Annotated in this window: 108 protein-coding genes and 1 riboswitch (2 of these 109 running past the window's edge); of the genes, 51 read left to right on the top strand and 57 right to left on the bottom strand. The window is 50.9% G+C overall.

Annotated features, from left to right (window positions below):
* Together clpA and clpS are read right to left on the bottom strand one after the other, a co-directional pair.
* Positions 1–678, bottom strand: the start of a protein-coding gene (clpA, locus tag GUC46_RS08635) for an ATP-dependent Clp protease ATP-binding subunit ClpA (RefSeq protein ID WP_003036804.1). It extends 1,599 nt beyond the left edge of the window; only the first 678 of its 2,277 coding nucleotides appear in the window; its start codon is at positions 676–678; the stop codon falls past the left edge of the window.
* 30 nt (positions 679–708) lie between these two features.
* Positions 709–1,029, bottom strand: a complete 321-nt coding sequence (clpS, locus tag GUC46_RS08630) for an ATP-dependent Clp protease adapter ClpS (protein WP_003036810.1) — start codon at positions 1,027–1,029, stop codon at positions 709–711.
* A gap of 323 nt (positions 1,030–1,352) precedes the next feature.
* Between clpS and cspD the strand changes: the two genes are divergently transcribed.
* A complete protein-coding gene (gene cspD / locus GUC46_RS08625) occupies positions 1,353–1,577 on the top strand; it encodes a cold shock-like protein CspD (protein WP_003036813.1) in 225 nt (74 codons plus the stop codon).
* Between the two features lie 74 nt (positions 1,578–1,651).
* Here cspD and macB read toward each other — a convergent pair whose 3' ends face one another.
* Together macB and macA are read right to left on the bottom strand one after the other, a co-directional pair.
* Positions 1,652–3,598: a macrolide ABC transporter ATP-binding protein/permease MacB gene (macB, locus tag GUC46_RS08620; RefSeq protein WP_003036815.1), complete on the bottom strand. Its 1,947-nt coding sequence runs from the start codon at positions 3,596–3,598 to the stop codon at positions 1,652–1,654.
* Entirely contained in the window at positions 3,595–4,710 is a 1,116-nt protein-coding gene (gene macA / locus GUC46_RS08615; RefSeq protein WP_003036818.1) for a macrolide transporter subunit MacA, read from the bottom strand. Before macA ends, macB begins: the two co-directional genes overlap by 4 nt.
* A gap of 159 nt (positions 4,711–4,869) precedes the next feature.
* On the opposite strand from macA, the gene GUC46_RS08610 reads away from it, so the two are divergent.
* Positions 4,870–5,817 carry a VirK/YbjX family protein gene (locus GUC46_RS08610; protein WP_032939152.1) on the top strand — a complete coding sequence of 316 codons (948 nt, stop codon included), beginning with the start codon at positions 4,870–4,872 and terminating at the stop codon, positions 5,815–5,817.
* Here GUC46_RS08610 and GUC46_RS08605 read toward each other — a convergent pair.
* Entirely contained in the window at positions 5,814–7,472 is a 1,659-nt protein-coding gene (locus GUC46_RS08605) for an ATP-dependent endonuclease (RefSeq protein WP_003844351.1), read from the bottom strand. The genes GUC46_RS08610 and GUC46_RS08605 overlap by 4 nt on opposite strands.
* 371 nt (positions 7,473–7,843) lie before the next feature.
* Here GUC46_RS08605 and aqpZ point away from each other — a divergent pair, with 371 nt between their 5' ends.
* The 5 genes from aqpZ (at position 7,844) to GUC46_RS08580 (ending at position 14,185) form a co-directional block, all read left to right on the top strand.
* A complete protein-coding gene (gene aqpZ / locus GUC46_RS08600; protein WP_003840208.1) occupies positions 7,844–8,539 on the top strand; it encodes an aquaporin Z in 696 nt (231 codons plus the stop codon).
* A gap of 144 nt (positions 8,540–8,683) precedes the next feature.
* Positions 8,684–9,583, top strand: coding sequence for a lysine exporter LysO family protein (locus tag GUC46_RS08595; RefSeq protein WP_058842341.1), 900 nt, complete (start codon positions 8,684–8,686; stop codon positions 9,581–9,583).
* 155 nt (positions 9,584–9,738) lie between these two features.
* Positions 9,739–11,391: a hydroxylamine reductase gene (gene hcp, locus GUC46_RS08590; protein WP_003840204.1), complete on the top strand. Its 1,653-nt coding sequence runs from the start codon at positions 9,739–9,741 to the stop codon at positions 11,389–11,391.
* Between the two features lie 10 nt (positions 11,392–11,401).
* Positions 11,402–12,370 (top strand): NADH oxidoreductase, encoded by a 969-nt coding sequence (gene hcr / locus GUC46_RS08585; RefSeq protein WP_160180101.1) that lies wholly within the window; start codon positions 11,402–11,404, stop codon positions 12,368–12,370.
* Between the two features lie 201 nt (positions 12,371–12,571).
* Positions 12,572–14,185, top strand: a complete 1,614-nt coding sequence (locus GUC46_RS08580; protein ID WP_160180099.1) for an FAD-NAD(P)-binding protein — start codon at positions 12,572–12,574, stop codon at positions 14,183–14,185.
* A gap of 76 nt (positions 14,186–14,261) precedes the next feature.
* Here GUC46_RS08580 and GUC46_RS08575 read toward each other — a convergent pair whose 3' ends face one another.
* A complete protein-coding gene (locus GUC46_RS08575; RefSeq protein WP_003840198.1) occupies positions 14,262–14,696 on the bottom strand; it encodes a DoxX family protein in 435 nt (144 codons plus the stop codon).
* Positions 14,697–14,849: 153 nt separating this feature from the next.
* Here GUC46_RS08575 and poxB point away from each other — a divergent pair, with 153 nt between their 5' ends.
* From poxB to GUC46_RS08555, 4 genes are all read left to right on the top strand, one after another.
* On the top strand, positions 14,850–16,568 hold the full coding sequence (gene poxB / locus GUC46_RS08570; protein WP_003027264.1) for a ubiquinone-dependent pyruvate dehydrogenase: 1,719 nt from the start codon (positions 14,850–14,852) through the stop codon (positions 16,566–16,568).
* A gap of 155 nt (positions 16,569–16,723) precedes the next feature.
* Positions 16,724–17,725, top strand: coding sequence for a low-specificity L-threonine aldolase (gene ltaE / locus GUC46_RS08565; protein ID WP_044711367.1), 1,002 nt, complete (start codon positions 16,724–16,726; stop codon positions 17,723–17,725).
* Between the two features lie 10 nt (positions 17,726–17,735).
* Positions 17,736–19,166: an SDR family oxidoreductase gene (locus GUC46_RS08560; RefSeq protein ID WP_003840194.1), complete on the top strand. Its 1,431-nt coding sequence runs from the start codon at positions 17,736–17,738 to the stop codon at positions 19,164–19,166.
* Positions 19,167–19,263: 97 nt separating this feature from the next.
* Positions 19,264–20,277, top strand: a complete 1,014-nt coding sequence (locus tag GUC46_RS08555; RefSeq protein WP_003840192.1) for an NAD(P)-dependent oxidoreductase — start codon at positions 19,264–19,266, stop codon at positions 20,275–20,277.
* A gap of 105 nt (positions 20,278–20,382) precedes the next feature.
* Here the strand turns inward: GUC46_RS08555 and GUC46_RS08550 are convergent, their stop codons facing one another.
* On the bottom strand, positions 20,383–21,213 hold the full coding sequence (locus GUC46_RS08550) for an N-acetylmuramoyl-L-alanine amidase (protein ID WP_003027275.1): 831 nt from the start codon (positions 21,211–21,213) through the stop codon (positions 20,383–20,385).
* Positions 21,210–21,533, bottom strand: a complete 324-nt coding sequence (locus tag GUC46_RS08545; protein WP_001160725.1) for a heavy metal-binding domain-containing protein — start codon at positions 21,531–21,533, stop codon at positions 21,210–21,212. Before GUC46_RS08545 ends, GUC46_RS08550 begins: the two co-directional genes overlap by 4 nt.
* Positions 21,534–21,659: 126 nt before the next feature.
* Between GUC46_RS08545 and GUC46_RS08540 the strand changes: the two genes are divergently transcribed.
* The 7 genes from GUC46_RS08540 to yegS all read left to right on the top strand — a co-directional run bounded on the left by GUC46_RS08540 (position 21,660) and on the right by yegS (position 27,293).
* The gene (locus tag GUC46_RS08540) at positions 21,660–22,175 is read left to right on the top strand and encodes a lipoprotein (RefSeq protein WP_061549056.1); all 516 of its coding nucleotides are present in this window, start codon (positions 21,660–21,662) and stop codon (positions 22,173–22,175) included.
* Positions 22,176–22,400: 225 nt separating this feature from the next.
* Positions 22,401–23,129, top strand: a complete 729-nt coding sequence (gene artP, locus GUC46_RS08535) for an arginine ABC transporter ATP-binding protein ArtP (protein ID WP_003027295.1) — start codon at positions 22,401–22,403, stop codon at positions 23,127–23,129.
* Positions 23,130–23,145: 16 nt separating this feature from the next.
* A complete protein-coding gene (gene artI, locus GUC46_RS08530; protein ID WP_003027298.1) occupies positions 23,146–23,877 on the top strand; it encodes an arginine ABC transporter substrate-binding protein ArtI in 732 nt (243 codons plus the stop codon).
* 6 nt (positions 23,878–23,883) lie between these two features.
* Positions 23,884–24,600, top strand: a complete 717-nt coding sequence (gene artQ / locus GUC46_RS08525) for an arginine ABC transporter permease ArtQ (protein ID WP_003027301.1) — start codon at positions 23,884–23,886, stop codon at positions 24,598–24,600.
* Positions 24,600–25,268: an arginine ABC transporter permease ArtM gene (gene artM, locus GUC46_RS08520; RefSeq protein ID WP_003840185.1), complete on the top strand. Its 669-nt coding sequence runs from the start codon at positions 24,600–24,602 to the stop codon at positions 25,266–25,268. The genes artQ and artM overlap by 1 nt, the downstream gene beginning before the upstream one ends.
* A 262-nt stretch (positions 25,269–25,530) precedes the next feature.
* Positions 25,531–26,262 (top strand): arginine ABC transporter substrate-binding protein ArtJ, encoded by a 732-nt coding sequence (gene artJ, locus GUC46_RS08515; protein WP_149911235.1) that lies wholly within the window; start codon positions 25,531–25,533, stop codon positions 26,260–26,262.
* A gap of 131 nt (positions 26,263–26,393) precedes the next feature.
* Positions 26,394–27,293 carry a lipid kinase YegS gene (yegS, locus tag GUC46_RS08510; protein ID WP_032949625.1) on the top strand — a complete coding sequence of 300 codons (900 nt, stop codon included), beginning with the start codon at positions 26,394–26,396 and terminating at the stop codon, positions 27,291–27,293.
* A gap of 22 nt (positions 27,294–27,315) precedes the next feature.
* On the opposite strand, the gene fbaB is transcribed toward yegS, so the two are convergent.
* Positions 27,316–28,368, bottom strand: a complete 1,053-nt coding sequence (gene fbaB, locus GUC46_RS08505) for a class I fructose-bisphosphate aldolase (RefSeq protein WP_003027312.1) — start codon at positions 28,366–28,368, stop codon at positions 27,316–27,318.
* A 252-nt stretch (positions 28,369–28,620) separates the two neighbouring features.
* Between fbaB and GUC46_RS08495 the strand changes: the two genes are divergently transcribed.
* The 3 genes from GUC46_RS08495 to GUC46_RS08485 are packed head-to-tail and all read left to right on the top strand — an operon-like array spanning position 28,621 to position 31,861.
* Positions 28,621–29,898 (top strand): nucleoside permease, encoded by a 1,278-nt coding sequence (locus GUC46_RS08495; protein ID WP_003027315.1) that lies wholly within the window; start codon positions 28,621–28,623, stop codon positions 29,896–29,898.
* Positions 29,895–30,899 (top strand): ADP-ribosylglycohydrolase family protein, encoded by a 1,005-nt coding sequence (locus tag GUC46_RS08490; protein WP_060854713.1) that lies wholly within the window; start codon positions 29,895–29,897, stop codon positions 30,897–30,899. The genes GUC46_RS08495 and GUC46_RS08490 overlap by 4 nt, the downstream gene beginning before the upstream one ends.
* Positions 30,896–31,861 carry a PfkB family carbohydrate kinase gene (locus tag GUC46_RS08485; RefSeq protein WP_160180094.1) on the top strand — a complete coding sequence of 322 codons (966 nt, stop codon included), beginning with the start codon at positions 30,896–30,898 and terminating at the stop codon, positions 31,859–31,861. Before GUC46_RS08490 ends, GUC46_RS08485 begins: the two co-directional genes overlap by 4 nt.
* Here the strand turns inward: GUC46_RS08485 and GUC46_RS08480 are convergent.
* Genes GUC46_RS08480 through thiM form a run of 3 tightly spaced genes read right to left on the bottom strand, consistent with a single transcriptional unit; the run spans position 31,835 to position 34,209 of the window.
* The gene (locus tag GUC46_RS08480; RefSeq protein WP_086529390.1) at positions 31,835–32,581 is read right to left on the bottom strand and encodes a GntR family transcriptional regulator; all 747 of its coding nucleotides are present in this window, start codon (positions 32,579–32,581) and stop codon (positions 31,835–31,837) included. The genes GUC46_RS08485 and GUC46_RS08480 overlap by 27 nt on opposite strands.
* A gap of 42 nt (positions 32,582–32,623) precedes the next feature.
* A complete protein-coding gene (gene thiD / locus GUC46_RS08475; protein ID WP_003027328.1) occupies positions 32,624–33,424 on the bottom strand; it encodes a bifunctional hydroxymethylpyrimidine kinase/phosphomethylpyrimidine kinase in 801 nt (266 codons plus the stop codon).
* A gap of 2 nt (positions 33,425–33,426) precedes the next feature.
* On the bottom strand, positions 33,427–34,209 hold the full coding sequence (gene thiM / locus GUC46_RS08470) for a hydroxyethylthiazole kinase (RefSeq protein ID WP_160180092.1): 783 nt from the start codon (positions 34,207–34,209) through the stop codon (positions 33,427–33,429).
* Between the two features lie 31 nt (positions 34,210–34,240).
* A riboswitch (TPP riboswitch) is annotated at positions 34,241–34,337 on the bottom strand.
* Between the two features lie 234 nt (positions 34,338–34,571).
* Between thiM and GUC46_RS08465 the strand changes: the two genes are divergently transcribed.
* Complete coding sequence (locus GUC46_RS08465) at positions 34,572–34,904, top strand: RcnB family protein (RefSeq protein WP_016150637.1); 333 nt, start codon at positions 34,572–34,574, stop codon at positions 34,902–34,904.
* A 55-nt stretch (positions 34,905–34,959) separates the two neighbouring features.
* Here the strand turns inward: GUC46_RS08465 and GUC46_RS08460 are convergent, their stop codons facing one another.
* The 6 genes from GUC46_RS08460 to apbC all read right to left on the bottom strand — a co-directional run bounded on the left by GUC46_RS08460 (position 34,960) and on the right by apbC (position 41,702).
* Positions 34,960–35,982 (bottom strand): fimbrial protein, encoded by a 1,023-nt coding sequence (locus GUC46_RS08460; protein ID WP_044711382.1) that lies wholly within the window; start codon positions 35,980–35,982, stop codon positions 34,960–34,962.
* 11 nt (positions 35,983–35,993) lie between these two features.
* Positions 35,994–38,480, bottom strand: coding sequence for a fimbrial biogenesis outer membrane usher protein (locus GUC46_RS08455; protein WP_160180090.1), 2,487 nt, complete (start codon positions 38,478–38,480; stop codon positions 35,994–35,996).
* A gap of 14 nt (positions 38,481–38,494) precedes the next feature.
* On the bottom strand, positions 38,495–39,175 hold the full coding sequence (locus GUC46_RS08450; RefSeq protein ID WP_121540238.1) for a fimbrial assembly chaperone: 681 nt from the start codon (positions 39,173–39,175) through the stop codon (positions 38,495–38,497).
* Positions 39,176–39,238: 63 nt separating this feature from the next.
* Complete coding sequence (gene yehD / locus GUC46_RS08445; RefSeq protein WP_003844375.1) at positions 39,239–39,769, bottom strand: fimbrial protein YehD; 531 nt, start codon at positions 39,767–39,769, stop codon at positions 39,239–39,241.
* A gap of 277 nt (positions 39,770–40,046) precedes the next feature.
* The gene (locus GUC46_RS08440; RefSeq protein WP_071698166.1) at positions 40,047–40,328 is read right to left on the bottom strand and encodes a DUF2574 family protein; all 282 of its coding nucleotides are present in this window, start codon (positions 40,326–40,328) and stop codon (positions 40,047–40,049) included.
* A gap of 264 nt (positions 40,329–40,592) precedes the next feature.
* A complete protein-coding gene (apbC, locus tag GUC46_RS08435) occupies positions 40,593–41,702 on the bottom strand; it encodes an iron-sulfur cluster carrier protein ApbC (RefSeq protein ID WP_003027343.1) in 1,110 nt (369 codons plus the stop codon).
* Positions 41,703–41,866: 164 nt separating this feature from the next.
* On the opposite strand from apbC, the gene metG reads away from it, so the two are divergent.
* Together metG and GUC46_RS08425 are read left to right on the top strand one after the other, a co-directional pair.
* A complete protein-coding gene (gene metG / locus GUC46_RS08430; protein ID WP_003844377.1) occupies positions 41,867–43,900 on the top strand; it encodes a methionine--tRNA ligase in 2,034 nt (677 codons plus the stop codon).
* 206 nt (positions 43,901–44,106) lie between these two features.
* The gene (locus GUC46_RS08425; RefSeq protein WP_003840158.1) at positions 44,107–44,565 is read left to right on the top strand and encodes a YehR family lipoprotein; all 459 of its coding nucleotides are present in this window, start codon (positions 44,107–44,109) and stop codon (positions 44,563–44,565) included.
* 42 nt (positions 44,566–44,607) lie between these two features.
* On the opposite strand, the gene GUC46_RS08420 is transcribed toward GUC46_RS08425, so the two are convergent.
* From GUC46_RS08420 to GUC46_RS08410, 3 genes are read right to left on the bottom strand one after another with little or no spacing between them, the layout of a single operon-like run.
* Positions 44,608–45,078: a DUF1456 family protein gene (locus tag GUC46_RS08420; RefSeq protein WP_003027346.1), complete on the bottom strand. Its 471-nt coding sequence runs from the start codon at positions 45,076–45,078 to the stop codon at positions 44,608–44,610.
* A 46-nt stretch (positions 45,079–45,124) separates the two neighbouring features.
* On the bottom strand, positions 45,125–45,844 hold the full coding sequence (btsR, locus tag GUC46_RS08415; RefSeq protein ID WP_003840155.1) for a two-component system response regulator BtsR: 720 nt from the start codon (positions 45,842–45,844) through the stop codon (positions 45,125–45,127).
* Entirely contained in the window at positions 45,841–47,526 is a 1,686-nt protein-coding gene (locus tag GUC46_RS08410) for a sensor histidine kinase (protein WP_003027348.1), read from the bottom strand. Before GUC46_RS08410 ends, btsR begins: the two co-directional genes overlap by 4 nt.
* 225 nt (positions 47,527–47,751) lie before the next feature.
* On the opposite strand from GUC46_RS08410, the gene mlrA reads away from it, so the two are divergent.
* The gene (mlrA, locus tag GUC46_RS08405) at positions 47,752–48,483 is read left to right on the top strand and encodes an HTH-type transcriptional regulator MlrA (RefSeq protein ID WP_003844381.1); all 732 of its coding nucleotides are present in this window, start codon (positions 47,752–47,754) and stop codon (positions 48,481–48,483) included.
* Positions 48,484–48,534: 51 nt separating this feature from the next.
* Complete coding sequence (locus GUC46_RS08400; protein ID WP_003027354.1) at positions 48,535–48,642, top strand: protein YohO; 108 nt, start codon at positions 48,535–48,537, stop codon at positions 48,640–48,642.
* Here the strand turns inward: GUC46_RS08400 and GUC46_RS08395 are convergent.
* From GUC46_RS08395 to bglX, 5 genes are all read right to left on the bottom strand, one after another.
* Positions 48,623–49,354, bottom strand: coding sequence for an ABC transporter permease (locus GUC46_RS08395; RefSeq protein WP_003844383.1), 732 nt, complete (start codon positions 49,352–49,354; stop codon positions 48,623–48,625). The two genes, GUC46_RS08400 and GUC46_RS08395, sit on opposite strands and share 20 nt — an antisense overlap.
* Positions 49,338–50,285 (bottom strand): ABC transporter ATP-binding protein, encoded by a 948-nt coding sequence (locus tag GUC46_RS08390; protein ID WP_130714513.1) that lies wholly within the window; start codon positions 50,283–50,285, stop codon positions 49,338–49,340. The genes GUC46_RS08395 and GUC46_RS08390 overlap by 17 nt, the downstream gene beginning before the upstream one ends.
* Complete coding sequence (locus GUC46_RS08385; RefSeq protein ID WP_032939153.1) at positions 50,278–51,444, bottom strand: ABC transporter permease; 1,167 nt, start codon at positions 51,442–51,444, stop codon at positions 50,278–50,280. Before GUC46_RS08385 ends, GUC46_RS08390 begins: the two co-directional genes overlap by 8 nt.
* Positions 51,445–51,459: 15 nt before the next feature.
* Positions 51,460–52,377 carry an ABC transporter substrate-binding protein gene (locus GUC46_RS08380; RefSeq protein WP_130714512.1) on the bottom strand — a complete coding sequence of 306 codons (918 nt, stop codon included), beginning with the start codon at positions 52,375–52,377 and terminating at the stop codon, positions 51,460–51,462.
* A gap of 195 nt (positions 52,378–52,572) precedes the next feature.
* Positions 52,573–54,870, bottom strand: a complete 2,298-nt coding sequence (bglX, locus tag GUC46_RS08375) for a beta-glucosidase BglX (protein WP_160180087.1) — start codon at positions 54,868–54,870, stop codon at positions 52,573–52,575.
* 232 nt (positions 54,871–55,102) lie between these two features.
* Here bglX and dld point away from each other — a divergent pair, with 232 nt between their 5' ends.
* On the top strand, positions 55,103–56,812 hold the full coding sequence (gene dld / locus GUC46_RS08370) for a D-lactate dehydrogenase (protein WP_003027361.1): 1,710 nt from the start codon (positions 55,103–55,105) through the stop codon (positions 56,810–56,812).
* A 64-nt stretch (positions 56,813–56,876) separates the two neighbouring features.
* Here the strand turns inward: dld and pbpG are convergent, their stop codons facing one another.
* Together pbpG and GUC46_RS08360 are read right to left on the bottom strand one after the other, a co-directional pair.
* Positions 56,877–57,824: a D-alanyl-D-alanine endopeptidase gene (gene pbpG / locus GUC46_RS08365; RefSeq protein ID WP_003027363.1), complete on the bottom strand. Its 948-nt coding sequence runs from the start codon at positions 57,822–57,824 to the stop codon at positions 56,877–56,879.
* 180 nt (positions 57,825–58,004) lie between these two features.
* Entirely contained in the window at positions 58,005–58,592 is a 588-nt protein-coding gene (locus GUC46_RS08360) for a Yip1 family protein (RefSeq protein WP_003840142.1), read from the bottom strand.
* A gap of 242 nt (positions 58,593–58,834) precedes the next feature.
* On the opposite strand from GUC46_RS08360, the gene GUC46_RS08355 reads away from it, so the two are divergent.
* Positions 58,835–59,404 carry a DedA family protein gene (locus tag GUC46_RS08355; RefSeq protein WP_003844394.1) on the top strand — a complete coding sequence of 190 codons (570 nt, stop codon included), beginning with the start codon at positions 58,835–58,837 and terminating at the stop codon, positions 59,402–59,404.
* Positions 59,405–59,441: 37 nt separating this feature from the next.
* On the opposite strand, the gene mdtQ is transcribed toward GUC46_RS08355, so the two are convergent.
* On the bottom strand, positions 59,442–60,881 hold the full coding sequence (gene mdtQ / locus GUC46_RS08350; protein ID WP_160180085.1) for a multidrug resistance outer membrane protein MdtQ: 1,440 nt from the start codon (positions 60,879–60,881) through the stop codon (positions 59,442–59,444).
* 169 nt (positions 60,882–61,050) lie between these two features.
* On the opposite strand from mdtQ, the gene GUC46_RS08345 reads away from it, so the two are divergent.
* Positions 61,051–61,785 (top strand): bifunctional 2-polyprenyl-6-hydroxyphenol methylase/3-demethylubiquinol 3-O-methyltransferase UbiG, encoded by a 735-nt coding sequence (locus tag GUC46_RS08345; RefSeq protein ID WP_060854723.1) that lies wholly within the window; start codon positions 61,051–61,053, stop codon positions 61,783–61,785.
* A gap of 222 nt (positions 61,786–62,007) precedes the next feature.
* Here GUC46_RS08345 and dusC read toward each other — a convergent pair whose 3' ends face one another.
* From dusC to GUC46_RS08315, 6 genes are all read right to left on the bottom strand, one after another.
* Positions 62,008–62,946: a tRNA dihydrouridine(16) synthase DusC gene (gene dusC, locus GUC46_RS08340; protein ID WP_160180083.1), complete on the bottom strand. Its 939-nt coding sequence runs from the start codon at positions 62,944–62,946 to the stop codon at positions 62,008–62,010.
* Between the two features lie 61 nt (positions 62,947–63,007).
* Positions 63,008–64,201, bottom strand: coding sequence for a 3-hydroxybenzoate 6-monooxygenase (locus GUC46_RS08335; RefSeq protein WP_003840133.1), 1,194 nt, complete (start codon positions 64,199–64,201; stop codon positions 63,008–63,010).
* Positions 64,202–64,215: 14 nt separating this feature from the next.
* Positions 64,216–64,860 carry a maleylacetoacetate isomerase gene (maiA, locus tag GUC46_RS08330; RefSeq protein WP_032936672.1) on the bottom strand — a complete coding sequence of 215 codons (645 nt, stop codon included), beginning with the start codon at positions 64,858–64,860 and terminating at the stop codon, positions 64,216–64,218.
* An 8-nt stretch (positions 64,861–64,868) separates the two neighbouring features.
* A complete protein-coding gene (locus GUC46_RS08325) occupies positions 64,869–65,570 on the bottom strand; it encodes a fumarylacetoacetate hydrolase family protein (protein ID WP_003845199.1) in 702 nt (233 codons plus the stop codon).
* 15 nt (positions 65,571–65,585) lie between these two features.
* Positions 65,586–66,623, bottom strand: a complete 1,038-nt coding sequence (gtdA, locus tag GUC46_RS08320; protein WP_003840127.1) for a gentisate 1,2-dioxygenase — start codon at positions 66,621–66,623, stop codon at positions 65,586–65,588.
* A gap of 11 nt (positions 66,624–66,634) precedes the next feature.
* Positions 66,635–67,993: an aromatic acid/H+ symport family MFS transporter gene (locus GUC46_RS08315; RefSeq protein ID WP_003845195.1), complete on the bottom strand. Its 1,359-nt coding sequence runs from the start codon at positions 67,991–67,993 to the stop codon at positions 66,635–66,637.
* Positions 67,994–68,119: 126 nt separating this feature from the next.
* On the opposite strand from GUC46_RS08315, the gene GUC46_RS08310 reads away from it, so the two are divergent.
* The 8 genes from GUC46_RS08310 (at position 68,120) to preA (ending at position 75,083) form a co-directional block, all read left to right on the top strand.
* Positions 68,120–69,028 (top strand): LysR substrate-binding domain-containing protein, encoded by a 909-nt coding sequence (locus GUC46_RS08310; RefSeq protein WP_003840122.1) that lies wholly within the window; start codon positions 68,120–68,122, stop codon positions 69,026–69,028.
* Positions 69,029–69,159: 131 nt separating this feature from the next.
* Positions 69,160–69,558 (top strand): CidA/LrgA family protein, encoded by a 399-nt coding sequence (locus GUC46_RS08305; protein ID WP_003027379.1) that lies wholly within the window; start codon positions 69,160–69,162, stop codon positions 69,556–69,558.
* The gene (locus GUC46_RS08300) at positions 69,555–70,250 is read left to right on the top strand and encodes a CidB/LrgB family autolysis modulator (RefSeq protein WP_003027380.1); all 696 of its coding nucleotides are present in this window, start codon (positions 69,555–69,557) and stop codon (positions 70,248–70,250) included. The genes GUC46_RS08305 and GUC46_RS08300 overlap by 4 nt, the downstream gene beginning before the upstream one ends.
* Positions 70,251–70,398: 148 nt before the next feature.
* A complete protein-coding gene (gene cdd, locus GUC46_RS08295) occupies positions 70,399–71,283 on the top strand; it encodes a cytidine deaminase (protein ID WP_003027381.1) in 885 nt (294 codons plus the stop codon).
* A gap of 134 nt (positions 71,284–71,417) precedes the next feature.
* Entirely contained in the window at positions 71,418–72,137 is a 720-nt protein-coding gene (gene sanA, locus GUC46_RS08290) for an outer membrane permeability protein SanA (protein WP_003027383.1), read from the top strand.
* 2 nt (positions 72,138–72,139) lie between these two features.
* On the top strand, positions 72,140–72,379 hold the full coding sequence (locus tag GUC46_RS08285) for a DUF2542 family protein (protein WP_003027385.1): 240 nt from the start codon (positions 72,140–72,142) through the stop codon (positions 72,377–72,379).
* 233 nt (positions 72,380–72,612) lie between these two features.
* Positions 72,613–73,854, top strand: a complete 1,242-nt coding sequence (locus GUC46_RS08280; RefSeq protein ID WP_071687533.1) for an NAD(P)-dependent oxidoreductase — start codon at positions 72,613–72,615, stop codon at positions 73,852–73,854.
* A complete protein-coding gene (preA, locus tag GUC46_RS08275) occupies positions 73,848–75,083 on the top strand; it encodes an NAD-dependent dihydropyrimidine dehydrogenase subunit PreA (RefSeq protein WP_160180081.1) in 1,236 nt (411 codons plus the stop codon). The genes GUC46_RS08280 and preA overlap by 7 nt, the downstream gene beginning before the upstream one ends.
* Before the next feature lie 57 nt (positions 75,084–75,140).
* On the opposite strand, the gene mglC is transcribed toward preA, so the two are convergent.
* The 6 genes from mglC to folE form a co-directional block, all read right to left on the bottom strand.
* Entirely contained in the window at positions 75,141–76,151 is a 1,011-nt protein-coding gene (gene mglC / locus GUC46_RS08270) for a galactose/methyl galactoside ABC transporter permease MglC (RefSeq protein ID WP_003027393.1), read from the bottom strand.
* A 15-nt stretch (positions 76,152–76,166) separates the two neighbouring features.
* A complete protein-coding gene (gene mglA / locus GUC46_RS08265; protein ID WP_160180078.1) occupies positions 76,167–77,687 on the bottom strand; it encodes a galactose/methyl galactoside ABC transporter ATP-binding protein MglA in 1,521 nt (506 codons plus the stop codon).
* A 71-nt stretch (positions 77,688–77,758) separates the two neighbouring features.
* On the bottom strand, positions 77,759–78,757 hold the full coding sequence (gene mglB / locus GUC46_RS08260; protein WP_003027399.1) for a galactose/glucose ABC transporter substrate-binding protein MglB: 999 nt from the start codon (positions 78,755–78,757) through the stop codon (positions 77,759–77,761).
* 292 nt (positions 78,758–79,049) lie between these two features.
* Positions 79,050–80,075 carry an HTH-type transcriptional regulator GalS gene (galS, locus tag GUC46_RS08255; protein WP_003027402.1) on the bottom strand — a complete coding sequence of 342 codons (1,026 nt, stop codon included), beginning with the start codon at positions 80,073–80,075 and terminating at the stop codon, positions 79,050–79,052.
* Between the two features lie 144 nt (positions 80,076–80,219).
* On the bottom strand, positions 80,220–81,377 hold the full coding sequence (gene yeiB, locus GUC46_RS08250) for a DUF418 domain-containing protein YeiB (RefSeq protein WP_003840115.1): 1,158 nt from the start codon (positions 81,375–81,377) through the stop codon (positions 80,220–80,222).
* Between the two features lie 14 nt (positions 81,378–81,391).
* The gene (gene folE, locus GUC46_RS08245; protein WP_160180076.1) at positions 81,392–82,060 is read right to left on the bottom strand and encodes a GTP cyclohydrolase I FolE; all 669 of its coding nucleotides are present in this window, start codon (positions 82,058–82,060) and stop codon (positions 81,392–81,394) included.
* 322 nt (positions 82,061–82,382) lie between these two features.
* On the opposite strand from folE, the gene fghA reads away from it, so the two are divergent.
* On the top strand, positions 82,383–83,219 hold the full coding sequence (fghA, locus tag GUC46_RS08240) for an S-formylglutathione hydrolase (RefSeq protein ID WP_160180073.1): 837 nt from the start codon (positions 82,383–82,385) through the stop codon (positions 83,217–83,219).
* Here fghA and GUC46_RS08235 read toward each other — a convergent pair whose 3' ends face one another.
* Positions 83,220–83,609, bottom strand: coding sequence for a helix-turn-helix domain-containing protein (locus tag GUC46_RS08235; protein ID WP_044711415.1), 390 nt, complete (start codon positions 83,607–83,609; stop codon positions 83,220–83,222).
* Positions 83,599–84,969 (bottom strand): L-serine ammonia-lyase, encoded by a 1,371-nt coding sequence (locus GUC46_RS08230; RefSeq protein ID WP_160180071.1) that lies wholly within the window; start codon positions 84,967–84,969, stop codon positions 83,599–83,601. Before GUC46_RS08230 ends, GUC46_RS08235 begins: the two co-directional genes overlap by 11 nt.
* Before the next feature lie 216 nt (positions 84,970–85,185).
* Between GUC46_RS08230 and serB the strand changes: the two genes are divergently transcribed.
* The 3 genes from serB to GUC46_RS08215 all read left to right on the top strand — a co-directional run bounded on the left by serB (position 85,186) and on the right by GUC46_RS08215 (position 89,746).
* On the top strand, positions 85,186–86,073 hold the full coding sequence (gene serB / locus GUC46_RS08225) for a phosphoserine phosphatase SerB (protein ID WP_057101371.1): 888 nt from the start codon (positions 85,186–85,188) through the stop codon (positions 86,071–86,073).
* Positions 86,074–86,104: 31 nt separating this feature from the next.
* Positions 86,105–87,427 (top strand): MFS transporter, encoded by a 1,323-nt coding sequence (locus GUC46_RS08220; protein ID WP_160180069.1) that lies wholly within the window; start codon positions 86,105–86,107, stop codon positions 87,425–87,427.
* Between the two features lie 333 nt (positions 87,428–87,760).
* Positions 87,761–89,746, top strand: coding sequence for a ligand-gated channel protein (locus GUC46_RS08215; RefSeq protein WP_003840102.1), 1,986 nt, complete (start codon positions 87,761–87,763; stop codon positions 89,744–89,746).
* 64 nt (positions 89,747–89,810) lie between these two features.
* Here the strand turns inward: GUC46_RS08215 and lysP are convergent, their stop codons facing one another.
* Both lysP and yieE read right to left on the bottom strand, forming a co-directional pair.
* Positions 89,811–91,280, bottom strand: coding sequence for a lysine-specific permease (lysP, locus tag GUC46_RS08210; protein WP_003027419.1), 1,470 nt, complete (start codon positions 91,278–91,280; stop codon positions 89,811–89,813).
* A 195-nt stretch (positions 91,281–91,475) separates the two neighbouring features.
* Positions 91,476–92,357 (bottom strand): DNA-binding transcriptional regulator YeiE, encoded by an 882-nt coding sequence (yieE, locus tag GUC46_RS08205; protein WP_003027421.1) that lies wholly within the window; start codon positions 92,355–92,357, stop codon positions 91,476–91,478.
* Positions 92,358–92,535: 178 nt separating this feature from the next.
* On the opposite strand from yieE, the gene GUC46_RS08200 reads away from it, so the two are divergent.
* The 3 genes from GUC46_RS08200 (at position 92,536) to GUC46_RS08190 (ending at position 95,605) form a co-directional block, all read left to right on the top strand.
* Positions 92,536–93,585 (top strand): YeiH family protein, encoded by a 1,050-nt coding sequence (locus GUC46_RS08200; RefSeq protein ID WP_003840098.1) that lies wholly within the window; start codon positions 92,536–92,538, stop codon positions 93,583–93,585.
* Positions 93,586–93,656: 71 nt separating this feature from the next.
* Positions 93,657–94,514, top strand: a complete 858-nt coding sequence (nfo, locus tag GUC46_RS08195; RefSeq protein WP_003027428.1) for a deoxyribonuclease IV — start codon at positions 93,657–93,659, stop codon at positions 94,512–94,514.
* A 2-nt stretch (positions 94,515–94,516) separates the two neighbouring features.
* Positions 94,517–95,605: a sugar kinase gene (locus GUC46_RS08190; protein ID WP_160180066.1), complete on the top strand. Its 1,089-nt coding sequence runs from the start codon at positions 94,517–94,519 to the stop codon at positions 95,603–95,605.
* A gap of 46 nt (positions 95,606–95,651) precedes the next feature.
* Here GUC46_RS08190 and GUC46_RS08185 read toward each other — a convergent pair whose 3' ends face one another.
* The 4 genes from GUC46_RS08185 to hypT all read right to left on the bottom strand — a co-directional run bounded on the left by GUC46_RS08185 (position 95,652) and on the right by hypT (position 100,077).
* A complete protein-coding gene (locus tag GUC46_RS08185) occupies positions 95,652–96,902 on the bottom strand; it encodes a NupC/NupG family nucleoside CNT transporter (RefSeq protein WP_003840095.1) in 1,251 nt (416 codons plus the stop codon).
* A gap of 96 nt (positions 96,903–96,998) precedes the next feature.
* Positions 96,999–97,934, bottom strand: coding sequence for a pseudouridine-5'-phosphate glycosidase (locus GUC46_RS08180; protein WP_003027432.1), 936 nt, complete (start codon positions 97,932–97,934; stop codon positions 96,999–97,001).
* Positions 97,922–98,863 carry a pseudouridine kinase gene (locus GUC46_RS08175; protein WP_003845170.1) on the bottom strand — a complete coding sequence of 314 codons (942 nt, stop codon included), beginning with the start codon at positions 98,861–98,863 and terminating at the stop codon, positions 97,922–97,924. The genes GUC46_RS08180 and GUC46_RS08175 overlap by 13 nt, the downstream gene beginning before the upstream one ends.
* Positions 98,864–99,165: 302 nt before the next feature.
* Complete coding sequence (gene hypT / locus GUC46_RS08170) at positions 99,166–100,077, bottom strand: hypochlorite stress DNA-binding transcriptional regulator HypT (RefSeq protein ID WP_003840090.1); 912 nt, start codon at positions 100,075–100,077, stop codon at positions 99,166–99,168.
* Positions 100,078–100,426: 349 nt separating this feature from the next.
* Between hypT and GUC46_RS08165 the strand changes: the two genes are divergently transcribed.
* Both GUC46_RS08165 and GUC46_RS08160 read left to right on the top strand, forming a co-directional pair.
* Positions 100,427–101,146 (top strand): aspartate/glutamate racemase family protein, encoded by a 720-nt coding sequence (locus GUC46_RS08165; protein ID WP_003840089.1) that lies wholly within the window; start codon positions 100,427–100,429, stop codon positions 101,144–101,146.
* Positions 101,147–101,221: 75 nt separating this feature from the next.
* Positions 101,222–102,520: an anaerobic C4-dicarboxylate transporter gene (locus GUC46_RS08160; RefSeq protein ID WP_061549330.1), complete on the top strand. Its 1,299-nt coding sequence runs from the start codon at positions 101,222–101,224 to the stop codon at positions 102,518–102,520.
* 85 nt (positions 102,521–102,605) lie between these two features.
* Here GUC46_RS08160 and fruA read toward each other — a convergent pair whose 3' ends face one another.
* Genes fruA through fruB form a run of 3 tightly spaced genes read right to left on the bottom strand, consistent with a single transcriptional unit; the run spans position 102,606 to position 106,379 of the window.
* Entirely contained in the window at positions 102,606–104,294 is a 1,689-nt protein-coding gene (gene fruA, locus GUC46_RS08155; RefSeq protein ID WP_003840084.1) for a PTS fructose transporter subunit IIBC, read from the bottom strand.
* A 16-nt stretch (positions 104,295–104,310) separates the two neighbouring features.
* Complete coding sequence (gene fruK / locus GUC46_RS08150) at positions 104,311–105,249, bottom strand: 1-phosphofructokinase (RefSeq protein WP_003027446.1); 939 nt, start codon at positions 105,247–105,249, stop codon at positions 104,311–104,313.
* The gene (gene fruB / locus GUC46_RS08145) at positions 105,249–106,379 is read right to left on the bottom strand and encodes a fused PTS fructose transporter subunit IIA/HPr protein (RefSeq protein WP_044711441.1); all 1,131 of its coding nucleotides are present in this window, start codon (positions 106,377–106,379) and stop codon (positions 105,249–105,251) included. Before fruB ends, fruK begins: the two co-directional genes overlap by 1 nt.
* Positions 106,380–106,747: 368 nt before the next feature.
* Between fruB and setB the strand changes: the two genes are divergently transcribed.
* Complete coding sequence (setB, locus tag GUC46_RS08140) at positions 106,748–107,929, top strand: sugar efflux transporter SetB (RefSeq protein ID WP_016150664.1); 1,182 nt, start codon at positions 106,748–106,750, stop codon at positions 107,927–107,929.
* Here setB and GUC46_RS08135 read toward each other — a convergent pair.
* A complete protein-coding gene (locus GUC46_RS08135) occupies positions 107,926–108,123 on the bottom strand; it encodes a hypothetical protein (protein ID WP_032936656.1) in 198 nt (65 codons plus the stop codon). The genes setB and GUC46_RS08135 overlap by 4 nt on opposite strands.
* Positions 108,124–108,200: 77 nt before the next feature.
* On the opposite strand from GUC46_RS08135, the gene GUC46_RS08130 reads away from it, so the two are divergent.
* The 4 genes from GUC46_RS08130 to GUC46_RS08115 all read left to right on the top strand — a co-directional run bounded on the left by GUC46_RS08130 (position 108,201) and on the right by GUC46_RS08115 (position 112,078).
* A complete protein-coding gene (locus GUC46_RS08130) occupies positions 108,201–110,117 on the top strand; it encodes a recombinase family protein (RefSeq protein ID WP_032936654.1) in 1,917 nt (638 codons plus the stop codon).
* Positions 110,118–110,375: 258 nt separating this feature from the next.
* Positions 110,376–111,140, top strand: a complete 765-nt coding sequence (locus tag GUC46_RS08125; RefSeq protein WP_197385688.1) for a lysozyme inhibitor LprI family protein — start codon at positions 110,376–110,378, stop codon at positions 111,138–111,140.
* The gene (locus tag GUC46_RS08120) at positions 111,130–111,498 is read left to right on the top strand and encodes a hypothetical protein (protein WP_032936652.1); all 369 of its coding nucleotides are present in this window, start codon (positions 111,130–111,132) and stop codon (positions 111,496–111,498) included. The genes GUC46_RS08125 and GUC46_RS08120 overlap by 11 nt, the downstream gene beginning before the upstream one ends.
* Entirely contained in the window at positions 111,482–112,078 is a 597-nt protein-coding gene (locus GUC46_RS08115; RefSeq protein WP_032936650.1) for a hypothetical protein, read from the top strand. Before GUC46_RS08120 ends, GUC46_RS08115 begins: the two co-directional genes overlap by 17 nt.
* Positions 112,079–112,222: 144 nt before the next feature.
* On the opposite strand, the gene GUC46_RS08110 is transcribed toward GUC46_RS08115, so the two are convergent.
* The 4 genes from GUC46_RS08110 to GUC46_RS08095 form a co-directional block, all read right to left on the bottom strand.
* Complete coding sequence (locus GUC46_RS08110; protein ID WP_032936649.1) at positions 112,223–112,912, bottom strand: VIT family protein; 690 nt, start codon at positions 112,910–112,912, stop codon at positions 112,223–112,225.
* A gap of 135 nt (positions 112,913–113,047) precedes the next feature.
* Positions 113,048–113,629: a cytochrome b/b6 domain-containing protein gene (locus GUC46_RS08105; protein ID WP_032936647.1), complete on the bottom strand. Its 582-nt coding sequence runs from the start codon at positions 113,627–113,629 to the stop codon at positions 113,048–113,050.
* Between the two features lie 438 nt (positions 113,630–114,067).
* Complete coding sequence (locus GUC46_RS08100; protein ID WP_032936646.1) at positions 114,068–114,442, bottom strand: cytochrome b562; 375 nt, start codon at positions 114,440–114,442, stop codon at positions 114,068–114,070.
* Positions 114,443–114,554: 112 nt separating this feature from the next.
* Positions 114,555–115,343 carry the 3' portion of a cation diffusion facilitator family transporter gene (locus GUC46_RS08095; protein WP_032936644.1) on the bottom strand. Its footprint extends 165 nt past the window's final position, so 789 of the gene's 954 nt are visible here — the last part of the coding sequence; its start codon lies beyond the right edge, outside the window; it ends in the stop codon at positions 114,555–114,557.

Raw genomic sequence — 115,343 nt, 5'->3', positions numbered from 1 at the left:
GCCTTCGGCAATGGCGGTTTTACCGACACCAGACTCTCCCACCAGCAGCGGGTTGTTTTTTCTGCGACGGCACAGTACCTGAATGGCGCGCTCCAGCTCTTTGTCCCGGCCAATGAGCGGATCAATTCCGCCCACTCGGGCAAGCTGGTTAAGGTTAGTCGTGAAGTTCTCCATACGGTCCTCCCCGCCAGCTTGCTCTTCGTTATTTGGCTGATTCCCAGAGTCAGAAGACTGGCTGGGTTCATCTTTACGCGTGCCATGAGAGATAAAATTCACCACATCAAGACGACTTACTTCATGCTTACGCAGCAGATAAGCCGCCTGAGATTCCTGCTCGCTGAAGATAGCAACCAGCACATTTGCGCCGGTAACTTCATTGCGTCCGGAGGACTGAACATGAAAGACCGCACGTTGCAGTACACGTTGAAAACTCAACGTCGGCTGCGTGTCGCGCTCTTCCTCACTGGCAGGCAATACAGGTGTGGTCTGTTCAATGAAGGCTTCGAGTTCCTGACGGAGCGCCACCAGATCCACAGAACACGCTTCCAGCGCTTCGCGGGCCGACGGGTTACTGAGCAACGCCAGTAACAAGTGCTCGACGGTCATAAACTCATGTCGGTGCTCGCGCGCTCTGGCGAAAGCCATGTTTAAACTGAGTTCCAGTTCTTGATTGAGCATAGGCACCTCCCCCAATGTTTATGCCTGCATTCAGGCTTTTTCCAGCGTACACAGCAACGGATGCTCGTTCTCCCTCGCATATTTGTTCACCATCGCTACTTTGGTTTCAGCCACTTCGGCAGTAAACACGCCGCAAATCGCTTTGCCTTGATAGTGAACTGCAAGCATCAGTTGCGTTGCACGTTCTACATCATAAGAAAAGAATTTTTGTAACACGTCAATAACAAACTCCATCGGAGTGTAATCATCATTGACTAATATCACTTTATACATAGATGGCGGTTTTAGCGCGTCGCGCAATTTGTCTTCCGCCAGCAGATCGAAATCCAGCCAGTCGTTCGTCTTACCCATTGTCAGTCGTCATCTTCAGTTACGGTTTCCGGCAGAAAATCTTGCCGCTGACAAGCAGCCTATGCGCACAATCAATCTACCTCAAGTATTAGATAACTATCATCTATTAGTGCCATCCGCGACATCTGTCACATAACCGACAATAGCGTTAACTGCTTCAAATTTTGATGCATTTTTACCCTATTCTGTCTGCCTGGCGCTTGACGCCCCGCCTGATTTCTCTAAATTGTAGTTTCGAGAGTTGGCGAGGTTTTGAACAGCCCCCACTCCGCCACCGGTTCATTCCATCTTACTTATATAAGATTTACGAAGGATGTCGAAGTATGGAAACGGGTACTGTTAAGTGGTTCAACAACGCCAAAGGGTTTGGTTTCATTTGCCCCGAAGGCGGCGGCGAAGATATTTTCGCCCATTATTCCACCATTCAGATGGATGGTTACAGAACGCTAAAAGCCGGACAGTCTGTCCAGTTTGATGTCCACCAGGGGCCAAAAGGCAATCATGCCAGTGTCATCGTGCCTGTCATTGAAGCAGAAGCTGTCGCATAGCTCTTCTGTCTCATTGTGTACATCCCGCAGTCAAAATGCCAGCCTTTGCGGCTGGCATTTTTATCTCTGTGGCATTATTCCCGCGCCAGAGCATCTACTGGATCCAGACGTGCCGCATTCCGCGCCGGTAGCCAGCCAAACAACACCCCGGTTGCAGTCGAACACAGGAACGCCGTCAACAGCGCGACGGGTGAGAATCCAATTTCCCAGCCCGGCAGGAATAGCTGAAGTGTAAAGGCGATCAGCATCGACAGGCTAATGCCCAACGCGCCACCAACCAGACACACTAACACCGCTTCAATTAAGAACTGTTGCAGCACATCACTGGCACGCGCGCCAACCGCCATACGAATGCCAATCTCACGCGTTCGTTCGGTTACCGAAACCAGCATAATATTCATCACGCCAATCCCACCAACCACCAGCGAAATCACCGCCACCAGCGTCAGGAAGAGTTGTAATGTACGTGTGGTCTTTTCAGCGGTTTTCAAGACACCGTCCATATTCCAGGTGAAGAAATCCTTCTTACCGTGGCGCAACGTCAACAGTCGGGTCAGTTGCTGTTCGGCCTGGGCACTGTCAAAACCATCCTTTACTCGCACGGTGATCGAGTTCAGCCACGACTGCCCCATAATTCGTCCGGACATGGTGCTGTAGGGCAGCCAGACCCGCAGGATCTTGCTACTGCCGAACATCGACTGTTTCTCTTCTGCAACGCCAATTACCGTGGCCGGCATATTTCCCACCAGCACGACTTCGCCGACAACTTTCGCTTTATTGGGGAACAACTGGCGCCGGGTATTACTGTCGAGCACCACCACCTGAGCGCGCCCCGCCAGTTGCTCGGCGTTAAAGGTGGTCCCTTCGCTAAATGTCATGCCATAGACGTTGAAATAGTCGCCGCTCACACCGTTAGCACTGGCAGCAACGTCGATATTGCCATAGCGTAACCGCAGGTTCTTCGATACTGCAGGTGTTACCGAACTGACCCAGGGCTGCTTCTGTAGCGCCGTCAAATCGTCATACTTCAATGCCTGTTGATATTGCGGATCGTCGTCGCCGAAATCTTTGCCAGGATAGATATCAATGGTGTTAGTACCAATAGCGCGAATATCTGCCAGTACCAGTTGTTTAGCCGCATCGCCTACCACCACGATCGACACCACAGAAGCAATACCGATGATGATCCCAAGCATGGTGAGTAGCGTTCGCATCTTATTCGCAGCCATTGCCAGCCAGGCCATGGTAAGCGCTTCACGAAAACCGCTGACAAACTGGCTCCAGCCGGATGCCGTTTTCACCGTTGGCTCCGCGATATCGCGTCCACCAGAGGGTTTCTGTGGCGGCGGATTGCGCACAATCTCGCCGTCACGAATTTCAATGACCCGCTCGGCCTGTGCGGCAACCTGCGGGTCGTGCGTGACGATAATTACCGTGTGTCCGCGATCGCGCAGCTGATGCAAAATCGCCATCACCTCTTCGCCGGAATGGCTATCCAGTGCACCGGTGGGTTCGTCGGCAAGAATAACCTGTCCCCCGTTCATCAGTGCACGTGCGATACTGACCCGCTGCTGCTGACCACCGGAAAGCTGAGAGGGTTGATAATCAACCCTGTCGCCCAGACCCAACCGCTGGAGTAATTCCTGCGCACGCGCCAGGCGCTGCTTACGCTCGGTGCCAGCGTAAACCGCAGGCACCTCGACATTTTGCGCCGCGGTTAAATGTGACAGCAAATGATAGCGCTGGAAGATAAAGCCGAAATGCTCACGGCGCAGTTGTGCCAGCGCATCGCTATCCAGCGTGGAAACATCCCGCCCGGCAACCCGGTACGTACCGCTGGTAGGTTTGTCCAGACAGCCGAGAATGTTCATCAGCGTCGATTTACCCGAACCCGACGCCCCGACAATCGCCACCATTTCCCCGGCCTGAATGCTCAAGGATACGTCCTTCAACACCTCAACCAGGCCTTCACCTGAGGGATAGCTGCGGCGGATATGGCTCAGTTCAAGCAATGCTGTCATTTTGCAGCTCCAGCGTTGCCCTCGCCGGTAATGACTTCATCACCCTCTTCCAGCCCTTTCACGATCTCCACATCGGTGTCATTCCGCGCGCCGATAACCACTTCACGTTCGCGGGTTTCGCCGTTACGCAGTAACCTGACGTTATAGCGGTTGTTACCAATAGGATCGCCCAGTGCCGACAGCGGGATCGTCAGAACATTTTTGACATCAGTGAGCTGGATATGGACCTGCGCGGTCATATCCAGACGCAGGATCCCTTTCGGATTGGGAACTTCGAAGCGGGCATAGTAGAAAATCGCATCATTCACTTTCTCTGGCGTCGGAAGAACATCTTTCAGCGTGCCTTCGTAGCGTGTCTGCGGATCGCCTAGTACGGTAAACCAGGCTTTTTGCCCAGGTTGCAGGTGAATTACATCAGCCTCAGAAACCTGCGCTTTTACCAGCATGGTGCTCATATCCGCCAGCGTCAGAATATTAGGTGCCTGCTGAGCGGCAATAACGGTTTGCCCTTGCAGGGTAGTAATTTGCGTTACTTCACCTGCCATTGGCGCGACAATGCGGGTGTAATCAAGGTTGGTTTTTGCCGTATCGAGAGAAGCCTGATTACGTTTAATTTGCGCGTCAATTGTGCCAATTTGCGCCTGTTTGACCGCCATTTCGGTGGCCGCCGTGTCGAGATCCTGCTGTGAAACGGCCTGGGTTTTTGCCAGCTGTTGCTGACGGGAAAGCGTCACCCGCGCCAGTTTCCACTCAGCTTCTGCCTGTAAACGCTGGGCGCGCAATTCCATTAGCGTCGCTTCAACCTCTTTGATTTGGTTTTGCGCCTGTTCAGGATCGATTACGCCGAGCAACTGATCTTTTTTGACTTTATCGCCAATCGCGACCGACAGCGTTTTTAACTGCCCGCTGACCTGCGCCCCGACGTCAACTTTACGCAGCGCATCCAGTTTACCGGTAGCCAGCACGCTTTGCTGCAGATCGCCCGGACGAACAATTAATGTTTGATACTGAGGTAAAGGCGCATTAAGCGTTCGCCAAAGTGCAATTACCGCCACAATAAGGATGATGGCGAACAGAAAATAGCGTTTTTTGATTTTTCCCTTGAGCTTCATAAATGTCCCAATTCCCCCAATACGTCCACCAGAGTGGAGTGCTAAACATCAACGTTAAATAAATCGCCGTTGAAAAGCGCAAGAATAACAGAGTTATTGATGAATGGTTAAGATCCGCTGTGCTGAAATTAGTACCAGGGTATCAATCGGATTTATATTATGAGTCAACTAACTGAAAGCACTTTTCTTTCCACCAAACCCGTCACCAGCTTTGGTCTTTTTTACAGCCTGAGCAGCGGTCATTTACGTCCCGCACATTGCTGGGATAAGCGTAGCTTTCGTCGTAAGTTTATCTGGCGCTCACTCTTGATACCTCGCCTCACCCAGGAATGGATGACAGAACTGGCCCAATGGCCGGATCTTGAAAACCTGCTATCCCACCAACCCCGACTGCCGGTGCGTTTGCATCGTCCTTACCTTGCCGCAAACTTCACCCGTAAAATGCGTTTAGACGCGGTGCGTTTTCATTATAATGTTATCCGCCATGCATTTTTACCCGCAGAATTTAACGCCTTATTAAGCAATGACGGCTTACAGCTGGCGCAAATTGAAGGCAAAGATGGCGATATATTTACCGTAACCATGATGATGTTCCCGGTGCTGGATAAAGAGGGAGAGAGCACTATTCAGGTGCAAAATGGCGACGGCGACGTGCTGACTAAAATGACGTTTACGTTCTGCGAATATAATGGCAAAAGTACATTATTTATTGGCGGTGTGCAGGGCAATGCGCAACTTCCTCACGAAGCAATCCAAAAAGCGACTAAGTCCTGTCACGGGATATTCCCAAAACGTATTGTAATGGAAGCCATTTGCCGGTTAGCAGAACGATTGAATATCGATAATGTTATGGCAGTCAGCAATGAACAGCATATCTTTCGCAGCCAACGCTACCACGATAAAAATAAGGTAATTCATTCCGACTACAACGCATTTTGGGAATCGGTTGGCGGCGAGTGCGACAGACACGGGTACTATCATATTCCACGCACGCTGGCGCGAAAAAGCGAGGCGGATATTGCCAGCAAAAAACGCGCAGAATACCGCCGCCGCTATCAGCTACTGGACAGCATCCATTCGCAGCTGTCGTCGATGTTTCACCACTAATCCGCTCTGCCGCGTGCCAGCCACAGCACGCGGGAAAACATTTTTCGCAGCAGCGTTGGCACTGCGTCAACGCCGCGCCGCCCGGCTTCCATCGCTACCTCAATGGCTAAATCCGGTTTTGACGAACGATGTATCGCCTTGGAGATAATTTTTCGCATGTTCATGGGCACGTTCTCCGGGATTTGCGCCACCCGGTGAAAGACATCAGCAAACCCTTGGCGATACATAAAGTGTTCCATATCCAGCGCGGGGAGCATGGTTAAATGATCGCGTTCTTCCTCTCTGTCGTTATTCAACAAACCGCGCACCGTGGCCGCATACTTTTTCCCGGCTTCATCACCATCGACCAGCACATGCCACTCGATACCCATCCGGCGGGCGAATTTAACCAGCGGCTTAAGACCGGACTGGGCGAATTCAATTACCTTAATCCCTTCTGCATCAAAGTGATGTCCGCACTGACGGGCCAGTTCGTTAATAACCCAGGTTTCCGTTTCGCCTTCTACCAGCAACCAGCAGCGGGCAAACAACGATGACGCACGATTAAAACGAATATGAAATGCGATTCGCCGACCATCTTCTGCACTGATCCCACCCGGCCCCAGCCGCCATGCGGCGACGCGGGATGATTCACGAACCAGACGAACAACATGTTCCACGGGCGTAAGGGATAACAGCTCACCGGAGTTGGTTGTCGCCACTCGCTGCAGAGGCAGTAAATTCAACAAGTGCCAGGCCACCGAAAGCATGATGGGATGTAAACGCGTTTCCGGATCTTCCACCAGCAATAAAGGTCGGGCGTCTTTATCCAGCCTCAGCGTGCCTTTGGCCTGCAACAGGGTCGAAAACAGGCCCAACAGAATAACCCGGTGCGTACGTCCGCCGGGTTTATCAATCATGCGGTTAATAATGTCCAGATAGCGCCAGCTCCGTTGTTCGTTATTGGAGCGACGGCGCATCAGACGGTAACGGGACTGGCCAGCCCCCTGCTCGGAAAAATAGTGCTCCAACAACTGCACCATGGCCGATAACCCCTGGCGGATCTGTCCGTCGGTCAGGTTTTGCGGTCGGGTAGCCAGCTCACGCGCCAGAAAATCCAGTTGGCGGGCAGTGACTTCGACGTCCGCCGAATCCGGCACGGTACCGTTGCGGATCCGGCGCATAAATCGCGCGTCGCGCAGACGCAGTACCGGCATCAGGCGCACAAGATGCCGCGCCTGATCGTTAATGTCATCGAGAGGTAATGGATGGCCGTCGCCGTCAAGAAAACTGCGCAAGGTCAGAACGCTACCGTCATCCGCACACTCGCCTTCCAGACGATAAAAAATGCGGTGATAGCCATCCTGGCACGGCGTCCAGCTGGCTTCCAGAGGGCGATAGCGACGTACCCGGTAACGACCCGGCTGGGATTCACGAAACGTCAGGATAATGTGCAGGTGGTGTTCCCGGCCCTGTATATCGCCCGGCGGGAACCAGAAATCCTCGCGGACAAAATGATACAAGTCTGGCTCCGGCGACAGCAGCAGGGTTAAGGCATCCAGCAGACTGGATTTACCCCACGCGTTTTCCCCAATCAGCACGTTGCTCTGCTCCAGCATCAACGACAGACGGTTAATACCACGAAATCCAACAATCTCAACGCGTTCGAGAATCATATAGCCTCCGGAAATGCTAACTTTTTCCTTCAAGTTATCAGGAGTATAACGGCAAGCGGGTGCTCAGGACACCCGATATCAATCTGGCGTGAATCGCAAAAGCAAAAAAAATAAGAATATTCTTCTTATGTTTTCTCCTGAATATAATTTCAGAACTTAATCATCGTCCTTTCGCTAATTGGACTATGCTTCATTCACCCAAGATTCAAAAAGGAATCGCAACATATTGCCTTAAATCAAATTTTTTCATCAATTTAACTGGCGAAGGGATGATATTTTTTTCTAAAATACCCGCTCTTTCATCATCGTCCCTTTTAGCGATGAATTACCGGGCAAGGAATACGAACCCGGAACTTTTAATTGAGGTGGTTATGTTCAGGAAATTAGCAGCTGAATTCTTCGGTACGTTTTGGCTCGTTTTTGGTGGGTGCGGTAGTGCAGTGCTGGCGGCCGCATTCCCGGAATTGGGAATTGGATTTGCCGGTGTCGCGCTAGCATTCGGCCTGACCGTATTAACCATGGCATTCGCCGTGGGTCATATTTCAGGTGGGCATTTTAACCCGGCGGTAACCTTCGGTTTATGGGCTGGCGGTCGTTTCCCAGCAAAAGATGTTATTGGTTACGTTATTGCTCAGGTTGTAGGCGGTATTGTTGCAGCAGCGGCACTGTATCTTATTGCCAGCGGTAAAGCGGGTTTTGATGCAACGGCCAGTGGTTTTGCATCAAACGGCTTTGGTGAACATTCACCAGGCGGTTATTCCATGCTTTCTGCCGTCGTCATTGAAATTATTCTGACCGCAGGCTTCTTATTAGTGATCCACGGCGCGACCGATAAACATGCTCCGGCAGGTTTTGCACCTATCGCAATTGGTCTGGCGTTAACTTTGATCCACTTGATCAGTATTCCAGTCACCAACACCTCCGTAAACCCGGCACGTAGTACCGCAGTAGCCATTTTCCAGGGCGGCTGGGCATTGCAACAATTGTGGTTCTTCTGGGTTATGCCGATTATCGGTGGAGTACTCGGCGGCCTTATTTACCGCACTCTGCTGGAAAAACGCGATTAATCGCTAACAAAAAAGGCCTGGCGCAAGTCAGGTCTTTTTTATCCTCTCTATATTTCCTTTTATTTGCAACTTTACTCCCCTCTTTGCTTTGAGTAGTGTGTGCTAGCGCATTTCGTCTTACTTCTCAGCAAGGATCTGGTTTTCATGTTTTCAGGGCTGTTAATCATTCTGGTTCCCCTTATTGTGGGCTACCTTATTCCGCTCCGGCACAGGACTGCATTACAACTTATCAATCGCCTGTTGAGCTGGATCGTCTACCTTATTCTCTTTTTTATGGGTATTAGCCTGGCGTTTCTGGATAATCTCGCCAGCAACCTGTTAGCTATTCTTCATTATTCTGCGGTCAGCGTGACGGTCATTATACTGTGTAATATTGCGGCGCTGTTCTGGCTGGAGCGTTCGCTGCCCTGGAGACACAACCACAAGCAAGAAAAACTCCCCTCGCGAATTGCAATGGCGCTTGAGTCGCTCCAGCTTTGCGGCGTCGTCGTCATCGGTTTCCTGCTCGGCCTCACTGGGCTTCCCATTCTGCAGCATGCCACCGAAGCCAGCGAATATACGTTAATCTTTTTACTGTTCCTGGTGGGGATCCAACTGCGCAACAGCGGTATGACCTTAAAGCAAATTGTACTGAACCGTCGGGGGATGATCGTAGCCGTCGTCGTCGTCGCCAGTTCGATGCTGGCGGGGGTTATCAATGCATTGATCCTCGGTCTGCCGCTGAAAACCGCGCTGGCGATGGCATCAGGTTTTGGCTGGTATTCCCTGTCCGGTATTCTGTTGACCGAATCGTTCGGACCCGTAATTGGTAGTTCCGCCTTCTTTAACGACCTGGCCCGTGAACTGATCGCCATTATGTTGATTCCAGGAATGGTGGGCCGCAGCCGCTCTACCGCGCTGGGATTATGCGGCGCGACATCAATGGATTTCACCCTGCCCGTTTTACAACGCAGCGGCGGCCTGGAAATGGTCCCGGCAGCCATCGTCCACGGCTTTATTTTGAGTCTGTTAGTGCCTCTGCTGATGGCGTTTTTCTCCGCCTGACGCTCGGGCAAATACCTCTCTGGCGGTAGTCAGCTACCGCCAAAATTGCGCTAAATCAATCTCCCTGCAAGTAGTAGCAGAAATCCCTTTTATCCCTACGCGCACAGGCATAATCTTAAACATGTATATTAAATATAACTTTAAAAGGTGTGACCATGTTTTGTGTGCAATGTGAACAAACCATCCGTACTCCGGCAGGAAACGGCTGCTCTTACGCGCAGGGTATGTGCGGTAAAACGGCTGAAACCTCCGATTTGCAGGATCTGCTGATTGCTTCCCTACAAGGTCTGTCTGCATGGGCTGTTAAAGCACGTGAATACGGCATCATCGACCATGAGGTTGATAACTTTGCGCCGCGTGCGTTCTTCTCCACGCTGACTAACGTAAACTTCGATTCCCCGCGTATTGTTGGCTATGCCCGTGAAGCTATCGCCATGCGCGACGCCCTGAAAGCACAATGCCTGAACATCGACGCGAACGCAGCTGTCACCAACCCGATGGCCGATCTGCAACTGGTCAGCGACGATCTGGGCGACCTGCAACGTCAGGCCGCTGAATTCACCCCGAATAAAGACAAAGCGACCATCGGCGATAATATCCTCGGCCTGCGTCTGCTGTGTCTGTACGGCCTGAAAGGTGCGGCAGCTTACATGGAGCACGCCCACGTTCTTGGTCAGTACGACAACGATATCTATGCTCAGTACCACAAAATCATGGCGTGGCTGGGTACCTGGCCTTCCGATATGAACGCTCTGCTGGAGTGTTCAATGGAAATCGGCCAGATGAACTTCAAAGTGATGAGCATTCTGGACGCCGGTGAAACCACTAAATACGGTCACCCGACCCCGACTCAGGTCAACGTAAAAGCAACCGAAGGTAAGTGCATCCTGATCTCCGGTCACGACCTGAAAGATCTCTACAACCTGCTTGAGCAGACTGAAGGCACCGGTGTTAACGTTTATACCCACGGCGAAATGCTGCCAGCACACGGCTATCCGGAACTGCGTAAGTTCAAACACCTAATCGGTAACTACGGCAGCGGCTGGCAGAACCAGCAGGTTGAATTCGCCCGCTTCCCTGGCCCAATCGTGATGACCTCTAACTGCATCATCGACCCAACCGTTGGCGCCTACGACGACCGTATCTGGACCCGTAGCATCGTCGGCTGGCCGGGCGTGAGCCACCTTGAAGGTGACGATTTCGGTCCGGTTATCGCACAGGCGCAGCAGATGGCTGGCTTCCCGTACAGTGAAATTCCGCACCTGATCACCGTAGGTTTCGGTCGTCAGACCCTGCTGGGCGCTGCTGATACCCTGATCGACCTGGTGAGCCGTGAAAAACTGCGTCACATCTTCCTGGTTGGCGGTTGTGACGGCGCACGTGGTGAACGTAACTACTTCACCGACTTCGCCACCAGCGTGCCGGATGACTGCCTGATCTTGACCCTTGCTTGCGGTAAATACCGTTTCAACAAACTGGAATTCGGCGATATCGAAGGTCTGCCGCGTCTGGTCGATGCCGGTCAGTGTAACGATGCTTACTCTGCCATTATCCTGGCGGTAACCCTGGCTGAGAAACTGGGCTGTGGCGTGAACGATCTGCCGCTGTCTCTGGTGCTCTCCTGGTTCGAACAGAAAGCGATTGTTATTCTGCTGACCCTGCTGTCTCTGGGCGTGAAAAACATCGTAACTGGCCCGACTGCGCCTGGTTTCTTCACACCGGATCTGCTGGCAGTTCTCAACGAGAAATTTGGTCTGCGTTCCGTGACCACCGTTGAAGAAGACATGAAGCAACTGCTGAGCGCGTAAGGAGTAAAGAATGACAATGCCAACTCATCAGTGCCCATGGCGGATGCAGGTTCACCACATCCATCAGGAAACGCCGGATGTATGGACAATTTCGTTGCTGTGCCACGATTATTATCCTTACCGCGCCGGGCAGTATGCACTGGTCAGCGTACGTAATTCAGCGGATACGCTGCGTGCTTACACCATTTCCTCAACGCCGGGCGTTAGCGAGTACATTACGTTGACCATCCGCCGGATTGACGATGGTGCAGGTTCACAGTGGCTAACCCGCGACGTGAAGCGCGGCGACTATATCTGGCTGTCCGATACCATGGGTGAGTTCACCTGTGAAGATAAAGCGGAAGACAAGTTCCTGATGCTGGCCGCAGGCTGTGGTGTTACGCCAATCATGTCAATGCGTCGCTGGTTGGCAAAGTACCGCCCGCAAGCGGATGTACAGGTAATCTTTAACGTTCGCTCGCCGCAAGATGTCATTTTTGCCGACGAGTGGCGTGAATATCCGGTGACATTAGTTGCTGAAAACAATGCCACCGAAGGTTTTGTTTCCGGCCGACTGACTACCGAACTGCTGAAAAGCGTACCGGATCTGACCTCGCGTACCGTGATGACCTGTGGCCCGGCACCGTATATGGATCTGGTCGAGAAAGAAGTCAAAGCACTGGGTGTGACGCGCTTCTTTAAAGAGCAGTTCTTCACACCTGTTGCCGAAGCCGCCACCAGTGGTCTGAAGTTTACTAAGCTACAGCCGGCGAAAGAGTTCTATGCGCCGGTGGGCAGTACGCTGCTGGAAGCGCTGGAAAGCAACAAGGTTCCGGTTGTCGCCGCATGCCGTGCAGGCGTTTGCGGCTGCTGCAAAACCAAAGTGGTTGACGGTAACTACACGGTCAGCAGCACCATGACGCTGACCGACGCAGAAATCGCTGAAGGTTATGTGCTGGCCTGTTCCTGCCATCCGCAGGGTGATTTAGTGCTGGCGTAATTGGCCGGTATCTGATGTGCAAAAGGCTGCCTGGCTGTACCGGGTGGCCTTTTTTTATGCTCTCAGGCGCTGCAAAATTCTGATATTTTCACTCTCCCCGGCAAAATACCTCCTTCCCCCCGTAAATTATCGACCACACTTACACTTCGCAGATTAAGCATAATCCCCGACTACCACGTCGAACTTTCTACAAGGATCCCCATGAAAAAAGTGGCCATTGTCGGCGTCGGTCCCACCGGCATTTATACGTTTCATGCCCTGGTTGAGCGCGGTGAACCGCTGGAAATAGAGCTTTATGAGCAAGCTGAACAGGCGGGCGTTGGCATGCCTTATAACAGCGACAACAACGCAGACTTCATGCTGGCAAATATAGCCAGCATAGAGATCCCACCGATTTATATCAGTTATCTGACGTGGCTACAGAATCAAAATGATGACTATCTGGCGCAGTTTCGGATTGAACGTAATTCTTTGCATGAACGGCAATTTTTGCCCCGCGTGATCCTCGGTGACTATTATCGCGATCGTTTATTCGCTATCGTCGAGAAAGCGCGAGGCTCAGGCTTGGCGATTAGCATAAACGAATCAAGCGAAGTCACCGACCTGCGCGCAAACCCGAATGGGGTCTCTCTGTGGATCAATCATGCTTCACAGCCTATCGAGGTGGACTTCGCCGCTATCGCCACCGGTCATCTGTGGCCTGAAACGGATGTACAGACACGGAAGTTTTTCCCCAGCCCGTGGACCGGTCTGATGGACGTCCAGATTAGCGCTTGCCGGGTAGGAATTCTCGGCACTTCGCTCAGCGCGATTGACGCAGCGATGGCCGTGGCCTGCCAACACGGTGCCTTCACCACCGGGGCTGATAACGCACTCCAGTTTATCTGTAAATCCGACAGCCAAAGCCTGAAGCTGACCCTAATGTCGCGCAGCGGTGTGCTGCCTGAAGCGGATTTTTACTGCCCTCTGCCCTATGAATCGTTGAATATCGCAACGCCTGAAGCAATTGAAGACGTCATTGTCCATGGGCAAAAAGGATTACTGGACCGCATTTTCCGGATTATTGTACAACAACTGCAAGATGCAGCTCCGCAATGGAGCCAAGAGATAGCACTTGAGACACTCAACGCCGACACATTCCCCGAGGCCTACTTTGCCGACAGGCTTGAGCACGATCCTTTTGAATGGGCGAAGCGCAACCTGATTGAAGTTGAACGCAACAAACAGGAACAGCGTACCGTCGCATGGCGCTATACCCTGCTGCGGCTACACGAGGTAATCGAAGAGATCGTCCCACATCTTGATCCGCCTGATGAAAAGCGATTTAAGCAAGGACTGGCGCGCGTGTTTATCGATAATTATGCGGCAATCCCGTCTGAATCAGTCCGCCGACTGCTGGCTCTGCACGACGCAGGGATGATTGAGATCCTCACACTTGGTGCGGATTATGAGCGTACGAATGAGCAGGAAATGACGGTAATTTACCACCACGGTCGACGCAGCAAATTCGATGTGTTTATTGACGCCCGAGGGCAACGGGCATTGCAGAGCAAAGATATCCCTTTCCCAACGCTACGCGATCAACTGCTGGCCTGTGGCCATGAGATCCCGGATATCGGCGAAGATTACACGCTGCAAGCGCCGGAAAACGCCCGCAATCGCATCGCTTTTGGCGGGCTGCCGTGGTTGATGCACGATCGTCCGTTTATTCAGGGACTGGTTGTCAGTGCTGAAATAGGCGCCGCGATGGCAAGGGCATTGACGCAGCGAGCGCTGAGACGTCGGCACAAACTATGGAACAGTGATGACATATAGATTAGCGACAGATTGAACGACGAGGCGGGCAAACCGTTAGCGCACCCCCGCCTCGGTATTGACTCTCAAATGGTAACTATCGCCAGGCTGAATTTCCTGCAACGGAGTAACGCCCCGCCCCCAAAAACGCCACGGCCAGCGCACCGATGAAGAAATACACCAGACTTTCAATCGCCCATGCACCGGTTTTATCCAGTGTCCAGGTTTCGCCCATCCCGACCATCAGCCATGCCACAACCATCGTAAACGCCAGCCCCAACGCAGCCGGACGCGTCAGGATGCCTAGAATAATCAGACACGGCGCTACAACCTCTCCCAGCAGAACGCCGTACGCAATAAAGCCCGGGAAACCTTTCGCTATCAACATACCGCTGATGCCATCAATACCAGCAAACAGTTTATGCAGCCCATGAAACAGCATCAGCCCACCGACGGCAAGGCGTAACAAAAACTTGCCAAAATCTTCGTGAGTCAGTACTCGGTTAACTGAATTTAATAGTTTTATAACCATTTGAATTTATTCCTTGTTTCACCATGTCCAATAACAAACTACGCTTAATACAGGTTAAATGAAACCTGCCGGAAATAAGGGGGAAATGAGAAGCATAACGATTATCTTCATCTAAACTTGTAACCGGTATCACATTAGAGGAGAAGGAAAACCATGAAACAAACGGTTGCCGCTTTTATTGCTAAAACACTCGAACAGGCTGGCGTAAAACGCATTTGGGGTGTAACGGGTGACTCGCTAAATGGTCTGAGTGATAGTCTGAATCGTATGGGAACAATTGACTGGATGCCAACCCGTCATGAAGAGGTTGCTGCCTTCGCCGCGGGCGCTGAAGCGCAGTTGACGGGCGAACTGGCCGTCTGCGCAGGTTCGTGTGGGCCAGGCAACCTGCACCTAATTAACGGCCTGTTTGATTGCCACCGCAACCACGTTCCGGTGCTGGCAATCGCCGCGCATATTCCATCCAGTGAAATAGGCAGCGGTTATTTTCAGGAGACCCACCCGCAAGAGTTGTTCCGTGAATGTAGCCACTATTGCGAGCTGGTCTCCAGCCCTGAGCAGATCCCCCAGGTGCTGGCTATAGCTATGCGTAAAGCGGTGCTCAACCGTGGCGTCTCCGTGGTGGTATTACCCGGCGACGTGGCGCTGAAGCCCGCCCCTGAAAGCGCCACCACGCACTGGTATCATGCGCCGCTCCCGGTAGTCACCCCGGAAGAGGAAGAGCTGAGAAAACTGGCGCAACTGCTGCGCTACTCCAGCAACATCGCCCTGATGTGCGGCAGCGGCTGCGCCGGTGCGCATAAAGAGCTGGTTGAGTTTGCGGCTAAAATCAAAGCCCCGATCGTGCACGCTCTGCGCGGGAAAGAGCATGTTGAGTACGATAACCCCTATGACGTGGGTATGACCGGGCTGATTGGCTTTTCATCCGGCTTCCATACCATGATGAATGCCGACACGCTGATCCTGCTCGGCACCCAGTTCCCCTATCGCCCGTTCTACCCCACCGACGCCAAAATTATTCAGATTGATATCAATCCGGCGAGTATTGGCGCGCACAGTAAAGTTGATATGGCGCTGGTAGGCGATATTAAATCCACGTTACGTGCCCTACTACCTCTGGTGGAAGAGAAAACCGAGCGGCAGTTCCTGGACAAAGCACTGGAGCACTACCGCGAGGCGCGCAAAGGGCTGGATGATTTAGCCAAACCCAGCGATAAAGCCATTCACCCGCAATATCTGGCGCAACAGATCAGCCACTTTGCCGCTGACGATGCCATCTTTACCTGCGACGTTGGCACGCCAACGGTGTGGGCAGCACGCTATCTGAAAATGAACGGCAAACGTCGCCTGCTCGGATCGTTTAACCACGGGTCGATGGCTAATGCCATGCCGCAGGCACTCGGCGCACAAGCGACCGAACCAGGACGTCAGGTTGTGGCAATGTGCGGTGACGGCGGCTTTAGCATGCTGATGGGCGATTTTCTGTCGGTGGTACAAATGAAGTTACCGGTGAAGATTATTGTCTTCAACAACAGCGTGCTGGGATTTGTGGCGATGGAGATGAAAGCTGGTGGTTATCTGACTGACGGCACCGAACTGCACGACACGAATTTCGCGCGGATTGCCGAGGCCTGTGGCATCACGGGCATTCGCGTGGAGAAATCTTCAGAGGTTGATGAGGCGCTGCAAAGGGCGATGTCAATTGACGGTCCGGTGCTGGTCGATGTGGTGGTGGCGAAAGAAGAGCTGGCGATCCCGCCGCAGATCAAGCTCGAACAAGCCAAAGGTTTTAGCCTGTATATGCTGCGCGCAATCATCAGCGGACGCGGTGATGAAGTGATCGAACTGGCGAAAACTAACTGGCTCAGGTAAAACATCCTTATTAAACCACACACAAAATCATTCATGATGCATCAAGGCGGCAAGCCCGAAAATCCCCAGGAGCATAGGAATACTATGTGACTGGGGTTTGAGGGTGCGGCCAACGCCGAGGCAGCTTGAAGGATGAAGTGTAATAAGGAGATACCATGATTGATTTACGCAGTGATACCGTCACCCGACCCAGTCGCGCCATGCTCGAAGAGATGATGGCCGCCCCGGTCGGGGACGACGTCTACGGTGATGATCCTACCGTTAATGCCCTCCAGCAATACGCGGCCGAGCTTTCTGGCAAAGAAGCCGCCATTTTCTTACCTACCGGCACTCAGGCGAACCTGGTTGCACTGCTCAGCCATTGTCAGCGCGGCGAAGAGTATATCGCCGGTCAGGGCGCGCATAACTATCTCTACGAAGCGGGTGGCGCAGCGGTGCTCGGCAGCATTCAACCGCAACCCATCGATGCCGCGCCGGATGGCTCCCTGCCGCTGGACAAAGTGGCAGCAAAAATCAAAGCAGACGATATCCATTTTGCCCGCACCCGTCTGCTCAGTCTGGAAAACACGCATAACGGAAAAGTGCTGCCGCGCGAGTATCTGAAAGAGGCCTGGGAATTCACCCGGGAGCGCAATCTTGCCCTGCACGTCGACGGCGCGCGTATTTTTAACGCCGTCGTCGCCTATGGCTGTGAGCTTAAAGATGTCACGCAATACTGCGACTCGTTCACCATTTGTCTTTCCAAAGGTCTGGGAACGCCGGTAGGCTCGCTGCTGGTCGGCAGCCACGAGTACATCAAGCGTGCCATTCGCTGGCGCAAAATGACCGGCGGCGGCATGCGCCAGGCGGGTATTTTGGCGGCGGCCGGGCTGTATGCACTGAAAAATAACGTGGCGCGTTTGCAGGAAGACCATGACAACGCCGCCTGGATGGCGGAGCAACTGCGCGAAGCAGGGGCGGACGTCATGCGCCACGACACCAACATGCTGTTTGTGCGCGTTGGCGAAGAGCACGCGGCCGCGCTGGGTGAATATATGAAAGCGCAGGGTGTGCTGATTAACGCCTCCCCGATTGTGCGCCTGGTGATGCATCTTGACGTATCACGTGAACAACTTGCTGAAGTCGTCGCCCACTGGCGCACTTTTTTAACCCAATAAGGAGATGGGCGTGCCGCAACGGATTTTGGTTCTTGGCGCCAGTGGCTACATTGGTCAGCATTTGGTACAGGCGCTCAGTCAGCAAGGGCATCAGGTGTTGGCTGCGGCACGTCGCATTGAACGACTGGAAAAGCAGCAACTGGCCAACGTCAGTTGCCATAAGGTCGATTTGAATTGGCCAGATAACCTCACCCCGCTACTGGTGGGTGTTGATACGGTTTATTACCTGGTCCATGGCATGGGTGAAGGCGGTGATTTTATCGCCCACGAACGTCAGGTGGCGATGAACGTCCGCGATGCACTGCGTAATACAGCGGTCAAACAGCTTATTTTCCTGAGCTCATTACAGGCTCCCCGGCATGAACAATCCGATCATCTGCGTGCGCGACAGATAACCGCAGATACTCTGCGTGAATCAGGCGTGCCAATGACGGAATTGCGCGCGGGCATTATCGTGGGGGCAGGTTCCGCTGCCTTTGAAGTGATGCGCGACATGGTCTACAACCTGCCGGTACTCACCCCTCCGCGCTGGGTGCGCTCACGTACCACACCCATCGCGCTGGAGAATTTGATGTACTACCTGGTGGCGTTGTTGGATCATCCCACGCAACATCACCGCGTACTCGAAGCAGCCGGCCCGCAGGTGTTGAGCTATCAGGAACAGTTCGAGCATTTTATGGCGGTCAGCGGTAAACATCGCCTGCTCATCCCCATCCCCTTCCCTACCCGCTGGATTTCGGTCTGGTTTTTAAACGTCATTACGTCAGTGCCGCCAACCACGGCCAAGGCGCTGATCCAGGGCTTAAAACACGACCTGCTGGCCGATGACACCGAACTACGTGCGCTGATCCCGCAAAAGCTGATTGCCTTTGATGACGCGGTGCGCAGTACGTTGAAGGAAGAAGAAAAGCTGGTCAACTCCAGCGACTGGGGTTACGACGCGCAGGCGTTTGCCCGCTGGCGTCCAGAATATGGCTATTTCGCCAAACAAGCTGGCTTTAGCGTTGAAACCGCCGCCAGCAAAAAAGCACTGTGGCAGGTAGTGAATCGACTCGGCGGCAAAGAAGGCTATTTCTTTGGCAATATTCTATGGAAGACGCGCGCGGCCTTGGACCTGCTGGTCGGCCATAAGCTGGCAAAAGGTCGTCCCGAACACCCACTATTGCAAGTTGGCGACACCGTTGATAGCTGGAAAGTCATCATCGTTGAGCCGGAGAAACAGCTGACGCTGCTGTTTGGGATGAAAGCGCCGGGATTGGGTCGCCTGAGCTTCACACTGGAAGATAAAGGCGATCATCGACGCATTGATGTACGCGCCTGGTGGCATCCGCACGGTATGCCTGGCCTCTTCTACTGGCTGTTGATGATCCCCGCGCACCTGTTCATTTTCAGGGGGATGGCGAAGCGTATAGCCAAACTTGCAGAACAAATCACAGACTAATGATAAAAAGAGCCTGTATTCTTTCATGTTTCCCATTGCATACAGGCGTATTTCACGGAAGAATGCGCACGACGTTTTTTAAACACAGTGGATTGATATGAAGGTACTGGTTACCGGAGCCACCAGCGGCTTGGGCCGAAACGCGGTTGAGTTTTTATGCAGCAAAGGCGTCAGCGTCAGAGCCACCGGTCGCAACGAAGCGATGGGCAAGCTGCTGGAGAAAATGGGCGCAGAATTTGTGCATGCGGATTTGACCGAGCTGGTTTCTTCGCAAGCAAAAGTGATGCTTGCCGGCATCGACACGCTGTGGCACTGCTCCAGTTTTACCTCACCGTGGGGAACTCAGGAAGCCTTCGATCTGGCCAACGTTCGCGCAACTCGCCGTCTGGGCGAGTGGGCCGTGGCCTGGGGCGTTCGCAACTTCATTCATATCTCCTCGCCGTCGCTCTATTTTGATTATCACCACCATCGCGATATCAAAGAGGACTTTCGTCCGCACCGCTTCGCCAATGAATTTGCCCGCAGCAAAGCAGCTGGCGAAGACGTGATCGCGTTGCTGGCGCAGGCCAACCCGCAGACGCGTTTTACGGTATTGCGTCCGCAAAGCCTGTTCGGACCACACGATAAGGTCTTTATCCCGCGCCTGGCCCATATGATGTACCACTATGGCAGCATCCTGTTGCCGCACGGCGGAAGTGCGCTGGTAGATATGACCTACTACGAAAATGCAGTGCACGCGATGTGGCTGGCAAGTCAGCAAGCCTGCGATAAGCTGCCGTCAGGTCGCGCGTACAACATTACCAACGGCGAGCATCGCACTCTGCGCAGCATTGTGCAGAAACTCATCGACGAGCTGAATATTGATTGTCGGATCCGCTCCGTTCCCTACCCGATGCTGGACATGATTGCCCGCAGCATGGAGCGCTTAGGCAATAAATCGGCAAAAGAGCCAAAGCTGACGCATTACGGCGTCTCGAAGCTAAATTTTGATTTTACGCTGGATACTACCCGCGCTCAGGAAGAGTTGGGTTATCAGCCCATTGTGACGCTGGATGCAGGGATTGAACGTACCGCGGCCTGGCTGCGCGACCACGGTAAGCTGCCGCGTTAACCATTGCCGGATGGCGGCGGAAGCGCCTTATCCGGCCTACAAAATCCAGCCTAAATTAGCCGTAGGCCTGATAAGCGAAGCACCATCGGGCATTGGTGTTCTGCGTTAACCCTGCCCGTATTTTTCCAGTAACGCTTCGGCAATCGCCTGAGTTTCCGCATCCGCCACGCCGTTCCACAGCGTCGGGCGGAAGTGCATCTGGAAGGCCATAATCACCCGCTGCTGTTCGCGCGGCGTCATATCAGATTTTATCTCATAGCCGTAACGCGACAGCAGATCGAGTAAAGATTCGGTTGCTACCGGCGTATGAGGTGCTCGCCCGGCAAGATAAAACGCTACGCGCTGAGTGTCCGGCCACGCGCCAATTCCCTGTTCGGCCAGCACTTTCCATGGGAAAAGCGGTCCAGGATCGTCCTTACGTTGCGGCGCGATGTCCGCATGGGCTACCACGTTCTGCGGTTTTATGTCGTAGCGGGCGATAATATCTTTCGCCAATGGGATCAGCGCCTGAATCTGCGCGGGCTCAAACGGCGCAAAATATTTTATCCCTGCCGATTTTTGCCAGCCGCGGTTTTCCAGCTCAATGCCAATTGAGGTATCGTTAATACGCGTAGCGCCACGCCAGAAGCTAATCCCCGCATGCCAGGCCAGATCTTTTTCCGGCACCAGTTGCCAGATACGCGGTTTGCCGTGGTAGAGCGGCGGCACAGCCGGGATCAAATAGTGCGAGCTGACGTTTTTATCGGTCAGCGTAGCCAGAGAAGAGTCAAAATCATCGGCCGTGTAATGGATAACCAGCACTTTAATGCGTGGATAAGCAGCCTGTGCCTGACGGCGGGTATCTAACTGATACCCGTCTTTGTCGACAATCCCTTTTTCGCCAGCACATCCCACCAGCAACAGCGTAAATGCCAGCAGACACAACAGACGCTTCATCGGCGAGTTTTCACCGCGGTACCGCTGACGCTCACCATCAGCATACTGCCGTCTTTGCCCACGGTTTCGTAATCAATATCAATACCGACCACCGCATCAGCACCCAGCGCTTTGGCCTGTTCGCCCAGCTCCTGGAAAGCAATTTCACGCGCTTTACGCAGCTCTTTTTCATACGCGCCGGAGCGACCGCCGACAATATCGCGAATGCCGGCGAAAAAATCGCGGAAAATATTCGCGCCTAAAATGGCTTCGCCAGTCACAACACCGCAGTATTCCACGATGCTCTGCCCTTCCAGCGTAGGGGTAGTCGAAAACTGCATGGTTAATCTCCTTTTTGCGCTAAGAGCACGATCTCAAAAGCATTATCGAACCGATCCACTATCATTGAAAGGATATATTCTATCAACGTAGAACACTAATAGTAGAAAGCTAATAAGGAAATCATTATGCGCTACTCGAAACTCTCTCTGCTGGTTCCATGTGCACTCCTTCTCAGCGCCTGTACGACCGTGACGCCGGTCTATAAAGATAACGGCACGCGTAGCGGTTCATGCGTAGAAGGCGGGCCAGACAGCGTGGCTCAACAATTCTATGATTACCGTATTCAGCATCGAAACAATGATCTTACCCCACTTCGTCCATACCTTAGCGACAACCTGGCTAAACTGCTGAACGATGCCAGCCGCGATAACGCACACCGCGACCTGTTTAACAGCGATCCGTTCTCCAGCCGCGCCACACTTCCGGACAGTGCCAGCGTCGCCAGCGCATCGACTATTCCGAATAGTGATGCACGCAACATTCCGCTACGCGTAGAGCTGAAACAGGGTGACCAGAGTTGGCGTGATGAAGTGCTGATGATCCGCGAAGGCCAGTGCTGGGTCGTTGATGATGTACGCTATCTGGGCGGCAGCGTACACGCGCCAGCCGGGACGTTGCGCCAGTCTGTCGAAAACCGTTAATCGCGCCATTTACTCGCCCAAATCATAACCCCCATTAATTGTCTGGCATTCTGCATAGAATGCCGACAATTATTCTTGCCCACTGGTGGCCCCGCTATTTTGTGCTATGTTTAGAGAAGAATGCGGTTTGCATTTAACTTTTAACGCATAAATATTGCATAACTATTCTGTCAAAGGTAGTATCTGCGGCTTCAATAGCTATCAGACTGCCAGTATCGAGTGTCAATGAGTATTCAATTAAACGGCATTAACTGCTTCTACGGCGCACATCAGGCGCTGTTCGATATCACGCTGGATTGCCCTCAGGGTGAAACACTGGTGTTACTTGGCCCAAGTGGAGCCGGGAAAAGCTCGCTACTGCGCGTACTCAACCTGCTTGAGATGCCGCGCTCGGGCACGCTCTCTATTGCGGGTAACCGTTTCGACTTCACGAAAACCCCGTCAGATAAAGCCATTCGGGATCTGCGTCAAAACGTGGGCATGGTCTTCCAGCAATATAATCTTTGGCCGCATCTCACGGTGGTGCAGAACCTGATTGAAGCGCCCTGCCGCGTACTAGGTCTGACAAAAGAGCAAGCGATGGCGCGTGCCGAGAAACTGCTGGAACGACTGCGTCTGAAGCCGTACAGCGATCGCTATCCACTGCATCTGTCCGGCGGCCAGCAGCAGCGTGTGGCCATTGCCCGCGCGTTGATGATGGAACCACAGGTGCTGCTGTTTGATGAGCCTACCGCAGCGCTTGACCCGGAAATCACCGCCCAAATCGTCAGCATCATTCGTGAGCTGGCGGAAACCAATATTACTCAGGTGATCGTCACCCACGAAGTGGAAGTTGCTCGTAAAACGGCCAGTCGCGTGGTGTACATGGAAAACGGTCATATCGTCGAGTTTGGGGATGCGAGCTGCTTTGCCAACCCGCAAACCGAAGCGTTTAAAAACTATCTTTCTCACTAAGATTCGGGACAATACAATGAAAAAAGTTCTGATTGCCGCGCTAATCGCAGGTTTTAGCCTTTCCGCTACCGCAGCCCAAACCATTCGTTTCGCCACCGAAGCGTCTTATCCTCCATTTGAATCGATCGATGCTAACAACAAGATCGTAGGGTTTGACGTTGATCTGGCGAATGCGCTGTGTAAAGAGATTGACGCTACCTGTACCTTCACCAATCAGGCCTTCGACAGCCTGATCCCGAGCCTGAAATTCCGTCGTTTTGACGCGGTGATGGCCGGTATGGACATCACGCCTGAGCGTGAAAAACAGGTTCTGTTCACCACCCCTTACTACGACAACTCTGCGCTGTTTGTTGGCCAACAGGGTAAATACACCAGCATTGATCAGCTGAAAGGCAAAAAAGTCGGCGTTCAAAACGGAACGACGCACCAGAAATTCATCATGGATAAACATCCGGAAGTGACTACCGTGCCGTATGACAGCTATCAGAATGCCAAACTCGATCTGCAAAACGGTCGTATTGACGGCGTCTTTGGTGATACCGCAGTAGTGACAGAGTGGCTGAAAGACAATCCAAAACTGGCCGCGGTTGGCGACAAAGTCACGGATAAAGATTACTTCGGTACCGGTCTGGGCATCGCTGTGCGCCAGGGCAATACCGAGCTGCAGCAGAAATTTAACGCTGCGCTGGAAAAAGTGAAGAAAGATGGGACTTACGAGACCATCTACAACAAATGGTTCCAGAAGTAATATTTGATGAATGAATTTTTTCCTTTAGCAAGCGCCGCCGGGATGACCGTCGGCCTTGCCGTTTGTGCGCTGATCATTGGCCTTGCGCTCGCCATGTTTTTTGCCGTCTGGGAGTCAGTAAAATGGCGCCCGGTGGCATGGGCGGGCTCGGCCCTGGTCACCATCCTGCGCGGTCTGCCAGAAATTCTGGTGGTTCTGTTTATCTATTTCGGCTCCTCACAACTGCTGCTGACGCTGGCCGATGGCTTTACGATCAATCTCGGGTTTGTACAAATCCCGGTTCAGATGCAGATCGAAAACTTCGACGTCAGCCCGTTCCTGTGCGGTGTCATTGCACTGTCATTGCTGTATGCCGCTTACGCGTCGCAAACGCTGCGTGGCGCGCTGAAGGCCGTGCCACTCGGGCAATGGGAGTCAGGTCAGGCGTTAGGTTTGTCTAAAGCCGCGATCTTCTTTCGTCTGGTGATGCCGCAGATGTGGCGTCATGCCTTACCGGGACTGGGTAACCAGTGGCTGGTATTGCTGAAAGATACCGCGCTGGTCAGCCTTATCAGCGTGAACGATCTGATGCTGCAAACCAAGAGCATCGCTACCCGTACCCAGGAGCCGTTTACCTGGTACATTGTGGCGGCCGCTATTTACCTGGTGATTACGCTGGTGAGTCAGTACATTCTCAAACGCATTGACCTGCGCGCGACACGTTTTGAGCGGAGACCAGGCTGATGCTTGAGTATTTACCTGAATTGTTGAAAGGGCTGCATACCAGCCTGACGCTGACTGTCGCCTCCATCGTAGTTGCTCTGGTGCTGGCGCTGATCTTCACCGTCATCCTGACGCTGAAAACGCCGGTACTGGTGTGGCTGGTTCGCGCTTATATCACGCTGTTTACCGGTACACCGCTGCTGGTGCAAATCTTCCTGATCTACTACGGACCAGGACAGTTTCCGGCATTGCAAGAATATCCGGTACTGTGGCATCTGCTCTCTGAACCCTGGTTATGCGCCTTAATTGCGCTGTCGTTAAACAGTGCGGCCTACACTACGCAACTGTTCTACGGCGCTATCCGTGCAATCCCGGAAGGCCAGTGGCAGTCCTGCGGTGCATTGGGGATGAGCAAAAAGGATACGCTGGCGATTCTGTTGCCGTACGCCTTTAAACGCGCCCTCTCCTCATATTCCAACGAAGTGGTGCTGGTATTTAAAAGTACCTCACTGGCTTACACCATCACCCTGATGGAAGTCATGGGTTATAGCCAGCTGCTGTACGGTCGTACTTATGACGTTATGGTATTCGGTGCTGCGGGTGTGATTTACCTGATCGTCAACGGCTTGCTGACACTGATGATGCGCTTAATCGAACGTAAAGCGCTGGCGTTTGAACACCGGAATTAAGCATATGCCTGATGGCGCTACGCTTATCAGGCCTACGGTTCATGCACCTTTTGTAGGCCGGATAAGGTGCTAGCACCACCATCCGGCAAATATGCATAAATTAAAATAATAAAGACGGACAACAACCTAAATTGTCCGTCTTTTTTTATGTCATTAAAAATATTTAATCATTTTTATTGCATATAAATTCATTAAATGGCATTGTTAATCCACGCCGCAGACACGGTAAATAATCATAAGATTGACAGACGGGAGTTCCACCATGAAAAAGTTAGTACTGGTCGCATTACTTGCTACTTTCGCCGCTGGCGCCTCAGCTGCTGATAAAATTAGTTTCGGTGTATCAGCCACGTATCCGCCATTTGAATCACTGGACGCTAGCAATAAAATTGTCGGTTTTGACATCGACCTGGCAACGGCGCTGTGCAAACAAATGCAGGCAGAATGTACTTTCACCAATCACGCTTTCGATAGCCTGATCCCCGCGCTGAAATTCAAGAAATATGATGCGGTTATTTCCGGAATGGATATCACACCTGAGCGTAGCAAGCAGGTTGCATTTACTCAGCCTTACTATGCCAACTCCGCGCTGGTGATTGCGAAAAAAGACACCTATAAAACCTTTGCCGACCTGAAAGGTAAGCGCATCGGTATGGAAAACGGCACCACCCATCAGAAATACCTGCAGGATAAACATCCTGAGGTGAAAACCGTGGCCTACGATAGCTATCAGAATGCGATTATCGACCTGAAAAATGGCCGTATTGATGGCGTATTTGGCGATACTGCTGTGGTTAACGAGTGGCTGAAAACCAACCCGCAGTTAGGCGTAGCCACTGACAAAGTAACCGACCCGCAATACTTCGGTACTGGCCTTGGCATCGCGGTTCGCCCGGATAACAAAGCCCTGCTGGAAAAACTGAACAGCGCGCTGGCAGCAATCAAAGCTGACGGCACGTACAAGAAAATCAGCGATCAGTGGTTCCCGCAGTAACGTCTGCCCAATCTGAAAAGCCGCGCTCTGCGGCTTTTTTTATCTCTTCGCCTGCGCTTTCAGTCAGTTCTTACGCCATAAACACTTTCCTGGCATACACTTGTTAAAACGAAAAAAAGTGAGGCAAACGGATGATAGCGTTCCCTGCCAGTTTACTGATCCTCAATGGAAAAAGTGCTGATAATCTCCCCCTGCGTGATGCCATTGCGAAGCTTCGCGATGAAGGCGTGGAAATCCATGTTCGCGTGACCTGGGAAAAAGGCGATGCCCAACGCTACGTTGATGAAGCTCGTCAGCTAGGCGTTGAAACGGTGATTGCCGGCGGCGGCGACGGCACCATCAACGAAGTTTCGACGGCGCTGATCCAGTCGCAGGGCGACAATATTCCGGCGCTGGGTATTTTACCGTTGGGAACGGCAAATGATTTTGCCACCAGCGTGGGGATACCCGACGACCTTGATAAGGCGTTAAAGCTGGCTATCGCCGCAAATGCGACAGCGATCGATATGGTGCAGGTCAATGATAAAACCTGTTTTATCAACATGGCGACCGGCGGCTTCGGCACACGTATCACTACCGAAACGCCGGAAAAACTCAAAGCTGCGTTGGGTGGCGTATCATACTTTATCCACGGATTAATGCGCATGGATACGCTCAAACCCGACGTCTGCGATATTCGTGGGGAAGATTTTCACTGGCAAGGTAAGGCGCTGGTGATTGGTATCGGTAATGGTCGTCAGGCTGGTGGCGGGCAACAGCTTTGCCCAACGGCGCTGATCAACGATGGTCTGTTGCAACTGCGCATTTTTACCGGCGAAGAACTGTTGCCAGGGCTGCTTTCGGCGTTAACGCAATCCGAAAACAACCCTAACATCATCGAGGGCGCATCATCGTGGTTTGATATCCGCGCCCCACACGAAATTACCTTTAATCTTGATGGCGAACCGCTCAGCGGACAGGAGTTTCATATTGAAATCCTGCCTGAGGCGTTACGTTGCAGACTGCCGCCGGGTTGTCCACTGTTGCGCTAACACAACGACACCCCGGCTGTAATCAGGCGATGGTAACTTTGCTGTCCAGATAAACATCCTGCACGGCGTTAATCAGCTTAACGCCGTCGGCCATGGTTTTCTTGAATGCTTTGCGTCCAAGAATCAGCCCCATGCCGCCTGCTCGTTTGTTAATCACCGCCGTACGTACCGCATCACTGAGATCGGTTTCGCCGCCAGCCGCGCCGCCGGAGTTAATTAACCCGGCGCGCCCCATATAACAGTTCGCCAGTTGATAACGTACCAGGTCAATTGGATTCTCGCTGGTCAACTTGGTGTAGACGCGATCGTCGGTGTAGCCAAAATTAACCGCTTTATACCCACCGTTATTTTCCGCCATTTTCTGCTTAACGATATCCGCCCCGATAGTGGCCGCCAGATGGTTAGCCTGCCCGGTTAAATCGGCGGAAACATGGTAATCCACACCATCTTTTTTAAACGCGGAGTTACGCAAGTACGCCCACAACACGGTAACCATACCCAGCTCATGGGCGCGCTCAAACGCTGCAGAAATCTCTTCAATCTGGCGGCGAGATTCCTCAGAACCGAAATAGATTGTTGCCCCTACCGCAACCGCGCCCATATTGAACGCCTGCTCTACGCTGGCATACAGCGTCTGGTCGAACGTATTCGGATAGCTCAGCGTTTCGTTGTGGTTAATTTTAACGAGGAACGGGATACGGTGCGCGTAGCGGCGGGAGACAGAAGCCAGCACGCCATAGGTCGATGCCACGCAGTTGCACCCTGCTTCGATAGCCAGCTCCACAATATTCTTCGGATCAAAGTACAGCGGGTTAGCCGCAAACGATGCGCCAGCGGAGTGCTCTACCCCCTGGTCCACCGGTAGAATCGACAGATACCCTGTCCCGGCCAGTCGCCCCGTGTTATACAGCGTCTGCATGTTACGCAGCACGGCAGGCGGCCGATTGTTATCCACCATCACACGGTCGACGTAATCATGTCCAGGCAGGTAAAGTTGATCAGAAGGAATGGTCATACAACGATGCTGTAAAAGGTTGTCGGCGTCTTTGCCAAGCAACTGCGCAATATCAGTCATAGCTATGCTCCCGTAATTTCCGATTTGAAACCGGAATGTGGATTGTCCTGACCCGCCTTTTTGCGGGCAGCATTAAGCCTGGTACCGACTGCGCTTTTTTTCCATCTTTAGCGCACTTTTCAGCAACTTCTGCTGGCTCGATTCAGGAAGAAATAATGTTAAGGCGGTCAAATTTAGACCGCAAAGGTATTTTAAAGGTATTACCTAATGGTACTATCAATGCGTACCTTACCTGTCATGAAGGATTTAAAGATGAAAACTACAGTTAAGCTGTCGTTCATGATGTTTGTAGAGTGGTTTATCTGGGGCGCCTGGTTTGTACCGCTGTGGCTGTGGCTGAGTAAAAGCGGCTTTAGCGCCGGGGAGATCGGCTGGTCCTACGCTTGTACCGCGATCGCCGCGATCCTGTCGCCCATTCTGGTCGGTTCAATCACTGACCGCTTTTTCTCCGCGCAAAAAGTGCTGGCGGTGTTGATGTTCGTCGGCGCTATTCTGATGTACTTCGCCGCCCAGCAAACAACCTTCAGCGGATTCTTCCCGCTGTTACTGGCCTATTCGTTGACCTATATGCCGACGATTGCGCTGACTAACAGTATTGCTTTTGCCAACGTACCGGACGTTGAGCGTGATTTCCCGCGCATACGAGTGATGGGAACCATCGGCTGGATTGCCTCTGGTTTGGCCTGTGGTTTCTTACCGCAAATGCTTGGCTATAGCGACATTTCACCCACCAATATTCCCCTGCTGATCACTGCCGGAAGCTCTGCACTGTTGGGCGTCTTTGCGTTCTTCTTACCGGATACGCCACCAAAAAGTACCGGCAAAATGGATTTCAAAGTCATGCTGGGTCTGGATGCGCTGATCCTGCTGCGCGATAAAAATTTCCTCGTCTTTTTCTTTTGTTCTTTCCTGTTTGCGATGCCACTGGCGTTCTATTACATCTTCGCCAACGGCTACCTGACAGAAGTCGGAATGAAAAACGCCACCGGTTGGATGACGCTGGGCCAGTTCTCTGAAATCTTCTTTATGCTGGCACTACCGTTTTTCACCAAACGATTTGGCATTAAAAAGGTATTATTGCTTGGTCTTATTACTGCGGCGATCCGCTACGGATTTTTCGTTTACGGTGGTGCGGAAGAATATTTCACTTACGCCCTGCTGTTTCTCGGCATTCTGCTGCACGGTGTCAGTTACGACTTCTATTACGTCACGGCCTACATCTATGTCGATAAAAAAGCGCCGGTTCACATGCGCACCGCAGCGCAAGGGCTTATCACCCTCTGCTGTCAGGGATTCGGCAGCCTGCTCGGTTACCGTCTGGGCGGCGTGATGATGGAAAAAATGTTTGCTTACCAGGAACCGGTTAATGGTCTCACCTTTAACTGGGCTGGCATGTGGGGATTTGGCGCGGTCATGATTGCCGTCATTGCCGTGATGTTTATGATTTTCTTTCGCGAATCTGACAAAGAAATCACCGCCATTAAGGTGGACGATCGCGATGTAGCGTTGAAACAAGGGGAAGTAAAATGAAAGCAGAACGTATTCTCGGTGCTCTTTATGGGCAGGCGTTAGGGGATGCGATGGGCATGCCGTCGGAACTGTGGCCAAGAACCCGGGTTAAAGCCCATTTCGGTTGGATCGACAGTTTTTTGCCTGGTCCGGCGGAAAATAATGCTGCCTGCTACTTTAACCAGGCAGAGTTTACTGATGACACGTCTATGGCGCTGTGTCTGGCAGATGCCCTGCTTGAGTGCGACGGAGAGATTGTACCCGACGTTATTGGTCGCAATATTCTGGCCTGGGCAGAGCGTTTTGATGCCTTTAATAAAAACGTGCTCGGCCCGACCTCAAAAATTGCGCTCAAAGCCATTCGCGACGGCAAACCTGTCGCCGAACTGGAGAATAATGGCGTGACCAACGGTGCGGCAATGCGCGTTTCGCCACTGGGATGCCTGCTACCCGCCCGCAATCTTGATGCCTTTATCGATGATGTGGCACTGGCCTCCAGCCCGACGCATAAATCGGATCTGGCTATCGCGGGAGCCGTTGTCGTCGCGTGGGCGGTATCTCGCGCCATCGACGGAGGAACATGGTCGGAGATTGTCGACGCACTACCTGCCATTGCCCTGCACGCGCAGCAAAAACGAATCACCACCTTTAGCGCATCGCTTTGTGCACGCCTTGAACTGGCGCTGAAAATCGTCCGTAACGCCGACGGCATTGAGTCCGCCAGCGAGCAGTTGTATCAGGTTGTGGGGGCAGGAACCAGCACCATTGAGTCTGTGCCTTGCGCCATCGCGATGGTCGAACTGGCGCAGACCGATCCCAACCGCTGCGCCATTCTGTGCGCGAACCTCGGCGGCGATACCGATACCATCGGAGCGATGGCAACCGCCATTTGTGGCGCGCTGCACGGCGTCGACGCGATTGACCCGGCATTGAAGCAGGAGTTGGATGCGGTTAATGAGCTGGACTTTACCCGCTACGCCAACGGGTTAATACGACTGCGTGAGCAGCGGGAGGCGCTATGAGCACCATGCGCCTGCAACAACTTCTCTCGCAGTTACGTACACAGCGGCCAGTAACGGTGGTGGGTGCAGCGGTGATTGATGTCATTGCCGATGCGTATGCCCTCCCCTGGCGAGGCTGTGATATCGAACTCAAACAGCAAGGCGTGAACGTTGGCGGCTGCGCACTCAATATTGCCGTAGCGCTCAAGCGTTTAGGTATCGACGCCAGTAATGCGTTACCGCTGGGTCAGGGGGTGTGGGCCGACATTATCCGCAATCGGATGGCAAAAGAGGGGCTGCACAGCCTGATCGACAACGCCGAAGGCGATAACGGCTGGTGTCTGGCGCTGGTGGAACCGGATGGCGAACGTACCTTTATGTCCTTTAGCGGCGTTGAGAATCAGTGGAATGCCGCCTGGCTGGCACAGCTGGATATCCCGCGTCATAGCCTGGTGTATCTCTCGGGTTATCAGCTAGCGTCCCCGTGCGGTGAATTGCTGGTGCAGTGGCTGGAAGGACTGGAAGAGGTGACACCGTTTATCGATTTTGGCCCGCGCATCGGCGACATTCCCGAGCCCTTACTGGTACGAATTATGGCCTGCCGTCCGCTGGTGTCACTTAATCGTCAGGAGGCGGAAATTGCTGCCGAGCGATTTGCATTGAGTCAGGATGTGGAAGGTTTTGGCGCAGAATGGGTGCAGCGTTTCACCGCACCGGTGGTAGTGCGTCAGGATAAAGACGGCGCATGGTATTTCAGCGCACAGACATCCGGCTGCGTACCGGCATTTGCAACGGCGGTCATTGATACTATCGGCGCAGGAGACAGCCATGCCGGCGGCATGCTGGCCGGACTAGCGTCTGGCTGGACGCTGGACGACTCAGTGCTGTTAGGTAACGCGGTGGCGTCCTGGGTAGTTGGGCATCGTGGCGGCGATTGCGCCCCATCACGCGAGGCGCTACTCCTCGCACACAAAAACGTATAGATCGCTACGACAGTAACTGATGCTGTATTCAATAGGCCGTTGCTGCTGGTCAAGCGCTACCTGCTTGATCACCAGTACCGGCACTTTACTATCCATTTGAATGTGCGCCTGGAACTCTGCATCCGGCATTCTGGCGCTAACGCGTGAGCGCGTACGCTGTGGGAAAATATGCTGGCTACGAAAATAGTCATACAGAGAAACACCAATGGCATCCACATCATGAATTAGATGTGCGGGTACCCAAGACTCTTCAATAGATACTGCGTCTTCGTCAACGTAACGAATGCGTTTGAGCAGAAAGACATCACTTCCTCTGACAACAGCCAACTGCTGTGCCACCTCTTCCGGGCAAGGTACAATTCTTTTGTTAACCCACAACGTATCCGGTTTTTTACCGCGCAACACCACCTGCTGAGAAAAACCGCGCGCTTCTTTGAGCGAATACTCGAAGATATTGTTGATTTGCGTTCCGTAACCGCGGGCACGTGTTACTACACCCTCTTCTTCCAGGGCCTGCATCGCCTTGCGTACCGTAATCCGAGAAACACCGGTCAACTGGCTGAGGTCGCGCTCGCCGGGCAGGATATTGCCGTGCTCCAGGATCCCACTGCGCACAGCATTCTTCACCGTCTGCGCAAATTTCATATACAGCGGCGTGTTATCCGCCGCTGAAATACGTTCATTCAGTTGTGCGATAAGCTGGGTATGCGCTTGTTCCATTTATCTTTTCCCTGGCCGCCGTTTCTGCAGCCAGTATACCCATTACCACCACGCGTGAAAATGATGCACCGGACCAATTCCCTCGCCAACTTCCAGCGTGTCTGCCTGTGCCAGCGCCGCTGAAAGCCACAGTTTGGCTTCCTGTACGGTATCGGCCCAGTTGTTATGGCGCGGACGCAGGGCTGCCAACGCCGCCGATAGCGTACAACCGGTGCCATGGGTATTTTTGGTCATCACCCTCGGCGCGGTAAAACGCTGCTCGCCTTCGCGAGTAAAGAGCCAGTCGGGGCTTTGCGCGTCATCCAGATGACCGCCCTTCATCAACACCGCCTCGCAACCCAGCGCCCGTAGCGCTCTTCCCTGCTCTAACATCTCCTGCTCAGTCTGCGCATGCGATGCCCCGAGCAGTGCAGCAGCTTCGGGTAAATTAGGGGTGATAATCGAAACCTGTGGCAGCAAACGGGTACGCAGCGTTTCTACCGCCGAGGGTGACAGCAACGGATCGCCGCTTTTTGCCAACATCACCGTGTCCAGCACCACATTTTGTACCCGATGGCGACGCAAACGTTCGGCGACCGCCTCAACAATATCCGTCTCCGCCAACATACCAATTTTTGTGGTGTCGATACGCACATCACTCAACACAGAGTCCAGCTGCGCAGCGACAAAGTCAGGTTCAATACGATACACCGACTGCACCCCGCGCGTATTTTGCGCCACCAACGCCGTAATAACGGAACAGCCGTATGCGCCCAGCGCCGAGAAGGTTTTTAAATCGGCCTGAATACCCGCGCCACCGCTTGGATCGGTTCCGGCGATCGTTAATGCGTTAATCCGTTTCATGCTTACTCCTGGGCGTTCAGGTTATAGAGGGCGTCGAGAAATGCCGGGACAAAGCTGCCCGGTCCGTTTGATTGCTCGGTGGCGATTTGCCCGGCCTGTTTCATCCAGCTACAAGCGGAGGCGACGTTATCAAGTCGGTCACCACGCAAGGCACAACTGGCTGCAACAACCGCTGATAGCGCGCATCCGGTGCCCACCACGCAAGTCATTAACGGGTCGCCGCCGTCCACGCCAACGGTACGCTGACCATCGGTGACGTAATCCACTTCGCCGGTAACCACGACAATGGTCCCAATCTGACGAGCCAGCGCCTGCGCTGCCGGAAACGCAGCGACAGCTGTATCGGTTGTATCCACGCCGCGTCCCCCACCGTTCATGCCGGCGAGAGCAAGTATTTCCGAAGCGTTGCCACGAATAACAGCAGGCTGTAGCGACAGTAAATCCAGACAAAAGCGGCGGCGAAACTCAAGCGCGCCTACGGCAACGGGATCGAGCGTCCACGGGGTTTTAGCATGATAAGCCCGCTCAACGGCGGCGCGCATCGCCGTGGCCCGCTCCTGAGTTAAGGTGCCGACATTAACCAGCAATGCACTGGCAATAGCGGCGAATTGGCTGGCTTCTTCAGGTTCGATCACCATCGCTGGCGATGCGCCCAGTGCCAGTAATGTATTGGCAGTAAAGCTTTGCACGACCTCATTGGTCATACAGTGTGTGAGCGGGGATAGGGTTCTAAATTGGTGCAAAGTGTGAGCCGCGAGCGCGCGGCTGTGCAGGTCAGGCTGCATGGTTCAGCTCCTGCCCGCGCGAAGAAGGGACACGGGCAGTGTCAGACTTCCCTACGCTGGCATTATCCAGATCAGGTGGTACGGGTATTTCTCAGCCTTCACCAGGAAGGGCACCCCGAGTCGTTGAAACACAAACGTAATATGCTGGTTTCAGTAACAGGATACTGCCTGTGCTTAGCGATGTAAATTGGCGTACTACCCGCCCCCAAAGTGAAACTACTGGTCAAGATTGCTGCAATTCTGTAGTTTCATTTACACTTTTTACGAAATGACTGGAGTGATCACAAAATAGTGCTTGTCAGACATCCGGTATGCCAGGAATGATACATGACTGATTTTGATGACCCGAAGAGGTAGAGAGGATGGGTATGAAGAATAAAATGTTGCTGGGTGCACTTCTGCTTGCAAGCAGCGTCGTCTGGGCCGCGCCAACCGCAACAGCTGCCCCCACCGGTATCGATAAATATGAACTGAGCAGCTTTATTGCTGACTTCACCCATTTCAAACCCGGTGACAAGGTCCCACCACTGTATCTCACCGAAGAATACACCATTAAACAGTGGAATCTACGCAATCTGCCCGCGCCGACGGCAGGCACCCACTGGACCTACATGGGCGGCGCGTATGTGCTGGTCAATGATGCCGATGCTAAGATCATTAAAGCTTACGATGGCGAGATTTTTTATCACCGGTAATCGAATAAAAACACGTACTTTCAGCAAGAAAGTACGTGAGATAACCACCAATCAATTAGTCGTAAGATACCGCAAAGGTCACTTTACTTTGTACGTCACCAGGCTGTAGTGATTCTCCTGTTACGCGAACATATTTCGCAGTGATGGGAAAAGTGTAACTACTTTTGATTTCAGTCAGTTTAGCTATTTTGTTCATCAGCGTATCCCCCAATTTCAACGGCGATGTCGCACTGCCGTTAAAAATCTGGAAACCCACTCCCTTTGCGCCATTCATTACGGTATTTTTCAGTATCGTTCCACTACTATCCCAGTCGCCGCGTACCACTTTAAAACTCACTGGATTGGTAGTGACGTTATTGATGCTTTCGCATTTCAGTTCCAGTTCTGTGGAACCAGATTTAGTATTGTTTGCGCTTAACATTTCTTTTAACGTCGTATTCGGCATCTTAATTTCGTATGTCGACTGAGAGAAACGACAGGTTGTTGGTTTGTGCTTGACGGTAAATGTAATATTTTGTGCGTAAGTGTTTTTACCACTCAGTTTACCTGTCAACCAACACCATAGCCACGCCCCAAGACTCTTCCGACATGAATTATCAGCTAAAATATTGATTGCCGGACGCCCCAAATTTATCGTATTACCACTAGATATCGTTAAATCAGCACTGCCAGGTGTTATATATGAAACTTCAAGAATAAATGGTTTTGAGTTAAACGCCTCTTGTGTTGTATATGATTTTGAGGCAATTACCCCTCCCCCATTACCCGTCGCAACAGGAAATTCAGTATTTTCGAGCATGTTAAATTTTAGAAAAATAGATTTATTCGCACCGGGCTCCTTCAATTCTATGACATAGTTTTGAAATGGCGTCGTATAATCCATAAAATCTGTATTTTCATTACATGAAAAAGTATCGTTTAGGTTTGTGTTTATTAAAAGACGAACAGGAGAACCCACCTTTACTGTCGTCATGTCCAGCTCTATCGTTTGTTGTGCTGATGTATTCGAACCTAAGGTACATTTAGCCTGCCCCAAGAAAGGAAGCAACCATAAAATTAAAACCCAATATTTTTTCATAAACGAATCCCTTATCGGCAAATATAGACTTTATTCTCATCAATCATCTTATCGAAGGTAATCGTGCAGAATTGTCCCTGCTTTTTATTAACCACGACGCGTACCGATGCGGGAATGTCGTTGGTGCGAATAAATAACCGACTGCCCTGGCCGATCAGACCGACGTTATTACCTGCGCTATCTTCAACCTCATAGCCGAATGATAACGGAGAGCCGTCTGGTCGTTGGGCGAGGAAATACCATAGTTTACGCCGATCGGTTTCAAACTCCGTCATCACGACCGCGCCGCGATAAGGGACATTAGCTTTACGATTACCCAGCAGCGCCACATCGCTTTTACTGTCGGACAAATCCAGCATCAGCATATTTTCACGATACGGCGTCAGGCTGTCATACACAGCGTAACCTTTGCTGTCCGTTGTTAAGTAACGGTGTCCCTGCACCGCCGCCCCCTGTAAACCCGGCGCTTTAACAATGGCGAAAGTATCGGAAAGCCGGGACGTCAGCGCCACGCCGTCAGACCACACCACAACACCGCCCTGAATATTACCGCTGGCCTGTTGATACTTATTCGACTGGCTGTAGCTGCCGCCTATGGTCGCTATTTGCGCGCGCCAAGCCATATTACCGCCCGCAGTTGTTTCATTCCCCTGCCGCTGATGGCTGAGGTTGGCGCCGTAGCTAAACTGATCGCGATTACCCGCCACCCCGCTTAAGCTGGTGTTATTCGACTGATAACCGTCATCATCGAATGTCGTTGAGTTAGAGACAAACAGATCGCGGCGAGGGGTAGATATCCCGTCCCCCCACGAGAATGGGATGGAGATATACAGGTTAAAACGCTTATCCTCGTGATTATCCTCATCGTACGTTTGGCTAACGGCAAAGGTATAGCTGATACGTTGCCAGGAGTTCGAATAACTTATTTGATAATCTTTACCCGTTCCGCTGCGTTGCCAGTAATCACGCCACAAACCGCTTACGGCCAGAAATCCCAAGTCGCCAGGCAATGCCTGATTGATGTTCAGGGAAAAACTGTTCTTACGGCCAAAGTCATTCTGATAATAATCAGCAATGTCATAAACATCATTTTCATCGCGGTTGTAGCTATTTTTGTTATTCGCCCAAACGTGATCGTTAAAGGTACGATAATCCCGCGAAGAGTAGCGAAAGGCCGCCAGCGCAAACTGAGTTCCGGTCTGTGCGACATATTTATTCCATGCTACCTGATAACTCTGTCCGTCAAAAACGCCGTTATCCTGCTCACTGTGCGATCGTGTGGCGTCTACCGAAACCGCACCAATTGGCGTATTCCATCCTGTGCCAAGCGCAAATGAATAATAGTTATCCGATAACATTGAGCCGCCATAAACTGTAAGCAGATTGTTCAAGCCATAAAAATAACTACCCTGCATAAAATCAGACTGATTACTCGCACCTGCAATATCGCTACGTCCGGCAGCTAAATCATATTTCGCCACACCCGTCTGCAACATATTCGGTACCGATGAATAAGGTACCAGGTAATGTCTTATCGAACCATCTGCCTCTTTAACACTCACATCCAGATCTGCACCACCGCCGGCAAGCTGCAAATCATCAATAGCAAATGGGCCTGGAGAGACCTCTTTTTGATAAATCACAAAACCGTTTTGTTCGATGGTTACCAGCGCGTTGCTCTGGGCAATACCACGTACTACAGGGGTAAAATTCTGTTTTGAGTTCGGTAACATTTGCATATCACGCCAGATACGCACCCCGCGAAAGCGTACCGCGTCAAAAATATCTGCCCCGGTATACATGTCCCCGGCGCGCAATGTACCGAGAATTGACGAAATACCACGTTCCACATATAACGTATTACTTTTCCACTCACCGCTACCTTCGTTGCCTTTGGTATAGTTGGCATTCGAATGCAACTGCCAGCCAAGCAAATTCAATCCGCTGTTCAGATTAACATAGCTACTTTTATCATTACCGCCGTGTTTATAATCACTGTAATACTGGCTGACATAATAAGCCGTATAAAACGCATTTATTCCACGATCCCAAGTTTCTGGAGGCATATAACCCGGTTCATATTCGTTCACAAATGCCTGAGGTACGCTCAGATTTAATGCAAACTGCCCAATATCATACCCTATGCTGCCGCCCTGGACTGCTGAACGTAGCGAAACACAATCCACGCTTTTATCCGCTTTAATACCGTCGGTACGAATGCCTATCTGCTGTAATTGTGCCCATGATAAACATGTTTCATCGGGATCGGTTTTAATATTAATATCATACTGACCACGCCACTGATTATTCAGATAAACGTCCATCTCGTACATGCCTGGCATGGGCTTATCACCATCAATTAGATAGCGTGATATTTTTTCACCATTTAAACCACCAATCATAAAGTGGGTGTCAAACGTTTCTTCTTCAGCCCATACAGATGATGAAGTCGCCAGCACCGACAAAATGGCCAGTGTAATCGAATTAATCTTTGACATAGCCAGTCCTTGAGCTATTTTTCAGTTTTGATTTTTTCACTCAAATAATTGCCGTGATCATCAATAAGCGTAACATTGTAATGACTCACAATAGCAGCAGTGCTCAGCATTTTTTCTGACCACGGTGCCAACAGCATAGTTTCTTTATTAAGTTTCGCTTTACCGCTAAGCTCAGGGATAGTTATCCAGTTAGCCGAATTATTCTTGATTGTAATACCGCTACCACTATTCCTGATGTTCAGTTGGGTAAAGCTACTTTTATCAACGCCGGCAATTCCCTGTGGGCGATAAATAAATTTAATACGGTTTTGCATCGCAAATTTAATGATGTTCTTACCTTCGGAATCCGCAGAGTTCGGTGGGATATCCAGCACGTTAAGGAAGAATAAACTTTCGCGATCTTTCGGCAACGTATTTGGCAACAGCTTAATTTTCAGCTGTTGGCCAGAACCACCGCTCACCTTTGCCACCGGCGGTGTCATCACAAACGGTACCTGAATTTTCTCCGGCGGCAGGTCGGTGTCACCATCATCAATCCACGACTGGACGAGTGCACTGCGATTGCCTTCATTCATTAACTGCACGGTAATCTCTTTTTTCTGCGCCGGATAAATGATACGCGTACCGTAAATATAAATCCCACCCCACGCAGGCAATACTGTGCCAGCCAAAAATAATGCTAATATCTTTTTCATTATAATTATCCTTACTACAGAAATAATCGGCGGCCGCAGCCGCCGACAAACAGGATAGTAATCTTAATCAGTAACTACGGTCATCGTAAGCGAAGAGGCAACATCACCACTCTCAACAATACCAGTTCCAACTTTCGCATAACGCGCACTAAAGTCCAGAACATATTTATTGTCGGCTGTTTTGGTTAACTGAATACCAGACTCAGGATTAACCTGTTCATTACCATAATAGACTGCAAAACCAGCACCGTTATTCGAGGCAGTATTTCGTGTAATGTATTTATTCGTGCTATCGAATTGAGAACTGGAAAAAGTAATTTTCGGTGCTTCAGTCCCCGTACACTCTACTGTCAGTGGTACAGTAGTTTTATTTGTGTAACCATCATAAACACCACCAGCACTCAAAGCATTTAATCTGTCAGCACCAATTTGGTTCATACCAATAGTCGCGGTGGAATCACCAGTAAATTTACAGGTAGTTCCAACCACCTTACCCGTAATAATTAATTCACCCTGATCGGTATCAGCAGCAAAAGCCCCAGCGCTCATAAATACAACAGACAGAACAGCAGCAGAAATAATTGAACGTTTCATAATATCTTCCCTAATGAATTAATTTCGATTTGTTAAGAGCAGTTATCTCTTGAAAAGAAATTCTCACAGCTGAAACGTTGCCGCAATGTAAACACGTTGTTTTATTGATTTAAAACAAGTTACAAATCGCAATATACATGCAACAAATAAATCAGGATTTGTATTATTTTCAGAATTAATAAATCTATGCAATTAACTGCTAGGAAGGATTTATTCTATGCATAAAAAACCACATATCATTCATTAAAATGATATGTGGTTAATAAAGGCGTTCTTTTTAATCGTAGCGATTGAGTACGATCTGTCGCGTGGTATCGCCAGGGACTGTAACCACTTCCGTCACCACCCCGCGCGCAGGTGAAGAAGCAACATCGTTAACAGTTGAAAAATGAAGTGTCTTGCCACACCGCTGTTGCACGTCATTATTCACAACATCGGTACTACAGGTTGGTTTGGTTACTCGTCCACTGATTGTTAAGGTCGCGGTATCGGAAGCAAACGCAGATGCACTTATTCCATAAGTCAGAATGATAGTTCCCATCAGCGAGCTAATTTTCATTTTTATCGTCACCTCTGTGGTTAACATCAAATAACATGCAGATGGCCTGTCAGCGTAATACGGGCAAAACGCGCTGTTCAATCCAATTGAAATTGTAGATTAATGAGATAGATTTGATCAATTACAATGATGCATTGAGATGATTTATTCGGAAAAAGGTATGAATTATAAACGCAGAATGAACAATATCGTAATATTTTTAAATTTAATATATTCACCGCATCAATAATACATTAATGCGGTGAATATCTGTAACGCTATAAATTACACCGCGCGGAAAGCAATCTCGCCCGGAATAACTTCTCCCTGCCAATACAGCTGTGCCGCCACACGCCCTGCAAGGTCGCGGTAAATGGCGGTAAATTCGCTGTCTGGACGGCTGATAACCGTCGGCGTACCGCGATCGAGGTCTTCACGCAGAGAAATATGCAACGGCATTTGTCCCAGCAGTTGGGTGTGGTACTGCTCGGCCAGTTTCTGCGCGCCACCGGTGCCAAAGATTGGCTCATGATGGCCACAATTGCTGCAAATATGCATACTCATATTCTCAACAATACCCAATACCGGCACTTCGACTTTTTCGAACATCACAATGCCTTTTTTCGCATCGATCAGCGCGATGTCCTGCGGCGTAGTGACAACAACCGCGCCCGTTACCGGAATGTTCTGCGCCAGCGTCAACTGGATGTCACCAGTGCCCGGCGGCATATCCAGTACCAGATAATCAAGATCCGGCCATAAGGTTTCCTGCAACATCTGCAACAGCGCTTTACTGGCCATCGGGCCGCGCCACACCATCGCGTTATCGTCAGTGACCAGATAACCAATGGAGTTCGTTGCCAGACCATGAGACATGATCGGCGCCATGTGGGTACCATCTGGCGAGGTTGGACGCTGGTTTTCCGCGCCAAGCATTGTCGGGATAGACGGACCATAAATATCGGCGTCCAGAATCCCCACCTTCGCCCCTTCTGCAGCCAGTGCCAGCGCCAGGTTCACGGCGGTAGAGGATTTACCCACGCCACCTTTACCTGAACTGACGGCGATGATGTTTTTCACACCATTAATACCTGGCTGATTTTTCACGCGTTTCAGCGTCGCGATGTTATGCGACAGTTTCCAGTCGATCGCTTTCGCGCCGGTAATACGCAGCAGATCGGCGCTACATTGCTCTTTTAAGTCCTCAAACGCGCTATGCCAGACGAACGGCATGACCAGCTCAACGTGCAACGTGTCATCCATCCAGGCGACGTGGTGCAACGCTTTAAGCGTCGTCAGATTATGCTTCAGGGTTGAATGCTGAAAATTCGCCAGCGTCCCGGCAACCATGGCGCGCAGGGTCTCTGGTGATTTGGCCTGGGATTGTGCGTTCATCCCGACTCCTTTTTGTTGTTCTGAATATACAATAGTCACCAGGTAGTTTACTCCAACCGCAACAATTATTCATTTACGGATAAATGCCCTTATCGCTTGGCGCAGTAATTACCATTTTGGTACTATCAAAGCCCTTTTCACTACAAAAGAAGTAATTGCCCACTATGACTCAAGTCGCGAAGAAAATTCTGGTAACGTGCGCGCTGCCGTACGCCAACGGCTCAATCCACCTCGGCCATATGCTGGAGCACATCCAGGCTGATGTCTGGGTCCGTTACCAGCGAATGCGCGGCCACCAGGTTAACTTCATCTGCGCGGACGACGCACACGGTACGCCAATCATGCTGAAAGCACAGCAGCTTGGGATCACGCCAGAGCAGATGATCGGTGAAATGAGTCAGGAGCATCAGACTGATTTTGCAGGTTTTGACATCAGCTATGACAACTACCACTCGACGCACAGCGAAGAGAACCGTGAGCTGTCTGAGCTGATTTACACGCGCCTGAAGGAAAACGGTTTTATTAAGAACCGTACAATCTCCCAGCTTTACGATCCGGAAAAAGGCATGTTCCTGCCGGATCGTTTTGTTAAAGGCACCTGCCCGAAATGTAAGTCTCCGGATCAGTACGGCGATAACTGTGAAGTCTGCGGCGCAACCTACAGCCCGACCGAACTTATCGAGCCGAAATCCGTTGTGTCTGGCGCGACGCCGGTGATGCGTGACTCCGAACACTTCTTCTTTGATCTGCCGTCATTCAGCGAAATGCTGCAGGCGTGGACGCGCAGCGGCGCGTTACAGGAGCAGGTCGCCAACAAAATGCAGGAATGGTTCGAATCCGGCCTGCAACAGTGGGATATTTCCCGCGATTCCCCGTACTTCGGTTTTGAAATCCCGAATGCGCCTGGCAAATACTTCTACGTCTGGCTGGACGCGCCAATTGGCTATATGGGTTCATTCAAAAACCTGTGCGATAAGCGCGGTGACACCACCAGCTTTGATGAATACTGGAAGAAAGATTCCGACGCCGAGCTGTATCACTTCATCGGTAAGGATATCGTTTACTTCCACAGCCTGTTCTGGCCTGCCATGCTGGAAGGCAGTAACTTCCGTAAGCCGACCAACCTGTTCGTCCACGGTTATGTGACGGTGAACGGCGCGAAGATGTCTAAATCTCGTGGAACCTTCATTAAGGCAAGCACCTGGCTGAAGCACTTCGATGCCGACAGTCTGCGCTATTACTACACGGCGAAACTATCTTCACGTATTGATGACATCGACCTGAACCTGGAGGACTTTGTCCAGCGCGTTAATGCCGATATCGTCAACAAAGTAGTCAACCTGGCATCCCGTAATGCAGGCTTTATTGCTAAGCGTTTTGACGGCATTCTGGCGACTGAGCTGGCCGACCCGGCGCTGTATAAAACCTTCACCGACGCCGCAGCAGTGATCGGCGAAGCATGGGAAAGCCGTGAATTTGGTAAAGCTATTCGTGAAATCATGGCGCTGGCCGACGTGGCAAACCGCTACGTTGACGAACAAGCACCGTGGGTTGTGGCTAAACAGGAAGGCCGCGATGCCGACCTGCAGGCAATTTGCTCCATGGGCATTAACCTGTTCCGTGTGCTGATGACCTACCTGAAGCCGGTTCTGCCAACGCTTGCTGAACGTGTAGAAGCGTTCCTTAACTGCGAACTGAGCTGGGATGCCATTGAGCAGCCACTGCTCGGTCACAAGGTCAACACCTTTAAAGCGCTGTACAATCGCATCGACATGAAACAAGTTGAAGCGCTGGTGGAAGCGTCGAAAGAAGAAGTGAAAGCCGCTGCCGCACCAGTAACCGGTCCGCTGGCGGATGACCCGATTCAGGAAACCATCACCTTTGACGATTTCGCCAAAGTTGACCTGCGCGTAGCGTTGATTGAAAACGCCGAATTCGTGGAAGGTTCCGACAAACTGCTGCGTCTGACGCTGGATCTCGGTGGTGAGAAACGAAACGTCTTCTCTGGTATTCGTTCTGCGTATCCGGATCCACAAACCCTGATTGGCCGCCAGACCATTATGGTTGCTAACCTGGCTCCTCGTAAGATGCGCTTCGGCATTTCTGAAGGGATGGTAATGGCCGCAGGTCCTGGCGGGAAAGATATCTTCCTGTTAAGCCCGGATGAAGGTGCAAAACCAGGCCAACAGGTGAAGTAAGTCAAGTATCTCAAGCGCTGCAACCGCAGCGCTTTTTTTTTGCTACGTGAGTGCTTCCTCTAATCTTAACCCTTAATCCATTTTCGGACTGCTCAGTTGTTAATATTAGATTTATTCTATACTGCACTGGGATCAAGGTAGTCCGGGCTTACCAGATTCGTGGAGGTTATTGTTTAACATCCGATATTCATGAAATGGAGTTTTACATGAAAGCGTTACATAAATTTTTCACTCTCGCCGTGGTATCGGTTGTGTTTTTTTCCCTGGCAGGATGCGGTGATAAAGTAGAGACAAAAACATTTAATGCCAACCTCAACGGTTCGGATATCACTGTCTCTTACACCTATAAAGGTGATAAGGTCCTGAAGCAAATCTCTGAAAGTAAAATCAGCTATGCGTCAGTCGGTGCCAGCAATAAAGAAGAAGCAGCAAAAGTATTCGACGCATTAAGCGCCAAATATCAAAACATTACTGGTATAGAAGAAAAACTCACCTATTCAGATACCTACGCGCAAGAAAATGTCACTATCGATATGGAAAAAGTTGATATAAAAGCGTTGCAGGCCATTTCAGGGATGAAACTATCTGAAAACGCCGATAAAAACATCAGCATGAAGCAAATGCAAACGGTAATGGAATCGGCGGGTTTTAAAGAAGTGAAGTAAAGCATCGGCGACCCGATTTTGATTGTGGTCGCCAGCGCTGCTTTACGCTTTCTTTTTATGCTCTCGCGACGTTAAACCACGCAGAAAATAACGCAGGAACTGATCGCCGCATTCGCGATAATTCTTATGGTCCGGCGCGCGCATCATGGCGGTAATTTCCGGCATCGACACACGGAATTTCTGCTCGGTCATAATTGCCAGAATATCATCGGTTTTCAGTGAAAAAGCGATACGCAGTTTTTTCAGCACCGTATTATTGTTAACACGACGCTCAAGCGCCAGTTCCGGTGCAGAATCATCTTTACCACGCAGATGATAAATCAGACCGTTTAAAAAACCGGAGAGAATGATATCCGGGCAGCGAACAAACCCGTCTTCATCTTCTTTTGTCGTCCAGGTATCGAAATTTGCGGAGATGGATTCCATGTCAGCAAGCGCAAGAATACGCACCATGTCGTTATTGTTCGCTTTCAGGGTGTAGCGCAGGCTACGAAGAATATCGTTACTTAGCATAGAGCCTTCAACTGTCGGTGATGCAATGGCGCGCAGTGTATCAGTTTTACAGTCCAATCGCCTCTTTTAGACTTTTAAGATAACGACGACTCACCGGAACGGTCAGCCCGTTACGCAAAATCAGTTCCGCCTGGCCGTTGTCTTCCAGACGGATCTCCTGCAATTGCGCCATATTTACCAGATATTGTCTATGACAACGCAGCAGAGGAGTACGGCTCTCCAGCGTCCTGAGCGTCAGCTCAGTGAAGCCTTCTTTACCATCACTGCTGGTCACATATACGCCACTCATACGGCTGCTGATAAACGCCACATCATCCATTTGCAACAAATAAATTCGGCTGTGACCGCTGCACGGAATAAACTTCAGCGCCTGCTGATTTTCTGGCAGGAGTGATACATCCTGCTTCGTGCGCTCCTGACGCAAACGGATCAGCGTTTTTTCCAGCCGAGCTTCTTCGATCGGCTTGAGCAGATAATCAAACGCATGTTCTTCAAAGGCTTTCACAGCATACTCATCAAAGGCGGTCAGAAAAACAATGTACGGACGATGCTCGGGATCAAGCATGCCAACCATTTCCAGGCCGCTGATTCGCGGCATCTGAATATCAAGGAACAGAACATCCGGACGCAATTTATGTACCGCGCCAATGGCTTCCACCGCATTCGAACATTCGCCGACAATCTCGATGTCGCTTTGCTCCTGCAACAGGATCCGCAGATTCTCCCGGGCTAACGGTTCGTCATCGACAATTAGCACTTTGATCATGCCAGTTCCTCCAGGGGAAGTCGTAAAGTGATTCGGGTAAAGCGGTCAGGTTCACACGCTACGCTAATGCCAAAATCATCGCCAAACCGCTCGCGCAGTCGTTTATCGACCAGATTCATACCCAGTCCACTGGCTTCTGATGTTGGCTGATACAGCCCGGCATTGTCTTCGATATCCAGCATCAGATATTGCCCTTCTCGACGGGCGGTAATCGACACTTCACCGGTATCCAGCAACTGAGAAGTACCGTGTTTGATGGCATTCTCCACGATGGGTTGCAGAGTAAAGGCGGGTAATTGCTGATGCGAAAGTTCTTCTGGCACCGTCAAGGTCACCTGAAGACGCGATTGGAACCGTGCCTTTTCAATTTGCAGATAAGCATTAACGTGTTCAATTTCATCGGCCAGCGTCACAATTTCCGACGGGCGTTTTAAATTTTTACGAAAGAACGTCGACAGATACTGCACCAGTTGGCTGGCCTGCTCGCTATCACGTCGGATCACAGCTTTGATGGTGTTGAGCGCATTAAACAGAAAATGGGGATTGACCTGGGCGTGCAGGAGTTTTATTTCCGACTGCGTGAGCATCGCTTTTTGCCGCTCATACTGCCCGGCCAGAATCTGCGCCGAAAGCAGTTGGGCGATCCCTTCCCCCAGCGTGCGGTTGATTGAGCTAAAGAGACGGTTTTTGGCTTCATACAGTTTGATGGTCCCCATCACCCGCTGGTTTTCACCCCGCAAGGGGATCACCAGCGTCGAACCTAATTTGCATTGCGGATGCAAAGAGCAGCGATAAGGGACTTCATTGCCGTCAGCATAAACCACCTCTCCGGTTTCAATCGCCCGCTGGGTGTACGAGGAAGAGATAGGTTTGCCCGGCAGATGATGGTCGTCACCAATACCGGTAAATGCCAGCAGTTTCTCACGATCGGTAATCGCCACCGCACCGATATCCAGCTCTTCATACAGCACCTGAGCAACCTTCATGCTGTTAACCTCGTTGAACCCCTGGCGCAAAATCCCTTCCGTTGAAGCGGCAACTTTGAGCGCGGTGGCGGAAAAAGCGGAGGTATATTTTTCAAACATCGCCCGTTTATCGAGCAAAATACGCATAAATAAGGCGGCGCCGACGGTATTGGTCACCATCATAGGCGCGGCAATATTGCTGACCAGTCGGTAGGCATCATCAAACGGCCGGGCGATCAATAAGATGATCAACATCTGCACTAGTTCAGCAACAAAGGTAATGGCGCCCGCCGTCAGCGGGCTGAATACTTTATCGGTACGACCACGACGGGTGAGCACGCTGTGCACCAGTCCGCCGAGCAACCCTTCCACAATGGTCGAGATCATGCAGCTAAGCGCCGTCATTCCGCCCATTGAATAACGATGTAAACCACCGGTCAGACCGACTAAGCCGCCAACCACAGGGCCGCCAAGCAGCCCGCCCATTACTGCACCAATAGCGCGAGTATTCGCAATGGAGTCATCAATGTGCAGCCCGAAATAGGTGCCCAAAATGCAGAAAATGGAAAAGGTAACGTAGCAAAGCAGTTTGTGCGGCAGCCGGATAGTCACCTGCATCAGCGGAATAAACAAACGCGTTTTGCTCATGAGCCACGCGATAACGAGAAACACGCACATCTGCTGAAGCAGCAGCAACACCAGATTAAACTCGTACATACCCGCCAACCACACATCTCTTAAAAGCGCGTAACATACATGGGCTGCGCGTAACTTTCTTTGAAGTGTTGCAAAAAAAAAGGAATTTGTGAGAACGATCACTCGAAAGCGCGATCATGACTACAAACCCACCCATTTATTGATCAAAAAACAGGCAAAACTACCTGGTTCGCAAAAGAGAGTCTAAAGTAAAACTGGGACCTCGCAAGCATAAGTGAGACGACGATGGCGCTTTACACAATAGGTGAAGTGGCTTTGCTTTGTGATATCAACCCTGTCACTTTACGCGCGTGGCAGAGGCGTTACGGATTACTGAAACCGCAACGGACAGACGGCGGACATCGCCTGTTTAACGACGCGGATATCGATCGGATCCGTGAGATAAAACGCTGGATCAACAACGGTGTCCAGGTCAGCAAGGTTAAAATGTTGCTCAGCAATGAGAGTATTGATGTGCATAACGGTTGGCGTGAACAACAAGAGACGCTGTTGAACTATTTGCAAAGTAATAATCTGCATAGCCTCAGACTGTGGATAAAAGAGCGTGGTCAGGATTATCCCGCACAAACGCTCAACACCCATTTATTCATTCCGTTACGCCGACGTCTGCAATGTCAGCAGCCGATCCTCCAGGCGTTACTGGGGATCCTCGACGGCGTACTGATCAACTACATCGCGATTTGTCTTGCCTCAGCACGCAAGAAACAGGGCAAAGATGCTCTGGTGGTTGGCTGGAACATTCAGGATACGACCCGCTTATGGCTGGAAGGTTGGGTCGCCAGCCAGCAGGGGTGGCGCATTGACGTCCTTGCTCATTCGCTGAACCAACTGCGACCGGAGCTGTTTGAAGGTCGTACCTTGCTTGTCTGGTGCGGCGAGAACCAAACGCCCGCTCAGCAACAACAGCTGAATGAATGGCGCGCGTTGGGTCACGATATTTATCCACTCGGTATTTAATATTCTATTAACAAACGTGTACAATCCTTGGATTCACATAAGGAGTGCATAATGAGCGCAGCTAAAATCGGTGTCATTACCCTCTTCCTGCTGATGGCCATCGGCGGTATCGGTGGTGTCATGCTGGCAGGTTATACCTTTATTTTACGTGCCGGGTAAGATGTCTCGCTAATTTCTCAAAACCGCGGTCAACAATTACCGCTGCCAGCGCTACCAACAGCGCCCCCTGAATCACATAGGCGGTATTGAACCCACTCAGCCCGATAATAATCGGCGTACCCAGCGTGTTCGCTCCAACGGTTGAGGCGATGGTTGCGGTGCCTATATTAATAATCACCGACGTGCGAATCCCGGCCAGAATAACCGGGGCCGCCAGCGGTAACTCTACTTTACGCAGCCGCTGCCCCTGACTCATGCCCATTCCACTGGCGATATCCATCACGCTGGAAGAAATACCGCCAAGTCCCGCCAGGGTTGCCTGCAAGATCGGTAATACCCCATACAGGATCAGCGCAATAATTGCCGGTTCAGGACCAAATCCCATCACCGGTACAGCGATCGCCAACACCGCAACTGGCGGAAATGTCTGCCCCACGGCGGCAATCGTTTCCACTATCGGCCTGAATTCCGCGCCCCAGGGTCGGGTTACCGCAATTCCCGCCCCAACGCCAATCAATACGGCGATAAGGCTTGAGATCCCCACCAGTGTAAAATGGGCCAGCGCCAACGCTGTAAAACTTTCCTGCTGATACACGGGACGTGGCAGCTCAGGAAATAGCGAACTAAACAGGGTCTGACTGTGAGGCAATCCAACCAACAGGATCAGAAACAACGCAACAAGCCACAGCAGTGGATCAGCAAGACGTTTCACGGGTCGGCATCTCCGAAAGCAAATCGCGAAAATGGAGCGTTCCGCAGGGTAACCCCTGCAGCGTCACGACCGGTAAAACGTCGCAACCGCGCGCCACGAACACCGATAACGCATCACGAAGCGTCATCTCATCCACCAGCGGCTCGCCGTCTGAGTGTTCTCCGCGACGGATAAAATCGCCTACCGTACGCAGCGACAACAGCCGTACGCCCAGTTCACTGCGGCCAAAAAAGGTTTGTACGAAATCATTCGCTGGCGCAGTGAGCATCGACAGCGGCGTGCCTTGCTGCACGACCTTTCCTGCATCCATCAGCACCAAATGTTCCGCCAGTCTTAGCGCCTCGTCGATATCATGCGTCACTAACACAATGGTACGCCCCAACAAACGGTGAATACGCGTCATCTCCTGCTGCAGCGCACTGCGGGTGACCGGGTCCAGCGCGCCAAAAGGCTCATCCATCAATAGCACCTGCGGATCCGCCGCCAACGCACGCGCAACCCCGACCCGCTGCTGCTGTCCGCCGGAAAGCTGATGCGGATAACGGTGGCGCAAACTTTCCTCAAGACCCAGCAGCGCCATCAGTTCATCTGTTCGGTCATCAATACGTGAGCGCGACCACTTTTGCAGTTGCGGTACGGTGGCGATGTTCTGCGCGACGGTCCAGTGGGGAAACAAGCCAATAGACTGAATCGCGTACCCCATGCGCCGTCGTAGCTCCAGCACCGGCAGGCTACGAATTTCTTCTCCGGCAAAGCGGATCTGCCCGCTGTCGTGTTCAACCAGCCGATTGATCATCTTTAGCGTGGTGGACTTCCCCGAACCTGACGTGCCGATTAACACCGAAAAGCTGCCCTCCCCTAAATGCAGGTTAAGGTCATCAACGGCTTTTTGCTGACCATAGGTTTTACTGACGTGGCGAAATTCAATCATTATTCGATACCTTTAGCAGCGCGAGACCTAAATCAAACAGCGCATCAATCAACACTGCCAGCACAACGACTGGGATCACGCCCAACAGCACTAAATCGACGGCGCTACTGAGCAATCCCTGAAAGACCAGCGCGCCAAATCCCCCTGCTCCAATCAGCGCAGCAATCACCGCCATTCCCACGGTTTGCACCATCACTACCCGTAAACTGCGTAAGAAGACCGGCAATGCCAGCGGGAACTGCACCGAGACAAATCGCTGGAAAGTGTTCATTCCCATCGCTCGAGCGCTTTCCAGTACATCCCGCGGTACCTGATTCAACCCAGCCACAACGCCACGTACCAGCGGTAACAACGCATACAGCACCAACGCAATAAGCGCAGGCGTCATACCGGTTCCCGCGACACCGAACTTGCCCAATAAAGGAAAGTGCTTCACCAACCCGGCAAGCGGCGCAATTAACAGGCCAAACAGCGCGACGGAGGGAATGGTCTGGATGATATTCAGTAGTGCAAATACCGGCCCCTGACGGGCGACAGAGAAAGCACACCAGATGCCCAGTGGCACACCAATAAGCAGCGCGGGCATCACGGTAGCGAACAGAATCGTCAAATGTTGCGCCAGCGCGTCGTTGAAGACATCCTGGCGGTTGGCATATTCTTTAAGCAGGGATAGATCGTTAAACGTGCCGGAGAACAAAAGCACCAGCGGCACAATGAATATTTGAGCATGCAGCGCCCAACGCCACAGTGCCTGAGCGGTGATGCGACGAATAGCGTCACTGGCGGCCAGCAGTATCAGCCCCACGCCCAACCAGAATCCACTGCCCAGACTGGTTCTGGCCAGCGGACTCCCTGTCTTCGCCAGATACGTTGCCGTTGTACCTGCGGTTACCAGCGCGGCGATCACCAATAGTTGGCAAACGATAAGCGCCAATATATTACCGGACCTTCCCGGTACAACGCTCAGAAGACACAGCAGCAAACAGGCCACCGCCAATCCCCATGCCGTGTCGGAGCTGATATCCCAGAGTTGACGACCTTCGCCGGACACCAGACGATTAGGGGCATAGCTAATGAAAGGCAGCGCTGCCGCCGCGAAAGTAAGAAGCACCAGCAACAACAGCACCCGATTGACTGAAATATTCGACAAAACACCCACCCGCTGCAAACGCCGTTACTTCACCCATCCTTTTTGCTTCAGGTAATCTGCTGCGACTTTTTTCGCATCCTGCCCCTCCACGGCAATACTGGCATTCAGCTGCTGCAACGTTTTTTCATCCAGACTGGCAAAAACCGGCTGTAGCCACTCTCCCATTTGCGGATAGTCTTTCAGCACCGATTCACGCACGACGGGTGCTGGCGCATAAATGGGCTGGACACCTTTTGGGTCGCTTAAAGTTTGCAGACCGAGCGCCGCAACCGGGCCATCGGTGCCATAAGCCATCGCCGCATTGACTCCAGAAGTCTGCTGCGCCGCCGCTTTAATCGTCACCGCGGTATCCCCCCCAGCCAGCGACAACAGCTGATTTTGATTCAGTTTGAAATCATAGGCTTTTTCAAACGCTGGCAGCGCGTCAGCCCGTTCGATGAATTCCGCAGAGGCGGCAAGTTTGAACGTTCCTCCGTCCTTCAGGTAACGGCCTAAATCAGCAAGGGACTCAAGTTTGTTCTTTTGCGCGACATCCTGGCGTACTGCAATAGTCCAGGTGTTGTTGGCGGGTGCAGGGGTTAGCCATACCAGCTTATTTTGCTCCGCATCCAGCTTTTTCACTTTGTCGAATCCAGCCTGCGCATTTTTCCACGCGGGATCATTTTCATCTTTAAAAAAGAATGCGCCATTACCGGTATATTCCGGATAAATATCCAGCTCACCGGAGGTGATTGCCCCACGCACCACTGGGGTGGTACCAAGCTGTATTTTATTGACGGTTTTCACGCCATGGCTTTCGAGCACCTGCAAAATAATGTTGCCGAGCAGCGCCCCTTCGGTATCTATTTTTGAACCGACCGTGACGGGTGACGCGGCCTGTAAGGGTAGGCTTATCGCAGCTAACAGCGCCAGCGAACCCACCGATACTTTTGAGATTATCATGCTGTACTCCTCATCCTTTTGCGGCCCTTTTCAGAGACTTGAGGAAAAAGCATAGTCGAAAAATCAGGGCTTAACCTGGCAATTGGGGAGTAAGAGAGGGATTCGTTAGCAATAACGTGATGAGAAATAAGAAGCAGACGCGGCGCGTACGTCTAAAGATAAAGGCCGGAAACCCGGCCTTTACTCGCTAATCAATTACAGCAGTTCAAATTCGCCCTGCTTCACTCTGGCGGAATCCACGCCGATGAAAACGTTAAACTTGCCCGGTTCTGCATCGTATTGCATACGCTGATTCCAGAACTTCAGCGCCTCAATGTCAATCGGGAAGCTGACGGTCTGGGTTTCACCCGGCTTAAGATTCACTTTCTCAAAACCTTTCAGCTGTTTTACCGGACGACTCATGGAAGCGGTCACGTCCTGCAAATACATCTGAATCACCGTCGCACCTTCGCGCTTGCCGGTGTTGGTCACCTGCACGCTGGCCGTCACGGTCCCGTCACGCTTCATCGTTGGAGAAGAGAGCTTCACATCAGAAACCGTGAACGTGGTGTAGCTCAGGCCATAACCAAAGGGATACAACGGACCATTCGCTTCATCAAAGTAGCGCGACGTGTACTTGTTCGGCTTATCTGCGTTATACGGACGACCGGTATTGAGATGGCTGTAATAGACCGGAATCTGTCCGACAGAGCGCGGGAAAGACATCGGCAGCTTGCCTGACGGGTTGTAATCACCAAACAGCACATCGGCGATGGCGTTACCGCCTTCCGTCCCGGCAAACCAGGTTTCGAGGATCGCATCGGCCTGTTGATCTTCTTTAACCAACGCCAGCGGACGTCCGTTCATCAGTACCAGAACCAGAGGTTTACCGGTGGCTTTCAGCGCGGCAATCAGGTCACGCTGACTCTGTGGAATAGTGATATCGGTGCGGCTGGAAGCTTCATGCGCCATACCTTGCGCTTCGCCGACTACCGCAACCACCACGTCAGACTGCTTCGCTGCGTTCACGGCTTCATCGATCATCGCCTGAGGCGAGCGCGGGTCAACCTTCACCGCCTCTTCATACAGATTGAGGAAATCGACAATGCCTTTGTCGTTGGTGATATTCGCCCCTTTGGCGTACAGCACTTTGCCCTGATCGCCGACGGCGTTTTTAATCCCCGTCAGTACCGTTACCGACTGTTCGGCAACACCGGCGGCGGACCAACTGCCCATCACATCACGCTTGCTGTCAGCCAGCGGACCGACGACTGCCACGGTGGCGGATTTTTTCAGCGGCAACGTTTCCAGACGGTTTTTCAGCAGCACCAGGCTTTCTCGCGCTACTTCACGCGCCTCTTTACGGTGCAAACGGCTTTCCGCGTTGGTGTCCTGTGGGTCAGATTCTTTGGCCCCCAGATGACTGTACGGGTCGTTAAACAGCCCCATATCATATTTCACGTTCAGCACGTGGCGCGCGGCGTCATCCAGCTCCGCCATCGTCACTTTGCCGGATTTAATCAAGCCCGGAAGATATTTGCTGTAATACTCATCGCTCATACTCATATTAATGCCGGACTTGATCGCCACACGCACCGCATCTTCAGGATCGGAGGCAGTACCGTGCTTAATCAGTTCCTTAATCGCGCCGTGATCGGAAACGGTAATACCCTTAAAGCCCCATTCATCACGCAGCACGTCTTTGAGCAGCCATGCATCTGAGGTTGCAGGCGTACCGTTTAGCGAATTAAGTCCTACCATTACCGCACCGCTACCAGCGTCCAGCCCGGCTTTATACGGCGGCATATAGTCGTTGAACAGACGCTGTGGGCTCATATCGACGGTGTTATATTCCTTGCCACCTTCAACCGCGCCATAAGCGGCGAAGTGCTTGACGCTGGTCATCACCGAATAGCGATCCGCCGGGCTTTTACCCTGCATCGCTTCAACCATGGTTTTACCCATCGTAGCCGTTAAATACGTGTCTTCACCAAAACCTTCTGAAGCACGGCCCCAACGCGGATCGCGAGAGACATCGACCATTGGCGCCCAGGTCATATTCAGACCATCATCGGCGGCTTCATACGCGGAAATACGGCCAACGGTTCTGACCGCATCGAGATTAAAAGAGGACGCCAGGCCGAGACTTATCGGGAACACGGTACGTTGGCCGTGCAATACGTCGTAGGCAAAAAAGAGAGGAATTTTCAGGCGGCTGAGTTCCATCACCTGATCCTGCATTTTGCGGATATCCTGGCGCGTGACGGTGTTAAAAATTGCCCCAACCTGCCCGTCTTTGATCATCTCGCGGATGGCTTCTTTCGGGTTATCAGGCCCGACGCTTATCAAGCGTAGTTGCCCAATTTTCTCATCCACGGTCATCTGTTTAAGTAAATCGGTAACGAATGCATCCCGCGCTTCTGGCGTCAGAGGATGGTTACCAAACAGCGTGTCCGCCTGCGCTGGTTGCAACGCCAGACTCACCGCGACACCTACAGAACATAGCCATTTCATGTTGATTCTCTCTTTATTTTTTCCCGACGAGGCAGCGAAAATATAACAAAAACCGCAGTTTGCCGTAAGACTAAACGGGAGCGATAAAGAAAGCTAAGGTTATTCTCCTAATTTTCAAAACCAGCGCAAATCATTAGAAGACGAACCAGAGACAATATGAATGAGAAAGCGTATTGTCATACAAAGCGCTATGCTTGTTCCTGATATTGAGTCCCACCACAAGGAGTGGAGAATGTCTTCCATTACAACAGATAATAAAGCTTTCCTGAATGAACTGACCCGTCTGGTTGGTCATTCTCACCTGCTCACTGAACCTGCTAAAACAGCCCGCTATCGCAAGGGATTCCGCTCCGGCCAGGGCGAAGCGCTCGCCGTCGTGTTCCCCGGCTCGCTTTTAGAGCTGTGGCGCGTTCTCAATGCTTGCGTCGCCGCAGATAAAATTATCCTGATGCAGGCCGCCAATACCGGCCTGACCGAAGGCTCTACGCCGAGCGGAAATGATTACGACCGCGAAATTGTCATTATCAGCACCCTGCGCCTGGATAAACTGCACGTCATCGGCAAAGGCGAACAAGTGCTGGCTTATCCCGGTACAACGTTGTATTCGCTGGAAAAGGCGCTCAAACCGTTTGGCCGTGAGCCACATTCTGTGATCGGGTCATCCTGTATTGGCGCTTCGGTAATTGGCGGCATTTGCAACAACTCCGGCGGCTCGCTGGTACAGCGCGGCCCGGCATATACCGAGATGTCGCTGTTTGCGCGTATTGACGAACAAGGTAAATTGCAGCTGGTCAACCATCTGGGTATCGAGCTGGGCCAGACCCCGGAACAGATCCTGAGCAAACTTGATGACGAGCGGATTAAAGATGACGATGTCCGCCACGACGGGCGACACGCGCACGATCACGACTATGTCACCCGCGTCAGAGATATTGAGGCGGACACGCCCGCCCGCTATAACGCCGATCCGGATCGCTTGTTTGAATCATCCGGTTGTGCAGGTAAGCTCGCGGTTTTCGCCGTGCGTCTGGACACCTTCGAAGCCGAAAAAAATCAGCAGGTCTTTTACATCGGTACCAATCAGCCTGAAGTGCTGACGGAAATCCGCCGTCATATTCTGGCAAAATTTGAGCACCTGCCGGTCGCCGGTGAATATATGCACCGCGATATTTACGACATCGCCGAGCAATATGGCAAAGATACGTTTCTAATGATCGACAAGCTCGGCACCGACAAAATGCCGTTCTTTTTCACCCTGAAAGGTCGCACCGATGCGATGCTGGAAAAAGTGAAAATTTTCCGTCCGCATTTCACCGACCGGGCAATGCAGAAATTTGGTCATTTGTTCCCCAGCCACTTACCGGCACGCATGAAAAGCTGGCGCGATAAGTACGAGCATCACCTGCTGTTAAAAATGGCCGGTGGCGGCGTGGCTGAAGCGCAAAACTGGCTCAGCGAATATTTCAAAACCGCTGAAGGCGACTTCTTTGCCTGTACCCCAGAAGAAGGCAGCAAGGCGTTTTTGCATCGCTTTGCGGCGGCTGGCGCGGCAATTCGTTATCAGGCCGTACATGCCGATGAAGTAGAAGATATTCTGGCGCTGGATATCGCACTGCGTCGTAACGACACCGAATGGTATGAGCATCTGCCGCCAGAAATCGACAGTCAACTGGTGCATAAGCTCTATTACGGTCACTTTATGTGCTATGTATTCCATCAGGATTACATCGTGAAAAAAGGCGTGGATGCACATGCGCTGAAAGAGCAGATGCTGGAGCTTCTGCACGAACGCGGAGCACAGTATCCGGCAGAGCATAACGTCGGACATCTGTATAAAGCACCGGAAACATTAACCCGTTTTTACCGCGAGAATGACCCCACCAACAGTATGAATCCGGGTATTGGTAAAACGAGTAAGCAAAAGTTCTGGAAAGAATCGTAGGCCCGATAAGCGTAAGCGCCATCGGGCACGTTGCCGGGGGCGCTTCGCTTGGCCAGCCTACGGTTTAATCGTTTTGCGCGGTTTGCTCACCCGTAGCTGAACCTGCCGCCGCCATCTGCGCCGCTTTTTGCTTTTTGTAGCTCAGCGCTGCCGCCGGAACCGGCATCACCTTGCCGGTTTCAATCCAGGTGCGTAAACGGCTGGCATCGGCAAAGTGGGTATATTTACCGAACGCATCCATCACCACCAGCGCCACCGGTTTGTTATTGATCACGGTGCGCATCACCAGACAGTGGCCTGCCGCATTGGTAAATCCGGTTTTGGTTAACTGAATATTCCAGTTATCGCGGTATACCAGATGGTTGGTGTTACGGAATGGCAGCGTATAAGCCGGGTTGGCAAAGGTCGCCATATCTTCACGCGTAGTGCTTAACTGGCCAATCAGCGGATACTGCTTGCTGGCGATCAGCAGCTTGGTTAAATCACGAGCTGTCGAGACGTTATGAATCGATAAGCCGGTTGGTTCCACAAAGCGTGTCTGAGTCATGCCGAGCGCTTTCGCTTTGGCATTCATGGCTTTAATAAACGCGTTATAACCGCCAGGGTAATGGTGCGCCAGACTGGCTGCCGCACGGTTTTCTGACGACATCAGCGCCAGCAGTAGCATGTCTTTACGGCTAATTTCACTGTTCAGTCGCACACGAGAGTAGATGCCTTTCATTTCCGGTGTCTGACTGATATCAACTTTCAGTTTCTCATCCAACGGCAGTCGTGCATCAAGCACCACCATCGCGGTCATTAATTTGGTAATCGACGCAATCGGACGCACAAGGTCCGGGTGGTTCGAATAGATAACTTTGTTGGTATTCAGATCAACAATCATCGCGCTACCGGACGCTATCTCAGGTTGAGAAGCCGCTGCGGTAGTTGCCGTTTTCGCCACGGCTTGGGGTGCAAAAGGAACGGCCAGCACCAGGGCAAGGCTTAATAATGAAACTCGGAATTTCAGCATGATGAGATTTCTGATAATGGTTCACGCACGTCACAACGCACACCGCCAGAGACTAAGTATTATCTCAAGCTAGCTCAGGCATCATAGCGATCCGGCAGGTTTGCCGCCACAGGAGAATCGTCTCGAAATGCTGCGTTGCTGACTTTTACGTCAACAACGCAGCGCAGACAGGTTTATCCGTCAGAATAATCGGTAGCCGTAACCCCACAGGATTACCGTAATAGCCAGTAGAACTTCCAGCACCAACACACCGATCGCCAGCGTCGAACTGGAAAAACTTAACCCTTCCTCGCGTGTGATATTCAGGAACGTCGGTATGCCGAGATAAAGTAAATAGCCGGTGTAAAACAACGCGATGGTCCCCACCAATGCGCACAGCCAGACCAGCGGATAAAGTGCGACCAGTCCGCTTAAAAACAGCGGCGTCGCGACATATCCTGCAAAAACCATACAATGCGCCAGCGACGGGCGCTGCGGGTAATTACGCGCCATCCACCAGATAACCCGCCCCATAACGGCGACGCCCGCCAGCATCACCCCGTAAAACAGAATTGCCATCGCAAATCCGGTCAACAGAGATAGCTTCAGGATATTGCCATCGCCAAAATTCCAGCCGATTTGTGTAGTACCGATAAACGCGCAAACCACCGGGATTGCCGCCATCAGCAGTACATGGTGGGTATAGTGATGCGAAACGCTTTCGTTTTCGCTGTTGATCACGTGCATTTCACGATCGGGATGGGAAAACAGCCCCCAGACATGGTTCATACCGCCCCCTTGTTGTCAGCTCCGGACCTCAACACTTCAAGTATAATTCAGCTTTTGATTATTTTATGTACACAGAAAAAATACCGAAGCGCCGGGTAAAAAGTTTGTTCAGGCGTAGGCATGATAAGCGAAGCGCCATCAGGCATTGGAGAGCTGAGCGACCTTAAGCGCTACTACGCGGCTTTTCCGGCATCAAATAATCATAGGGTGTATGCTATTAGCAGTGGAGGTCATACAATCGTATGGATATAAATCATTATGTTGCGCAATACGGCTATGCTGCGTTAATCATCGGCAGTCTGGCGGAAGGCGAAACCATTACCCTGTTAGGCGGCGTTGCGGCGCATCAGGGCGTCCTGAAATTTCCCCTGGTGGTACTCTCGGTCGCGCTGGGCGGGATGATTGGCGATCAGTTGCTTTATTTACTCGGACGTCGTTTTGGCGGCAAAATTTTGCAGCGTTTCTCGCGCCACCAGGCGAAAATTGATTACGCACAGAAGATGATCCAGCGACGTCCTTACCTGTTTGTGGTCGGTACGCGCTTTATGTACGGCTTTCGCGTTATTGGTCCCTTACTGATTGGCGCCAGTCACCTGCCGCCGAAGATCTTTTTACCGCTAAATATTCTTGGTGCGCTTGTCTGGGCATCGTTATTTACGACTCTGGGCTACATCGGTGGTGAAGTGATAGCGCCGTGGCTGCACAGCCTTGACCAGCATATCAAGCATGGCATCTGGCTGGTGCTGGTTATCGGGATTGTCGCGGGCGTCCGCTGGTGGATGAAACGGCGAAGCACGCGTAAAGCGCAATGAAGATGGCCCGACAGCAGAACACCGTCGGGCCGATTAATCAGGACGCGTGATAACCGCCGCCCAGCGCACTGGTCAACTGAATTGAGGCATCCAGCCATTGGCCCTGCAAAAGCAGACCGTTGCACTGCTCACGTAATGCCGGGATCTTTGCCTCGCTGACCCTGGAGCCCGCAATAATACCCGCATTAAAGCGCGCCTGAGCCAGCCCCACTACGCGCTGAGCGTCATGTTCAATCTGCTGCTGATGCTGATTTTTCTGCGCTAATGTTTCTACCTGCGATGCGGCACGTGCCACGTCATTCACCGCATCCACCACCGCTTTGTTGTAATTCGCCACCGTCAGGTTGCTTTGCGCTTTCGTAATATCGAGATTTGCGTTCAGCCTGCCGCTGTCAAAGATAGGCAGAGTCAGCCCGGCGGTTACGCCCATTTGCTGCGCGGAATGGCGGAACAGGTCACTCAGATGTAACGCATCCTGTTGTAAAAATGCCATCAGATTCACATCGGGATAAAATGCCGCTTTCGCCGCATCAATGCTGCTCAGCGATGACTCAATGTACCAGTGCGCCGCCTGTAAATCCGGGCGGCGGGCCAGTAGCGAGTAACCCAATTGTGACGGGAGCTGGCTTTCGACCGCGGGCAGTGGGGTCGAATGGAGCTTCAGGGCAGTGGACTGGGCATTGGTCAGCGCGCTCAGCCGTGCTTCAATCACCTTCATTTTGCCGCTGACATCATTCAACTGCTGCTCTGTTTTGCTGGAGTCAATATCAGTTTCAACGCCTTCCACTGAAGAAGTTAGACCGTTTTGATACAGCTGACGATCGACGGTTATCACATTTTGCTGCTCGCTTTCGATTTGCGTCAGTACGGTTTTCAGCGCCGCCTGCGTCTGCCATTCCCAGTAAAGGCGGGAGACACCGCTCGCCAGCAGCTGCCGGGTTTGCTCGCGCTCAGCCTCACGTGCCTTAACGGCCCCAATACGCGCCGTCACTTCAGCCCGATTTTTACCCCACAGATCCAGATTCCAGCCAGCGGTTAAACCAAAGGTTCCATTGGTGTACCACGGTCCTGTTGTTCCGGCGGCCGGATCGGTAATGGCAAACGGTCCCATCAGCCCCTCAGCTGACATTCTCTGACGCTCAACGTCTGCGGAGAAGTCGATCTCCGGGCCATCCTGTGCTTCCACAGCCTTAGCCTGCGCCTCCGCCAGTTGAATGCGCTGTTCCGCTACCTGCATATCAGGAGAATTTCGCAACGTGCTGTCAATCAACGCATTAAGTTGTGGGTCGTGATATGCCCTCCACCACTGGCTGTCCGGCCAGCCATTTTTTAACGCGGCAGGCAATGTGGTATCGACATTCGCAGCAGGGGTCTGCTGTGACAGAGACTGGCGGTCATCATGCATAGGCGCACAGCCTGCCATCAGAACAAAAAGCAGCAACAATGCCGTGGTGATAAACACAGAATTACGATTCATGGAGATATACAGGTAAGAAAAGATGTGCAGAGATTACGACTTGTCGCTTTTGCTTTTTTAGTTACGCGTGGCAATACATCTTTGGCAATAAAAATATAAAATCAGAAAAATATACACCTCGCGAATAATATAGGTTAAATAGTTTTAATAATTAATGGATGGAGATTTTATGTCACAGAATATCTATGACGATCCTGAGTTCTTTGCCGGATATGCCACGCTGGATCGTTCAGTAAAGGGGCTCGACGGCGCGCCAGAATGGCCGACAATACAAGCGATGCTCCCCTCTCTTCAAGGCAAAAACATTCTTGATTTGGGCTGTGGATATGGCTGGTTTTGCCGCTACGCACGCGATAATCAGGCTGCCAGTGTAATGGGACTGGATATTTCACAAAAAATGTTAACTCAGGCGCACAGTATGACGCAGGGTAATGGCATCGTTTATCAGCGTGAAGATCTCGAAACGCTTACCTTGTCCCGAAATTCCTTTGATCTGGTTTATAGCTCGCTTGCCCTGCACTATTTGCACGATATAGAACGATTATTCGTAACCATTTACCAGTCATTAACACCGGGAGGTATGTTGGTTTTCTCTGCTGAGCATCCAATTTATACCGCACCGCTTAACCAGGGCTGGATCAAAGATAAAACCGGGCAACTCTCCTGGCCGATTAATCATTATCAGCAGGAAGGTGAGCGCATCAGTAACTGGTTTGCTGAGGGCGTCAAAAAACAGCATCGTAAGCTGGCGACCTGGATTAATGCGCTGATTGGGGCCGGATTCGACATCGTTTGTGTCGATGAATGGGGACCTTCCGCGCAACAGATTGCTGAAAACCCAGCGTTAGATGAAGAAAAAGAGCGGCCGATGGTGTTTCTGCTCAGCGCACGTAAACCTGCATAACAGCGCCTCCAGGCAGAATGATTAATACTTTCCTATACTCAATCTGAACTTACCAAAAAAAGGAAAGTTAATGAAAATTCTGCTGTGGGTTATTCTGATTATTTTTCTGATTGGACTGTTGGTGGTAACAGGCATGTTTAAGATGATTTTTTGATATTGCTGCCTATCAGCCAGCCCGGATAAGGCATTAACATTTAATCCGGTCTGGCGCATCAGCTGTGTTCAAAGGGTAATAGCCTGAATCGCACGCGCGATATCCGGCGAATTGTTTAACGCACGAATTTCCTGAAACAGCGCGGTTGCCTCTGAATATTCTTTTCGCAGATACCCTAACCACTGCTTAATCCGCGCTACATGATACAGCCCGGTGTCCCCCTGCTTTTCAAGACGGGTATATTTTTGCAACAGCGTCACGACATCAGGCCACGGCATACGCGGCTCGTTGTATTTCACCACGCGGCTCAGGTTTGGAATATTTAATGCGCCACGTCCTATCATCACCGCATCACAGCCGGTGATAGCCATGCAATCCTGAGCACTTTGCCAGTCCCAGATTTCGCCATTCGCGATAACCGGAATAGTCAGTCGCTGGCGGATCTCGCCAATCGCCTGCCAGTTAATATGTTCTGCCTTATAGCCCTGTTCCTTGGTTCGACCATGCACCGCCAGTTCGCTGGCGCCAGCCTGCTGCACGGCATCGGCAATTTCAAACTGCCGATCGCTGTTATCCCAGCCCAGACGCACTTTCACCGTCACCGGGAGATGAGCCGGGACCGCCTCGCGCATAGCTTTTGCGCCCCGGTAGATAAGCTCAGGATCTTTCAGTAACGTTGCGCCACCGCCGCTGCCGTTCACCAGTTTTGACGGACAACCACAGTTCAGATCGACACCGAACGATCCCAGTTCTACCGCACGCGCCGCGTTTTCCGCCAGCCACTGCGGGTACTGCCCCAACAGTTGGATGCGAACCTGCGTACCGGATGACGTACGGCTGTTGTTATGCAGTTCCGGGCAGAGCCGATGAAATACTTTTGCCGGCAGGAGCTGATCCACCACGCGCACAAACTCGGTGATGCACAGATCGTAATCATTCACTTCAGTCAGCAGCTCGCGCACCAGTGAGTCGAGCACGCCTTCCATCGGCGCCAGTAAAACACGCATATCGTCACCCGCAAAAAAAGAGGCGCTATGGTAGCGCCTCCGTTCGGGAGATTAAAGAGGCTCAGCGTGGCAGCAGGCAGTTATCTTCTTTCCAGCCGTATAACCATTCCATACCGCGATAAAATTCCGCCTGCGATTTGTCTTTCCACAACAGATTACGCACCTGACGCTCGACACCTGCGGCATGGTAGACGCGTCCCATTTCTCGCGTTGACCAGACGATGCGTGCGGTACGCGGAATACGCACCGACTCATACAGCGCAAAGGCATCAGCCGCATCGCCGTCACACTGCTGTAACGCTTTACCTAGCGTGACAGCATCTTCCAGCGCCATACAGGCTCCTTGCGCCATATATTGCGCCACCGGGTGCGCGGCATCTCCCACCAGCGTGATGCGGTCGGTTCCCCATTTCTCTACCGGCTCACGATCGGCGGTTGACCAGCGCCGCCATGACGTCGGTTTATCCAGCATCTGACGGGGGCGTGGATGAATACCCGCAAAATAGGAGAGCACTTCCTCTTTGCTACCATCCTTCACCCCCCACTCCTCCTGCTGACGACTGTGGAAGGTCACCACCAGGTTGTACTGTTTGCCGCCGCGCAGTGGATAGTGCACCAGATGACAATGCGGTCCGGCCCACAATACCGGCGCGTTAATGCGCAAATCTTCCGGCATATCATCGCAATCAATCACGGCGCGATAGACCACGTGCCCGGTAACCCGTGGAGCATCGCCAATCAGAGACTGACGAACAACCGATTTTACACCGTCACAGCCCACCAGAATATCCGCCGTCCAGTTGTTGCCGTGCTCGTCAAATACCGTCACGTCATTCTCTGTCTGGCGAATATCAACCACATTAGTTGAAGTGCGATACTCAACGTTAGGATGCACCAGCGCCGCTTCCCAAACGCTGGCGTGAATATCAACTCGATGGATAACCGCATAAGGACCGCCAAAGTGATCGCGGAACGCCTGCCCGGTTTCAATCCGTACTACCTCTTTCGCATTTACCGCATCCATCATCGTGATGTGGTCGGTAAAAACGGCGCGTTGACGGGCAACTTCCCCCACACCAAGGCTGTCCAGAGCAGAGAATGCATTCGGCCCGAGCTGAATACCTGCGCCAATTTCACCAATCTCGTGCGCTTTCTCCAGCAACATCACTTTAATGCCCTGACGGGCTAGCGATAGCGCGGTCGCCGCGCCGCCAATCCCGCCACCCACGATAATTGCGCGTGTCACTTTAGCCATTGTCGTTCTCCTTATCAGGCTGGAATTTTGTCTTGTTGATTCTCGGGCGCGGCGGCGATAAACGCCGGAAGCTGGGTACAGGCATCATATACCGCCTTACAGCGTGGATATCCGCTCAGATCGCAACCCATCCGCAACGCGTTTGCCCACTGCGGGATCAGACAGCAATCCGCCAGCGTCGGTGCGTCCCCCACGCAAAACGTCCCCGAGTGACTCTGGCGCAACATCTGTTCCACCGCGCTTAACCCTTGCTGGATCCAGTGGGCATACCAGCGTTTTTTATCTTCTTCACTGACCTTTAGCTCTTCGCTCAGGTAGCGCAGCACCCGTAGATTGTTTACAGGGTGAATATCGCAGGCGATGGCATAAACGATTTCCAGCACCTTACTACGCGCCGGGAAATCGGCGGGCAGCAGCGGCGACTGCGGAAAGTGGCCATCCAGCCAGTCGGTTATCGCCAGAGACTGCCCGAGTGATTCTCCGTCATCGGTCACCAGCGTCGGCACCAGTCCCACCGCATTCATTCGCCGGTAGGCCAGTTCGTTCTGCTGACCAATGCGAATATTGACGCCCACCGTCTGGTAATCGAGCCCCTTCAGCGCCAGCGCAATGCGTACACGATATGACGCGGAGCTATTAAAGAAACTGTACAGCTTCATTATGCACCTCAGACAATCTTCACGGCGATGGGGGTTAAACCGTCTACGTTTCCGGTAATCACATCCCCTTTCACTACCGCCCCTACGCCTTCGGGTGTACCGGTGTAGATCAGATCGCCTGGCTGCAGTTCGAAAAAGCCTGACAGATAGCTGATGGTTTCATTCACAGACCAGATGAGGTGGCGAATATCGCTACGCTGGTGATCGTCGCCGTTGACCTGCAACCAGATTGGCGCATGGTTAACATCCACACTTTCGCTGGCTTTATGCAACGGCGCGATGGGCGCGGAGAGATCAAACGCTTTGCCGATTTCCCACGGACGCCCCATCTGACGCATCTCCATCTGCCGGTCACGGCGGGTCATATCCAGACCGGTGGCATAGCCCCAGATATATTCATGCGCTTTTTCCAGCGGAATATCGCTGCCCTTTTTACCAATCGCCACCACCAGCTCTATCTCATAGTGATAGTTATCGGTCTGCGATGGGTACGGCAGTTCAAGGATCTGACCAGCTGCCACCGGGACTACTGCATCAGCAGGTTTACAGAAGAAGAATGGGGGTTCGCGATCCGGATCAAAGCCCATTTCACGCGCATGAGCGGCATAGTTACGGCCCACACAGTAAACGCGGCGCACGGGAAATTGTTCATCGCAGCCAACCACCGGAACGGTAACAGGCGCTTGTGGTTCGAATACATATTGCGTCATTTTCTCTCTCCCAAATTAATAGCGTGCTTCACGGAACAGCCCCAGCGCTTCCTGAACCGGTCTGTCCGAAAAACTGAATAAGACGGTATCTTCGTGGGTCTGGAACGACACGCCGTGCCAGGTCGGCACCACAAAAATATCTTTTGGCGAAAAGTTGAAGGTCTCGTTACCGATGGTGACCTGCCCACTTCCTTCCACCACATGATAGATAGTGCTGTCAGTGGTACGCGCCATTCGTGAGGAAAAGCCCTGCGGCAACAGTTGCAGGAAGGTTCCCATCGAAGGCATGGGATAACCGCCGGTTACCGGGTTGACGTAACGCATCTTGTAACCGTCCCACTCATCGGCGTCGCCCATACGGGTCAGGTCATGTAGCGCTTCACGGCTGCGATCGTAGCGATAGTTAAAAATCGGCGATGAGTTACCCTTCTGATGACGCAGCGGCAACATATTGGCCGCGTAGCGCGGTAAGTAATCCCCTTCCTGGCGCGTGACCGGCTGCTGATCTTCCGGGTAGTCTTCCGCAAAGCCGCAGCCCAGCAGATTCACCAGCGGCAGATCCAGACCGTCCAGCCACACCACCGGTTCACTGCCCGGGTTGCCGTGATCGTGCCAGCGCCACTGCGGCGTCAGAATAAAATCGCCTTCATGCATCTGGGTGCGCTCGCCATCCACGGCGGTAAATGCCCCTTTCCCTTCGACAATAAAGCGCAGCGCAGACTGGTTGTGGCGGTGACTCGGCGCAACCTCGCCCGGCATAATTAACTGCAATCCTGCGTACAGCGTTGGGGTGATTGAAGACTGTCCGCGCAACATTGGGTTTTCCAGCACCAGCACGCGGCGAATCGCCTCTTTCGCGCCAATCAGATCGCCACTTTCTAACAGCAGAGGGCGGATCTCCTGATAGTTCCAGTACGCAGGCGCGCAATGTGCGTTCGGGGTTGGCGGCACCAGGCGGTGCAGCGACTCCCACAGAGGGGTCAGATTCTGCCCGGAAATATGCTGGTAAAACTGCTGACGGCTGTTCTTAACATCCTGATTCAGTTCAGACATAGGGATTCTCCTTATTCATTCACAACACCTGCGCGAGGCAGAGTATTTGAGGCAGAGGCCGACTGGCGGATAACAACCGTCAGCAGCGTAAGCATCACCGCGCTGATGGCCGCCGGGACGGCAATAATGAAAAACAGGTTATCGAATGAGAAATTCATCGCCATCATCACGCCGCCAGAAAGCGAGCCGACAATCGCGCCGCAGCGCCCCACCGCATTAGACCAGCTGACGCCCGTCGCCCGGCTTTGTGTCGGATATAGCGTGGCGGTTAACGCATTTAGACCAACCTGAGAACCGCTGATACCAATGCCGGTGCCAAAAATAGCCAGAGCCATCAACCACAGACCGTTCTCGCTCAGGCCAATCATGACGATGCACACTGCGCCCAGTGCATAACTCACGGCCAGCACGCGGAAAGGATTGTATTTATCCATCAGCATGCCCAGCGCCAGCGCCCCCAGCGTTCCTCCAATCTGGAAGGCGGCAGTTACCCATGAGGCATGCTGCAGATCAATTCCACGATGGTTTAACAGCGTTGGCATCCAACTGGAGAGCAGATAAATAATCAGCAAGCTCATAAAGAACACTACCCATAGCATCAGGGTAATGGGCAGCTGTCGCCCGACGAACAGCTGGCGAATGCTTCCTTTAGCAATCGCTGTGTCCTCGTTGAGATAAAAATGGGTAGTGTCATAACGTTCCCGGGTGATGGCGCTAACGGTTCTGGCAATCACGTTTTGCGGCAGTTGGCGACGAACCTGCCAGCGCGGGGATTCCGGTAGCGCAAACAGCAGAGCCACAAACAGCATGAGTGGTAGAACGCCTCCCAGCACCAGAATGCCGTGCCAGCCAATAACCGGCACCAGTTGCGCGCTCACAATCCCACCCATCGCCGACCCCAGGGTAAATCCACAAAACATCATGGTCACCAGCGCGCCACGCCGCCGCGCTGGCAGGTACTCTGACGTCATGGTGATGGTATTTGGCATCGCGCCGCCCAAACCTAACCCGGTAAGAAAGCGCAAAATAACCAGCGTTTGTAGATCGGGAGAAAAAGCCGAAATCAGGCTCAGGGCGCCGAACAGCGCCACGCAGAGTTCAATCACCCGTTTACGGCCAAAACGGTCAGACAATGGGCCGCAGAGCAATGCGCCAGCGGTTAGCCCCAACAGGCCTGCGCCAAACAACGGCGCCAGATCGCCGGCAGTCAGCTGCCAGTGAGTACGAATGTCGGGAGCGATAAAGCCAATAGCTGCGGTATCAAATCCGTCGAGCATGACGACCAGAAAACAGCAAATGATAACGCGCCACTGGGTCTTACCGACGGGAGCGGAATCGATCAGTGCTTGTAGATCACGTTGATGAGTCATAGTGAATGCCTCAGTGCAGGTAGAGTAGATGTCTGTTTTGTTTTAGGTATGTTGCGACTTTGTATGTTTGGAGATGAAATGTACAATGGCTTTTCATGCAGAGGCATAACCTGGAGGTTATAGCAAATGGCAAATTGGGCGCAGAAACTTAAGTTGCAACACCTGCAAACGCTTATCGCGCTGGGCGAACAGGGAAATCTGACTCACGTCGCACGGATGATGAATATCACCCAGCCAGCGTTGTCAAAATGGTTATCACAGCTCGAAGATGAGATTGGCATCACCCTCTTTGAACGTCACAGCAAAGGCTTGCGTCCTTCCGAAGGCGGCAAGCTGTTACTGCAGCATGCCCAACGCCTGCTCAATGATATGGAACGTTCGCAATATGAAATCGCCCGTTTTAAGCAAGGCGGCCTGGTGGGAAGTCTGAAGATTGGCTGCTCACCCGTAGCGACCGACTGCGTTTCACTGGCAATACTGGGTTTGCTCAAAGAGTTGCCAACCCTGAACCTTAATATCGAAGAGAAAGTGATGACCCCGCTGCTGCACGATCTGCTCGCGGGTTCGGTGGATGTCGTCGTCGGTCGCGTCGGTGGCCGGGCGCTTCAGTTGCCGCTCAATTACCAGGTGCTCTATACCGAGCCGGTCTGTTTCGTCGCCCGTCCCGATCATCCCTTGGCAAAATATCCCTTGCTCACCTGGCACGATCTGGCGAACTGGCGCTGGATTGTCTGGCCAACAGGAACCCCTATCCGGATAAGCATTGATAACGCGCTGGTTGATAACGGCGTCATGTTGCCGGAAAACATCATTGAATCGGCGTCGATCAACGTCAGTACCAACCTGCTGCAAAGTAGCGATATGATCTCTATTCTTTCTTTGCGTCTGGCACAACGGTATGCCGCCCAGGGGCAGTTGGCTATTCTGAATCTGCCGAAGATTGAACAAAAAGGCAGCGTCGGCGTATTCTGGCGCAACAACGAAACACCTACTACCGCCCTGAATCGTTTTTTGTATTATCTGGCACAGGCTTAGCGCGGAGAGTTAGGGCCATCGCCCGATGTTCCAGATATCTATTTCCTCTATGCTTAGAATTCATGATGTGATCGGTAGCACGTTTTTAAGTTTAATTGTATGATGAATCAGTCTCGTCAAGGGTTTCAACTATGAGCAAAGCACTGAACGTTATCTGGCAATATTTGCGCGCATTCGTCCTGATTTATGCCTGCCTCTACGCAGGTATTTTTCTTGCGTCGCTACTTCCTATCACCATTCCGGGCAGCATTATCGGCATGCTGATTCTGTTTGTCTTACTGGCTTTGCAGGTGTTACCGGCAAAATGGGTTAACCCTGGCTGCTACGTGCTGATTCGTTATATGGCCCTGCTGTTTGTCCCGATTGGCGTGGGGATCATGCAGTACTTTGACCTGCTCCGCGCACAATTTGGTCCGGTAGTGGTGTCCTGTACCATCAGTACGCTGGTCGTTTTCCTGGTGGTGAGCTGGAGCTCGCACATTGTGCACGGTGAACGCAAAATCGTTGGGCAAAAAGGGTCTAAAGAATGATGTCGTATATCTGGTGGTCTTTACCTCTTACGCTGGCGGTATTTTTTGGCGCACGTAAGCTGGCTGCACGATTTAAAATGCCGCTATTGAACCCGCTGCTGGTTGCCATGGTGGTGATTATTCCCATTCTGCTGCTGACCGGCATTCCCTACGATCACTATTTCAAAGGCAGCGAAGTACTGAACGATTTACTGCAACCTGCCGTGGTCGCGCTGGCCTATCCGTTATACGAACAGCTGCACCAAATTCGCGCCCGCTGGAAATCAATCATTGCTATCTGTTTTGCCGGGAGCGTTGTGGCGATGGTAACAGGTACAACAATCGCTTTGTTGATGGGCGCATCACCGCAAATTGCCGCGTCTATCATGCCAAAATCGGTCACCACGCCTATCGCTATGGCCGTGGGAGGCAGTATTGGCGGCATTCCGGCTATCAGCGCCGTATGCGTTATTTTTGTCGGTATCCTCGGGGCAGTATTTGGTCATACGTTGCTTAATGCGATGCGTATTCGCACCAAGGCCGCTCGGGGGCTGGCAATGGGCACCGCGTCGCACGCCCTGGGTACCGCACGCTGTGCAGAACTGGACTACCAGGAAGGCGCGTTTAGCTCTCTTGCGCTGGTTATTTGTGGCATTATCACCTCGTTGGTTGCCCCATTCCTGTTCCCGATTATTCTGGCGGTGGTGGGTTAACCTTCATTTTTTAGCTATTTATTTGCGATGCGTTGCACATTTTTCATTTAAGTTTCATAAGTTGCATACACAATGGGATTTGGATCACATATAAAGCCATAACGGGCCCGTAAACTACGATTCCATTACATTGTTATGAGGCATCGCCATGCATCCACGTTTTCAAACTGCTTTTGCCCAACTCGCGGATAACTTGCAATCAGCCCTGGCCCCTGTTCTGGCGGATGCGCATTTCCCCGCCATGCTGACTGCTGAGCAGGTCTCTTTGCTGAAACGCGAATCGGGACTGGACGAAGACGCGCTGGCATTCGCTCTGCTGCCGCTGGCTGCGGCCTGCGCGCGTACTCCACTGTCCAATTTCAACGTTGGGGCTATTTCTCGCGGCATCAGCGGCAACTGGTACTTCGGTGGGAACATGGAGTTCCTGGGCGCGACCATGCAGCAAACTGTTCATGCCGAGCAAAGCGCTATCAGCCACGCCTGGCTGCGCGGTGAAAAAGGGCTCGCCGCCATCACCGTCAACTACACGCCGTGCGGCCACTGTCGCCAGTTTATGAACGAACTAAACAGCGGACTGGATTTACGTATTCATCTGCCGGGACGTGCGCCACACGTGCTGCGCGATTATCTGCCAGATGCCTTCGGCCCGAAAGATCTGGAGATTAAAACGCTGCTGATGGACGATCAGGATCACGGCTTCGCACTGCAGGGCGATGCGTTGACCCAGGCAGCAATCACCGCTGCCAACAGATGTCATATGCCGTACAGCAAATCCCCAAGCGGCGTGGCGCTGGAGTGTAAAGATGGTCGTATTTTTAGCGGCAGCTATGCTGAAAATGCTGCTTTTAACCCAACCCTGCCACCACTGCAAGGCGCGTTGAACCTGTTGAATCTGAACGGTTATGATTATCCAGATATCCAACGCGCCGTGCTGGCTGAAAAAGCCGATGCGCCGTTAATTCAGTGGGATGCGACGTCTGCCACGCTGAAAGCACTGGGCTGCGACAATATAGAGCGCGTGCTACTCGACTAAGTCGTGTTGCCCGATGGCGTAACGTCATCGGGCAACAGTGACTAAAATCCCCTCAATCAGATTGCTGTTTCTTGCGCTACGTCTTCGGGTAAAGTAGCCTGATTGAAATTCCATCCAAATAACGAGTTTTCTGCATGTTAAAGCGCGTGTTTTACAGCCTGTTAGTCCTGCTAGGCTTGCTGCTTTTGACTGTGCTTGGACTCGATCGGTGGATGAGCTGGAAGACTGCTCCCTACATTTACGACGAACTGCAGGATTTACCCTACCGCCAGGTAGGTGTGGTTCTGGGCACGGCGAAGTATTACCGCACCGGCGTCATCAATCAGTATTACCGCTACCGCATTCAGGGCGCATTGAACGCCTATAACAGCGGGAAGGTAAACTATCTGCTGTTAAGCGGCGACAACGCGCAGCAAAGCTACAACGAACCCATGACGATGCGTAAAGATCTGATTGCCGCAGGCGTCGATCCCGCTGACATCGTGCTTGATTACGCCGGGTTCCGAACGCTCGACTCCATCGTGCGCACCCGTAAGGTGTTCGATACCAACGATTTCATCATTATTACCCAGCGATTCCACTGTGAGCGTGCCTTGTTTATTGCGCTCCATATGGGTATCCAGGCCCAGTGCTACGCCGTACCTTCGCCAAAAGATATGCTCACCGTGCGGGTACGTGAATTTGGTGCCCGTTTTGGTGCACTTGCCGATCTCTACATTTTTAAACGTGAACCCCGCTTTTTAGGCCCACTGGTCCCTATCCCTACCATGCATCAGGTACCGGACGATGCACAGGGATATCCGGCAGTCACGCCTGAACAACTGCTCGAATTACAAAAGAAACAAGGAAAATAAGCATGGATGTACAAACCCTTTTCGTCGTGTTGGCCTTTCTGCTCATTCCCGTGTTTTGTTTTCGTGAAGCCTGGAAAGGCTGGCGCTCGGGAGCCGTAGATAAAATTAAAAAGAATGCGCGCGAACCGGTTTTCGCTTATCGCAATCAAGAGCCGCTGCAATTTTGGTCTTACGTACTGGTTTATGCTGGATGCGGGTGCTTATCCTTCGGTATGGTTATTTACTTAGTTTTTTATCGATAACGCATTTGCCTTTATATTAGCGGTTGAGAATAGCTAATATTTTGATAATAGTTACCATTTCAAGATAAGGGATTAATGCTGCCCGTCAGCATTTCCCTCAAACTATCTTCTATTTGTGAATCCTTTCACAGAATACTCTTCCTGCAGTGCTTAGCCTTAAGAATAGCCTTTCACTTTTTATATTTTGTTATTAACGGTTTGCCTTAATTTACTCAAGCATTAAGGAAGAAAATATGCCACAACAAAATTATCTGGATGAGCTCACGCCTGCTTTTACCCCATTATTAGCAATAAAAGAGGCTTCCCGCTGTTTATTATGTCACGATGCCCCCTGTAGTCAGGATTGCCCGGCGCAAACCGACCCGGGGAAATTTATTCGCTCCATTTATTTCCGTAATTTTAAAGGCGCAGCCGAAACTATCCGCGAAAATAATGCGCTCGGTGCGGTGTGCGCTCGAGTTTGCCCAACCGAAAAATTATGCCAGCGCGGGTGTACGCGTTCAGGAATTGATAAACCTATCGATATTGCGCGTCTGCAGCGCTTTATTACCGATTTTGAACAGCAGACCGCGATGAAAATCTATCGACCGGCAACAAAAACGCTGGGCAAGGTCGCCATTATCGGTGCAGGTCCGGCAGGATTACAGGCCAGCGTAACGCTGAGCAATCTTGGTTATGACGTAACCATCTTCGAAAAACAGGCTCAGCCAGGCGGCTGGTTGCGCTATGGCATCCCAGAGTTTCGTTTGCCACATTCAGTTTTGGATAATGAAATTGCCCGTATCGTTGAAATGGGCGTGACCATCAAGTGCAATTGTGAAGTCGGCAATGCCCTTTCCGTTGAGCAACTCAAAGCAGAATATCGCGCCGTACTGGTTACCCCAGGTATGTCTTACGGCTCAACATTGCCTCTTTTTGAGAAAGCGAATCACGTTGAAATTGCCGTCGATTTTCTGCAACGCGCCCGGCAATCAAGCGGCGATATTACCGTCGCCAAAAGTGCATTGATCATCGGCGGTGGCGACGTGGCGATGGATGTCGCCAGTACGTTGAAACTGCTGGGCTGCCCGTCAGTCACCTGTGTCGCGCGTGAAGAACTGGCTGATTTTCCGGCCAGCGATAAAGAATTCAGCAGCACCCAGGCATTAGGCGTGTCGATTATTGACGGTTTCACGCCCGTGGCGGTAAGCGGAAATCAAGTTACCTTTAAGCACGTACGCCTGCCAGGCGAACTCATGCTAGAAGCCGAGCACATTATTCTTGCCGTCGGTCAACACGCTCAGCTTGATAATTTCGCCACGTTAAAGCCACAGCGCAATCTAATCAATACGCAAAACTACCAAACTGCTGATCCGGTTCTGTTTGCTGCAGGCGATATTGTTGAAGGCGATAAAACGGTCGTTTACGCCGTGAAAACCGGAAAAGAAGCCGCTCAGGCCATTCATCACTATTTAGAGGGAGCTTGCTCATGTTAACGAAATATCTTTCTATTACCTTTTGCGGCGTCAAATTTCCCAACCCGTTCTGCCTCTCTTCCTCCCCGGTGGGCAACTGTTATGAAATGTGCGCCAAAGCCTATGATAGCGGTTGGGGCGGCATTGTTTTTAAAACGATCGGGTTCTTTATTGCGAATGAAGTCTCCCCACGCTTTGACCATCTAACCAAAGAAGATACCGGCTTTATTGGCTTCAAAAACATGGAGCAAATTGCCGAGCATCCGCTGGAGGAGAATCTGGCTGCTATTCGGCGACTGAAACAAGACTACCCGGATAAGGTCCTGATTGCGTCGATCATGGGGGAAAATGAGCAGCAATGGCAGGAACTGGCCCGCCTGGTTGAAGAAGCGGGTGCAGATATGATCGAGTGTAACTTCTCCTGCCCGCAAATGACCTCGCATGCTATGGGCAGCGATGTAGGACAAAGCCCTGAGTTGGTTGAAAAATACTGTCGGGCGGTTAAACGCGGTTCGCCCCTGCCAATGCTGGCTAAAATGACACCAAATATTGGTGATATGTGTGAGGTGGCGCTGGCGGCAAAACGCGGAGGAGCCGACGGCATCGCGACCATCAATACGGTTAAATCCATCACTAATATCGACCTGAACAGGAAAATCGGGATGCCGGTCGTCAACGGTAAATCCAGTATTTCCGGCTACTCCGGCAAGGCAGTTAAACCTATTGCTTTGAGATTTATCCAACAACTACGCATGCACCCTGAACTGCGGGATTTTCCGATTAGCGGCATTGGAGGAATTGAGACCTGGGAAGATGCCGCCGAGTTTTTACTGTTAGGCGCTGCCACGCTGCAGGTGACCACCGGGATCATGCAGTATGGATATCGGATTGTGGAGGACATGATCAGCGGGCTGTCACATTACCTCGCCGATCAAGGGTTTGACTCACTGGAGGAGATGGTGGGTCTGGCCAATGCCAATATCATCCCCGCCGAGGAGCTTGACCGTAGCTACATTGTCTATCCGAACATCCATCTTGATAAATGCATCGGCTGTGGTCGTTGCTACATCTCCTGCTATGACGGCGGGCATCAGGCGATGGAATGGAATGAGGAAACCCGTACACCGCACTGCAATACAGAAAAATGTGTGGGATGTTTATTGTGCGGTCACGTTTGCCCGGTAGCCTGTATTGATCTGGGCGAGGTGAAATTTAAACCCGGAGAGGAAGAACATGCGTTAACGTTGTAACGCAGATAAAAAAGCCCGGTGCAGGTTGCGCTGCACCGGGCTTTTTACGTTGTACGATTACTTCTTACGCGCGTACTTCAGTGAGTCCAGCGCGACCGCGAAGATGATAATGCCGCCCTTGATAATATACTGCCAGTAAGGGTTTACGCCGATGTAGGTCAGACCGTAGTTGATGACGGTGAAGATAATCACACCGGTCACCACGCCAAACACGGTACCTACCCCGCCGCTGAACGACACGCCACCAACCACGCACGCCGCAATCGCATCCAGCTCATACATAAAGCCGAGGTTGTTGGTCGCCGAGCCGATACGCCCGGCTTCCAGCAAACCACCGAAGGCATAGAACACGCCAGACAACGCATAGATAATCAACAGGTTCAGCGCAACGTTTACCCCAGACACTTTCGCTGCTTCCGGGTTTCCGCCGATGGCGAAAATGTTTTTACCGAAGCGGGTCTTGTTCCACAGCACCCACACAAAGGCCACGGCAATCAGCGCGTAGAAGGTGATGTAGGAGAGTCGGAAACTGCCCAGTGCAATAAAGCCCTGTGCAAAGGTTGAAAATCCGCTGTCAAAGCCAGAGATTGGCGATGCGCCGACGAAGTCGTAGTACAGGGAGTTGATCCCGTAAACGATAATCATCGTACCCAGGGTGGTGATAAACGGCGTCACGTTCAGGTAAGCAATGATAATACCGTTCACCAGACCGATAATGGCACCAATCACGCAGACAATCAGCACCACTACAATGATCGGCATCGTCGCCATTTCCGGGAACACCTTGTTGGCATTCTCCATCGACTGCAACAAAGTCGCTGCCACCACTGCCGCCAGGCCAACCTGACGCCCCGCCGACAGGTCGGTCCCTTGGGTAACAATCAGTCCAGCCACACCCAATGCGATAATAATACGCACCGAGGATTGCGTGAGAATATTACTCAGGTTCAGTAAGCTTAAGAAAGTGGGATCCTGGAAAATAATAATCGCCAGCAAAACCAAAAGAACAACGTAAATTCCGCCTTCTTTCAGGTAAGTAAGAAAACTTTTCTTATTTAACGCACTCATGAGGAGCCCCTAATCTTAAAGGTGCAAAGACGCAAGACGGAGGATTTCGTTTTGCGTTGTTGTTTTAGTGTCAACAATTCCGGCAACGAGACCATTGCTCATCACCAGAATACGATCGGTAATACCCAGCAGCTCCGGCATTTCAGAGGAAATAATAATAATCCCCTTATCCTTTTTCGCGAGTTCGGCAATTAACTGGTAAATTTCAAATTTCGCGCCAACATCGATTCCACGCGTCGGTTCATCCAGCATCAGAATTTCTGGCTGCGTTAATAACCAACGACCAATAACCACCTTTTGCTGATTACCGCCAGAAAGTGAACCAATTTGCGTACGATGGCCCGGTGTTTTCACCCTCATGGAGTCAATTACCCACTGGGTGTCACTCTTCATGCGGGAATTATCCAACAGACCGACTTTGTTTTTGTAATTTTGGATATTAGAAATTAACGAGTTAAAACCAATGTCCAGATACGCATAAATACCGGTTGAGCGGCGCTCTTCCGTGACCAGCGCAAAACCATGGTTGATGGCTTCATTTGCACTGTGGTTATTAATCTTTTTGCCGTGTAGCATAATCGTACCCGATGATTTCTCACGAATACCAAAAAGCGTTTCAACAATATCCGTGCGTTTTGCACCCACCAGACCGGCAATCCCGAGAATTTCCCCTTTGTGTAAATCAAACGAGATATCACGAATCGACGGCTGACGCAGCGAGGTCAGGTTACGCACTTGCAGAATGACTTCACCAGGTTTGTTTTCCTTATCCGGAAAACGTTGGTTCAGTGAACGCCCTACCATCATGGCGATGATCTTATCCATATCCAGCCCTTCCAGCGGCTGGGTCGCAATCCATTGGCCGTCGCGTAGTACGGTAATTTCATCACACAGCTGGAAGATTTCTTCCATTTTGTGGGAAATATAAACAATACCGCATCCACGCTCTTTCAGCTTACGGATGATAGTGAACAGATGATTAACTTCTTTCTCGGTTAACGATGACGTTGGTTCATCCATGATGACGATTTTGGCGTCATAGGAGAACGCCTTCGCAATTTCAATCATCTGCATTTGTGAAACGGATAATGTGCCGACGCGCGCACGCGGATCGATATCAATATCCAGTTCATCAAATATCGCTTTGGTATCGCGGTACATTTTTTCCTGATCGACAAACATGCCTTTGGTGGGATAGCGTCCCAGCCACATGTTGTCCATCACAGAGCGTTGTAATACCAGGTTTAATTCCTGGTGTACCATCGAAATACCATTCTCAAGCGCTTCCTTAGCAGAATGAAAATCGATTTCTTTACCCTGAAATAAAATACTGCCGGAATCTTTTTGATAGATGCCGAAAAGACATTTCAATAATGTTGATTTCCCCGCGCCATTCTCCCCCATTAAGGCGTGAATAGAATGCGGGCGGACTTTTAAATTGACATTATCAAGCGCCTTAACGCCGGGGAAGGACTTGTTGATGCCGGTCATTTCCAACAAGTATTCGCCTGACGACTGAGTATGTGTGCTGACCATAATTATACCTTGTTGGCCTTGCAGAGTGCGTTATTAAGGGCGCAATGAAATTGCGCCCACAGACGGAGTATTTACTTATTGGTGAACTCGGCCAGATTATCTTTATCGACACCTACGTACGGAACGCGAACAATCTTGTTCTCAATTTTCCAGTTAGTGCCATCTGCCGCACCTTTGCCATCAGCCAGGTTTTTCGCCAGATCAAAGGTGGCTTTCGCCTGGTTATTAGCATCGTTCAGCACGGTACCGGCCATAGCGCCAGATTTCACCAGCGCCAGTGCTTCAGGCAGGGCATCCACGCCAAATACCGGTACGCTGGTTTTATTGTGTGCCTTCAGCGCTTCAACTGCGCCCATTGCCATCGCATCGTTGTTGGCGATAACGACTTCGATTTTGTTCGCGTTCGGACCGGACATCCACGCATCCATCTTATCTTTCGCCTGAGCGGTATCCCACATTGCAGTATCTAACTGCAGTTGCTCAGTTTTAATGCCTTTGTCGTTCAGCTCTTTAATCACGTAAGTAGTACGTGCTTCAGCATCCGGGTGTCCCGGTTCGCCTTTCAGCAGAACAAACTGAATTTTGCCGTCTTTGTTCAGGTCCCAGTTCGGGTTAGCTGCCCAGTGTTTGGCAATCAAATCACCCTGAATAATACCGGACTCTTTAGAGTCAGTACCGACGTAATACGCTTTGTCATAGCTGTCCAGCGCCTTGCGAGAAGGTTCTTTGTTGAAGAACACGATCGGTACGTTCTGTCCGCGTGCTTTTTCAATGACCGTGCCTGCAGCTGCCGGGTCAACCAGGTTAATCGCCAGTGCTTTAACGCCTTTTGCCAGCAGCACGTCGATCTGATCGTTTTGTTTGGACTGGTCGTTCTGCGAGTCGTTCATCAGCAGTTGTACATCTGGCGCCGCTTTGGCATCTTTTTCAATAGCCTTACGTACCACTGACATAAAGTTATCGTCATACTTATAGATAGTCACACCAATACGGGTATCAGCAGCGTGCGCAGCCGCGCCGAATAACATGCTTGCCATTACAGCAGACAGGGTCAACACCTTCTTATTCATGGTATCTCCGGTTTTATTATGCAGGGTAGTACTTGAGATAAATGCTCGGCAGGCAGAACGTTACTGAAGTGTTACTGAACGCCGAAGCTCACTTTTAAAAATATTTCTTCCGTGTCTGGCAACGCTCCCAAAACAGGCTTTAATTATCGTTTAAGGCAGCTATACCTCGATGAAAGTGATTATTCACCGTTACATAGTAGTTACAGCGCAACAAACAGTGTCATCATAGCTATCGCATTGTTAATATACTGTGAATTTACTCACATATTGAAAGCGGTTACATCGCGCTGCGTTATAAGTTAGTGATCGGTGCCGCATTCTGCCGCAGCGCCACTGAATGGCGACGTACCAGCGTCGGCATAAAGCAATGCGTCGCCTGCGGATCCAACGTGCCAGCCGCGCCCTGTAGTGCAAGTTCCGTCGCCATTTTTGCCATAGAGGCAATGGGATAGCGCACGGTGGTTAGCTGCGGATCGGTGTAACGCGCGATGGGAATATCATCGAAGCCAATGATTGAAAGGTGTAATGGAATAGCGATACCGTTATCTTTTAGCGCGGTCAGTGCGCCAGCTGCCATATTGTCGTTATAAGCGAAGACCGCCGTCAGTTGTAAATTGCGCCCCAGCAATTCCACCATCGCAGACTCTCCGCCCTGCATATCGGGGGAACCGGTGCCGACCCAGCTTTCTGCCGCAACAATCCCCTGCTCTTTCAGAGCAGTTAACCACCCTTCTTTGCGCATGGTGTCATCTTCAATGCGATGGCTTGATGCCAGATAACCGATGCGTTGATGACCATTATTCAGCAACATACGGGTCGCCATTTTAGCGCCGCTGATGTTATCCAGGCAGACGCAACGGTGGGCGTAGCCCGGTACCAGGCGATTGATCAGCACCATGCCGGGGATTTGATCCATAAACTCGGCCAGTTCCCGATCGCTCAGTGCTTTAGAGTGTACAATCAATGCGTTACAGCGTTGGCGAATCAACACCTCAATGGCATGACGTTCTTTTTCCGCCTCATGGTAGCTGTTGCCAATCAGGACATACTTCTGATGCTGCTGGGCAACCATATCCACGGCTTTTACCAGCGCGCCAAAAAACGCATCTGATACATCCATGACGACAACACCAATCGTGTCGCTTACCTGCGTCGCCAGCGCTTGTGCGTTGGCATTAGGTCGATAGCCAAGCTGAGTGACTGCTTTCATTACCGCTTCACGCGTATCGGGACTCACTAGCGCACTGTTGTTCAGTACGCGGGAAACGGTCGCTACAGAAACGCCAGACTGCCGTGCCACATCACGAATGGTTACCATATTCACTGCCCTGTTTTAGATTGCGGCTGCCCGCAGACACCCCAGGCTGGGTATTTTGTCAGCACAATGAAACGGACTGCGTGAGTGATGTCACAGGAATGAAAGCGCTTACATCCATTTTGTTAATGAATGTGATCCAGATCGTTATCTGGATGTTCGCGGTAATGATGTCCCTGCAGCACGCAGGGTTAATTGACGCCACAGCCATTCCACCGGGCCCTGGCGGTAATAACGTAGCCATATCACGGAGAAAAGTAAGTTAATGACCCAGACCGGGATGACGAAATACAGCAGCTCCAGCCGGTCGAATTTCATAAATAAGCCGAATTGATAGAACAGCGTGGTACAGATTAAGGTTTGTAACAGATAGTTGGTTAATGCCATGCGTCCCACACAGGCGACGGCAATGACCCATTTTAAACGGCTAAGCTGCGGCCAGAAACCGTACATCAGCGCGGCGTAACCAATGGTCTGCATCGGCGCTCCCAGCTCTCGCGGGGCTTGTAACAGGAAAGCACACCAGCGGTAGGCCCAGTCCAGATTCCACTGAGCGATGATAGCAGGCAGGTTTATCGCCATCCCAATAATGACCAGCAGCACGCCGGTACGTCGATAGTGCTGCAAACTGTACTGCCCTTTTAGCCAACCGCTGCGCATTAATGCCGCGCCGAGCAGCATCATCCCCGCCAGTTGCCAGCCATACTGAGCACCCAACGCCAGCAAGCTATTGGACATCATATCCACGCGATTGCTGATTGCTTCCATTCCGCCGTTCACTTTCCAGTATTTTTCATACAGCAACGCTGAAGCATCCGGCGTCCAGGCGCGGCTGGTTTCGCTCCCGGAGATCACACCCAACAGCAACAGTACGCCAACGCCCACCAGATACAGCAGCACACCAGTGTTAAATAAGCTTTTTACCGACGGCGCATCCCGGATCAGCCGCCAGCAAATCAGGCCGATCAAGCCATATGCCAGCAGGATATCGCCATCCCAGAAGAGTAAACCGTGAATAAAACCCAATAACACCAGCAGCGTAAGCCGTGACTGGATCCAGCGTTTACCGCGTGGGAGCAGCATTTGCAGACCGGCACCGAACAGCAGCGCAAACAGCGTGAGGAATTTTACCTGCGCAAAGAGATCGAGCAGCGCCCAGGTCCAGGCGTCGGATAAGGTGATGTCGCCATACCACGCAGGATTGAGATATGCCGCCTTTGGCAAGCCAAAGGCGCTAATATTGAGAAGCAGGATACCAAGAATGGCGACGCCACGAATAAAATCCAGCGTGACATTACGCTCCATGGTTCCTGCCCTAATCAGTTGTGATGACGTACTGCGCGCAGGAATTCCTGACGCGTGTTCTGGCTGGACTTAAACAATCCACCAAGAGAAGTGGTGGTGGTCGCACTGGTCGCATCACGAATGCCGCGCGCTTTCACACAGTAATGCACCGCATCAATCGACACCGCCACATTATTCGTCCCGAGCAGCGTTTGCAGCGCGGTGAGAATTTGCTGGGTCAGGCGTTCCTGTACCTGTGGGCGCTGGGCGAAGAACTGCACAATGCGGTTAATCTTCGACAGACCAATAACCGAATCTTTCGGAATATACGCCACCGTCGCTTTGCCATCGATAGTGACAAAGTGGTGTTCGCAGGTGCTGGTCAGCGTAATATCGCGGACCGTGACCATCTCGTCCACCTTCATTTTATTTTCAATGACGGTGATTTTCGGGAAGTTGGCGTAATCGAGGCCGGAGAAAATCTCATCGACATACATTTTCGCAATGCGATGAGGAGTTTCCATCAGACTGTCATCGCTCAAATCGAGATTGAGCAATTGCATAATCTCGGTCATATGGCCAGAGATAAGACGTTTGCGTGTTTCGTTATCCAGCTCTTGCACGGGCGGGCGCAGCGGGGTTTCGAGACCACGCGCAACCAGCGCTTCATGAACCAGAGCCGCTTCTTTACTGAGTGATGACATTTCTTCTTCTCCTGCAGGTGGGGCGCCTCTGCCCTGCATGGGGCAAAGTTTTTAGGCTGTATCACAGCCAGAACATTGTGCGTGAGGCGGCGCACATAATCCAGTATTCACCGCGATAATTATTGAAATTGGCACAGCCTTTTAACTGTAGCAACTTCACTTTCTGTTCAGCCCGGTGACGTTGAGTGTTAATGTAAAGTTATATAGATGATGAAGTATGTTTGCTCAATGCGGAAGTGAAAGTTACTCACAGTGCAATGAATAATCTGTATTATGGTGAGTTCGCAAACACATACAGGTTCAACACAACAAGGAGCCACGCATGGAAATGCTTGAAGAGCACCGCTGTTTTGAAGGCTGGCAGCAACGCTGGCGTCACGACTCCGCCACGTTAAATTGCGCCATGACCTTCAGTATTTTTCTTCCGCCCCCCCGCGATAACGCCCCACCTCCGGTGCTGTACTGGCTGTCGGGCCTGACCTGCAATGATGAAAACTTCACCACCAAAGCCGGCGCACAGCGCATCGCGGCTGAGCTCGGCATTGTTCTGGTGATGCCAGACACCAGCCCGCGCGGCGAGCAGGTTGCCAACGATGATGGCTACGATTTAGGCCAGGGCGCGGGATTTTACCTCAATGCCACTCAGCAGCCATGGGCAACGCATTTTCGCATGTATGACTATCTGCGTGATGAGCTTCCGGCACTGATTCATTCGCAGTTTAATGTCAGCGATCGCTGCGCCATCAGCGGACACTCCATGGGCGGTCACGGCGCATTGATTATGGCGCTGAAAAATCCCGGGAGATACACCAGCGTTTCAGCCTTTGCGCCGATCGTAAACCCTTGTCGCGTTCCGTGGGGCGAGAAGGCTTTTAGCGCTTATCTGGGTGAAGATAAAAGACAATGGGCTGAGTGGGATAGCTGCGCGTTAATGCTGGCCAGTAAGCCCACAGACGCGATTCCGACGCTAATTGATCAAGGAGACAGCGATCAGTTTCTTGCCGATCAGTTGCAGCCCGCAGTGCTGGCCGAAATAGCCCGTCAGACCGCATGGCCAATGACGCTACGCATCCAGCCAGGTTACGACCACAGCTATTACTTTATTGCGTCATTTATTGAGGATCACCTGCGCTTTCATGCCCAGTATTTGCTGAAGTGATCACCAGTAAAGCGTATTTTCTATTGCCGCGCTGTAGCTCATCTCTTCTGACTGCGGCGCGGACGCTTTACGATTTAGATCGGCCGCCTGTTGGCGTACCTGTAATCGCCCCACGCTCTCACCGCCTTCATGACCTTCGTTAAAATTACGCACTTCAGACTCGAATAAGATTGCATCCAGGTGATGCAACTTATTCAGTGCACGCAACAGGGAGATAAGCGTGTCCAGATTGAGGCCGCCGCCTTTCTCAATGCGTTTAATGGTCGCAATGCCGACCTGTGCACAGTCAGCAAGTTGCTGCTGCGTTAGCGCCAGAGAAATCCGCGTTTCTCTGATGCGAGCGCATAATGACAAGATGATTTCATCATTATTCATGGTGTTATATTTCATGCCGCCCTCCCCGATTTTTGGGCTGAATTTTCCCAAGGCAGCCGTGATACGTCTCACGGTACTTCGCGCTCATGTCTTTACCCGTTTCATACATGGCGGCAATCACCTCATCGAGCGAAACGCATGGCTCGCTGACACGGCTCATCGCCATCGTTGCGGCGTTAATCGCTTTTACGGACGAAATCGCGTTTCGTTCGACGCAGGGAATTTGTACCTGCCCGCCAACCGGATCGCAGGTCAGTCCGAGATGGTGCTCCATGGTGATTTCTGCGGCATTCAGCACCTGAGCAACTGACGCCCCCATCATTTCCGCTAATCCGGCTGCGGCCATCGAACTGGCCACGCCGATCTCTCCCTGACACCCAACCTCAGAACCTAAAATAGACGCGTTTTGTTTGAACAGTAGCGCGATGGCGCCAGCGGTGAGGAAAAAGCGGATAACCGATGCGCTATCCAACTTACAGACAAACTTATCGTACCAACTGAGGACCGCAGGGATGATACCGCTCGCACCATTGGTCGGCGCGGTCACCACTCGCCCTCCAGCGGCGTTTTCCTCGCTGACGGCAATCGCAAACGCATTCACCCAGTTGAGGTTGGTGAGAAAGTCGTTAGCAGAGGGTTTCATTGCCAGTAATTTATAGAGCGAGCAGGCCCTGCGCGGCACCTGATACGAGCCTGGCAGTAGGCCTTCAGTATGCAGACCACGATGGACGGCCTGCTGCATTATCGCCCAAACGTACGCGAAATAGTCATGCAACGCCGCCTGGGAATGCACCTGTAATTCATTTTTCATCATTAATGCCGCAACGGATAGTCCATTACGCTGACACAGTTCCTGCAGCTGCGCGGCATTTTGAAACGCAAAAGGAAATGCGTTTTTTTGCGCGGCTCTCTCGGGCGCCGGCTCGCCGGGTTTGCGAACCTGGCCGGCGCCGGTTGAAAACCATGTTTCTTCATACAACGTAAAATAATCATCCCTGGCACGAAACGTCATCGCATAGGGATGGCCAGAATGCGGTTGTTGATTCGGCTTAATCGCGACCGTCACGGTAACTGAAGGAGAAAGCGTCAGGGTGCCGTCCTGTTCAGCACGTTTAATGAGATCCATCTGCTGGCGTAAATCAACATCATCCGGCTGATTGCCCAACAGCCCCAGATAAAGAGCGATATCAACGTTATGACACTTGCGGCTTAATGAGAGCGCGCCGTATAGCTCAACCTCGATTTCTCGCGTTAGCGGTAAGATCTCCTGTAGCTTTAATTGTGAAATGAAGTTAAACGCGGCACGCATTGGCCCTACTGTTCTTGAACTGGAAGGCCCAATGACGACTTTAAAAATATCAATACAACTTTCCATTTTAGACCCATCCCTGTTAGTCAAAATAGAATATACCGCCAGTAGCAACAGACCGTGACGTGTATATCAAAAATGATACCTTTCAGACTTTGTTTATTTATTGGTATAAAAAACAATACTATTTTATCTTTTTTTTAACATTCACATCTGTGATAAAGCAGGATTCAATTGTCACCCTCTACTATTACAATAACCTTAATTTACAGGAGTGACATAATGGCAATTATTTATTTTATTAGTGCAAAAGATCCTGAAAAACTTCAGGCATGGCTGCACAATACATTTCTAAATACCGAGACCAAACAATATCCGTGCGCACTGGAACAATTATCTATAGCCGCATTCAATAAACCGTATTTAAAATTATCAATACCCGATGAAATATTCACCGATGACATATACAAGAAACTAAGGGCTACATCGTTCACTCAGCAATTTGATTTTTTCCTAAAACCGCAAATCATCCCGACGAACGGGATCATCGCCTTTGACATGGACTCGACGTTTATCGAGGAAGAAGGTGTGGATGAGATCGCCCGCGCGCTAGGCATCACCGATCGGATAACAGAACTGACGCAGCAAGCGATGGAAGGAAAACTGGATTTCAATAACAGTTTCACCCGGCGCATCGGAATGTTAAAAGGGACACACATCCATGTCATTAATGCCGTATGCGATCGGATGACGGCCTCTCCCGGCATCACCACCATTTTGCCATTCCTCAAGCAGAAAGGATTTAAAACAGCGATCATTTCCGGCGGACTGGATATTTTCACCCACCGCTTACAACAGAAATATCAGCTGGACTATATATTTTCAAATACCGTTGAAGTCAGTAATGGCATGCTGACAGATAATATTTCCGCGCCAATCATGAATGCAGAAAATAAGCAAAAAACATTGGCCATGATTGCCGACTCTCTGCAGATGCCTCAGCATAATATTATCGCCTGCGGTGATGGCGCCAACGATATTCCCATGCTCACGTATGCTGGCACTGGTATTGCCTGGCGAGCAAAACCCGCGGTCAGAAATTTAATTACAAATCAGATTAATTTTCACGGATTCGAGTCGCTTTTGTTCTTTATCGAAAATGAATTATAACCCCACAAGCACTGTCTGAAGGGAAGATCATATGAGCTTGAAATCATTTATATTCAGCCAGGCTGATAAGCCGATTGTAAAAGAAAAAAAAGAGATTGACCATACTTACAAAAAATTCAGGATAGAGATTATTACCTCGGTTTTTATCTCTTACGCGGTCTTTTATTTAACACGTAAAAACTTCTCAGCCGCCATGCCGGCCATGCTGTCAGATACCACTCTGACCGCAGAAGATTTTGCCATCATGTCTTCACTGTTTTACATCCTGTATGGCTCAATGAAGTTTGTTGGCGGCATGCTGGTTGATAAAATCAATCCAAAAGCCATGACCGGCCCGGTGCTCATTGGCGTGGGGATCGTTAATATTCTGTTTGGTTTTTCCGACAGCGTTGCCGCGTTTTATGTGTTGTACAGCCTCAATGCTATCCTCCAGGGCACCAGTTTTCCACCAATGGCAAAGATCATGGCATCCTGGTTTTCCAAGAATGAACGCGGACGTTGGTGGGCGGTCGTTGAAGCGGCGCATAATATTGGCGGTAGTCTCGCCCCACTGCTGACAAGTTTCGCGATTGTCTGGAGCGGTAGCTGGAAAATGGGTTTTTATGTACCGGGCGCAATCTCCTTGCTGATGGGGATCGTAGCGCTCTTTACGATTAAAGACCGTCCCGGGACCTTAGGTTTGCCTAACGTTGGCGAATGGCGTAAGGATCCAACAGAGCTTGCCCAAGTGAAAGCCAGTCCGGTAAATCTCTCCTTTTGGCAGATTTTCGTCAAATATATCCTGATTAACCCATTAGTGTGGATTATTATCATTGGCGATATGTCCGTTTATATTGCCCGCACCATCCTCAATGACTGGCCGCAAATTTACTATTCTCAGGTACATGGCTGGAGCCTGATTAAAGCCAACTCCATTATCTCGTGGTTTGAAGCCGGTGGACTTGCCGGAGGGTTACTGGCGGGTTACTTATCTGACTTTATGTTTAAAAGTAACCGCTGGATGACAGGCTTAATATTCGCATTAATGCTGTGCGTATGTATTACCTTAATCCCACTGGTTCAGGATACCTCATATACCATTACGGCCATTCTCTTCACCATTATGGGTTTCGCCCTGTACGGGCCGCATATGCTTTTTGCCGTAGGTTGTCTGGACGTCACTCACAAAGATGCGGCGGGATCGATAACTGGCTTCCGCGGATTGTTTAGCTATGTCGGCGCGGCGTTAGCGGGCGTACCGGTGATATTAGTGAAGAACAACTGGGAGTGGTCTGGAGTCTATCTCTATGCCGTGATCGCAATCCTGTTAACCACCTTGTCACTGGCCTTACTCGCCAAATTCCATCGACTATAAGCCAGCCATAACAGGACAGTGGCGCCATCGCCGCTGTCTTTCGGTTGGGTTCTTTCAGCGTCAAAAAGGTGTCCATCTTCTTCATCCCTCCATCATTCCTTCACTTTTTCTCCTTTTTTCTTCCTTCACTATCTTATTGATTAAAAAAGTATTTCACCCCAAATCAAATCAAACACAAATGATTTCTATTATCATTTGTGTTTACAAATATTCATACTTTTGTACAATCCTCCCGCTTCTTTACTGAAAAGAGTCCTTAAAAGACAAATATATACAATTGTCATGGCCTTTCACATGACGCGCAGTTTGATTCATTTAAATGGAATGATACAAATGACTATACCTCACGTTAAGGCTGTAGCTGCCGCAGTATGCGTCGCCAGTCTCCCATCACTCGGCTATGCCGCTGAACAAGATACCGTGGTAGTTACCGCTACCGGCTTTGAGCAGAAAATTCAGGATGCCCCGGCTTCGATATCTGTTATTACCAAGCAGCAGATTGAGGACAAAGCCTATCGCGATGTCACCGATGCGCTAAAAGATGTCCCTGGCGTCGTCGTCACCGGCGGGGGGAGCAGCAGCGATATCAGTATTCGCGGTATGGCTTCGCAATACACGCTCTTCCTGGTCAACGGTAAACGCATCAGCACTCGCGGCACACGTCCTAATAGCGACAACTCAGGTATTGAACAAGGTTGGCTGCCGCCGCTTGAATCCATCGAGCGTATCGAAGTCATCCGTGGCCCGATGTCATCCCTGTACGGCTCCGACGCGATGGGCGGTGTCATTAACGTCATCACCAAGAAAGTGTCGAATACCAAAGCCTGGACCGGTTCTCTGCACGGCGATGCCACTTTCCAGGAAGACAGAGACTCTGGCGATATTTACCAGACCAACGCCTATGCGTCTGGGCCACTGATTGACGGATTACTTGGCGCGAAGGTGACCGGGTTATTCTCCCATCGGGCGGAAGATAAAATCCTCAATGGCTACAATGAACAGCGTATGCGTAACGGGGGCTTAACCCTGAACTTTACGCCAGACGATAAAAACGATATCGATTTCGATTACGCACGTGAATTGCAGGATCGCGACAGTACCCCAGGCAAATCTATGGCTGAGGAAAACTGTCGTAACGGAAGCTGTAAGCCGAACAGCAAAAGCGAAAGCAAGTATGTGCACACCACATATTCACTAACCCACAGCGGTTATTACGACGACTTCAACTCCACCAGCTATGTCCAGCAGGAAGAGAGCGAAAACCCGGGTCGCCAGATGAAGTCCTACAACACGATTTTCAATAACCAGAATCAGGTATTCCTTGGAGCGCATACCCTGACGCTAGGCGGGCAATACCGTTATGAAAAACTGCGCGATAACGGCAACCAGCTGCAAGCGGCTGATGGGCTGAACAAACTGACCCGCTGGAGCTGGGCGTTGTTTGCTGAAGATGAATGGGCCGTTACCGATACCTTTACGCTGACCGGCGGTCTGCGTATGGATAAGGATGAAAACTACGGTGACAACTGGACGCCACGCGGCTATGGCGTATGGCATCTGAGCGATCAATGGACCTTAAAAGGCGGCGTTTCAGCGGGCTACCGTGCGCCAGACCTGCGCCAGTCATCAGCAAACTGGGGACAGGTCACCGGCGGCGGTCGTCTGAACGGAATCATTGTCGGCAACCCGGACCTGAAGCCGGAGAAAAGCCTCAGCGAAGAAATCGGCTTACTGTGGGATAACGGCGATAACCTCAACGCGGGCGTCACCCTGTTCAATACCGACTTCAAGAACAAAATCACTGAAGTGCGCCGTTGTAACAGCAGTTCCGATCCGGCCTGCACCATCGGCAATACCCATTATGACTTCGTCAGCGATCGCGTTAACGTCGATAAAGCCAATATGCGTGGCGTAGAATCCACCTTCGGCTGGAAAATAACCTCTGACGTCAACTGGACGGCGAACTACACTTACACGGAATCTGAACAGAAAAGCGGTCAGTTCTCCGGCCAGCCATTGAACAAAATGCCGAAGCATATGTTTAACACGACGCTGGACTGGCAGGCCACGCAGGATCTCGGTTTCTGGAGCCGCCTGAATCTGCGTGGAAAAACGTCTGAATACCTGAGCCGTACTTCCATGGCGCAGGGTACGCCGTCCTATACGCAGGTCGATGTGGGTTTACGTTACTATGCCACCAAGGATTTGTTGATGACCGCTGGCGTGTATAACGTGCTGGATAAGCAAATCGATTACGATACCTACGACACCGTTCTCGATGGTCGTCGTTACACGGTTGGCATGACTTACAGCTTCTAAGTTTGACGCAATAAAAAACCCCGGCACTCATCATGCCGGGGTTTTTGTTATGCTTTTTATACTGTTATTTCTTCACGCGACCCGGGAATTTCATTTCGCTGTAGCGGACAAAATGGGTTCCTTTGGTCAGCTTATAGCCAAACCAGATAATCAGGAACAGCGGGATACCAATATAGGTAGCCATCACGCCGCCCCAGTCAATGCTGTCTTTCAGGAACGCTTCGTAGTTCTGGCCGAGAGTGATAATCAGGCACAGCACAAAGGCGAAGATCGGACCCAGCGGAAAGAAGCCAGAACGGTACGGCAGATCCTTCACATCGTGGCCCTGCAGCACATAACCGCGACGGAAGCGATAGTGGCTAATGGCGATCCCCAGCCAGGCGATAAAGCCCGTCATCCCGGAAGTATTCAGCAGCCACAGGTATACGGTCTGATTGCCAAACATCGAGGTCAGGAAACACAGCCCCGCCACCACGGTGGTCGCATACAGCGCGTTACGCGGTACGCCGCCACGAGACAGTTTACCGAAAATACGTGGCGCTTTACCGTCACATGCCAGGGTGTAAAGCATACGCGTGGAAGCGTACATCCCGGAGTTACCTGCAGACAGCACCGCCGTCAGGATAACTGCGTTCATTACCGCTGCCGCGGACAGCAGACCCGCATGCTGGAATACCAGCGTGAACGGGCTAACGCTGATGTCTTTCACATCGTTGCGCAGCAGGCTTGGATCGGTGTACGGAATAATCAGGCTGATAATCAAAATCGCGAACACATAGAACAGCAGGATTCGCCAGAATACCTGACGTACCGCACGTGGAATGTTCTTTTCAGGATCTTCAGATTCACCTGCCGCGATACCGATAAGCTCCGTCCCCTGGAAGGAGAAGCCGACGATCATCGCCACGCCAATCATCGCAGCAAAACCACCGGCAAACGGTGCATCACCGGTCGTCCAGTTGCTCCAGCCCACCGGCTGAGCGCCTTTGAAGATACCGAAAATCATCATTACGCCAACTACGATGAAGATAATGACGGTGGTAACTTTGATCAGTGAGAACCAATATTCCGCTTCACCAAATCCGCGAACGGAAATGTAGTTCAGCAGGAAGATCACGCCGAGGAACAGCGCACTCCAGATCCAACCCGGCGTGTCCGGGAACCACCAGCTCATCACCAGCTGTGCGGCCACCAGGTCAACGGCAATCGTTACCGCCCAGTTGTACCAGTAGTTCCAGCCCAGCGCGAAGCCAAAGCCTTCTTCTACGTAGTTCTGACCGTAGGTGGAAAACGAGCCAGAAACCGGCATATAGGCCGCCAGTTCACCGAGGCTGGTCATCAGGAAATACACCATCAGACCGATCAGAATATAAGAGAACAACGCGCCGCCAGGACCCGCTGCAGAAATAGTTGCACCAGATGCAACGAAAAGACCTGTACCGATGGAGCCTCCAATGGCAATCATCGTCAGGTGACGCGCCTTCAGTTCACGACGTAGCGTGGGCGCTTCTGTGGTTTTAGTTTCGGAAACCATGTGAAAATGCTATCCATCCAAAAAATGAGGCGCGATTGTAGCAGACGAAACGGCATTCTTCCGGCACAAATGCGCTGTTATAAGAGACCTTCATGACTGGCCGCGGATTATAAGTAAAGCAGAAAATAGAGGGTGCAAGGCGGTTAAAACGTAACCGCCATTATGCAAAAAGGAGTCATTACGACAGTGAACGTCCTATTCCCCCTGCTCTACCTGGTCGCTGTAGCGCAAAAAGCGCGTAATGGCATTGGAGATATGTTTTTGTCGATGATGAACACGCCACAGCGTGCGGACCAAACGCGGAAGCGGCACAGGAACTTCGCTCAGCGTTCCCGCCTGTAACTGCTCGGCAATGACCCGCCGTGACAAACAGCTGATCCCGAGGCCATGGCGCACCGCATGCTTAATGGCCTCGGAGTTACCCAACTCCATTGCCATCTGAAATCTCGGCAAATGAGACAACAGCAGGTAATCCACCAGTTCACGCGTACCCGATCCTCGTTCACGCAGTATCCACGGCGAAGCAGCCAGTTGTTCCAGCGTAACGGGTCCCTTTGTAAGCGGTGACGACGGTGCGGCGAACACCACCAGCTCGTCTTCCAGCCACGGTTCAGAGATAATTTCCGTACTGTGACACGGCCCTTCAATCAGCCCGATGTCTACCCGGAAATCCAGCACCGCATTGATCACGTCCTGGCTGTTGCCCACGCTAAGCTCCAGCGGCAAATCAGGGAAATCATGCCGATAGCGGGCGATCATGGCAGGGAGAATATAGTTGCCAATGGTGCTACTGGCATAAACCCGGATAGCGCCATTATCTTCGCGGAAAAGCTGTTCGATTTCGGTCGTTTGCTCGAGTAGCGCCAGCGCCCGTGGGTAGAGCAAGCGCCCGTGTTCGTTGACCACCAGTCGTTTACCAACACGGTCAAACAGTTGCACGCCGAGTTGCCCTTCCAGATCGGTAAGTGCCGCACTCACCGCCGACTGCGACAATGCCAGCATGACAGACGCCTGGGTCGTTGAGCCGCTTTTTAATACCTCAGCAAACACTTCAAGTTGTCGCAGGGTGATATGCATAGTCGTTTTCCACCGGATAACCGTTACTTATACCCTAAATAATTCGAGTTGCAGCCAGCGCACATGCAACCTGAAGTATGACGGGTATACCACTTATATAGATTAATTATAAATATATAATCAATTTTATTTTTAAACCACTTCGCCGTACTCTTTTACCCAGATAAAGGAGAAGGATATGACAGAACTCACCTTGCAGACTCATCGTCGTACAGCGTGGCATTTTATTCCGGGGCTCGCCCTGAGTGCAGTTATCACTGGGGTCGCCTTATGGGGTGGATCCATTCCCGCCGTTGCAGGTGCCGGGTTCAGCGCCCTCACCTTAGCAATCTTGCTGGGGATGGTTCTCGGCAACACCGTCTATCCGCACATCTGGAAAAGCTGTGACGGCGGTGTGCTGTTTGCTAAACAACATTTATTACGTCTGGGGATCATCCTCTACGGCTTCCGCCTCACCTTCGCGCAAATTGCTGACGTCGGCGTCAGCGGTATCGTGATTGATGTGTTAACGCTAAGCAGTACCTTTATGATTGCCTGTTTCCTGGGGCAAAAAGTGTTTGGTCTGGACCGCCACACCAGTTGGCTGATTGGCGCGGGGAGCAGCATTTGTGGTGCCGCCGCCGTGTTGGCAACCGAGCCGGTAGTGAAGGCGGAAGCCAGTAAGGTAACCGTCGCTGTCGCCACCGTAGTGATCTTCGGTACCATCGCTATCTTCCTGTATCCGGCAATGTATCCACTGCTGGCACACTGGTTTAGCCCGGAAACCTACGGCATTTACATTGGTTCCACCATGCATGAAGTGGCACAGGTAGTGGCTGCCGGGCACGCCATTAACCCGGATGCGGAAAATGCCGCAGTTATTGCCAAAATGCTGCGCGTCATGATGCTGGCACCGTTTCTTATCCTGTTGGCCGCCCGCGTTAAACAGCTGTCTCCGGCCTCCGGTGGTGAGAAGAGCAAAATCACCATTCCGTGGTTTGCCATCCTGTTCATTGTGGTCGCGATTTTTAACTCGTTCCACTTTCTGCCGCAGTCGATAGTGAACATGCTGGTAACACTGGATACCATTTTGCTGGCAATGGCGATGGCCGCACTGGGGCTGACCACTCACGTTAGCGCCCTGAAAAAAGCCGGTGCTAAACCGTTACTGATGGCCCTGCTGCTGTTTGTCTGGCTGATTGTAGGCGGTGGCGCGATTAACCTCGCTATCCACGCGCTGATGGCATAAACGAGCACGACTCACCTCCATTAACCCGCTATACTTCCTCCTTTTGCATTTGAGTATGGCGGGTTTAATTTATGAAATACATCGGAGCGCACGTAAGCGCCGCTGGCGGTCTGGCTAACGCCGCTATTCGAGCCGCAGAAATCGAAGCGACCGCATTCGCCCTGTTCACCAAGAATCAGCGTCAGTGGCGTGCCGCGCCGCTGACCACCGAAATCATTGATGATTTCAAATCTGCCTGCGAGAAGTATCACTATACTTCCGCGCAAATCCTGCCTCACGACAGCTACCTGATTAACCTCGGTCACCCGGTCAGCGATGCGCTGGAAAAATCGCGTGACGCGTTTCTTGACGAAATGCAACGCTGCGAACAGCTTGGCTTATCCCTGCTTAACTTTCACCCGGGTAGCCATTTGATGCAGATTCCGGAAGATGAATGTCTGGCGCGCATTGCGGAATCGATCAATATCGCCCTCGCCCAGACCCAGGGCGTTACGGCGGTCATTGAAAATACCGCCGGACAGGGCAGCAACCTTGGCTTTAAGTTTGAGCACCTGGCCGCCATTATCGACGGCGTAGAAGATAAATCCCGTGTCGGCGTCTGTATTGATACCTGCCACGCCTTCGCGGCCGGTTACGATTTGCGATCCGTTGAGGAATGCGAAAAGACCTTTGCGGAATTTGAACGAATTGTCGGCTTCAAGTATCTGCGCGGTATGCACCTGAACGACGCCAAGAGCACGTTTGGCAGCCGCGTTGACCGTCACCACAGCTTAGGTGAAGGCAATATTGGCCACGATGCCTTCCGTTGGATCATGCAGGACAATCGTTTTGACGGCATTCCGCTGGTGTTGGAAACCATTAATCCAGATATCTGGGCAGAAGAGATTGCCTGGCTGAAAGCCCAGCAAACTGAAAAAGCGGTGGCCTAATCATGAACGACAGGGAAAAGCAGATCCTTAAGATCTTGCGCCGCAATCCGTTGATTCAGCAGAATGAAATCGCCGATATTTTGCAGATCAGCCGTTCACGCGTCGCTGCGCATATTATGGATTTAATGCGTAAAGGCATGATCAAAGGTAAAGGTTATATCCTTACCGAACAGGATTATTGCGTGGTTGTCGGTGCTATCAACATGGATATCCGGGGTGTTGCAGACATCCATTATCCGCAGGCAGCCTCTAACCCTGGCAGCATTCATTGCTCAGCAGGCGGTGTAGGACGTAACATCGCCCACAACCTGGCGCTGTTGGGCCGCGACGTACATTTAATTTCCGCTGTTGGCAGTGACTTCTATGGCGAAACATTGCTGGAACAAACGCGTCAGGCTGGGGTTAACGTTTCCAGCTGCATTCGTATGCATGGACACAACACCTCAACCTACCTGTCGATCGCTAATCAACAGGAAGAGACCGTACTGGCCATTAACGATACCCATATCCTGCAACAATTGACGCCGCAGTTGCTTAACGGTTCGCGAGATTTGATTCGCCATTCCGGTGTCGTACTGGCCGATTGCAATCTGACCGCCGAAGCCATTGAGTGGGTCTTTACTATTGCCGATGATATTCCGGTATTCATTGACACCGTTTCAGAGTTCAAAGCGGAAAAAATGAAAACCTGGTTTACGCGTATTCATACGCTAAAACCCACGCAGAAAGAGCTTGCGATTTTATGGGGCCAACCTATTCATACTGATGCGGATCGCGTACTGGCCGTCAATAGCCTGCATCAGCAAGGGGTAAAACGCATTTTTGTCTGCCTGGAAGATGAATCCGTTTTTTGCAGCGAAAAGGACGGCGAACAGTTTTTATTGACGCCGCCTGAGCATACGGTGGTAGACAGTTTTGGTGCCGATGACGCTTTTATGGCGGGATTACTGTACAGCTTTCTGGAAGGCAGTGAGTTTCGTGAAAGCGCGCGCTTTGCCATGGCCTGCGCAGCATTATCGCGGGCCAGCGTCAGTATCAACAACCCAACGCTCTCTGCGGATAACGCTCTGTATTTGCTGCAAACAGCTTGAATGTCTGCCGGATAGCGCTACGCTTATCCGGCCTACAAACTTTATTTTATGCCAGTCCGATAAAGAAACCGGCTATTGTGGCGCTCATCAGGTTTGACAGCGTTGCTGCTGCCAGCGCACGCATTCCAAGTTGCGCGATTTCCGGCGCACGCTGTGGCGCAATCGCCGAAAATGCCCCGACCACGACGCCAATCGAACCGAAGTTCGCGAAACCACACAACGCAAACGAGATAATCGCGATGGTCTTCACGTCCAGCGTTCCGCCCGTTTGCAGATACGGCGAGAAGTTGAGATAAGCGACAAATTCGTTGATCGCCAGCTTCTGTCCAATCAGACTACCTGCCAGCGTCGCATCGCTCCAGTCCACGCCCATAATCCACGCCAGCGGGGCTAACACATAGCCAAAGATCCCTTCCAGAGTGGCGTGTCCAAAACCAAACCAACCGCCAATTCCGCCGATAATGCCGTTAATCAGCGCGATAATGGCGACAAATGCCATTACCACCGTCGCAACGCCTGCGGCAATCTTCAGCCCGGTCATAGCCCCACTGGCCGCCGCTTCGATGATGCTTTTCGGTGGTGTTTCAGTAAATGACAGGTTTTCAAAGGTGACGCGAGATTCTTCCGTTGCCGGACTCAGCATACGGGCGAACAAAATGCCGCCAGGGATTGCCATCAATGATGCCGCCAGCAAATAGTCAATCGGGACGCCCATTCCGGCGTAACCAATCATCATTGAGCCAGCAATCGAGGCCATCCCGCTACAAATAGCGGTAAACAGTTCATTACGATTAAGGCGGTCAATAAACGGTTTCACGATTGCCGGGATCTCGTTTTGCCCGAGGAAAATCGTGGTTACTGCGACAAATGACTCGATCTTACTGATGTTCAACGCCTTCTGGAAAATACCGCCGAGGATGCGGATCAATAGCCCCATCACGCCAATGTAATAGAGCAGACTGATGAGTGCGGTCACAAAAATGATGGCCGGGAGCACCCGGAAGGCGAAGATAAACCCAGCCCCGTCAAACAGCACATCCATTTTTGGCCCAACCAGGGAGCCGAAGATAAATGCGCTACCCGCGTCACTATATGACATCACCTTGTGGACGCCGAGCGCGGCCTGTTCAACCAGCCATTTTCCCGGCGGGAAATAGAGCATAATACCGCCGATGGCAATTTGCAGTACCAGCGCAGCCCCAACGGTGCGCAGACTAATACGTTTTTTATTTACTGACAGCAGAAACGCGATGGCCAGTAATACCACCATACCCACAACACTTCTCATTATATCCATAATGAAATTCCCTTCATGTCAGGAAACCCGGCGTTATCGCCAGGTTTTGGTAGGTTTGATATTCGCGGGCGACCGCATTCTGCCCGGGAAATTCTGTCAGGCGAGGCGTTGATATTCCTTCGCAATTTCACAGGCCAGCACCGCGTTGTTGAACACCAGTTGAATATTTGATTTCAGGCTGTCGCCACCGGTCAGCTCCGCAACTCGCGCCAGCAGGAACGGCGTACTTTCTTTACCCACGACGCCCTGCTCTTCCGCTTCTTTTACCGCCCGATCTATTGCCGCATTAATTTTCTCTTCTGCCATGGCAAACTGCTCCGGGATTGGATTAGCGACAACCAGGCCTCCATTAAGACCCGTTTGCCATTTCACCGCCATCGCGCGGGCAATCTCTTTAGCGCTGTCCAGACGGATACTGACTTCAAACGGACTGGTACGACAGAAAAATGCCGGTAACGCTTGGGTTCGATATCCAATTAACGGCACGCCAAAGGTTTCTAAATATTCAGTCGTTAAGCCAAGATCCAGAATAGATTTAGCACCAGCACAAATTACCGTGACATTGGTATGTGCCAGTTCCTGCAGATCCGCAGAAATATCAAACGTATGTTCAGCACCACGATGAACGCCACCAATTCCCCCGGTCGCAAATACTTTAATTCCAGCCAGCGCGGCAATAATCATCGTAGAGGCAACGGTGGTGGCACCATTTTTCCCTGCCGCGACCACAAATGGCAAATCACGACGACTTACTTTCGTAACGCTATGTCCTTCTCGTCCAAGCAATTCAATTTCATCTTTACTTAAACCTACTTTCATTATTCCGCCGATAATGGCAATGGTCGCAGGAACAGCGCCGTGCTTACGAATAGTCTCTTCTACTTCAATCGCTGTCTGAGCATTCTGCGGAAATGGCATTCCATGAGAAATAATGGTTGATTCAAGCGCAACAATCGGTTTTTTACTGTTTAATGCTTCCTGGACTTCTGGTGATATTTGTAATAATTCAGAGGAAAGAGTTAATTCAGACATTCTGTGTTCTCCACTATTGAGCTAACATTCGCAACAGACAAATCAGGGTTATTGGTATATTCACAGGCTAATGCCATTGATGAACACCCCTGCGCAAATCGAACCGAATCAATAAAGGGCATGCCGTCTACCCAGCAGGCGGCCAGTCCAGCCATCATCGCATCACCAGCCCCTGTGACATTAATGACGCGAGTTTTAATGGGGAGCGACCAACCACAACTCCCCGCAATATCACTGTAATAAACGCCGTCGCCGCCCATGCTGAGCACCAGCCGGTTTAAGCCGCGATCATGAAACCACGCGGCGACTTTGCTAACGTCATCACGCCCAGAAAGCGCAATACCGCTGAGCGTTTCGGCTTCAAGGCGGTTTGGTTTGAGGGTGTGAATTTTTGCAAGGCGGCCGCGAATTTTTACGCACTTCCAGGCCGACACCGGGTCAACAAACACCGGAACATCTCCGGCGTTTTCCAGTACCCATGCCAGAGCGTCTTCGCTGATATTGCAATCGGCGATAATGACTTTTGCCTGCCTAATAAAATCAAAATGCTGTGATAAAAATTCTGCTGAAATATGCTCGGTGATACTCATATCATTAATAGCCACCAGCATTTCACCAGTATTATCAAGCAGCGATAAATAACTGGATGTATTCTCTCCGGAAACGATAAGACACTTGTCGACATGTACTCCTGATTGATTAGTTTGTGCCAATAATGATTGACCATAAAAATCGTTACCAACCGCTGTTAGCAACCAAGAATTTTTACCCAGCAGCGCGAGATTATGTGCGATATTGCGTCCAACGCCTCCGGGAGTGAATTTTATCTTACCTGGATTCGAATCCGCATAATTTAGAGAAGCATGCGAATACCCAGCAACATCCATATTGGCCGAGCCAATCGTTACGATGTATTCCTTTTCACGCATAGCACGTCCCCTGGCAATTAATTTGCCACAAATGAGTTCGTTAAAAATAACCAACGCCACACATCAGGTTATTAGAGCACATGTTCACTATCAAACACGTGTTCATAGTAGGCATGTTTTTGACAAAGTAAATCCATCCACAAGCTATAAAGTCGATAGATATGAACAGAATCACAATTTTTTATAGATACAGTTTGTCAGGGAGAGAGAAAATGAGAGGTAGTACACAAATTGATCAGGTTAAAAAGCATCTTTGGTCATAACCGAAGGTTTTTCAGACGCGCCAGGCGAACTGGCGCGTATCAACTAAGCGAAACCAGATCCTCTGGCATATGGTTGTACAAAATCCGCCAGAAGTGCTCAGCCGTTTTATTCAGGCGGGTATCCATTCTATAAATATAGGCCTGAATAGGCACCATCAACTCCGGCGTGTCCAGACAAACCAGGCGTTTATCCCGTAGTTCGTTCACGATCGTCCACGCTGGCAGCCAGGCAATACCATGCCCATCCAATGCCATATTCTTCAATAGCTCACTCATCGAAGACATAAACAGCGTACGCGCCGAAATACTACCCACCTCCGCCAGGTGACGGTTAACCAATCTTCCCATGTAGGATGTGCTGGTATAGTTCAGTATCGGCACCTGCGGCTGATAGATATCAAACAACGCCTTACCCTGTGAATCCGCAGCACAGACGGGATACAGCTCAGACTCAAACACCTTCAAGCCGCAGAAAGGTGACTGCATTAAGTCTTCATCGCGAAAGGAGATAATGAAATCACTTTTCCCCTCGCGCAGCGTATTCACTGCCTGGACTACGTCAATCGCTTCGACGTGGTATACAAACTCCTCACCCCATGCTGACATTGAATGTACTAATCTGGGCAACATCGTCAGCGACAGAGAATGCGCTGCCGCTATTTTGATATTGGGAACGCCAAGCAGGTTGTGACCACTAAGCTCATCTAAGTTACATTCCAGCTGTTGCAGCAGGCTACGGGTCTGCGAATGGAATAACTTACCCTCCTCCGTCAGCTGCAGTGGACTCGTCGTACGGTCAAACAGCAACACCCCAACGGCGGATTCGAGCGCCTTGATCCGCCGGCTAAATGCCGGTTGGGATAGGTTGCGCTCCTCCGCTGCCTGGGAAAAATGACGACACGCTTCCAGCGTCAAAAAGTCATATAACCATTTTGTCTCGATATTTTTCATGCCTGTCACGCGGATGTTTAAATATGTCAATTAGTCTTAAGCATCATGCCTGAATATGCCCGGAGATGATATTCAACATCAGCATCTGTTGATTCGTTTTTTGCATAACACCTTCGTTTTTGACATTAACCTGTTTCTTTACCCATCGACCACGACAGCTTATCGCCGCGGAATTTCAGGCATCTGCCTGATTACTGGCCTGCTGAGGTGGCAAAAGATACTGCACCCATGCAGTTTTTGCATTGAACCATACATTATTGCATTTCTCCTCACGACATACTGCTGTTAAACATAGACACCAGACACACACCAGCCCTGATATTAAATATCGGTAATAGAGGTATATATCGTGAAAGGTTTAATTGGCGTACTTGGTGGTATGGGACCTGCTGCAACCGTCGATCTTTTTAATAAATTCGTCACATTTACCGCAGCGCAACGCGATCAGGAACATATCCCATTAATTATTTCATCCATCCCTGATATTCCAGATCGAACTGATGCGTTAATGCATCATGGTCATTCCCCACTTCCGGCAATGCGTGATTATATGCATAAACTGGAAGATGCTGGTGCGGAGTGTATTGTGATCCCCTGTAATACTGCCCACTTTTGGTTTAATGAATTAAAAGAGTGCTGTCATACAGAGTTACTCAGTATCGTTGAAACCACCATGGATGAAGTCAAAAACTGCGGAAAATCACGTATCGGTTTACTTGCTACCAACGCCACCCTTTACATGGGACTCTACCAAAAAGGCATAGAATCTCTTGGCTTAACCTGTGTCAGCCCTGATTCATCCGGTCAGGAAAAAGTCATGGATAGTATTTATTGCTTAAAAGCCGGCGATCTTAAGCGGGCACAAACGCTGATGAATGAACAGGCTGAAATGCTCTTTTCACGCGGTGCAGAAGTCATTGTACTGGGATGTACTGAAGTCCCCGTCATTCTTGCCAACGCAGTCAAAAACTCACCAGATAAATATATTGACTCAACCGGTTCATTAGTACGCGCCGGTATTAAATGGTACGAAAAGCGGGTTGGCAAACATCATCTTCTGGCGCAATAACAGCCGTCACCAGTTTAATAAAGCATTAAACAAACACTTATTTTAATAACAAATTATTCTCTGGCGGAGGCCATTATGGTTTGGTTAGAAATTATCGTCGTGTTGGGTGCAATATTTTTTGGTATCCGCCTCGGCGGAATAGGTATCGGTTTATGCGGCGGGCTGGGGCTGGCTATTTTAACGTTGGGATTTGATCTACAAATTGGTTCGCCCCCCGTTGACGTTATTCTCATTATTATGACAGTTGTCGTGGCAGCATCGGCGCTACAGGCCGCCGGAGGTATGGATTATCTGGTTCGCGTAGCCGGTAATTTCATGCGGCGTAATCCTAAATATATCAATATTATTGCACCGATTATCACCTGGTCGATGACCATTATGGCCGGAACAGGGTTCATTGTATTTTCTACCCTACCGGTGATTGCCGAAGTCGCCAAAGAGTCCGGTATCCGCCCTTCTCGTACGCTCGCCGGCTCCGTGGTCGCCTCTCAGGTGGCGATATCCGGTTCGCCGATCAGTGCCGCAATGGCGGCGATGCTGACCATTATGGAAGGCAACGGTGTCACCTTTATCCAGGTTATGGCGGTATGTCTGCCAGCTTCGTTTGTTGCCGCGATGGTCGCCGCTTTTATCGCCTCACGTCAGGGATGCGAGCTACAAGATGATGAAGTCTATCTTGAACGCCTGCAAAAAGGGTTGGTGCGTAAATATGAAGGGCAAAACAGCACTGTACCGGGTGCCAAACTCTCAGTCGCCTTGTTCATGTTGGCAACGGTCGTCATCGTTATTCTTGCCGCCTGCCCGCAGCTACGCCCCGGATTTGATGCCGGCAACCCAATGAATACCCGGGATATCATCATTATTTGTATGTTATCTGCCGCTTGCCTGATGGTGGTGTTATGCAAAACATCAACCGATGCTATTGTCCTGACCTCCACATTTCGAGCAGGGATGAGTTCACTGGCCGTCATTCTCGGGATTGTTACATTGGGAACGACCTTCATTGATGCCCACTTAGCGGAGATTAAGGATATCGCAGGCGATATTCTACGGGCTTATCCGATGCTGTTGGCGCTGGTGCTGTTTGGTACCTGCGCACTTCTCTACTCGCAAGGCGCCACAACGCCGCTGATTATCCCTCTGGCCGTTGCGCTCGGCGTACCTACATGGGCGATTCTGGCCTCCTATGTGGCGGTAACCGGGGTGTTTGTTCTACCAACATACCCGACTTCGCTGGCGGCAATGGAGTTCGACACCACCGGGACAACACGCGTGGGCAAGTATGTCTTAAACCATCCGTTTATGCTGCCAGGACTGGGTGGGATCATTGCTGGCGTTGCCTTTGGTTTTATCATCGCGCCAATGATTGCCTGAACCGTTTTACATATCCATCTTCAGGCAGCAGTTAATCGATAAAAAAAGGGGCAGAGAAATCTCTGCCCCTGATGTCAGCATTAAATCATGCCGCTTTTGCCACAACCTCATCTTCCGGGCGCTTCAGCACCGCGTAGGAGAGACCGGCTACCAGCGTACCGGCAATAATGGCCAGCAGGTAGCCCAGTACCGGCGTAATTGCGCCTGGAATTAACAGGACGAAAAGCCCGCCGTGTGGCGCCATCAGTTTCGCACCCACTGCCATCGAGATAGCACCGGTAATCGCACCACCAACGATACAGCAAGGCAGAACGCGCATCGGGTCACGGGCAGCGAATGGAATAGCCCCTTCGGTGATAAAGCACAGGCCCAGTACCAGCGCTGCTTTGCCGCCTTCCTGCTGAGCTTTGTCGAACTTACGGCGCGCAACCAGCGTTGCTAAACCCAGAGCCAGCGGGGGAACCATACCTGCCGCCATGATGGCCGCCATCGGCGCATAAGTTTGCGTACTCAGCAGACCCACACCGAAAGCATACGCCGCCTTGTTAACCGGACCACCCATATCGGTACACATCATGCCGCCAAGAATCGCTCCAAGCAGCACCGCATTCGCCGTACCCATGGTTTGCAGCCAGTGGGTCAGACCTTCCAGAATGCCAGCCACCGGTTTGCCGATCAGGTAAATCATGGCCAGACCAACCACCAGGCTTGAGAACAGCGGAATGATCAGGATCGGTTTCAGCGCTTCCATACTCTGCGGGAGTTTCAACTTCGTGCTGATAAGCTTCGCCACATAACCGGCAAGGAAACCAGCAATAATCCCGCCAATAAAGCCGGAACCGGTGCTCACCGCCAGCATACCGCCGATAAGACCCGGCGTCAGACCAGGACGGTCAGCGATGGAAAACGCGATATAACCTGCCAGAACCGGCACCATCAGCGCAAAAGCTGAACCACCGCCAATCTGCATCAGCGCCGCCGCCAGCGTACCCTGCTCTTTAAACGCTTCGATACCAAAAGCGAACGAGAGTGCAATACACAGACCGCCAGCAACCACCATCGGCAGCATGTAAGAGACGCCCGTCAGCAGGTGACGATATGCCCCCGCGCTCTCTTTCTTACTTTCGGTTGCTGAAGTCTGCGCTTTACCGGTTGGCTGGTACGGTGTTGCTTCTTCCAGCGCTTTGTCCAACTCCTGCTTGGTTTTCTTCAACGCAAGACCCGTAGAGGTGCGGTACATCGGTTTGCCGGCAAACTTCGCCAGATCAACTTCAATGTCAGCTGCCACAATCACCAGATCCGCCTGAGCCACTTCTTCCGGCGTAATGGCATTGCCTGCGCCAACAGAACCTCGAGTTTCAACCTTCACCCACCAGCCACGTTTTTTCGCTTCTGTTTCAATCGCTTCAGCAGCCATAAACGTATGAGCAACACCGGTCGGACACGCCGTCACTGCCACCACGCGTTTTGGACCACTGCTGGCCACAGGTGCTGTTGCAACCGGGGCACTGTAAGGTTTTGCATGGCCCTTCGCTTCGCTGAGGAACAGTTCAGGGTGCGCAACCGCACGACCAATGTCGCCCAGCCAGACTTTTTTGCCGTTCAGCGAACTGTCGGCAGGAAGCGTATCGCCCAGAACAATTGCCAGTTCGGCATCATTCGGATTATCAATAATTTCCAGATGTGCTTTCTGTGCCGCCGCTCCAAGCAGGGTTTTCGCCATGTAAGCGCGAGCCTGGCCGAGATTAGCGTCAATAATCAGCAGCGTTTTCATTATGCCTCTCCTGCTGTCAGTTAAACGGTTTTAAGTCGACACGCGCCATCATTGCGGCCAACTGAGGACGATCGGTAATGCCTACATTGCTTTGGCTTACTGCCAGGGCGGCAACAGCCGTCGCAAGACGCAGGGTATGTTCACTGGACTCACGCATCAGCAGGCCGTAAATCAGACCGCCAACCATTGAATCACCCGCGCCGACGGTGCTGACCACCTCAACTGACGGCGGTTTAGCAATCCACTCACCTGAAGCGTTAACCCACAGCGCACCTTCCGCGCCGAGTGAAATCACCACGTGAGCAATACCCTGCTCGCGCAGCGCATGCGCCGCATCAATCACATCTTTCATTTCCGGCAGTTTGCGGCCTGCCCAGATTTCCAGCTCACGACGGTTTGGTTTCACCAGCCACGGTGCCGCTTTCAGACCCGCCACCAACGCTTCACGACTACTATCAAAGATAATGCAAGGACACTGACTGCGCAGGCGCGTCATCCAGTCGGTGAAGGCTTCCGGGCTCACGCCGGTCGGCAAACTGCCGCTGACGCACACCATGTCGAACTGGCCCAGCCAGCTCAGCGAGTCATTCACAAAGCGTTCCCAGTCAGCCGGGGTGACTTCAAAGCCGGAGAAATTAAAGTCAGAAACTTCACCGTCTTTTTCGGTCAGTTTGACGTTGATACGGGTACGCCCTTGGACAACCTGAAAACGGTTGGCAATACCCAGTTCGCTGAACAACTGCTGAAAACCATCCTGGTTGTCTTTACCCAGGAAGCCGCCCACAGTGACATCGATACCTAAATCCTTCAAAACCTTAGCGACGTTAATTCCTTTCCCTGCCGCGTGCAGACCGGTGGTTTTAACCAGGTTCACTTCACCGCGTTCAATTTCCGGGCAAAAGCCCACCAGGTCGTAAGCCGGGTTAAGGGTGATAGTCGCAACACGTCTGCTCATTACGCGCCCTCCCCCAGACCTGCCGCGATGGCTTCTCCAATCGCCTTCAGCGCCTGTTCAGCATCTTCGCCCTGTGCGGTAAAGCGCAGGTGATGTCCTTTTTTCACACCTAATGCCACAACTTTCATCAGACTGCGTCCATTCGCCGGTTTGCCGGTTCCATCAAGATTTGTCACGGTAATTTCACTGTTAAATTGTTTAATCGTATTCACCAGCATGGTGCCCGGGCGGGCATGTAACCCATGCTCATTGCGCACAATAAATTCGGCGCTCAGTACATCATCAGTTAAGGCGTCATCGCTGGTCAGCAGCGCCAGCACCGTTGCCGCATCGGCTTTCAACAAACGGTCAGCTTTATTATTCAGCAGCAGATCGCCAAGGCGCTTCAGCACGGCAACCGGTTGATCGTCATTCATGGCGACGGTCACCAGCAGGGCTGCCGCTTCACCTTCTACATCGAATGTTGTTGCTGCACGGCTGACCGCAACAGCGCTACGCACGTTGCCCTCAGCACAGTCATTCAGCCAGATCCCCTGACCGAGATTCATCGGCTGCTCATTGATTGCTCTGGCCACAAAGGTGGCGTCAACCGCACCGACTTCTTTCAGTCGTGCCGCGTTGAGTGCCTGCAGCGTCACCAGCGAGTTGGCCACGACATCCAGCGACAGCGTTTCGTTATCAAGCTTCAGCTGTTCGCTTTGCTTTTCGCCCATCAGCAGCGCACGCAGTTCTTCCGCCGTGGTCGCAGATTTCAGCTGTTCAGCGACGGAGTCATCGCTCAGCACGTGTGTCAGCTGACGCAGTAAACCGAGGTGTTCATCAGAGCTTGCGGCGATGCCGATTGCCACATAAGCAACCTGCCCTTCGCCCCAGGTCACGCCCTGCGGAAACTGAAAAACCTGCACACCGGTTTTCAGCACCTGATCGCGCGTGTCCGTCGTACCGTGAGGAATCGCAATACCGTTGCCGAGGAACGTGGACGTCTGTTGTTCGCGCGCCAGCATGCCATCGACGTAGCCTTCCGCGACGTTACCCGCCTGCACTAAGGCAGCGGCAACCTGGCGAATAGCCTCTTCTTTATTCCCGGCCTGTTCGCCCGGGTGAATATCCTGAACAGATAACTGGAACATGGTTCTCCTCTCCCGCTGATTTGAAACGATTCAGCTAACATGAGAAAAAAGGCGTCACCTGACTCCATCAGTTATGGCGAGATGACGCTGAAACGTTTCAAGAAGTCTTGCTCTTTTTTCTTCAGCACACAAGTAAAGTTGACAAATTACTTGCTGAATTTAGAGATAACGCACATTTTCTCTGCGAGGGAGAAAAAACTGCTGACGGAAAAACGGCGTCAGCTTGTCAGATTCAGCAACGTCAGCAAACAGCATTCTTTGACTGAAATGCTATTTTGATTTTTGATGCCGATTTTGATTTGGCTCCCTGTTTATTTTCTGACAAGCGGCGTAAACTCCGCGTCTCTTCACATCATTGATATCAAAACATGCATAACACCCCCGTAGCCGCCACACCCAAGGCGTTTGATTTAACGTCTTCGGCGTTCCTGCTTGTCGCATTTCTGACGGGTATCGCCGGTGCGTTGCAGACGCCAACGCTTAGCCTTTTTCTGACGGATGAAGTCCATGCCCGTCCCGGCATGGTCGGGTTCTTTTTTACCGGCAGCGCCGTGATCGGCATTTTGGTGAGTCAGTTTCTGGCCGGGCGCTCGGATAAAAAAGGCGATCGCAAAAACCTGATTGTGTTTTGCTGCGTGCTGGGGATGCTGGCCTGCGTGCTGTTCGCCTGGAACCGTAACTATTTTATTCTGCTGTTTATCGGGGTATTCCTCAGCAGCTTTGGATCGACTGCCAACCCGCAAATGTTTGCTCTCGCCCGTGAACACGCTGATCGCACAGGTCGGGAAGCCGTCATGTTCAGCTCAATATTACGTGCGCAGGTTTCGCTGGCCTGGGTAATTGGCCCACCGCTGGCCTACGCGCTGGCCATGGGGTTCAGCTTTACGGTGATGTATCTCAGCGCAGCGGTGGCGTTTGTTGTCTGCGGCGTAATGGTCTGGTTATTTTTACCCTCGATGAGTAAAAACGTGCCGCTCGCAACAGGCGCAGTTGAAGCCCCGCGCCGCAATCGACGCGACACGCTGCTGCTGTTTGTTATCTGCACATTAATGTGGGGCACTAATAGTCTCTATATCATTAATATGCCGCTGTTTATCATCAACGAACTGCATCTGCCGGAAAAACTGGCTGGCATCATGATGGGTACCGCTGCCGGACTGGAAATCCCGACCATGTTGATTGCTGGCTATTTTGCAAAGCGTCTGGGCAAACGTCTGTTGATGAGAATTGCCGTCGTCGCCGGATTCTTCTTTTATGCCGGTATGCTGCTGGCTCACTCTCCGGCGATATTACTTGGCTTACAGCTGCTGAATGCGATTTACATCGGCATCCTCGGCGGAATTGGCATGCTCTATTTCCAGGATCTGATGCCAGGACAGGCAGGCTCAGCAACGACCCTGTATACGAATACCATTCGCGTGGGCTGGATTATTGCCGGATCGCTGGCGGGGATTGCCGCTGAAATCTGGAACTATCACGCGGTGTTCTGGTTTGCGCTGGTGATGATCGTCGCCACCGTCGTGTGCCTGGCGCGCATCAAGGACGTTTAAGGCGCGGTCAGCGCTTCAAGCTCGATGAGATAAACCATGGCATGGTGCGTCGTCTGTCCGCACATTTCCGCACTGGGCTGTAAACCGCCGCACACTTTTGGTCGTAGCGGCGAAGCAAAAATTTTGCAACGTAGGGATTCATCCAGCTGAACGCATGGCGTATTAGCAGGTTTGCCTAATGTATAATTATTCACTGTTTAAAATTCACATTCCTGCTGTTAGCATCAGGTCCATCTGATCAATCAATACCATCCAAAGGTAATCACACTCAATGAAACCCAAGCTGTATTCGTATGTGCGTTTTTCATCTGTGAAACAACGGGAAGGTAACTCTCTAGAGCGTCAGCAAGATACCGCTCTAAAAATTGCGGCCCGTTATAATCTCGAACTTGATACAACGGCTTTCCATGATCTCGGCATGTCCGCGTTCAAAGGAAAAAATGCTCATGAAGGGAAGCTATCGGAGTTCATCAAGCAGATTGGGGTTAAAGTTCCCGTTGGTTCGTGGCTGGTAGTCGAAAATCTTGACCGCATTAGTCGTGATGATGCCTGGAGCGCTTTGGATATATTCAAGAGCATACTTAGCAAGGGGATAGTCGTTGTTACTGGCATGGATGAAAAGGTCTATAAGTACGCGGACGTGAAGAATAACCCAACCGATTTAATCATTTCATTGTTGATGTTCACACGCGCCCACGACGAATCGTTGACAAAAAAGAATCGGGTTGAAGCCCAGGCTCGTTCGCTGATACGACACAACCTGACAAGAGAACCAGGAACACCAGCAAAAGCCATAGAATCAGTAGGTCAGAATGTCTGGTGGGTAGACACAAAATCAGGATACGTTACCCCACACTCCATTTATTTTGCCGCAGCGCAGAAGATTATCGAACTAAAACAAAACGGTGAAACTCTTCTTGGTATCCAACGATATCTTAACGAACACTACCCTGCCCCTAAAAAGAGGGTTTATAAAGACAAGACAGGTCAAGCGCTGACACCCAAAACGGAGCAATGGGGCAAACATTTGATCAGAACCTTTTTAAATCCCACTGTTCACGGACAAAAAATCTTCACGTTGGATAAACGCGATGAATCAGGTGCCATCATATACGATTCCGAATCAGATGAACCGTTGAAAGAAACATTCATTATTCCTGATTACTATCCAGCACTTATGTCGGAAGTAGACTACTTGACACTTTCGAAGTTAGATCGACATCGCGCTGTCACTCGTAGTTCATCAACATATCCAGAAGGTAATCCTGAACCTGAAATTCCGCTACTCTCAGGTATCGGTATTCTTTTTTGCGGTAAATGTGGATCTTTCATGTTCAAATCTGGTTCAAGTGAAAACAAGTACCGATATATATGTGGTTCAAAAATCGTTCAGGGTAAACCTTGCGGTAAAAAAGGGTTTACGTCATACCAGCTTGAGCACACTGTTTTGCAACTAATCGCTGATCACGTCTGGAACAACCACCAAGAAGATAAAACAGCCTGGTACGAATCTGAGATTGAAAAGGCATCAGAAGCTGTTAAAAAGCTGCTAAAGCTGGCAACTTTGACAGATGACCTCGAAGAATTGGCAGATCAGATTAATGCCAATAAACAGAAAAAAATAACGCTTGAGCGAGAATTTCAACAGTACAAAATCAGCCGCTCAGAAATTCAAACTACAGGCTGGGATCAATTCCGAAATTTCGATGTTCATGATACTAAGAACCCTGACCGTAAGCGAATTAGGCTGAAGGTAAAGCAAGCTATCAAACGTATTGATTGCTATGACATTGATGGGCGGCATGGTCATTTTGAAGTAACCTTCGCCGACGAGACAAAACAGAGAATAGTGATTAAGTTCAATCGAAACCGATCTCCTGGTGTTTCGTATGTAGAAGCACAGACAGTAAATGATCATGACTTACTAAAAATGCAAGGACTTGTGTTGCACTCCTTCATTGATGAACTGATTTCACCTGAAAAATTTGCACAGCATATTAAGGACAAACATGAAGTCAGCATTCTAAACCCGACGTTTATAACCAGGCTAGAGGATGGTGTAAACCGAGACGAAGGCAATGAATTGGCTATCAAAGTAGATAGTACTACAAGTAAATCGTATGCAACTGTCAACGGTATTAAATACGAGATTAACTCGCTGGAAGACTTAGAAACACTTTCAAAGTAAATCCCCCTCCCCTTGCATACCTGTCAAGGGGAAGTAAACCAACGCCCCCAATAGCCCTATCTCCTTTTCTGTTACATCAAAGCAATCTCTGAACTCTTTACACCCCAATCGATCGTTTTTATAGATCAATTTTGCATTATTGATAGATTTTATAGATCAATGTAAGATCATGATTCTTCGAGTAGTGTTTCTCACAAGCAAGACTCACGGGATGGTGATCTGCCCCAGATGGAGTGCAATAGGAAGAAGGTATCCAGAATGACAACTTTTTCAAAAACGTTAAATATCATGGCATTAAGCGTTATTTTCATTTCGAGTATAACCGCCGCATCCAGTACCGTATATTTCTTACCAGAGGCAAAATCAGCGGGTGTCGCCAGCAGCGACCAAAAAGCCCTGATGTTTCTCGGGATGGACAGGGATGTAAATCTGAAGGGAATATGCTTCGCGATAACAAAGCAATCATCATCGATCGTGCCGCTGGTAGATATCACTGCTACAACTGATAACGGCAGTTTCACGATGCACGGACTACGCCCAAAGAATAACGACGATACGAAAGAATTGGTCTGTTCACTTGGTTCAGAAGCTGGGGATTTCTTGACTGGCATTGCGAAGTCAACCACCGTCAACGTGAAGATGGATTTCGATGGTGAGATCCGCAGTTACAGTTTCAACACTACAGAGTTCGGAAAAATACTGACCGTCAATGGTCAAGAAGTGTGGGAGAAAGCAGCTAAAGACTACGCTCAGGGAGTACGCGCACCCATTTTCTATAATAACAGTAACGGCTCCACAAAAAACAATGCAGTAACCTCAAATGTCAATGCACACAGTTATGAAGCAAGCGATGAGAAACTTAATTCCGTCTGGAAAAAACTTAGCCCTGAAACACGAAAACGCTTACTCCCTTCTCAAAGAGAATGGATAAAGAAAAAATCCGACTGCAATAACGAACAGACATGTCTTATCGACATGACAAACAATCGCATTCGTGAACTGGAGTCTGAAAATGAAAAATAATGCACTAACTTTGGTTTTAAAAAACAACTGGATAACTTCGCCTTCAGGTCATATCTACAGCGGGAAATACATGGTTGGACGATTTAACCTGACAGATGCGTTCATCGTTGAATATATGAAACTGATATATGGAATCGAAATACCTGATTCATGGATCAATAGCAATTTCACTGACATATCAGCTGCCGATACCCGTAGGGTTATGTATATGGAAGGCTGCGATATTTTATCGAAAGACATCATGAATGAAATCCGTAGCGCCGTGAAGTCCCCACCAGACAACGTAAAAATATACTGTAATGGCGAACATGTTACTAAAATAGAAGTCATGGAAGAACGAAATGAAATCATCTTATGAACGTTATATTAAAAAATCAGTCATAACGGCTGCTATCTCCTTCGGATTTTTTATGTTGAATGGGACAGCAATCACACCATGCCAGGCTAAAACCCCTGAAATAATCCCCACATCAAATGCGGATGCAGTGTCTTTACAACAAGCAACAAAATCCCCCAGACCTTCTGTGATTGATATCCTTCCGAGACTGTATACGACTGAAGAGGTTTATGCGCGATTTAAAGAACATGAGTTCCGGGCAACGAACGATTTCAAAAAATGCCGATTGATGGTTACTGGTAAAATAGAAAGCATCAGTACTGTTACATTCAGTAAAAAACCATTAGTTACATTGGATATTTCTGGTTCGAATGAAGGACTAAAGTTTATTTTTGAAAATACAGATTATGATAACGATAAGGTAGCAGCGTTAAACGTGGGAGATACAATAATTATTGCCGGATTGAATGCACGACCGGGTACATTTGAAGGTATTTTTTTAGATAATTCGCAAATCATGACTGGTATGATTTCAAAAAAGAAAAGGCAAATGTTGGCTGTGAATGGTGGAGTCTATGATCGGGAGATTTGTCATAAGTAACATTATGTATACTCTTCAAATGCAGGGGCCAAGCCCCCTGCATCTTTCATCAATGGACACTGTACCAAGCGGAATAAAACCTGTAAGGAGCTACATTGGCGATTTTTTTTGATGACATACGACTCGAAATATCGCGACAGAACATTAAAGCAGGACCTGCCCTGCGAAATGGCCAATCCCCATTGACAAAAACATAGCCAGTGTACTCCAGAACATAATTCTTATGATCGCCCTGACAGGAGGTGCTTTACCTACAACAGAGGATATATAACCAAGGACCACTAGTGAAAAAAGGGTGGAAAGGATAATAAACAAAAAAACCTGCTTTGGAGGAGATAACCATGCAACTATTAAAGGTAACACAGCACCAGCAGAAAAACTCAGAGCAGAAAAAACAGCAGCCTGAAGGGGCTGTGCAGAGTTTGTATCCGTCAGCCCAAGTTCTTCACGGGCATGAGCATCCAGAGCATCTCTTGCCATGAGCTGCTCTGCAACCTTATAGGCAAGCACAGGATCCAGTCCACGTTGTATATAAAGTGAAGTCAGTTCCTGCATTTCACCTTCATAATCGGTTTCCAACTCCCTTTTTTCCTGAGCAAGTGCAGCGTTTTCGGTATCAGCCTGAGATGAGACTGAAACATATTCTCCCGTTGCCATCGACATAGCACCAGAAACCAGTCCGGCAACACCAGCAAGTAAAACTCCCGAAGAACTGGTGTTTGCTGACGCAACACCAAGGACAAGGCTTGCTGTCGAAACAATTCCGTCATTTGCCCCCAGTACAGCCGCCCTAAGCCATCCCACTTTTTCGATGCTGTGTCGTTCAAGATGCATATCTTTGCTTTCCTTCAACTACGCACACTAATCGGAATTACGGACATATAAGAATGCCTTGACAGATAATTAAACTATTGTAGTCAATTTTATCCATCCATTACAGCACACTTTATTAATCATCAATCTATCACACTATTCCGTAACGGAATTTTTCCTTTGGCTACGGATGGTGAGAAATATATGCAGCAACCCCATCGAACCATGCGCCCAGAAATAGGTTTCAATAAATACAGTCAGAAACTTATGCAAATTCAGGACACTTTCTGTCAGCACTGGCGACATTCCAGGAATTGTATTGAGTGCAAACCAGAAACCACCACATGATGCAACGCCCAATAGCGCAAGTACACCAAGCCCCTGGATCAAGGCAGCAATCCCACCAGCATGAGCTTCAGGGAGACGGAATGACATCAGCATTTTGATATCTTCAACCACACCTCGAAAATCAAGGGTCAGCCAAGCAAAATAGTAATGAAATCCTCGTTGTGTCAGCATCCATGCAAGCATGATTAACCCAAGAACAATCAGTGATAATCCAATGATAACATGGAACCATGTAACGAACCCTGTGAGAGTATAGTCACTGAGAGCATCGCTTTCGGTAAGATTTGAACTAACAATCTGCAATAAAATCAATACAGCTACGATGATATGAAGCACACGTAGAAATGGTGTGTCTTTGTGAGGGAGAGCATTACGTAAATTTTCATTCATAATTTAGCCACTTTGTTAGGGGTGGTTGACCAAATCAACATGCTTTTTATTAACGAAACCTTAACTTATCGGAACTAAACAATACTCTTTAATCAGAAAATGGTATCTAAACCTATAGTACATCACATCTGTAATATGAAGACATTACCATGAAGAAGTGTTTTTCCAGCCAAGAGATCATCAGTATGCTTCCGTGAAGCACGAAGCGGGTATATCTGCCCCGTGCAACATCAATAGGACTTAGCTTATGTTGAGGCAATATGTAGCATCGGTAAGCATGTTTGCGACCCCAACATTTTTATATGTACTGAGCAGATAAGATAACGTATTAGAATTTCTTCACCAGGGCATAACTATCCATTTTGATACAAGCAGGTATATCATGGCAGTTCCGGGATATCTTTCCAGCATATCTACTTTCTCCTGATAGTTCCCGGTTCAGTCAACGCCAAGTTTATTATGGTATTTTCTCATCATACTGCCCAGTTTCTGTGCTGCAATTTTCCCAGCGTCAAGACCTTCCTTTTCAGCGGTACTTTCAACAGCAGTTACCTCATCAATCAGAAGTGACATACCTGCAACATACGTTTCCCTGTCATACCCCTCTACCGGGCCATTCAAGATGGACTCTGCTGTTGATTTCAGATCCTGCATATCTTTCCTGAAAGATGTAACATCCTCCTCCTTAAGTGCTGCGCGGTAGCTTTTATTCATCATCTTCATGGCATGTTCAACACCGTCAGAACCAGCCATTACACTGGTAGATAAAAGAAGGGCTGTTCCTATTATAACAGTATGCATAATTTTTCTCATAATAACTCCATATTGTTTACTATCATTTAAAAAACATCACAACCCGAAGATGTAACATTGAACAATGAAAATAATCACTTGCCAATTTCCCCGAAGAAAATAAGCATTAAAATTATTGTTTATGATTATTTACACTTCCGTAATCAAGGTCACTTCCCTCCTTAAAATAAGGGTCAACATGTGTCATAACATTTAATACATGATGATTATCTAAAACTGATTTTCTGGCCAAAACAGCAATGTCATGCCCTACTTTCACTGATAAATCACCATCAATTTCCAGATGAACATCAACAACAACAAGGTCCCCCATTTTTCTGGTCTTGAGGTCATGGATGCCTTCGACCCCAGGAGTGGATAGCAATGTTGTTTTTATACTATTTTCAGTTTCAATATCTACGGCCCTGTCCATCAAGTCATGAAGCGAATCTGACATAAATGAATATCCCATTCTGGTCACAATAAGTCCCACAACCAGTGCAGCTACCGGATCAAGCAATTTAAAACCTGATAAACTACCAATAATACCAATAGCCACCACCAAAGATGAGGCAGCATCAGAGCGGGCATGCCAGGCATTTGCAACCAGCATAGTGGATTTTACTCGGGTTGCTACTGCCAGCATATAGCGAAAAAGAAGCTCTTTGATAACCAGTGCAGCTAAGGCTACCCACAGAGCAACAATATGTACCTGAGGAATATCATCTGGCTGTTGCATTTTATTTGCTGCTGACCATAACATCCCGATGCCAACAATGAATAAAATTGTCCCCAGAATTAATGATGCACCATTTTCATAACGATGATGTCCGTAGTGATGGTCATCATCGGGATTTTTTTTACTTTTATGATTAGCAATAAGCACCACAAAGTCTGAAACTAAATCAGACAGAGAATGGAT

Origin of the sequence: Citrobacter sp. LUTT5, assembly GCF_009905315.1 — a bacterium.
Lineage (GTDB): Bacteria > Pseudomonadota > Gammaproteobacteria > Enterobacterales > Enterobacteriaceae > Citrobacter > Citrobacter freundii.
Note: the sequence above shows the minus strand (reverse complement) of the source record. Positions and strands in the feature narration are given on the sequence as shown.

Coding starts and splice junctions, on each gene's coding strand:
- macB (WP_003036815.1), bottom strand. CDS start 3,598: ATGACAGCATTGCTTGAACTGAGCCATATCCGCCGCAGCTATCCCTCA.
- GUC46_RS08580 (WP_160180099.1), top strand. CDS start 12,572: ATGAAAAAAGTGGCCATTGTCGGCGTCGGTCCCACCGGCATTTATACG.
- GUC46_RS08605 (WP_003844351.1), bottom strand. CDS start 7,472: ATGATTCTCGAACGCGTTGAGATTGTTGGATTTCGTGGTATTAACCGT.
- GUC46_RS08190 (WP_160180066.1), top strand. CDS start 94,517: ATGAACGACAGGGAAAAGCAGATCCTTAAGATCTTGCGCCGCAATCCG.
- metG (WP_003844377.1), top strand. CDS start 41,867: ATGACTCAAGTCGCGAAGAAAATTCTGGTAACGTGCGCGCTGCCGTAC.
- GUC46_RS08310 (WP_003840122.1), top strand. CDS start 68,120: ATGGCAAATTGGGCGCAGAAACTTAAGTTGCAACACCTGCAAACGCTT.
- GUC46_RS08175 (WP_003845170.1), bottom strand. CDS start 98,863: ATGCGTGAAAAGGAATACATCGTAACGATTGGCTCGGCCAATATGGAT.
- hcp (WP_003840204.1), top strand. CDS start 9,739: ATGTTTTGTGTGCAATGTGAACAAACCATCCGTACTCCGGCAGGAAAC.
- dld (WP_003027361.1), top strand. CDS start 55,103: ATGTCTTCCATTACAACAGATAATAAAGCTTTCCTGAATGAACTGACC.
- GUC46_RS08115 (WP_032936650.1), top strand. CDS start 111,482: ATGAAATCATCTTATGAACGTTATATTAAAAAATCAGTCATAACGGCT.
- setB (WP_016150664.1), top strand. CDS start 106,748: ATGCATAACACCCCCGTAGCCGCCACACCCAAGGCGTTTGATTTAACG.
- GUC46_RS08555 (WP_003840192.1), top strand. CDS start 19,264: ATGAAGGTACTGGTTACCGGAGCCACCAGCGGCTTGGGCCGAAACGCG.
- GUC46_RS08610 (WP_032939152.1), top strand. CDS start 4,870: ATGAGTCAACTAACTGAAAGCACTTTTCTTTCCACCAAACCCGTCACC.
- GUC46_RS08200 (WP_003840098.1), top strand. CDS start 92,536: ATGACAGAACTCACCTTGCAGACTCATCGTCGTACAGCGTGGCATTTT.
- cdd (WP_003027381.1), top strand. CDS start 70,399: ATGCATCCACGTTTTCAAACTGCTTTTGCCCAACTCGCGGATAACTTG.
- fruA (WP_003840084.1), bottom strand. CDS start 104,294: ATGAAAACGCTGCTGATTATTGACGCTAATCTCGGCCAGGCTCGCGCT.
- GUC46_RS08105 (WP_032936647.1), bottom strand. CDS start 113,629: ATGAATGAAAATTTACGTAATGCTCTCCCTCACAAAGACACACCATTT.
- GUC46_RS08230 (WP_160180071.1), bottom strand. CDS start 84,969: ATGGAAAGTTGTATTGATATTTTTAAAGTCGTCATTGGGCCTTCCAGT.
- GUC46_RS08440 (WP_071698166.1), bottom strand. CDS start 40,328: ATGAAAATTAGCTCGCTGATGGGAACTATCATTCTGACTTATGGAATA.
- lysP (WP_003027419.1), bottom strand. CDS start 91,280: ATGGTTTCCGAAACTAAAACCACAGAAGCGCCCACGCTACGTCGTGAA.
- GUC46_RS08450 (WP_121540238.1), bottom strand. CDS start 39,175: ATGAAAAAGATATTAGCATTATTTTTGGCTGGCACAGTATTGCCTGCG.
- GUC46_RS08550 (WP_003027275.1), bottom strand. CDS start 21,213: ATGAAGCGTCTGTTGTGTCTGCTGGCATTTACGCTGTTGCTGGTGGGA.
- artM (WP_003840185.1), top strand. CDS start 24,600: ATGCTTGAGTATTTACCTGAATTGTTGAAAGGGCTGCATACCAGCCTG.
- maiA (WP_032936672.1), bottom strand. CDS start 64,860: ATGAAGCTGTACAGTTTCTTTAATAGCTCCGCGTCATATCGTGTACGC.
- GUC46_RS08575 (WP_003840198.1), bottom strand. CDS start 14,696: ATGGTTATAAAACTATTAAATTCAGTTAACCGAGTACTGACTCACGAA.
- fbaB (WP_003027312.1), bottom strand. CDS start 28,368: ATGACTGATATTGCGCAGTTGCTTGGCAAAGACGCCGACAACCTTTTA.
- GUC46_RS08180 (WP_003027432.1), bottom strand. CDS start 97,934: ATGTCTGAATTAACTCTTTCCTCTGAATTATTACAAATATCACCAGAA.
- GUC46_RS08380 (WP_130714512.1), bottom strand. CDS start 52,377: ATGATAATCTCAAAAGTATCGGTGGGTTCGCTGGCGCTGTTAGCTGCG.
- btsR (WP_003840155.1), bottom strand. CDS start 45,844: ATGATCAAAGTGCTAATTGTCGATGACGAACCGTTAGCCCGGGAGAAT.
- artP (WP_003027295.1), top strand. CDS start 22,401: ATGAGTATTCAATTAAACGGCATTAACTGCTTCTACGGCGCACATCAG.
- thiM (WP_160180092.1), bottom strand. CDS start 34,209: ATGCAGCCTGACCTGCACAGCCGCGCGCTCGCGGCTCACACTTTGCAC.
- GUC46_RS08410 (WP_003027348.1), bottom strand. CDS start 47,526: ATGTACGAGTTTAATCTGGTGTTGCTGCTGCTTCAGCAGATGTGCGTG.
- GUC46_RS08280 (WP_071687533.1), top strand. CDS start 72,613: ATGCCACAACAAAATTATCTGGATGAGCTCACGCCTGCTTTTACCCCA.
- fruK (WP_003027446.1), bottom strand. CDS start 105,249: ATGAGCAGACGTGTTGCGACTATCACCCTTAACCCGGCTTACGACCTG.
- GUC46_RS08465 (WP_016150637.1), top strand. CDS start 34,572: ATGGGTATGAAGAATAAAATGTTGCTGGGTGCACTTCTGCTTGCAAGC.
- GUC46_RS08285 (WP_003027385.1), top strand. CDS start 72,140: ATGGATGTACAAACCCTTTTCGTCGTGTTGGCCTTTCTGCTCATTCCC.
- GUC46_RS08360 (WP_003840142.1), bottom strand. CDS start 58,592: ATGAACCATGTCTGGGGGCTGTTTTCCCATCCCGATCGTGAAATGCAC.
- GUC46_RS08425 (WP_003840158.1), top strand. CDS start 44,107: ATGAAAGCGTTACATAAATTTTTCACTCTCGCCGTGGTATCGGTTGTG.
- poxB (WP_003027264.1), top strand. CDS start 14,850: ATGAAACAAACGGTTGCCGCTTTTATTGCTAAAACACTCGAACAGGCT.
- mlrA (WP_003844381.1), top strand. CDS start 47,752: ATGGCGCTTTACACAATAGGTGAAGTGGCTTTGCTTTGTGATATCAAC.
- GUC46_RS08595 (WP_058842341.1), top strand. CDS start 8,684: ATGTTTTCAGGGCTGTTAATCATTCTGGTTCCCCTTATTGTGGGCTAC.
- GUC46_RS08400 (WP_003027354.1), top strand. CDS start 48,535: ATGAGCGCAGCTAAAATCGGTGTCATTACCCTCTTCCTGCTGATGGCC.
- yehD (WP_003844375.1), bottom strand. CDS start 39,769: ATGAAACGTTCAATTATTTCTGCTGCTGTTCTGTCTGTTGTATTTATG.
- GUC46_RS08110 (WP_032936649.1), bottom strand. CDS start 112,912: ATGCATCTTGAACGACACAGCATCGAAAAAGTGGGATGGCTTAGGGCG.
- hypT (WP_003840090.1), bottom strand. CDS start 100,077: ATGAAAAATATCGAGACAAAATGGTTATATGACTTTTTGACGCTGGAA.
- yieE (WP_003027421.1), bottom strand. CDS start 92,357: ATGCATATCACCCTGCGACAACTTGAAGTGTTTGCTGAGGTATTAAAA.
- GUC46_RS08335 (WP_003840133.1), bottom strand. CDS start 64,201: ATGGCTAAAGTGACACGCGCAATTATCGTGGGTGGCGGGATTGGCGGC.
- mdtQ (WP_160180085.1), bottom strand. CDS start 60,881: ATGAATCGTAATTCTGTGTTTATCACCACGGCATTGTTGCTGCTTTTT.
- yeiB (WP_003840115.1), bottom strand. CDS start 81,377: ATGGAGCGTAATGTCACGCTGGATTTTATTCGTGGCGTCGCCATTCTT.
- GUC46_RS08540 (WP_061549056.1), top strand. CDS start 21,660: ATGCGCTACTCGAAACTCTCTCTGCTGGTTCCATGTGCACTCCTTCTC.
- mglB (WP_003027399.1), bottom strand. CDS start 78,757: ATGAATAAGAAGGTGTTGACCCTGTCTGCTGTAATGGCAAGCATGTTA.
- mglA (WP_160180078.1), bottom strand. CDS start 77,687: ATGGTCAGCACACATACTCAGTCGTCAGGCGAATACTTGTTGGAAATG.
- serB (WP_057101371.1), top strand. CDS start 85,186: ATGGCAATTATTTATTTTATTAGTGCAAAAGATCCTGAAAAACTTCAG.
- GUC46_RS08315 (WP_003845195.1), bottom strand. CDS start 67,993: ATGACTCATCAACGTGATCTACAAGCACTGATCGATTCCGCTCCCGTC.
- GUC46_RS08420 (WP_003027346.1), bottom strand. CDS start 45,078: ATGCTAAGTAACGATATTCTTCGTAGCCTGCGCTACACCCTGAAAGCG.
- ltaE (WP_044711367.1), top strand. CDS start 16,724: ATGATTGATTTACGCAGTGATACCGTCACCCGACCCAGTCGCGCCATG.
- macA (WP_003036818.1), bottom strand. CDS start 4,710: ATGAAGCTCAAGGGAAAAATCAAAAAACGCTATTTTCTGTTCGCCATC.
- GUC46_RS08305 (WP_003027379.1), top strand. CDS start 69,160: ATGAGCAAAGCACTGAACGTTATCTGGCAATATTTGCGCGCATTCGTC.
- GUC46_RS08160 (WP_061549330.1), top strand. CDS start 101,222: ATGGTTTGGTTAGAAATTATCGTCGTGTTGGGTGCAATATTTTTTGGT.
- dusC (WP_160180083.1), bottom strand. CDS start 62,946: ATGCGTGTTTTACTGGCGCCGATGGAAGGCGTGCTCGACTCACTGGTG.
- bglX (WP_160180087.1), bottom strand. CDS start 54,870: ATGAAATGGCTATGTTCTGTAGGTGTCGCGGTGAGTCTGGCGTTGCAA.
- clpS (WP_003036810.1), bottom strand. CDS start 1,029: ATGGGTAAGACGAACGACTGGCTGGATTTCGATCTGCTGGCGGAAGAC.
- galS (WP_003027402.1), bottom strand. CDS start 80,075: ATGGTAACCATTCGTGATGTGGCACGGCAGTCTGGCGTTTCTGTAGCG.
- mglC (WP_003027393.1), bottom strand. CDS start 76,151: ATGAGTGCGTTAAATAAGAAAAGTTTTCTTACTTACCTGAAAGAAGGC.
- GUC46_RS08100 (WP_032936646.1), bottom strand. CDS start 114,442: ATGAGAAAAATTATGCATACTGTTATAATAGGAACAGCCCTTCTTTTA.
- GUC46_RS08490 (WP_060854713.1), top strand. CDS start 29,895: ATGAAAGCAGAACGTATTCTCGGTGCTCTTTATGGGCAGGCGTTAGGG.
- cspD (WP_003036813.1), top strand. CDS start 1,353: ATGGAAACGGGTACTGTTAAGTGGTTCAACAACGCCAAAGGGTTTGGT.
- yegS (WP_032949625.1), top strand. CDS start 26,394: ATGATAGCGTTCCCTGCCAGTTTACTGATCCTCAATGGAAAAAGTGCT.
- GUC46_RS08130 (WP_032936654.1), top strand. CDS start 108,201: ATGAAACCCAAGCTGTATTCGTATGTGCGTTTTTCATCTGTGAAACAA.
- sanA (WP_003027383.1), top strand. CDS start 71,418: ATGTTAAAGCGCGTGTTTTACAGCCTGTTAGTCCTGCTAGGCTTGCTG.
- artQ (WP_003027301.1), top strand. CDS start 23,884: ATGAATGAATTTTTTCCTTTAGCAAGCGCCGCCGGGATGACCGTCGGC.
- GUC46_RS08120 (WP_032936652.1), top strand. CDS start 111,130: ATGAAAAATAATGCACTAACTTTGGTTTTAAAAAACAACTGGATAACT.
- GUC46_RS08390 (WP_130714513.1), bottom strand. CDS start 50,285: ATGATTGAATTTCGCCACGTCAGTAAAACCTATGGTCAGCAAAAAGCC.
- fghA (WP_160180073.1), top strand. CDS start 82,383: ATGGAAATGCTTGAAGAGCACCGCTGTTTTGAAGGCTGGCAGCAACGC.
- GUC46_RS08455 (WP_160180090.1), bottom strand. CDS start 38,480: ATGTCAAAGATTAATTCGATTACACTGGCCATTTTGTCGGTGCTGGCG.
- thiD (WP_003027328.1), bottom strand. CDS start 33,424: ATGAAACGGATTAACGCATTAACGATCGCCGGAACCGATCCAAGCGGT.
- hcr (WP_160180101.1), top strand. CDS start 11,402: ATGACAATGCCAACTCATCAGTGCCCATGGCGGATGCAGGTTCACCAC.
- GUC46_RS08300 (WP_003027380.1), top strand. CDS start 69,555: ATGATGTCGTATATCTGGTGGTCTTTACCTCTTACGCTGGCGGTATTT.
- preA (WP_160180081.1), top strand. CDS start 73,848: ATGTTAACGAAATATCTTTCTATTACCTTTTGCGGCGTCAAATTTCCC.
- gtdA (WP_003840127.1), bottom strand. CDS start 66,623: ATGTCTGAACTGAATCAGGATGTTAAGAACAGCCGTCAGCAGTTTTAC.
- GUC46_RS08185 (WP_003840095.1), bottom strand. CDS start 96,902: ATGGATATAATGAGAAGTGTTGTGGGTATGGTGGTATTACTGGCCATC.
- artI (WP_003027298.1), top strand. CDS start 23,146: ATGAAAAAAGTTCTGATTGCCGCGCTAATCGCAGGTTTTAGCCTTTCC.
- folE (WP_160180076.1), bottom strand. CDS start 82,060: ATGTCATCACTCAGTAAAGAAGCGGCTCTGGTTCATGAAGCGCTGGTT.
- GUC46_RS08485 (WP_160180094.1), top strand. CDS start 30,896: ATGAGCACCATGCGCCTGCAACAACTTCTCTCGCAGTTACGTACACAG.
- artJ (WP_149911235.1), top strand. CDS start 25,531: ATGAAAAAGTTAGTACTGGTCGCATTACTTGCTACTTTCGCCGCTGGC.
- GUC46_RS08495 (WP_003027315.1), top strand. CDS start 28,621: ATGAAAACTACAGTTAAGCTGTCGTTCATGATGTTTGTAGAGTGGTTT.
- GUC46_RS08215 (WP_003840102.1), top strand. CDS start 87,761: ATGACTATACCTCACGTTAAGGCTGTAGCTGCCGCAGTATGCGTCGCC.
- GUC46_RS08220 (WP_160180069.1), top strand. CDS start 86,105: ATGAGCTTGAAATCATTTATATTCAGCCAGGCTGATAAGCCGATTGTA.
- pbpG (WP_003027363.1), bottom strand. CDS start 57,824: ATGCTGAAATTCCGAGTTTCATTATTAAGCCTTGCCCTGGTGCTGGCC.
- nfo (WP_003027428.1), top strand. CDS start 93,657: ATGAAATACATCGGAGCGCACGTAAGCGCCGCTGGCGGTCTGGCTAAC.
- fruB (WP_044711441.1), bottom strand. CDS start 106,379: ATGTTCCAGTTATCTGTTCAGGATATTCACCCGGGCGAACAGGCCGGG.
- GUC46_RS08325 (WP_003845199.1), bottom strand. CDS start 65,570: ATGACGCAATATGTATTCGAACCACAAGCGCCTGTTACCGTTCCGGTG.
- apbC (WP_003027343.1), bottom strand. CDS start 41,702: ATGAACGCACAATCCCAGGCCAAATCACCAGAGACCCTGCGCGCCATG.
- GUC46_RS08545 (WP_001160725.1), bottom strand. CDS start 21,533: ATGCAGTTTTCGACTACCCCTACGCTGGAAGGGCAGAGCATCGTGGAA.
- GUC46_RS08345 (WP_060854723.1), top strand. CDS start 61,051: ATGTCACAGAATATCTATGACGATCCTGAGTTCTTTGCCGGATATGCC.
- GUC46_RS08235 (WP_044711415.1), bottom strand. CDS start 83,609: ATGAAATATAACACCATGAATAATGATGAAATCATCTTGTCATTATGC.
- GUC46_RS08355 (WP_003844394.1), top strand. CDS start 58,835: ATGGATATAAATCATTATGTTGCGCAATACGGCTATGCTGCGTTAATC.
- GUC46_RS08480 (WP_086529390.1), bottom strand. CDS start 32,581: ATGGAACAAGCGCATACCCAGCTTATCGCACAACTGAATGAACGTATT.
- GUC46_RS08125 (WP_197385688.1), top strand. CDS start 110,376: ATGACAACTTTTTCAAAAACGTTAAATATCATGGCATTAAGCGTTATT.
- aqpZ (WP_003840208.1), top strand. CDS start 7,844: ATGTTCAGGAAATTAGCAGCTGAATTCTTCGGTACGTTTTGGCTCGTT.
- GUC46_RS08460 (WP_044711382.1), bottom strand. CDS start 35,982: ATGAAAAAATATTGGGTTTTAATTTTATGGTTGCTTCCTTTCTTGGGG.